Here is a 115,343-nt window from a genome sequence, read left to right on the forward strand (position 1 = left end):
TACAGGTGCTGCATCCGATCGAGCATAAACGTAGATCACTTCTTGAGGTTCTGCGGTAAATATTCCAAAAGCGTTACTCGGTGTTTCTGTCAAGAACCAGCCTGGTATTTCTTTTGGTTCGCTTTCATATGGCAGACCAACTTTCCCGCTTAAGATCGTCGGTTCCGATAATTGATTTCCTTCGGCATCTTCATATTTGACTGTTACAGGTGCTGCATCCGATCGAGCATAAACGTAGATCACTTCTTGAGGTTCTGCGGTAAATATTCCAAAAGCGTTACTCGGTGTTTCTGTCAAGAACCACCCTGGTATTTCCTTTGCTTCAGTTTCATAAGGAAGTCCTATCGTACCGTTTAAAATTGTCTCAGTCGACAGTGGATTCCCATCGACATCCTCATATCGAACTGTAACTGGTTGTGCTTCCTTTTTTTCCCACACATAAGTACCAGTCTTGCTTCCGTCATATTCATGAAAAAAGTTAGTTGGTGTCAGGGTTAAATGTTCGGTGGAAAGATTCCCCTCAAGGTCTTTTTCAAAGATCCAATTACCTGTATACAGTTCAGCAGGCATCACATTCTCTGGCAAAGTAGGACGGAGATTTTCTGCTAGATGTAAAAAGGTCGTCTTATCTCCTAAATGTAATCTTTTGAGTCCATTCATTCCTCTAAACATCCCACTAGCAACAGCAAATGCAGAACTAGAAGAACCAACATTTGTGGTGTCCCAATTTGATAAATCCAATTCTTCTATTTTCGGTGTTACTTCAAATAAGTTAAACATACTGGTAACGCTTGAGGTATCCCAATTTGACACATCTAAATGAAGTAAGTTTCTTGCTCCCCCAAACATACTCATCATGTTTTCTATATTTGAAGTATCCCAATTTGAAACATCAATCGTAGTCAATTTACTGACCCAATCACCGGTCAAATTATTATAGAACATATAGTCTGTTCGTTTTACTTTAGAGGTATCCCAATTCGAGACATCGATTTCTGTTAAACTAGCAGTATTTTGAAAGACCCCCTGCATTCCTTCGACTTTAGAGGTATCCCAGTTTGAGACATCCAACTTGGTCACTCTTCTAACACCATTAAACATATTATTTATATTCGTAACATTGCCTGTTTCCCAATTGGAGACATCCAGCTCGGTTAACTGATTCACATTTTGAAACATAAAGAACATACCAGTGACATTGGAGGTATCCCAATTTGAAACGTCCAATTCAGTTAAGCTGCTGTTTCCATTAAACATATAGTTCATGATTGTTCCATTAGAGGTATCCCAATTTGAAACGTTCACTGAACGTAATGCGCTAGCGCTATGAAACATGTAACCAAAGTTTGTTACATTCGAGACATCGATTTTCTCTGCATTCTCGATAGTCTCCAGACTTGTTAATCGTGTATCAAGGGTATGACCAGAAAACATATAGGCTGAATTGGCTGGAAAAATGACCGTACCATTTACAACAATTCGAGTAACATTTCTATAAGTTATTCGCCAAGGGGATGTGGCTGGCGTGCCAGCTGTTCCTTCTTCTAGCACAACTGTTCGAGTTTCCTCATCCCATGTCCAAGGAACGGTTCCCCATAGACCTTCAGCCACTTCTTCTGATTCCTCTTGATTGACTTCCGCCTTACTATCTAAACTAGCTTCACTGGATTCATCCTTAGAAGAGCTTTCAGATGTTTCTGCCTCTATATTGCTTTCTGTTTCGCTAGGGTCCACAGATTCAGTAGTATCTAAACTGTCTTCAGTAGATAGCGTCGATTGTTCCGCATCTGTCAATCGACTCTCTTCAAACTGCTCCGTAATTCCCTCCGTTTCTTCAGCTGTAAAAGCTTCACCAATAGAAAGATCCGTCATTTCCTGATTATTTTTAACCCTGTCATTTTGGGAAACATCTACAACTGTATTTGCTAATACAGTGATGGGATGTCCTAATGCCATTGTAATGACCAACATAATATACCCTAACTTGCGTATCACTTTCCTAACACTCCTATTCTTTTCGCTTCAATTTCTCAAATCATGATCATTTATTATTCAGGCAGTCACCTTCGAATCCGCATAGTCATAAAAGGAAACTAAGTTCTAAAGAAGAGTATATAAGGTTGCTTTTGAATACAAAAATCGTATTTTTCACCCTGGGGGGAAATACAGCATAAAAAAGCCTATTCAAAAGGCTTTCCCTGCTTTCGAATAGACTAAAAATATGTTTATTATTTAATTATTTTATAAGTTCGAACATTTGAGGTTCGACTGTTCTGAATAATAGTTCCCAGTCCTGTTTATCAGGTACTGTTTTTAATAGTAACCAGTTGGTACTTAGATTATACTCTGATAGATATTCACTATAATTCGTGACAACTAGATCAATATCTTCTTGATTCAAAAAATCTTCCGTCAAAGCAGGAATCGTAATGAAAAAGATTTGATGCCGATCACCAAAATATTGAAAAACTCGAGATTTTATCATTTGACAAACATATAGATCGCCCTCTAATAAAAAAACAATTTTCTTCCTTTTGTATAACCATTGTTCCCGCAGTCTTTCTGATAGCAATGTTAAGCTAGTCGCCATATCTTCCAAAAAGTCTTCTGTTAGATCTAATTTAAATAGAAAGGAGCGCAGAAAATGGCGATTTTTCATGTATGATTCTTTACATTCAAACTTGGTTTTTTCTATAATCTCAGACATTATTTTATTTTGGACCGGAGAAATCAAGTGATTGATATATCTCGAAAGGAAAAAAGCGTCGAAAACCCAAAATAGTTCGGTTGTGTGTAATTCTGGAAAGTAGTTTTTTAGATAATTTTCCGTTAGATCAGTTAAAGAATCATTTAATTGTAACAGTTCACAAAATAGTTTATCTTGATCGACTCGATCAAAAGGACGCTTGGCAATAGTAGCTAAATATAACCAACAAAGCTCGTTTACTCCTAATTCAACTTGATAGTTCTTTTGAATTCTTTGCTGGATCAAAAGTAGATTATTGGAGTCCTTGCTATTCATTACATTTTTATAAAGCTTTGATGGTACTTTGATTGTTTTTCCTTGTCGTACTCGCTCAATAGCAATATATAGACTGTAATAAAATTCAATCGGCGAAGTACCTGTTCCAACTGATGCTTCAGTTAACTTCGATAAAAAAGTCTGATAGATTAATCCATGAATCTCTTTAGGAGGAACCAACGTGTGAGGGGTCATTTCTCCTTCATAATAAAAGTCTTTGAAAAATTTTCGGATGTTTGCTTCATCACCTTTTAAATCAATTGGAGTAAGTGATAGTTTTAAGCCGTATTCTTTAAGAACCGGCTCAATTCGTCTCAAATAGCGTCGAAAAGACGTTTCAGAAAGGTGAAAACGGTCAATCAATTCCGCTACATCCTCTAGTTCACCATAGAAAATATTCCCTAACAATTCAAACAGAATTTCATTTTGCAATAGCTTTTCTTTTTGTTCAATAAATCGTAGGGAATTCTTTTTTTCGAAAAGATAGCCATTATTGGTTGAAACAATTTTAGCACTATCAGAAAAATATTCTTTTAACTTGTTTATATCAGTTAAAATCGTCCGTTCAGAAACTTCATTTAGTTTAGCTAATTGGCCTTTGGTCGCTATTTGAGTGCGTTCAAAAAGGTTTAGTATCCGAAACCAACGAACAGTTGTCGGGTCAGCAATAAACTTCAGTTGTAAGTTTTTCATCTACACACCTCCAATTCAAATCAAAATCACTATACCTATCTTAACATTGTATATTCATTTAATCATACCTTATTTGATCTATGATATTTGAAAAAATAAGCTAAAAATATCCATTTCCTATAAACTATTTCTATTTAATGATAATTTAAAAATAATTAAAGTGAAGCCAAACAGTATATTAAACAGCTACCACAATTTTAACAAGATATTATAATGAAATAGATCAGTTGAAGAAATTGTAAAAAATAAGAATGGAAAACTGAAACAACATCTCTCAGGATATTTTATATTTCACCTTAAAGCTAAATATGGTGAAAAATTATAAGTTGAAAATCAAATCACTTTTTTATTGAGAGGTAGCGTTCTTCTCAATAGTAGTTAGAACACAACTCTGACTATTTCTGATTGAATAGAAAATCCTCAATCATACGTACTATCATATAGACATTTTAAAAATCAATGTTCACATCTATTTTCCAGTTATTCCAAATAAAAAAACAGCCAAGCCTCAAGCTTGACTGTTTTTTCATTTCATATAGGAATACAATTCCTACTCTTAAATTGTCCCTCACACATTCAAAATCCACATAAACCCAAGAAAGACAAAGAACAAGCCGTACATGATCGGTGAGACTTCTTTGCCGCGTTTGGCTGCTAACATGGTGATTGGGTAAAAGATGAAGCCCAACGCGATCCCATCGGAGATGCTGTAGGTCAACGGCATGCCTAATAGAATCAAGAAGGCTGGGATTGCGATTTCCATTTCGTGCCATTTGATCTCTCGCAGCGATTGCGCCATCAATACACCTACGACGATCAGTGCTGGTGCCGTCACTTGAGAAGTGACAACGGATAGCAATGGTGAAAAGAACAAGCCGAACAAGAAGAAAATTCCAGTCGTCACAGCAGTCAAGCCAGAACGACCGCCCACGGCGATCCCAGCGGAAGATTCCACATACGCCCCTACTGGTGAGGTCCCTAATAAAGAACCGGCGAGCATGGCGGTGGAGTCAGAAGCAAGTGCTTTGCCGACCCGCGGCATTTTGTTGTCTTTCATGAAGCCTGCTTGGTTGGCAAGCCCCACCAAGGTGCCTGCGGTATCAAAGAAAGTGACGAGTAAGAAAGTCAGTACTACGACCCACATTTGCAGGGAGTTGATGTCTCCTACATGGTTTAGCGCCACTAAGAATGTGGAAGAAATACTTGGTGCAGCAGAAACGATACTGGATGGTGCTTGGATCAAGCCAGTCAAAAGACCTAAAACAGTTGTTGCGGCCATCCCGATAAAAATTCCACCAGGAACTCTGCGAACCATCAAGACGGCAGTGATCACTAGACCAAAAATCGTCAGCCACGTCGTACCGACACTCAATGAGCCTAGTGCCACAAGGGTCGAATCGTCGGAAACGATGATCCCGCCTTCGCTCAGTCCCAAAAAGGCGATGAACAGACCGATCCCGCCAGAGATGGCGTATTTTAAATCAGCAGGGATCGCATCAATGATCAGCTCCCTTAATTTGAAGATCGTGATCACGATGAAAATCAGTGATGCCACAAACACACCCGCTAATGCTGTTTGCCATGGAACCCCCATTCCAATACAAACTGAATAAGAAAAGAAGGCGTTGATCCCTAATGCGGGTGCCGTAGCGATCGGGTATTTTGCTAAAACCCCCATCAAGATACAGCCCAATGCACTGGCTAGCGCCGTTGCTGTAAAGACGGCACCTTCGTCCATCCCAGATGCCCCAAGGACCGTTGGATTGACGAATAGAATATAGGCCATTGAGATAAAGGTGGTAAAACCAGCTAAGATTTCTCGTTTAACCGTTGTTTGTAAGACATCCAGCCCAAAAAAGGAATTGATTTGATTCTTCATTTTTACTCCTCCAGCAATCAAGCAAAGGTGTCGCCATTGCTTGATTTTTTTATAATGAAAACGACGAAATCAATCATAAACCAACTTTATCTGCAAGTAAATATTATCCGGTTAAAAAAACCAATAAAACGCTTTTTCCAACATCTTACCCTTAGTTGTTTCTAATCAACGTGTAACGACTTCTCATTCACCAATTGCTCCAGCTGTTCCTTGGTGGTGCGCTTGATGGAAAGCTTTGGCAACTCGTTCAACGCAAAGTAATCGCTGTTGGAGGTTTCACTGTTTTTGATAAAGTCCCCTGCCAGAACCTCACATTCAAAGACCAACTTATAGTATTGAAACACTTGCGGAATGTCTTGTCTTAGATTCGTATCAAAAATTGCTCGCAGCTCCTTCACCTCTACTAGCAAACCGGTTTCTTCCAGCACTTCTTTTTTGATGTTTTCCCGAGGCGTCAAGCCAATCTCTGCATAGCCACCCGGCAGTGACCATTCTTTCGTCAGGCTGTCTTCCACTAGCAAGATTTTTTCGTCTTTTTGGATCAATGCTCGTACGTCGACTTTAGGTGTAGGATACCCCTCATTTTTTTCTGTTAAAAGGGTCAACGCAGCTGCGTCTTGATCCACGACGGTACTCATCAAATGCAATGCCAACTCTTTGATTTCTTGGTATCGTTCCTTATCGTACACATCTTTGCCATAGTACAAACCTGCTTCAGCGATCGATAACAGGCGTTTGTATTGCGCAAAATAATCTTTCATCCATTCCCCGCCTTTTCCATTTCTCTGTTATGCTTCTTATTCTAGAGGAAATCGGCGGTTTTGCAAAAGAAAGTCTTCTGAGACATAAGAAACAATCCGTCTTGCTGTGACAGCTAAACTTCCCCAAAAGCTGAGTCATGAGAAATAGCTCATAAAAAAAAGCAGTTGGCATGTACCTAGAACAGGTATAACGCCCACTGCTTTGCTTATTTACTTAGCTCAATTGCGATTCTCTCGATCAACGGACGATAATCCACTTGCTTGTAATCTTCCACATTGACTTCGATAAGCTCCCCTAACTGAAAGTCATCGTAACGGCGATCGGTGATGATTTGCCGAAACGCTTCTTTGGTTATATGGTTGGTTGCAGCTTGTCTATCTTCCAGCACATCCCCGTAATGGTATCGTTCCATGATAAAACTCAAATGACGGTCATCCGCTCGATCACGTATGAAACGTCTTTCCCATAAGGTTTCAAACGAGGCAGTCAAACGTATGGTCAAGCAGTCGTAGCCATAACTTTGAGCGAGAAAAGTCAGCAAGGGCTTCTGCTTTTCACTAAAGGGGTATTCCGAGACCACCAAGCGTTTTCCTAGAGACATATACAAGCCCAATGACTGATAGTAAAAAGGCCAAACATACTGCTTTTCGATCTGGGCTTTTTCTGCCAATGAATCAAAGCCAAGGGATTCGGCATAGCACTCTTTGATTTCATCTGGCGTAAGAGCGAAAAGATCGGGAAAACGTGCCTTCAGCAGATTCAGTAAATAACTTTTTCCAGTCCCAGGGCTGCCTGCCAATAAAACAAGCATCTTTTTGCGTACCATCTATTTGCCGATCGCAGTCGGCGCTTTCGTATTCATGAAAAGGCCGATCTTGTGCTTGACGATTTCTTTGATGGCTTCATTGGATGGGATCACGTTGTGGCGCAATGATTTGTTGACTTCCGTTGCCCCAAAATTTTCTTTCGCAATCTTCGTCCAATTGACCAACAATTCAGTACCTACATTAAACTTGCGAATGCCGTTATTGATCAATTCAGGATAATCTTCTTCTTTGACGCCAGTTCCTCCATGAATGACTAGCGGCACGTCGACGACTGCATGGATCTTCTTCAATAACGCAACATTCACTTCGGTTTTGGAGCGGAATTGGCCGTGATTGGTTCCGATAGCGATGGCTAGCGCATCGACGCCAGTAGCAGCGACAAATTCTACTGCATCTTCTGGGCGTGTGAAGACTTTATCGTCTTCTTCCACATGAATGCCTTCTTCTGTGCCGCCGATCGTTCCTAGTTCTCCTTCGACGGACACCCCATGGGCATGGGCGTATTCTACGACTGCGCGCGTTTTCAAAATATTCTCTTTGAAGGGCAAATGCGAACCATCATACATCACCGAGCTATAGCCGCTATCAATCGCCGCTTTGATCTCATCGAAATCTCTGGCATGGTCCAAATGCAAGACAGCGTCCACCAGCTCGTGATCGGCAATCGTTTTGACGACATTGACCAAGACATCATAGCCGATGTATTTCGCCGTATCGATACTTGTTTGAATGATGATAGGTGCCCCCATCTCTTTGGCTGCCCGCAGCATGCTTGGCAGCATTTCTAAATTATGGGTATTAAAAGCCCCCACTGTAAAATTCAATGCTTCTGCTGTTTTCGTTACTTCTTTTAATGTTGTATACATCCTTGATTCCACCTCGTCTAGTTTAATTGCCGCTGATCGTAAGTTGTTTGGCGATTTGCCGCATTTCTTCCATTTTATCCATGTAATAGTCGATCTTTGCATCGTCGCCATTTCGTGCGGCGGCGGCACGCTGAGCATTGTAAAGGGACATCAGTTTTTTGTAGCCGTCCCCGATCGATTTCTTCGCCTGCAAACTTTTTTCCAATGCGTCGATCGCTTCTTCTGTGCGAGAAAGTTTTGCCTGGGCTAAGCCTAACGCTTCATACAATTTTGCCTGTTCGTCGATGTCGGTTTCTGCTTGCAACTGACTTTCTAGTGTTGCAATAAGCGCTTCTGCCTCTTGGCTTTCTTCAGCGGTCAAAGGAACCGCTGGTGTTTCTGTGGGCTTTTTTTCTTTTTTGAAAAAAGAGAACATGCGTCTTCCTCCTAGCGATTAAAAGTTTTTCAACAATGGACTGATGATCCAAGCATATAGCAGGGCTGCCGTGACGGTATCCACATCAGTTGCCGTAGCGTTAACAAAGCCCATTTGATTGAAGATCGTCACAAGTAGTGCTGGTAGTAACGTAATGAAGAAACCGTGGAAGATCCCTCCGATGATCGCCCCTCGACGTCCACCGACCGCATTGCCGAAGATCCCAGCGGTACCGCCGGCAAAGAAGTTCGTCAGCATCCCCGGCAAGATCATCGCCAAGCCAAAGACTGGTAAAACGAACATGGCGATGACTGTCCCAATCGTTGTAGTAATAAAGCCTAAAATAACTGCGTTTGGGCTATATGGGAAGAACACCGGGCAATCGAGTGCGGGTTTTGCATCGGGCACCAATTTCATGGCGATCCCACGAAACGCTGGGACAATCTCGCCTAAGAGCAACCGCACACCGGCTAGCAAAACATAGACCCCAACCACGAATTGGATGGCTTGCAAGAAGGCATACATGATATAGTTTTGATCACCAGAGAGCGTAGAAGCAAAGGTTTCTCCAGCAAACAAGACCGTCACGATATACAGTGGAACCATCACGACCATGACAGAAAGATAGGTGTCTTGTAAAAATTCAAAAGAACGTGGCAGTTTGATGTCTTCGATCGATTTTTTCTTCTCGCCTCTTTCTCCAAACAGATAGGCAACGCCTGCTTCAAAGAGGTAGCCGATCGTACAAAAATGTCCGAGAGCAATGTCGTCTGAACCAGTGACTTTGCGGATGATGGGCTGAGCCATCGCTGGCATCGCTACGGCAAAGATCGCCCCAATCAACCCACCGACAAGAATCAAGACAACGCCCCGTAAACCAGCGAAATAGCCAAAGACCGTCGTCATGGTCGCCATCCATAAAATGGCTTGACCCGTCAAGAAAATATATTTCCATTTTGTAAAGCGTGCCAATAAAATATTAAAAACAAAGATGGCTAAAAATGTCAGCGCTATGTCCCGACCCAAGCCCAACTCATTCATCGCTTGCCCGTTGATGGCTTCGATGGAAGGGATTATGCCTTGCATGTCGAATCCTTCTGTGAAAATCTCGCCGAAATAGGTCAAACTACCGACGATGATGCTAGAACCAGCGCTTAAAACCTGGAAGCCCAATAGCGTCTTCAAACTTCCTGAAATGACTTGACCTGCTGACTTTTTCTGAAGCAACAGCCCTAACATCGCGATCAAAGCGATCGTGATCGATGCCTGCGTTAAAATATTATCAATGATAAAATTGATGATGCCCATTTTTTCAAACTCCCTTCGTCATGCCTCTTCCTTACAGTGCGCCTTTTTCCGTTAATACTGGGATGATTTTTTCTTCGATTTCTGGTTTTGAAACGATGTTGCGTAAATAAATGATTGCGGTTGTCGGGTCCAAAGCAAACTTTTCAAATTGCGTCCGAAAATTCTCTGCCGTAATGATGATGTCTGGTTTCATTGATACTGCTGATGAGATATCGACATGATCCAATTTCGCCTCCACTCCTAATTTCGTTAAGACATCTTCTGTTGACATCTGAGCCGCAAAGCTGCTGCCAAGACCTGCACCGCATACGAATAAGATCGATAATTTGTTCATGATTTTTTCCCCTTTTCTTGTTTTTTATGAAAATAGCAATGATTGAAAAGCTTCAATCGTGGAACAAGCCAGCAACTGCGTGACTTTTTCTTCATCATTGATCAGTTCGATCAATTCCTTCATGATGGCAAGATGAGAGTAGGAGTCCACCGCAGCCAAGCAAAAAATGATTTTGACAGGGTCCATTTCTGGGTTCCCAAATGCGACTGGCGGCGCCAAGGTGAGGACACTCACACCCAACTGCTGGGCGCCATCTTCTGGTCGGGCATGCGCAAGCGCCAAATGTTTGCCAATGACGATATAAGGACCGTATTCCTCCACCGCAGCAACCATTGCCTCGATATAGCGTTTTTCGATGATCTGTTCTTTTACTAGCGGCTGCGCCGAGCGTTCAATGGCTTCTTCCCAATTTTGAACAGGAACATTTAATTGAATATGACTAGCGGATAAAACATCTTTTAACATTGGCTGAATCTCCCTTGCATTAATGGCTAATTGATTTTGTTCAAACAAGTGTGTCAATTTGCGATAGGCGGCAGCATCGACCGTCCCACCGCTTTCTTCAATGACTGTAAGCAATTGATTGAAGAACAGCGTGGCATTTTTTTGGTCAAAGGCGATCCGCTTGAATTGTTCATTGTTTTTTAAGAAACGGCGGATCACTTGGTGATTTTCTTCATTGATGATCGGTGGGATCAGTAATACCGGCTTTTCTCGATAATCGATCTCATAGGTTGAAAAAACCAGATCCACATCGAATTTCGTGATCAAATTGACTTCTTGTGAATTCAAGACTGCCGCAACTTCTACTTCTGGAAACTTCTCCTTGAGGCTGGCTGCCAGCAGATTGCCGGTTGCCATTCCATGGTTACAGACGACGACCGCCTTATAGATCGTAATAATCTCGTGGTTCAATGAACTTAGGGCTGTAGAAAAATGAATCACGAGAAATGTCAGTTCATCTTCTGATAGTGGTTGACCGACGATCTCTTCGATCGTGGGGGCGAATCCCTTGACGGCTTGGTAGATTTGTCCATAATTTTTGCGAACGGTCTCTTTGATCGGATTGGGTACTTGAATGCCGCTCTTGGCTCGAACGATCAGCGCGGCCATATGTTTATACAATCCCTCTAACAACTCTTCTTCCTTTTTACTAAAAGGGATCTTGGTTTGGCATTCCACAAATTGGATCAGCTGCAGCGACAAGAGTTGCGCATGCGCCCATTCGATGGAATTGGACAAATCTTTAAAATTCAGTGATTCGATGATGAAAGAAAGATAGTTGACTTCGATTTCTGGTGGCTCGATCGAAAAGGTTTCAGCGATCGCCTGGATATAGGCTGACCCTTGGAGCGGATTGCTGGAAGTAGACCAGTTCATGCGAGTGATAAATTCCTTCATTCTGATGCGCATCAGCCAAATGGCGGTAAATAATAAGATTTGGCTGCTGTACAACTCATTTTGATTTGGCGGCAACACTGCTTGCATCACTTGTTGGATCTGCTTGATTTCTTTTTGCGGCAAATAGCGATAAAGCAATTTTGTAAAGACTAAATCTGGGGTCTGTTTATCAAGTGGCAGCCTACCGATCCGCTGATTGATGATGTCAAAAATCATCGTCCGAATCGCTCGTTCCGATCCATTCAACCGCAGTCCTTTTTTTCCTAGACTAATGATCTCAATGCCATATTTATTGATGTCCGCCCGCAAACGGCGCATGTCTTCATCCATGCTGCTTTTCGATATCTGGTACGCTTCTTCTTTTTTATTCAACACCAGGATCTCTTTTGAAAATGTCAGATGCAGTAGCAGATCAAAACTCCGCTCTTCACGGGTCATATATTCCGACTGTTGTGCCTGTAATGCCTGCCAAACGATGGCTTGCTGCTTTGAGGGCATTTTCAAAAGGATGCCCTTTCCTCGAAGGGTTTGGATCGGTCCGATGTGTAAGTCAGCAAGAAACGTGTTGATCTCATTCAAATCATTGCGGATCGTCCGCCCACTCGCTGCGGTCTCTTCTGCCAGTTGCTCGATGGATAGTGGATAATCAGTCACCAACAGGCGATGCAAAACATCTACGATTCGTTTTTTCACAACTTTCTCTCCTTCTCTGATTTGAGTATATGATTTCGCTTACAACAAAAAAAGTAGATGTTTCTGCCACTTTAGTTTGCAAAAATGTAAACGCTTCTATTTCAAAATAGGAATCTTTGCTCGATTATTTCATATTTCCCTTATTTTTCCTATCCGATGGAGATAACGTTTAGATAGAGGATCAAAGGCAAAAAAAGCAAGAGCTGCTGCTCTTGCTTATCGATGATGGTGCATTCTATTGTGTTTGATCCGTCGTGTCTTCTGGTTTGTTTTCCAGTGCTTGCTCCATTTGCTTTACTGCCCAATCCATTAGAAAGATCAACAGCATTGCCAGCACGCTACCGATCAATGCCCCTGAAAAACGCAATGGGATCAATTTCAGCGGCGTAAAACTAGTACCGATGGTCATTAACAGCAGGACTTGCGGATTGGTGAAAAAATTAGCAACGGTATAATTGACTGGCATAAAAAACTCCGTCAATATGTTTAGAATGATCAATACCACTGCGATCGCTTCAAGGGGCATATGCAAGGACATCAATAAGAAACCTAGCAGCAGCCCCACGATTCCTCCCAGTACCCTACCAATCGTGCGATTTTTGATTTTTTCCATATGTTCTCCTGCCAAGACGGCAGCAGCAGAAATCAAGATCCAATAGCCGTTGCTGTCTCGCAGCAGGTAGGCAATGTAGGTCGCAATAAACAATATCAAAGAAAAGTGCAGCGCCTTGATGACCATTTCTGGTTGCTGAGATAATGCTAGCGAATATTTCTCGTGCAAGCTCAGTTGTTGAAAGGCCGTTTTTTCTTCTTTCAACGGCAGCTGTTCAGCCAACGAAATCACCAGTCCAGCAAGCAGCGAGCCTGCGATACCATAAAGCAAATAGGAACTGTGGTGCAAGATCTCTCCAAGGTGCGCTGCGTGAAAATTAAAGCCGGTGGCATAAAGCATCAACACGAAGAAATAATCGGGCTTGGGGATCCGCATCACTTTTGACAACAAAAACGCAGAAAACGATAACGCACCGATGATAAAAGGCGCGCTCCAAGGAATCAGTGCTGTCCCAGCGCCTAAAATAAATGCCAGCAGCAGCGCAGCGCCGTGGGTCAAAATGGCGCGCAGATTATAAAAAAGGGACCGATGTTGAAAAGCCAAGTAGGAAAAAGCCCCCATCGCCCCCACAGAACTTATCAAAGGGTCCTGAACGAGGATCCCTATAAACAAAGGAACCGCCATCGCAAACCCTGATCCTAACGGACGCAAGACTTTTCGTTTGTCTTTCATGCAATTCCTCCTATCAAAAAATATGTACGATGATACAGCCGTTTTATAAGCAACGTCCTAAACTAGTATACGAAGCAAAAGATGAATATGCAAATTTTTTTCAGAAATTTTGTGAAATCCTCGCAATGATGTCCTTGATCAACTCAATCGCTCATAGAAAACCGTTTATTCATGAAAAAGCAGCAAAAAGAGAAGCATTCGCTTGGCAACTGATTGCAAGCGAATGCTTCTAGCGATTCCTTCTCTCCCTTTAGACAACCCTTATTTCACTGAAGCGCTGGTGACCGCATCTGCTGCAGGTGCGTCATGAGTACTGGCACTAGTGACCGCATCGGTCGGTTCTTGGTGCACAGAAGCACTGGAAATGGCGTCTTCATTGCCGACAAGTTTTTGACCGGTTTGTTGCAAATACCATTCGATGATTGGCTTGAAATCAAGGATGTATTCGTTGATCCCCGCATATTCGCCGTTTTCATCGTGCATCGCTTGATAATTGTGGACGATGTATTTTTCTGGCACCTGTTTCGGCACATGGACCCGAACCGCGTCGGTTGCCCCACTGCGCAGCTGTTGGATCACCCACTCAACATTTTTGAAGGATTTTTCAGGATGGCATTTTGCTAATGGATTGCCGACTTGTCCTGGCACACGTGCTGCTAGCATATTTTGGGCTTCTTCGCGCAGATTGTAATACAAGAATTGGTTGTTGCTATCGGCAAATGTCAATTCCATCGGCATCGAATCTAAGAAGTAATTGATCTGATCGACTGTCAGCAAGCCGCGATTTAGTTTGACGTAGGTATTGCCAGAAACAGCACCGACTGCTTCAGCGGCTTTTTCCAGCCATTGATCATCATACATATCCACCCCTTCCACGGTGGTTGCGATTTTCCCTGTGGCGTAGAGGTCTTCGGGCGGCAATTGTTTGGGACCCGCTAAGGCAGAAACGACTTTGATAAATTGCAAGAAGCTGTTGATCGTCGCATCTAAAAAAGCAACCGTTCGGGCATCGATCAAATCACCCGCTTCATCGAAAGCTTCTTTGGCTTTGCCCAACAAAAACTCATTCCCTGGCATCACTAAAGCATTGACTCCCGGTGCGTCCAAAATCTGGCGCAGATGCAGCTGGGCCCTTGAAGTTCCTTGATCGTAGTAAGAGGCACCCACGATCATCACTGGTTTGTTTTCCAGAGGATGGATCTTGAATGAAAGCCATTCTAGCAAGCTTTTCAGTCCTGCCGTCACGGTATGGTTGTGCTCTGGTGTAGCAATGATCACACCGTCTGCCATCAGCAATTGCCGATTCAAACGCTGGATGGCTGGGCTTTGGGTTTGATCTTCCTCTTGATTAAAGAGAGGAAAGTCTTTGATCTCTACAAGTTCTATCGTGAATTCCTTTTTGTATTGCTTTTTGATAAAGTTCAGCAGCTGACGATTGGTGGAGACTTCAGCGGCTGATCCGACGATTCCGATCAATTTCATTGTCTTTACGCTCCTATCTTTTGCGATTAGATGGTTTCCCATGAAAATTCAGCAGCTTCTTTTTGATTAGCGGCATGGGCGTGCTGCAACTGGCTGGTAATTTTTACAAATAATAGAAAATCGTTGAACAGTCCTTGCAGTTTTTCGGTCTGCTCTTCATCGATCAAGTTGCCTTGCTCGTCAAACGCTTGCAGCGAATGACCTAATAGAAATTCAGAGCTAGGCATGATCCGTGCTTTTAACTCTGGAGAGTCCAGAATCTGTCTTAGATGGGCTTGGGCACGAGAAGAACCTAACGTCCCATAAGAAGCACCAGTGATCATCACTGGCTTGTCAACAAAAGGGAAAATTCCATAGGACAACCAGTTCAGGGCATTGATCAACGCTGCGGGTACGGCATGATCGTATTCTGGTGTACTGATAATCACACCGTCTGCTGCTGCGATTTTTTCGGCAAGCTGGGTTACTTGTACGGGCAACTCCTTTGATTCTGGTTTGTTGAACATTGGAAGATCTTTGATCTCGACTAGTTCGATCTCTGCCTCATTGGCAAACATTTTTTTCATAAACTGCAACAACGTACGATTGGTGGAACGAGTGGTATTGGTTCCCACGAATCCGATAAATTTCATCCTGTCTCTTCCTTTCTGGTTGGGCTATCTTAAAAGTCTTGCCTGAATGCCTTTAGAGGCAATGACTTCATTTTCTTTGGTTACGATGATTCCTTCGATTTCTGGCTGCTGCTGAATCTCTTGCAAAACAACTGGAATGGGCTTGCCAAACAAGCGCGAAGTCCAGATTTCCCCCAGTAACGATGTCGCTGCAACGATCGTGATGCTCAAATACCCACATTCGATAGGAAAGCCACTCTGAGGATCAATCAAATGATGATACGTTCCTTCAGCGGTGGTCAAGACCCGCTCATAGATCCCCGAAGTGACGACGGTTTGGTCCTTGATCGGTAAAATGCCCAAGGTGTCGGCCCGACCGCCCTTGGGGTCTCGGATCCCGATCCGCCAATGTCCGTCCGAATGATTTGGTGCAGCGCCGAAACAGACAATATTTCCGCCTAAGTTGATCAATCCATACGCTACTCCACGGGCTTGGCAAAGGGTGCGTAACTTATCAGCGATGTAGCCTTTTGCTAATGCTCCGAGGTCGATCCTCATTCCAGCTTTTTTCAAAAAAACCTTGCCTGCTGCCAATTGGATCTGTTGCGGGTCTGTTAGCGCAAGCAATTTTTTGACCTGCGTCTCTGATACGATGCGGGCATCTTCAAACCCGATACGCCATGCTTGGACCAGTGGACCGATGGCAATATTCAACTGACTGTGGGGAGCACAGCTATGATGTTTGCCGATTTCGATCAGCTGGTACAATTCTGGATCAAGCGCAAGCCCCTTTTGTCCTGCCAACTGATTCAGCTGATTCAATTCCGATTGCGGATTATTGGCACTAAAGCGATGGTCGTATACTTTCAGCTGGGTCTCCAGCTCGTCCAGTAAACTTTCTGGTTTTGTATGAGCGACTTTTAACTCAATGAACGTGCCCATCCGCTGAATCGTGCGAGCGGCTTCTCTCACTGCTGCCTTCATAGAATCCCTTCTCCTAAAAACGATGCATCTCAAATTATGTTGGTTTTTTCACAATTAAAGAATACTCTCGATATATTTTTTTGTCAACAAGATTATATATTTTTTTATATAAGAAAAATCGAAAAAAGCAGTCCCTTCGTCGAAAGGACTGCTAGTTATCAAGCATTTGCGCAACAAAACTTTTTTGTCGAAAATATATTTTTATTCGATCGTTTCTTCGACCGCTTTTAAATGCGCCAGTAATTTTACATTTTTATTGATTTTGGCATATGCTCGTGCATCGTGTAACATTTCCAAAATTGTTTCTTTCGGCTGTTGTTCGCGAATGGCATTTTCGGTCAGTTGGGCTGCCGCGCGAGCCAAGTAGTAAGTCAAATGATTGTCGGAACAAATCGCCAACACATAATTCAACAAGGTATCACTAGTTTCCAAATCATCGACTTTGGCATAAAAGACGCCGCAATGAAAGACGATGTTCAACACCCGCCACGTGTCTTCGATCGTTTTGATCGGATAGGTATAAATTTTCTCAAAGACCTTCGTCACATAAAATTCAGCCTTTGCCCATTCTTCTTCTCTGGCATACACCAAACCGATCCCAGTATACGCTAAGAGATCAAACAATTCCTCCGCCGTTTCATTCATCAATAACTGATCGAATTGAAACAAGACATCGGTAATCGCAGCTTCATTAAAAATCATTTCAAAGCCTTTTAAATAATCATATTGCGCTTTTAATGCTGGTTCATCGATCAACTTCACTTCGATTTGACTTAACAATGCAGCCAACTGTTCATACTCGCTCGTGATCAAGTAGAATTCGGCTTTTGCCAATTCTTCTTTGATTTTGGTCGTTGCGACATTCATGGAAGAAAACAAGTCGACCAATGGCAAGCCGATCCGATTACACAATTTGATCAAAATTTTGAGGGACGGTGCCTGCCCGTTGTTTTCAAATTTACTCAAAGTGGCTTGCGTACAGATTCCTTCCGAAAGTTCTTGCTGCGAGAAGCCCGCCTGTTTCCTCGCCTCAATAAATCGTTCAACATTCATCGCCTTGCTCCCTCCCATTGTCGATAAGACACTTCTTTTTTTCGTAAGCCGTCCTCAACTGCTGGGTCAGCTTGTCACAGATGCTGCGTTTTTCTTAGAAAAATCACCTTTTGCGATGGCTTTGTCCGTACAATAGTGGCCTTTGCCATGGGTCTGACGGACTTCTGCCAATTTTTCTTGGATCATCTCGAGGATCACCATGAGGTTGTCTTCATTGGCAACAAAGTCCAATTGATCCCCATCAATTTGCATTTTCGGACAAACGTCAAAGTTTTCATACCATTCATCGTATCGCTGATTCAATTCTTTGTAATAGTCGTACAATGTCGGATCATTGGCAATTTGTTCATAGGAACGACCACGTTTATTGATCCGTTCGATCATCGTATTCAAGGAAACCTTGATATGAACCATTAAATCTGGATGTTTCAACGGCGCCGATTCTTCCAATTCCCGCAGCATCGTATTCAACAGGTTATCGTATTGTTCGACCTCCATCGGTGCGATTCGACCTAGATCCGCATTTAGATGAAACATCAAACTGTCCTCATAGATGGAGCGATCAATGACATTGTCATCATTCGACAAAGCTTCCCGCATCCCTAAAAAACTTTTGTTTAAGAAAAAAATCTGCAATAAAAAGGCGTATCGTTCTGGATTGGAATAAAACAATGGCAGAACATCGTTGTCCTCCACGTTTTCATAAAAAGGCTTCGACGCCATTTCCTTCGATAAAAAATCAGTCAAACTGCTTTTTCCTGCCCCGATCGTACCTGCGATTAATAACACATTCATCCATCCTTTATTAAATATAGTCACCGACAAATGCTCGGTGCGCCATCTTTTCAAAATCATACGCTGTTCGTGCCGTCAAATCAGTCAAATACGCTTGTACCGACTCCGTCAACATCAGATTGACCGCCGCGGCTTTTTCCTGAAAAGCGATCACTGGTTTATTTAGTACGTGTGCTGCGCCGATTTCAAAGGCTGTTCCCGGATCAGTGATTCCTTCATGGTAATCCAAAACGGCAACGACGACGTCGGCTCGTGTCAATTCCAGCACGTCTTTTTCAAAAATTTCTCTCGCCCATTCCGGTGTATTGGGTTCAGATGAACCTTCTTGATACAGGCGCGGCGAATAGACCGCCAAAGGCTGTGGGTTTTCAGCTAAACTGCGTTCTACCTGTTTGAGTCGTGCGACTTGTTCGTTTGAAAAAAACGGTCCAGCTAAATAGACATGCTTCATCCTGCCAAGCACTCCTTTCCTGACCCCTTCGCCGCCAATCGTTGGATCAACGACTCAACGTCAGATAGGAAAAAGAGCGTTTCCGGCAGTTCAGCCCAAGCAAAGCTGGAAGCTTCAAACATTTTTAGCAGTGGCTTCAGTCCATCCTTCAAGCCTTCGTTCATCAACACACCGATTGGCTTGACTGGCAATTTCCCAAGAGTCATAAAAGAGCATATTGATGACAACTCCTCTAGTGTACCAAATCCACCAGGTAATACAAGATAGGCATCGCTCATTTCCAGCAATTGTTGTGTTTGCTCCTCCCTCGTCTCCGTATAGAACTCAGTGTATGTGCTTGATCCAGTGACAATTGGCGGCAAATCTTCTGCAAAGGAACCTGATGGATAGATCCCCGTCACTGCGCCTTCTTTTTCAAAGACCCCATTAACGATCTCCCTCATCAAGCCAGCCAAAGGGGCGCAATAAATCAACTCGATGTGATTTTTTGCTAAGGCATTGCCGATGGCACGAGCGGTCTTTGCCAACTTTTCCTCATTTTCTAAACGGGTACCGCAAAATACAGTTACTCTCAAAAACAACAGCTCCTTCTTCACTACACCTGCTATTTTACACAATCTATTAAAAAAGTAAATACTACATATTGTGCTTTATTTAGATAAAAATCGATCTATTCACTATATATTGTATGAATCCGTTTACGTCTTTTCGCTTTCCCTTAAACGTTACAAACTTTGAAAATAGCAGATAAGAAAAAACAGAATCAGCTGCCATCGATTGCCTCAGTCCTCTTTCATCCCACATAAAAAAACACGATGCAGGTAGGCTCGTGTTTTTTTATCCATCACTTTTTTTCTCTTGTCCAAGCAAAATTTAGCAAAAATCTGTATAAAAAAATTATTTTTCGTCGGTGGCTGCTTTCAGCTTTTTCAAATCCTCTTGCTCGACAAAAAAGGTCACTTCTCCTGTTTCTAAATCGACGGATGCTTTGACTTCAACCCCTCGTGGGAAAAACTTGCTGGCATCAGTCTCGATTTTCAAACGCATCGTTCCGTCTTTCAATCCAGCACCATAGGTCATCGTACGAAAGTTCTTTTTCATTCCTGCTCGCTCCTTTTTTAATAGCTCATCGACACTGCACCCATAAAGGGTACTCAGTTTCAATAAATTCAAACTGTCTGGTACCGTCTTGCCGGTTTCCCAATTTGAGATCGATGTGCGGGTCACTAAAATTTTTTTTGCTACTTCTTCTTGGCTCATTTGCTGTGTGACTCGATGGTTCTTTAGTGCTTCCCCAATCGTCATCTTGTCCTCCTTCTTCTACCTTAACGCAGACCTGCTGTGGTTTCTGCTCAAATCCATTGATATTACGGCATTGTCAAACAGTTTTGACAGGATTTTCTTAAACGAACTCTCCGTGATAGCGGTTTTCTTTCTATCATAGATGAAAAAAGAACAAATGACTAGAAAATGATTTTTTTATTTCGACTATATTACGACAAAAAAAGTAGCACGAATAAATCGTACTACTTGAGAAAACATGACCTGTTGTTAACGGTGGATCGTCACTTCTTTTTTGACTTCCACGGTGATGCGGCCATTTTTGATGACCACTAAACGTTCAGGAATATCGATCAGCACATCGGCTTTTCTCTGGGTATCTAAAAGAATCAAATCTGCGCGGTTGCCAACAGCGATCCCATAGTCTTTGATATTTAATGCTTTGGCGGTATTGGTCGTAATCATTGGCAAGACTGTCGGCAGGTCATCGGCGCCGCCTAAATGCGCCACTGGCACAGCCAACATAGCGATTTGAATCAAATCACCGTTGCCATAGGGCGTAAAGGCGTTACGAATATTGTTGCTGCCTAAGCAAATATTCACACCGGCATCACGTAATTTGCGAATCGGCGTAACGGCACGACGAACGTTGTAGGCATCATTTCTAGCACCTAAGTGTAAGTCGGTCGCAGGCAACGGCATCACATTGATTTGGGCTTTGACCATCAAATCGATAACTTCTGCCAGCTGATCCGGTTCCATAGCGTGCAGCGCAGTCAAATGTCCTACAGATACCCGACCTTGGTAGCCTTCTGCGATGGTTTTTTCACACAGGTAGACGATCGATGTATCGTCTGCTTCGTCAGCAAAATCCTGATGCAAGTCAATGTCTTTGTCAAATCGTTTGGCGATCTCAAAGATCAAGTCGATGTGTTCATTGGCTGGCGCATCATTGTAAGGAATGCCGCCAACGACATCGGCGCCTTTCTCCATCGCTTCGATCATCATTTTATCCGTCCCTGGGGCTTTAAAAATTCCTTCTTGCGGAAAGGCAACGACCTGAATGTCGATCAGGTCTCGGTATTCTTCTTTTAAGCGCATGATGGTGTCAAACCCTGTGAAGCCTTGCGCCGGATCAAATTCGGCATGGGTGCGAACAGCAGTCGTACCATGTACGATCAGCATTTCTAATGCACGTTTCGCTCGATCATAAATATCTTCTTCGGTAAAAGTCGGTTTGAGCTTTGCCGTAACTTGGATCGCTTCTTGTAATGTACCTGAATTATTAGGTTCACGATCGGCAATCAAGGCTTTGTCTAAGTGGATATGGCTTTCGATCAATCCGGGGATCACCACTTTGCCTTTCGCCTCAATCGTTTTTGCTGCTGATTCTTCAATGTTGGGTGCAACTGCGGTGATTTTTCCTCCTGAAATGGCAATGTCTACTAATTCTGCATCGTCTTCAAGACGTGCTTGCTTGATCAATAAATCCATGTTTTCCTCCTATCCATCAGCCAAACACTAAGCCGATGACTAATAATAATACGGCTGCTAAACTCAACCACTTCACGTTTCCTTTGACCACATCTAGAATCGGAATTTGGAAACCAGAAGATAAAGCTTGCATCGTAATGTTGACGAAACTCATTTGACTGCCGAGTCCAACCCCCATCGTTACAAAACCAAGAGCTAACACTGGGAAGCCTAATGAAACGGCAACTGGTAACACTAATGTTAATACGGAGCCAACATAGGCACCTGCGGGAATCCCAATCAAGACACCCGTCAAGATCGCCACGGGAACGACGATCGCTGCGGGGGCATTTTGTGCCGCACCAGCAATAACAGCAAATGTCCCAGTTTCAGCGATCACGTTGATGAAGGCTAAAAAGATCCCCACTTGGAACAAGCGGGTCAAAATATACGTGGATCCGTCCACCATCGCTTCCACCGATTGATTCATCGAAAAGTCGGTACAAACAAAAATCAACGCCAACGTGACCACCATATAAACTAGCGGCGTAAAGAGGACAAAGCCGATCAGGTCATTGATCAACGGGCCAAAGATGACCGCAAAAAGCAAGAAGATCGCAGGCAATGTCGTTTTGAATAACTCGCCATTGCTTTTGTTTTCGTACTCTTGGTTGGCTGATTCTTTGAAGCCCAGATGACGACGCTTGGTCCCGAAGAATGCCAATAAAATCGCCAAACCAACGAATAACAACCAAAATGGGCGCATTTGATCGACATAAGAAGCGACACTAAAGCCGCCCAGTTCAGACACGATACTAGATTCCAAAGAGGCAGGAGAGGTCGTAAAGGAGACAGCTGCCGCTAACGACATCGCTGCGATCAATTCGGGTACCACCCCAACTGCCGCAAATGCTAATGGTGCGATCACCATTGCACTCCCGCCGCCGATCCCAGACATATAAGTCGCTGCTGCCAATAAGATGACAATAAAACCAGCCACATATTCCACTTTTCCTTTGGTCCCTCTTTTGGCTAAGGTTAAGGCTGCCGTATAACTACCGGCTTTGAAGACCGCCATCGCTACAGCGGAATTGATGATTGGCACCGTAATACTTAACATCGTCGGAATAGCTTCCAACAGTTGCGAATTGGCTTCAGCTAAACTGATCCCGCCAATAATCATCGCCAATATCCCAGCAATCAAGCCAGCAATGATCATATCTACTTTTTTAAAGAGTAAAACCAGTACTAACACTAACGGAATCAGTACTAAAAATGCTTTGACTCCAGTTGGTGCAACGATCTCATTGATCGCTTCTGCCGCAAACACTGTTCTTTCTGAAAAGATAAAAAGAATGAGAGCCATAAACAGTGAGACGAACGTTCCCTTTTTTTTCATCACATTTCTCCTAACTTATATGAATCTTCATATAATAAATGTTGTGTTGCTATGGGGTGTTGCTGATTGATTTTTCCGCTGATTTTTCTCTGGTGTTTCCCACCTTCTTTCCTCGAAGAAAGGAACCAAGCAAAAGGAACCTGCTTTTTCGACCTTTTTCGCCACTTTTTCTTTCTCTATTATAATTCTTGTTGTTAACGCTTTCTTTGGACATTATTCTAAAATAAATCTTCGTTTTTTATCCAATTGGCTAAACGCGCAGAAAAAAGCGCGGCCTGTGGAGAAAAGAGCCTTCATTTGATCCTCTGGCCTTTTCTCGGAGCCCCGCTTTTTTGATGTATCTTCTGCCTATGATCGTTTTTCCCCTCGGTTTGTCCAGCGTTTCAGTTTATAAAAAAGCATCAGTTGCTTGCGCGCTCGCTTGATCCGCTGGTAGCGCTTGGGCTGCTTCTTGTAAAATTCTTGATGGTAGTTTTCCGCTGGCCAAAAGGGTGCAGCCATGCGGATCTCGGTCACGATGGGTTGCTGATAATAACCAGATTGTGCTAGTTCCTTTTTGGCTCGTTGCGCAAGCACTTCTTGCTCAGCAGTCGTATAGAAAATGATTGGACGATAAAAATTGCCGCGATCTTGAAATTGTCCGAAAGCATCTGTCGGGTCTGTCACTTGCCAATACAACATTAACAAGTCCTGATAGGTGATGATTTTGGGATCAAAAATGATCTCTACTGCTTCGACATGCCCTGTTGTTCCACTTAGTACTTGATCATACGTCGGATTCGGGACTGTTCCCCCAGTATACCCCGACAAAACGGAAAGAATGCCCGGCTGGTCTTCAAAAGGCTCTACCATACACCAAAAGCAGCCGCCAGCAAAAATAGCCACTTCTTGTGCTTTTCCACCTGTTTCGGTCGGCTCCACGGAAACTTCTGCTGGTTGGGCTTTGCTTGTTTCTTCATTCATTGCCTTTTTCGGTGCTGGCTGGCTGATTGTTTGATAAAACTCGGCGACATTCGGGGTCAGATTGTTTCTCAGTGCCAAAGGACGCAACGACGCTTCTAGTTTTTCCAAAACCCGCCTGGTCTGTTGGTCTTCAAGACTATTTGACGATTCCTTTTCGTGTTTGCCTGCTTTTTGTTTGGTCGCCAGCTGGGTTTCCAAGGTATTTTTCGCTTGCACCAGTTGTTCTCGTTCCCACTGTCTCGTGCCAGGATGCAAGATCAAATTATAGATTTCTGACAGCCACGCCATCGTTGTTTGCTTCATCACCATTGCCCCTTTGCCTCATGAACGAGCCGCTTTTACTCCTTGTTTGGTTGCACTGTACCATAGTTTCGACGATTCGCCCAATTTGATGCCCAAGAAACGTTCAAGAGAATGTCTCGAACGTTTTTGGCTTTTGTATGGGTTAGTTCTTATTCATCCTCTGAGGGATCAGCTCAGTATCATTGGTGGGTACGCAATTGGGCATTCATTTTTTTTAGAAACATTGAAGCGGAATGAGATAGGATTGCCAATTTCAAAGAGTGATCAAGAACCACTCAATGCAAATGAACCTTTGCCTTTGTTGGTAAATACGCAATTTTTCTACAATCCGTTTAAATAGTCATCGGTTTTCATCACCGTAGAGAAGGTTTCCAACGCCGATAAAAACGCTCGTTGAACAGCTTCCGCAGGAATTTCGTGTGCTTCAAATGTTAATGCTTTCGTTGCCGTGGCATCAGAAATCAGTATGGGCTGATAACCGAGTTCTTTACTAGCTCTTGTGGTTGAATCGATGCACATATGCGTCATCATCCCAGTGATGATAACTTGTTGAACACCTAAAGAGTCTAACGTCTCTTTTAAATTTGTTTCAATGAAGGAGTTAGGAAAGTGCTTTTCGATAATAATAGAAGAATGCGTTGTTTTTAACTGTTCATGCAGCAGTACACCTTCGGTCCCTCGTTCAAAAAAATCAGCTGCTTCTTGATGGTTGATGTGTTGGATATAGATGATCGGGAGTTGCTTTTCGATAAAAGACGCTTCTAGTTTATTTATGTTTGCAAGCGCCTGTTCAGGGGAATGAAGGGCCATTCTTCCTTCTTTAAAATAATCATTTTGGACATCAATCATTACTAAAGCTTTTTTCATAGAATCACCATTTCTTTTCTTATTTGTTATAATCCAGTATAAATACATATGAACCTACAACAAAGTGTCTCTTGAAAAAGATAAAGTCAATTTACTTTCATTATGAAAGGAGGAACCCTTATGGACATCATCGATGAACAAATCCTAGCTATCCTGAAACACAACAGCAAATTATCGAACAAAGAAATCGGCGAAATGGTCCACCTGACGGGACAAGCCGTGGGCAATCGGATCTTGAAATTGCAAGATGAGGGAATCATTCAGCGATTTAGTATTGTAGTAAACTACCCAAGTACGCAATACATCCGGTTTTTTATGGATTCAAATCGCTATACAGCTTTTGAAGCCTTCGTGAATCAATACAAAGAAATTGAGGTCTTTCATAAAGTTTCGGGTCAAGCTTGTTATCTCTTGGTCAGTCATTTTACAGATGTAACCTTCCCTTTATTTATAGAGAGTCTCTCAAAATGGGGCAGGTATAGTGTAGAAACCTTTGTGGCTGACAAACTCAATCATGGGGATGTTTGATGTTAGCCGCTTGCTAAAGGGTTGTGGAATAAAGCTTTCACTGGAGCGGTGAGAGGGATAAGAAAAAGGGGCAAAACGATTTGAATTTTTTCCTTTTAAATGAATTGTTCGAAATTCATTGTCCTAATTATATTAATTAAACTTGAGAAAGCAAAAAGCGAATCAAGTGTGGATTCGCTTTTTGCTTTCATCTAGGATAGTAAAAAATATTGATAATTTTTGCGAGAACTTATTTAACACTTGTACCTTGAGTGTTAACATATCCAATCCATGTATTTGTATTATCATATAAGGAATAGAAGGTCTTTCCATTTCCTAATGTATATTTTACTTTAGCAGTGTAACTATTACCATACAACTGACCTGCTTCGAATTTTTTACTAGTCCAATAAAAATTGTTCCACATAGGATAGTTTTTGCTAGTAATCTGTACTTCTATGTTAATATTTTCAGTTCTTAAATCTTCAGTAGCATCAGAATTAATATAACCTATCCAAGTGTCGCCCTGATATATAGAATAAAATATCTTTCCATTTGACAGAGTATATTTATATTTTGCTTTATAGACCAAACCACTCGAATAATTTTCTGTACTTCCTAATTTACTCGTCCAATATAGGTTTCCCCAAATCGGATAATTCTTCGTCGCACTGACAAATTTATCAATATTTTCAGCCTTTAAATCAATAACCGCTTCAGCATTGATATAACCAAACCATTGATCACCACGATAGAGAGAATAAAACTTTTTACCATTTGTCAAAGTATAACTAACAGATGCATAGTACACCGGATTATCGGCGAAATCAGAAGTATCACCTAGTTTACTAGTCCAATAGAGATTTCCCCATCTTGGATAATTTTTAGTTGCCATAATATTTTTATTCTCGCTTGTAGCGGTTAATTCTTCAACTGCTACAGTATTAATAAATCCTACAAAGGAATCTCCACGATATAGTTCATAAAATGTTCTACCATCACTAAAAGAGATTTGATTTTTCGCATAATAAACTAAACCATCTTGAAAATTAGAAGTATTTCCATTTTGAGAAGTAAATTCCAAGTTGTTCCATAGTGGATAATTACTGACCGCCATAACCGTTTTTCCATAAGACACTGTTTGGTATTCTGATAGATCCATCCTGATGGCAAATGATGGATAGAAACTGTCCCAGATTGGAGATAATTCAACCGTTCTTCCAAAAGTTGGAGCATGAATATACTGATTATTTCCAATATAAATGGCAGTATGACTCGTTTTCCCTCTACTTCCCCAAAAAAGTAAGTCACCTGGTTTAGCCTCAGAGATAGGAATTTGCTTTCCAGCATACTCTTGCTCCCACGTCAATTTTCCGACATCTTTTCCTGTAACTTGATTAAAAACATAATAAACTAAGCCAGAACAATCAAATTTGTCAGGTCCCAATCTATCAGGATTTGTTTGAGTATATGGTTTCCCTATATGTTTTTTTGCTTCTGCTACAATTTGCTCTCTTTGACTCAGATTACCGCCTGATAATGAACGAGATACGACCTCTCTTGTTAGTTGATTATTTTGAGAATTAATTTTATTGATGAATTCTACATATTCTTCATATGTCATAACTGAACTACGATTATCCTTTGAATAGTCTTCAAAAGTCACCTGCCCATCGTCAAACTCGTCTGCTTGTACAGATTGAAATGTGAAATTATGAACAAAGAAACAACCAATTCCCAATAATAAAATACCCCATACACGTTTTTTCACTTTATCTCCCCCTTGTATTTTTATCTTAAAAGTATATCACGGTTTTTTCAGTAAATAAAGGATGTAAAGATATAAATATAGATGAATAATAACTTCTAAATTTAACGATTCTGATTTTTCCGAGAATTTTTTTGGTTCTCTCAAAACTATGACAATATTTTAAAAAGAAAATAACAAAAAAATGATTCGATACCGGCTCTTCTTATTTCCAGCTTTTATATCTTTGAATGTTTACTCCAAAAAGCTTCTACTGGAAGTAGTTTGATTGTTTCATAATCATTTCCTAAAAAGACCTACTTTTCTTCCTATTTGACTGTGCTGTACCCTAGCTTCGCAACTTCGACAAGTAAATGCAAAAAATCGTTCGTGTAGAAACACTCGAACGATTTTCGTATTTTCTTCTATTCTATCGGCCTTGTGTTGGAGTTTCTTCCTTTTGCAACGTCATGATGACTGGACCTTCTTTGGTGATGGCGATCGAATGTTCATATTGGGCACAATAGCTCCCGTCAATCGTGCGTGCTGTCCAGCCGTTTGGGTCCATCTTCATGCGCCAAGTGCCGATCGTGATCATCGGTTCGATGGTGATCGTCATGCCCTCTTTCAAACGAATTCCTTTGCCAGGTAACCCGAAATGAGGAAAGAATGGTTCTTCATGAATGGTTGGGCCAATGCCGTGAGCAATAAAGTCCCGCACGACACCATACCCTTTTTCTTCAGCGAAGCTTTGGATCGCATAACCAATATCGCCGACTCGGTTGCCAACCTGTGCTTGCTCGATGCCTCTCATCAAGGCTTCTTTCGTTACTTCCATCAGTGCTTGATGTTCTGGCGAAATCTCTCCTACAGCATATGTCCAACAGCTGTCAGAGATTGCTCCTTTGTAATCGACACAAAAATCGACTTTGACGACATCGCCTGATTTTAAAACATATTCTGAAGGGAAACCATGACAAATCTCTTCATTGACACTGATACACGTCGCAAATTCATACCCTTCAAACCCGATTTGCGCGGCTGTTGCCCCTGCAGCTTCTATCTGTTGATGGACAAAGGCGTTGATTTGGTTCGTGGTGATACCGGGAACGATTTTTTCCCGTAGCTGCTCGTGAATACTTGCCAAGATACGACCAGAAGTTTTCATTTGTTCGATCTCTCGCGGGGATTTTAATGTGATCAATAGATGATCTCCTTTCCTTAAATAGCCATTACCATGTTTCTTTTAATAATACACCTCATCTAGAAATAAGCCATGAGAAGGCACTGTTTCACCAGCTGCTTGTCGTACTTTATCGGCTAACACTTGATCGATCACTTCTGGCGGTAGCGTGCCATCGCCAATGGCAATCAGTGTGCCTGTCAAGATTCGGACCATTTTATGCAAAAAGCCGTTGCCTTTGAAGGTAAACCGCAATAGGTCGCCTTCTGGTGTGATAGTGATTTCATCGATTGTGCGCACCGTTGATTTTTTTGATTTTTTCAACGCAGAAAAGCCAATAAAATCATGGGTGCCGATCAACTTCTCAGCCGCTTGCTGCATTTTTTCCAAATCAAGGGGCTGCGGGCAATGAAAACTGGTATTGCGAGCAAAGACCGATGGGATCGCGTTGTTCCAAACATAATAGCTGTATTGCTTGCCTTTAGCGTGATAGCGTGCATGGAATCGTTCAGGCACTTCTTCAATCTTGTTGACAACGATGTCTTGCGGCAAATAGCGGTTAAAGAACTGCTGCATCTCTGGCAAACTCATTTGATGGGTCGTCTTGAAATTTGCCACTTGTCCTCGAGCATGTGTGCCCGCATCGGTTCTACCAGAACCCACGATCTCAATTTCTTCTCCCGTCAATAATTTGATGACCCCTTCAACTTTTTCTTGGATCGTTTTTTCAGAATCTCCTAGTCGTTGCCACCCTAAGTAGCGCTTGCCGTCGTATTCAATCGTTAGTTTGATATTTCGCATGGTTGTTGCTCCTTTTTACCGGTAGTACCGGTGGATAATTTTTTCTATTATATTGCTTGAGATATTTACTTATGATAAGGCGCCCCCGTATTGATTCGATACGCGCGATAAATCTGCTCCAATAAGATCAGTTTCATGAGTTGGTGGGGGTAGGTCATTTTGCCAAAGGAGATTTTGGCATCACTGCGAGTCATGACTTCTTGGCTTAAGCCTAGGGATCCGCCGATGACGAAGGTCAGTTGGCTTTTTCCTTGGATGCCGAGTTGATCGATTTGTTTGGCGAAGGCTTCGCTGGTGGGATTGGTGCCTTCGATTGCTAAGGCAAAGACATATTCGGTGTCTTTGATTTTGGCTAAAATGCGCTGGCCTTCTTTTTCTTTGATTTGCAGCATTTGGGCTTCACTCAAGGTTTCTGGTGCTTTTTCATCTGGTACTTCGATAAACTCAAGCTTTGCGTATGCCCCCAATCGTTTGGCGTACTCGTTGATTCCTTGAACGAGGTACTTTTCTTTTAGTTTTCCTACTGTGACGATTTTGATTTTCATAGGTCCCTCCTCGTTATCCCCTTATTTTATGAAAATGTGGACAATGCTATCCACAACCTTTTACACACTTTGACTTTCTTTGAAATCCTTCTATCTTATCTATAAAACTGCGACACTTCAACGATTTCTTCATCCACCCAACCAACCCCATCAAGTTTGTCCACACACTGTGGATAAAAAGACCTTTACTTCTCCCCAGATTTCTCTGCTATTTTTATTCAAAAATGAACGGGTCTTACGAAGAAAATTTCATCGTTTGAAACAGATTCTTACGCAACTTCTTCATATTTTTTTCAAAATCTCTTAGTAGACTAATCTCAGATAGAAGGAATATACTGATTATAACGAATTATTCATTAAGGGGGAAATAGTAATGGCAAGAAAATATGTCACACCAGGTAAGAAAACTTCTCCTGGTTTATTAAAACGATTAGGTATTGGGATTTTAGGCGGTATGGTCGGCGGATTATTGACCTTCGGCGGTCTGTATCTGGCAATGGGTTCATCCTTGACTTCAACACCAGAAACCACGACCAACAGCGGGGTCCAAGATTCTAACGGACAAACCCAAGTATCCAATGTAAAACTTGATGTGACTAGCGATGTCACTGAGGCAGTTGAAAAAGTACAAGATTCGGTGGTTTCCATCATTAATCTACAACAAAGTCAAAGCAACGACTGGAACAGCCTCTTTGGTCAGCAAGGTGGACAAAGTGAAGGCGATAGCCAAAGCGAAGACGACAGCGCCTTAGAAGCTTCTTCTGAAGGGAGTGGTGTCATCTACAAAATCGATGGCGACGATGCCTATGTCGTAACCAACAACCACGTAGTTGAAGGTCAAGATGGTTTGGAAGTTGTCTTAGCAGATGGTACAAAAGTCAAAGCTGAATTGGTAGGTACCGATTCTTACACAGACTTAGCCGTCTTAAAAATCTCTTCTGAAAAAGTTACAACTGCCGCAACATTTGGCGATTCAAGTGCCTTGAAAGTCGGCGAACCAGCAATCGCGATCGGTTCTCCTCTAGGCTCTGACTATGCAAACTCTGTGACACAAGGGATCGTGTCTTCCTTGAATCGTCAAGTAACAAGCCAAAACGAATCTGGTGGTACGATCAGTATCAATGCGATCCAAACGGATGCTGCGATCAACCCAGGGAACTCAGGTGGTCCACTGATCAACGTTGATGGTCAAGTGATTGGGATCAACTCAAGTAAAATCGCCAGCACCTCTGGCTCTGCTTCAGGTGTTAGTGTCGAAGGGATGGGCTTTGCGATCCCAAGTAACGATGTCGTTGAAATCATCAATCAACTAGAAGCAGACGGCAAAGTGGTTCGCCCTGCACTAGGGATCCAAACGATTGATTTAGGTTCAATCACATCACAACAACAAGAACAAATCTTGAAAGTTCCTTCATCTGTAACTTCAGGCGTTGTGATCTACTCAGTCAACAATGCAACACCAGCAGAACAAGCAGGATTGCAACAATATGACGTTATCACGAAAATCGATGACACAGAAGTCAGCACCACAACGGATCTGCAATCTGCGTTGTACAAACACAAAGTCGGTGACACGATCACTGTAACCTTCTATCGTGGTGATGAAGAAAAAACAGCAGAAGTAAAACTTTCCGTTGATACATCGATCAACGAACAATCAACAGACAGCAGCAACTAATTACCAAAACCAATCGAAACAATCAAAAAATGAACTGCCGCAAAAACAGGAAGCGGCAGTTCATTTTTTAGGCTTTACCGACTGGAAAAGCTTCACCTACAACGGCATCTTGAGGCAGCTCAAGGATGCCTTTTTTCATTGGGGCACCTTCTAAATGTAGTTCTTTAGCAGAACAGATCATTCCGAAGCTTTCTACGCCACGAAGTGTCCCCGGCCAAATCATCAAGCCATCCGGCATCATTGCGCCAGGTTTTGCGACAACGACTTTCAATCCTTTACGAATATTGGCAGCGCCACAGACGATTTGCAAGACTTTCCCATCTCCAACTTCTGTTTCCGTGATAGAAAGATGGTCGCTGTCTGGATGTTCCACACAAGATCTCACATAGCCAACGACGATTTTTGGTTCCGTATCTGCAGGCAGTTCTTCGCTGAATCCTGCTTCTTTGATCATGGTGTTCAATTGTTGGATTTGTTCTTTCGTCAACGTCACTTGACCACGGCCTTCGATCGTCATCACTTCTGAGATCGCAAAAAAGTTCCAGCCAACGATCGTGCCTTCTTCATTTTTGATTTGGGCAACATTGCCTTTGCGTTCGACGGTTTGTTCTAATCCTTTATCATCTGCTGTGATGGCAAGCAGTGTATCACTGACATATTCTTTGTTATAAGCAAAAATCACGTTTTTTCCTCCTTAGGTACTTACACATTCCGCCCATAATCTTATCAAATTTTTCGGCATCCGTCATGGAATTTCTTTGTTTTCCTTGAAATTCTAGTTATTTTCAAAGACAAAAAAGCCTGAAAACCAGCTACTGCTCATTTGCTAAAGACAATGCTTCACTAGCGAGCAAAACCGCTGGTTCTCAGGAACTTCCTTTTGTCACTTGTTACTACCATGCAAACTATGGAAAAGAACACGGCAACGACAAGCTTATTTTTTCCAAAATGACCTTACGCTTTGGTTTCTTCAGGTGATACGATCAGCACGTCGCACCGGGCTTCACGGATAACGAAGCTGGCGACACTCCCCATCATGAAGCGTTCCACGGCGTTCAGCCCGGATTGCCCCACCATGATCAAATCGATGTCGTATTGATCCGGTAATTGGGTGGCAAGGGCGTCTTTGATGGAGCCGTAAGCGACGATGCCTTCTACTAGATCAAAATCCACTGATTTTGCGTAGGCTTTGCAGTCGTCGATCAGATTTTTCGCCGTGTCTTTTTCTTGTTCTAAGATGGAACTATCCAAAGGTGCATAACCCATCATGGTCGGCACTTGCTGATCGATGATCGTTGCGGCATAGACCTTCCCTTGGTTTCGACGAGCGACTTCCACTGCTTTTTTGAAGGCTGACATCGCTTGATCTGAACCGTCGATCCCTACTAAAATGTTTTGATATCTTTGTGCTTCCATCTTTTTCCCCTCCTATGCTGATTGTACGCTGGTTAAAAAGGCTTCGATCTCTTCTTTGGTTTTGCGATCCTTGTTAACTAACCGTCCCAGCTCCTTGCCGTCTTCGATAACGACGAGGCTAGGAATACCAAAAATGTTCCATTCAACCGCTACATCCATGTATTCATCACGGTCGACTTCGATAAACTGAAGCGCTGGAAAATCCGCTTCGATCTCAGGCAATTGCGGTTTGATATATCGACAATCGCCACACCAATCGGCGGTGAAAAAGAAGACATTTTTGCCTTTCTCCACATATGTTGCTAACTCTGCTAAATCTTTTGGAATAATCAAATACTCACCACTTTCTTTTCTTTAAGTATACACCTTTCTTTCAGGGACTACCAACTGACATGCTGGTCTCAGAACCCCTGCAGAAAAAAAGAGACAACGGATTGCTGTCTCTTTGCTTTCGTTCGTTCTAGCTTATTGTCCAGCCAAGATCGTATCAACAGTGGAACGATCCAAACCTTTCAAGACTTGAATCACCATTTCCCGTGCCGCTTCAAAATCAGCGATACTGAATAGGGTTTGGTGAGTATGGATGTAACGTCCAGGAACACCGATGACAGAACTTGGGATCCCTTCATTTGCCATGTGTGCTGCACCAGCATCGGTACCACCTTTTGAAACAAAGTATTGGTAAGGAATGTTGTTGCTTTCTGCTGTATCCAACAAGAATTCTTTCATCCGTGGCAACATGATCATGCCTGGATCATAGATTCGCATCAAAGTCCCGGCTCCTAGATGACCAAAGGTGCCATTTTTCGTGACTGTGTCATCCGCTGGCGAGCAATCTACTGCAAAGAACAAGTCTGGTTTGAATTTTGTCACAGACGGACGAGAACCCCGTAAGCCGACTTCTTCCTGAACGTTGGCACCAGCAATCAACGTATGGCCTAATGTTTCCTCTTTCAAGGCTTCAAGTGCTTCTAATACGACCGCACAGCCGTAACGGTTGTCCCAAGCTTTCGAGATGATGTTTTTCCCATTTGCTGTTTTGATGGTTTCCACTTGTGGGACGATCGTATCGCCAGGACGTACGCCAAAGCTTTCTGCTTCTTCTTTTGATTCAAAACCAGCATCAAACAAAATATCTGTCACTTCGACATTTTTTTGACCGCTGCTTCCTCGCAACAAATGTGGCGGTACTGAAGAAGAAACGCATGGGTAATCGCCCTTCGCTGTTTTCAATGTAAACCGTTGGGCAGAAACTACATAAGGGTTCCATCCGCCTAAAGGAGTGACTTTGAATAAGCCGCGATCGGTGATCGTCGTCAATAAGAAACCAACTTCGTCCATGTGAGCAGCTAACATCACTCGTGGTGCATCTGCTTCTTGGTGGTGACGCAAACCGAAGATGCCGCCTAAGCCATCTTGTTGGATTTCATCTACCAATGGAGTCATCGCTTCACGCATATACGCTCGCACGTCGTGTTCAAACCCGCTGGTTCCTTGTAACTCCGTTAGTTCTTTGATACGTTGAAATGTTTTTTCTTCCATGATCATTCGAGAAACACGTATCAGTTGTTTGCTGCCCCAAAGAAACAAAGCTGCTTTTTTTGAAAAAGCAACGCTTGCTGTTGCTGTGTTTTCCAGCAATTTTCGGGTGAAACAACGGATGTGCTCTCTTCCTCCTTATTCCTACTGATATTCTTTATTATAGCGCAAATTTCTATTGTTGGTTATTTTTCTTATAGAATATTTCTAAACTATGGTAAACTATTGTTAAGAGAACCTGTGCTTTCACCGAGATCAAAACATTCGGGAAAACTTACTTTAGGAGGGACATTAGATGGAGAATGAGCATCCATTGCATTATTTTAAAAATGGACTGACCATCGGTTTAGGTCTTGGCTTTGCAGGAGGGATTTTTTCAACGATCTGGTTGAAGAAAAGGCAAGCCATGAATGCCGATGATGTCTTAGACAATATAAAAGCGGCGTTTATCAAAGAAGGACCGATCGAAGGTTCTTGGATCAATTTCGAAAAACAACCTTTGCGCAAATTTGCGATCACTTCCCAAGGATATACTGGCGGCATCACCCGCACCGAAGACGGACAGCTTGTCACCTATGAATTTTTGGCAGATGCTCATACCGGCACCGTCTTAGATATCCAACGAGCAATCGTGGAATAATTACTGCACTTACGACCAGCTTCTTAAGAGGCTGGTCTTTTTTCTTTTTAAGCAGTTATCTTACTGAAGTAAGGTCGCAAGGTCCAATACCACGACTTCATCGATGCTGCCGCCTTTTTGCCGATACGCCCATGCCCCACTTTCAAACAAGCAGTACAGCTGCCCTTTTTCTACCACGATCTGTTCAAGGTAATGGGGAAACTTGATGCGCCGCAACGCATGTTTGCGGGTCAGCACCGTTGCATCCTTTGAAAAGACCCATAACTCAGCCGACCCTGGTCCAAAGGAACGTGCCAGCAACAAGTATTCAGTGGTAAAGGCGACACTTTGGACTTTCGTGGTGGTGACCCTTCTCTTACGCGGCTTGATGCAAGGAGATGCTTTGCGACCGCTGTCTGAAAGAACAGGCAGCGGATAATTCGCCACCACGCCACCGTTTTTCAAGGCAAAGGTCCCTGAGACAAGTTCACCGCTATCGGCTGCCAAATAGGAGCTATGAGTGATGCCTGCCAATTCGATGACTTGCTGATAAGCGATCGGCTGACTGGTTGCCAAGGAATCATCTTCCAGCAGTGTCTGCAAAGAAACACACGCCACTCGTCCCATTCCTTTCCCAGTGATGGTTAGCCACAGCACTTGCGTTGCTCGATCAAAGACTAATCCGCCGACATGGGGGCGTTTTGGCAGAACCACCGTTTTCAGATGCCGTCCGCTCGTTCTTTCTATTATATAAAGCTGTGAGTGATGTTCCTGCTGCGAACAGTACGCAGAGAGGAACAAATAGTCCTCCGAAACGGCCAACCCTTGTGGAGTCATTGCCTGACACTGATCCGCATGCTTGTACAGCCTCGTTTCTGCTTTCGCCGTTGCCGTCGTTGCAACTGCGGCAGTAGCTTTTTTTAAACCGGGAACCAAAAGGACTGCTTCCCTTTTTACCCCGGCTGCCAGCCACGCTTTCCGCACGCTGGGATAACGCTTCAGCTGAGCTGCCAGTGCTTGATTGTGGCGCGCATGTCGGTGCTTTTTCAGCCAGTACACCACAAAAAGGCCAACCACAAACACGCCCAAAAGCAGCAAGATCTCTGTTTGTCTCATTGATTGGCCTCCTTGATGAATTCCCTCTTGTCGGCTGATTCATCAGCCGCTGATTGTTTGTCTAGCTGCAATAATGCTTAGACTACTTGTACTTCGACATCAATGTTGCCACGAGTTGCCCGAGAATACGGACAAAAATCATGGGCTTCTTCTGCGATTTTCTCTGCCTCGGCTTTTTCAACGCCTGGTAACGACACTTCTAAAATCACGCCGATTTGGTAACTGCCGTCCTCATGCTGATACAAAGACACTCTTGCTTTAACTTCGGATTCGGATTCGATGTTATGCTCTTTCAGCATATGCTGTACGGCACCGTTGAAACAAGAAGCATAGCCAGCGGCAAATAATTGTTCTGGGTTTGTGCCCTCACTGTGAAGACCCGGTTTGTCGATTTTCAGGTGAAAACTGCCATTTGGTGCTTCGACCTCTCCGACACGTCCACCTCGATTGATCATCGCTGTTTCATATTGCTTTTTCATTGAACCTCTTCCTTTCTTTTTTTGACCTACTTCAAGTGTAACGACAATTTCCCGATATGACAAAAGGATTGCTTATGCTTCCTTAAAAACAAAAAAGGCAAACCCAGAAAATCTGGATTTGCCTGTCTATTCGAGGTAATTACTACCCGAAATAAATGAATGGAAACAATTGCTGAATGGACTAGCCGTTTGAACGTCCTAAGAAGAATGAAACAACAGCAACTACAATAACCGCACCAATAATTGATGGGACGATTGCCATTCCAGCAAGTGATGGACCCCAAGAACCTAAGATTGCTTGTCCAATAGCTGAACCTACTAAACCTGCAACGATGTTGGCGATCCAACCCATTGATCCACCTTTATTTGTGATAGCTCCGGCGATCAAACCGATAATAGCTCCTACGATTAATACCCATAACCAATGCATATTTTTCTCCTTCTTTCTTTTAAGTAGTTATTACACATATTATGTTACGCTTAATCCCCGTTTTAGACAAAAGATTTGCACTCAATTTGCAAAAAAAAATTTCAAACCTTGTTATATTAACGTTTATCAGTACTTCTTAATTATCGTTGTAAGAGCTTTAATTCGTTTTTTTTAGTATTGGTGCATTTTTTGAAATCGTTTTATTTTTTATTTTGCATCTTCTTCGCTAAACTGAGGGAGAGCCACTCTCATTTTGTCAGATAATTGGCACTTTTTACTCCTCAGTGCGTTTTAGGACAGCTATCTTTTCAGCACTTCAGCTATTTTTCATTAGGGGACGTTTCGATCGTTGCCGATTGGAAATATCTTCGCAGATTCCCATGTTTGCTTCCAGAGCTCCTAGCGAAGGCGGTACTTATTTGAAAATGACGGGAAAATACACAGAAAAAAACGGTGTGACTGTAGAAGTTCCTGATTTGCCTTACGCGGATTTATTGAGGATTCTAGTCAGTGCCGACTGCAGCTATGCGCTTACAAAATACGATGCCATTTTTTTCTTCATCTATCATCGCCATCACCATGCTGCCGATTGCCCGACCAATCATTATGACACTGGGGATCTTCTCCTTCCAGTGGCGGTGGAAGGATTATATCTAGCCCTTGATCGTCTTGAATGATCCGAAAAAATACACCTTGCAAGTGGCGAACCGCAGCTTGGTGGGCACTGAAAATATCAATTGGACGATTTTGATTGCTGCCTTGGTAATTTACATCTTGCCTTTGCTGATGGTCTTTCTCGCCTTTCAGCGCTGGATTCTCGACAGCAATTTGGACAGCGGGTTAAAATAAAAAAATGCCAACTGCTTCGTCGCACCATTCTCCTTTTATGGATGAACGGTGCCACAGAGCAGCGGCGCTTTTTATTTTGAAAAGTCTTTCCGTGACAAGTAAATGGCGGTTAATATCCCAACTAAAATAGCCAAACCAAAGACAATGATCGTACCGATGGCATTGTCTTTTCCTGGCAGTCCCCCGGTGTTGATCCCCCATAGCCCCGCGATCAAGGACGGCACAGCCACCACCAATGCCGCAGAATCTAAGTATTTCATCAGATGGTTTAGATTGTTGTCCATCATATCGGAGAACAAGCCACCAATGGTTTCTAACAAGTCGCGATAGATAGTGACCATTTTCATGGCAAACTTCTGTCGTAGCTTAATGTCATAAACGAGTGCTTCATTATCCAAACGATCCAAAAATTCTTTGCGATCCATCAAACGATCGACGGTATGGTTCTGATCCCGTAAGGTGTGATCCAGATAGACCATGTCTCGTTCGGTATCGGCTAAATTAAACAATTCGTTGTTTTCCGTCGTTTTACGAGCTGCTTCATCTAGTGCATCGATCTGTTTCTTCATTTCCTGCAGACCTTTGATGTAATGGGTGTAGATCATCAGCGTCGAGTAGGCAACAATATCTTCATACCGTTGAATATCTTGCTCATGCTTTTCAATCAGGCGTTTAATCAGTGTAGATTGATGAGAGACATAAGTGATTAAAAGATCTTTGGTATAAATAAACGTCACCGGTTCTAAACGATCTTCGATGCGGTCTTGTGTCACTTCTGACAAATCGATCAAGGTATAAAGAATCGGATGATTTAACTTAGTGTTACGTAAGTATTCCAAACGTGAGACTTCTTCCGGTTCGTTGGCGCCAATAAAAATATCTTCGGGCAGTTGATACTTATCTAACAAGTGGCGTTGTTCCTCTGGATCTGTCCCAGAAACCACCAGCCAATTGTAATCTTCCCCCGAGGATTCCCTTATTTTTCGGTCGTCCATTTTGTAATACTGAAACATGGTGACTCGCTCCTTTTCTAATTCTCTCTTAATTTAACTATCTAACGCTTCTCGCTTTTTGTCAAAGTAAATGGCTTTTCTTTTTGGAGCTTTTTTCATTTTGAACTAAGTGCATTTTATTAGACGAACCTTTCGATTCATGAGAAACTTTTTATGGGCCCAATAAAAAATTTTAGGAGGAATAGTATGTTTCGTCATCAAAAAGAACTACAGTTTGAAGCTAAACCAGAAAAACCAAATCCGTTAGTTGCGAAATACCTTCAAGAATTAATCGGTGGACAATATGGAGAGATGAGTGTTGCCATGCAATACTTATTCCAAGGATGGAGCTGCCGTGGGGAAGAAAAATACAAAGACATGTTGATGGATATCGCTACTGAAGAGCTTGGACACGTTGAAATGTTGGCAACGATGGTTGCACGTCTGCTGGAAGGTGCACCTGTGGAAGATCAGGAAGCTGCCATGAAAAAAGACCCAACGATCGGTGCGATCATTTCTGGAATGAATCCGCAACATGCCATCGTTGCCGGCTTAGGACCACGTCCTGCTGATAGCGTCGGCAATCCATGGTCAGGTGCATATATCATTGCTAGTGGCAACTTACTTGCTGATTTCCGTGCCAACTTAAATGCGGAATCACAAGGTCGTCTGCAAGTAGCACGCATCTATGAAATGATCGATGACCGTGGGGTCAAAGACTTACTTTCGGTCTTATTGGCGCGTGACAGCTACCACCAAAATCTCTGGGCAGCTGCCGTGAAAGAATTGGAAGAAAACGAAGGCTCAATTTTAGTGCCGACTACCTTTAACCGCAAAAACGAACGCTTAGATATCGCTTATGATTTCTATAACTTCTCAGAAGGCGACCAAAGTAAAGAAGGCTCTTGGGCGAAAGGCAAAGCACTTGATGGTGAAGGCGAATACCAATGGCTAGACGAACCAAAGATCGAAGGAAAAGCGCCAAAACTCGATCAAGTCACACCAAAAATGTATGGCACACCGCCTGAAAAATAATTTAATCAAAAAGAGCAATTGTTTCTGAAACAGAAACCGTTGCTCTTTTTTCTTTGTTTGAGCAAGTTGGTTACGTTCCTGGCAAAAAAGCGTTAGAGTAGAATGTAAAGAAAAGGAGGAATCATTTTATGAAAGCACCTTTACTGACATTAAACGACGGCAATTTACGCCCCGCCGTGGGCATCGGTACCTATCAGATCCGCGGTGGCGAAGGGTTGAGCCAGCTGCAAGCAGCAATCGCTGACGGGTATCGATTAATCGATTCTTCAACCAATTATGACAATGAAGGCATTGTCGGCAAAGCGATCCGTCGCTCTGGTATCCCACGTTCAGAATTTTATATCACCTCAAAATTACCGGGAAAATACCATGGCTATGATGATGCCTTAACCAGCATTCAAGAATCCCTTGCTCGCATGGGACTCGACTACTTCGATGCCTTTTTGATCCACTGGCCATTACCAAAACGCGGCAAATATGTCGAAGCTTGGCAAGCCTTAGTGACCGCCCAGAAATTAGGTTTGATCCGTTCCATCGGCGTTTCCAATTTCGAGCCAGAACATTTGGATGCCATCATTGAAGCAACTGGTGTGACCCCTGCGCTAAATCAAATTGAGATCCATCCTTACTGGGTCCAAGAACGAATGGTTACAGAGAACAAAAAACGCGGCATCGTAACGGAAGCTTGGAGCCCATTAGGCCGCGGCAGCGATGCCCTGAAAGAACCACTGATCACTGAATTAGCTGAGAAATACCAAAAATCAGCTGGTCAAATCATCTTGCGCTGGCATGTGGAACGTGGCATTTTGCCCCTACCTAAATCAAGAAACCTCGCCCATCAACGAGAAAATCTTGCGATCTTCGACTTTGAACTGACTGAAGATGAAATCAATCAAATCAATCAGTTAAACAAAGCAGACGGCCGCATCGATGGTCAAGACCCAAATGAGTATGAAGAATTTGAATAAACACAACCAGCAGATTCTCCGCTATAAATGGAGAATCTGCTGGTTTTAGTTTATCTCAACTCAAAATGAAATGTTTTTATTTCGAAGGGTGACAAGGTAAATGAGACTTCATCTTTCCACTGCTCATTATTTAAAGGTATCTCCATTAAATCTGTTTCTTGCCAAAAACTGCTTGGCAACTGCAATGTAACCTTTCTAGTTCCTCCCGTGTGATCATGTAAGCGTAAAATCCACCCTTTGCCGGTTTCTGCTTGCTTGATGGCGTCGATGGTAACTGAGGTTTCACAGTCTATTTGCAACGGAAGCAACCAAGAATGTTCTCCGTTAATAACCGTTAATGGCGAGTTGAGGGACCATGCTTCTTCCATTGTTCCCCCATCGATGGCATCGTGCTCGTGGGCATAAAAACTGTAAGTAAATTTGTGATCGCCATCGTCAGCCAGTGGATCAGGATAGATAGCGCCTTTAAGCAAGGTCAAGCTTAATTGATTTTCCTTAACAGCATAACCATATTTACAGTCATTCAATAAACTTACCCCACAATATTTTTCTGAAAGATCTGCCCATTGGTGGCCTACTGTTTCAAACTGAGCCAATTGCCAACTGGTATTAGCATGGGTAGCTCGTTTTACATTTCCGTACTGAATATCAAATACTGCTTCAGTTGATCGAATTGCTGCATCAAAGTTTACCTTCAACAGTTGTTGGCGTTCATGCCATGACACGTTTGTTAAAAAATCGATTCGTTGTGTATGAGCATAGACCCGCATTTCCTGATGTATCTGCGAATTACCAAACGTATACTCAAATACTACGGAAGCGTAAAGCGCATTATTTGAGCGTAATCGTATTTGATCGGCTTGAAGCACTGTTGCTTTTTCTTGATAAAAACTATCGATATCCCATGCATCGTAATTTAAAGGTTTGTCTTCAAATAGCTGAAAAACATTCCCTTTTCCTTCCAACATTTCTCTACCTAGTTTCTTATCAAAAATGCTGATCAAATTTCCCGATGTTTCCCATAAAATTCGCAAACGATCGGTCTCAAGCGCTCCCTCTGTGAACTCAGCGAGCGGTTTGATGTCTTTATTTTCTGCTATCGGTTGAAACTTTATCATCACCTGACTCATTGGCGGAACATTTGTCACAAGAACAGACTGTTTTTCTCCATCAAAATAAGCCGGAAGTTCTTTTCCTTGTGAATCAATAAAGCGACCTTCTTGTAAAAGTGGAAGTTCAATCAGTTCATTCCTTGACCAGCTAGCTGTATTGATGACTGTATACTTTTGATTAGCAGGTCCATCTAATTGTTCAAATAACTGTTGAATGGTCTGAGTCACGACGGCAAACTCTGCTCTATGGTCTTGATAAACTTCTTTGATCGAAGAACCAGGAATAATATCGTGGAATTGATTACGAAGAACCGTCTCCCATGTTTCAAAAAGCGGATCCTTAGGATACTCGTCTTCTTTGCTGGCTGCTAAACATGTATAGAGAATCTCAAGTTCCCGTAGAGCAATTTCAGCTTTTCGATTCATTTTTTTGACAAACGCTTGCGAGGTATAGGTTCCTCGATGATATTCCAAGTACAATTCGCCATCCCAACGAGAGACCAGCGGCTTATTTTGTTCTACTGTCTGATGCAGTCGTTCAAAAAAGGCTTTCGCTTTTCCTGTTTTGACTTGCGGCAATCCTGGAATCTGGTCAAGGCGTCGTCGATTTTCCAGCATCTCTCTAGTGACACCGCCTCCGCCGTCCCCATGACCGTAAGACAGCAGAAATTCTTGATTCAAACGCTTGTCTTGATATCCGTCGTAAATTCCTTGAACGGTCTCCGGAGAAAGCGTTCCATTGTAGGTATAAAACCATTCTTCTGCCCATTCATCCGTTTTACCATCAACTGGCGTGGTGATAAAATGCGTCAAAATATCTGTCCCGTCGATTCCCCGCCAATAAAAGGTATCATGAGGCATCCGGTTATATTGATTCCAGCTGATTTTGGTCGTCATAAACGTCTCAATGCCGGATTTTTTCAAGATTTGGGGCAGTGCCCAAGAATAACCGAACACATCCGGAAGCCACAAGAAATGCATTTCTTTGTCAAATTCTTCCTTCACAAATTTCTTCCCATGGAGTATCTGACGGACCAATGATTCGCCTGACGGTATATTGCAATCGGCTTCCAGCCACATGGCTCCGTCCACTTCCCAACGGCCTTCTTTGATCCTCTTTTTGATTTTCTCATAAAGTGCTGGATAGCTTTCTTTGACATATTTGTATAGCTGAGGTTGGGTTTGTAAGAAAATATATTCTGGGTATTGTTCCATGAAACGTAAAACCGTTGAAAAACTGCGGACAGCTTTTTCCCCTGTATGCTTCAGCCGCCACAACCAAGCAACATCGATATGTGTATGGCCGATAGCCGTCACAGTGATCTCCGAAAGTTTAGGTATTTTTTGCAGTTCTTGATTTAAATAATGATCCGCTTCCTCAACGCTATGGTAAAAAGAGATAGATCCGGGTACCTGCCACTGAATCAAACGAAAGGCATCATCTAAAAGATTCAACAGCTTGTATCGTATCGGTTCATTTTCCGGTAACCCATCGATAGTTTTCGCCATCATATCAGCGAGAAAGAAACAGTCATCAGCAGCTAAGTGTCTTTTTGCCAAACAAGCTTGCCGAAACTCATGCCGTTGAATGACTTCAGCCCCACCGCCTTCCAAGCCCGACCATAGTTTTAAATCAAGTCGGATGGTTTTCCCTCGGTAATGATCCGCCAGAAAAATCTCTGTATGATTCGAATCGACACCCTGATAAGGTTCACCATCGATCAACAGCAAGGACTCAAAGCCTGAATTATAGCCACCACCTGTACGACCAAAATCGATCAGTAACCATAAGTCTTCCTCCTCTGGAACTGTCAATTCATGATGAGCCCAAATATAACGGTCTCTCCCTTGCCAGAAATCGCTAACTGAAAGTGTAAAGTCCCACTCTTCTGGTGGGTGTTTTTCCGTTTTTGACTTATCTTCTTTTGCCGACCACCTTGTAAGGTCTTGTACTTTTTGAAAACGATACGCTTTTAGTTCAGCGATTCGTTTCGTTAATTTTTTTGTCGTATGAAATGGATCTTTCATCCTTTCGTCGCTCCTCCCATGCTAAATCCTTTAGACATATACGTTTGTGACAAAGCATATAAAATGACGACTGGTAAGGTATATAGCACCGAAAAAGCGGCTAAACGGCCATAATTGACCATACCAAAGTTGCCGAAAAACTGAAAGATCGAGACTGATGCCGGCATTTTTTCGGGTGACTGAATCAAAATATAAGGAACAAAGAAGTTGCCCCAGCTTCCAGTAAAAGTAAAAATACCAACCGTACAAATACCTGGAACCATCAGCGGCGCTACGACTTTTCGCACCCCTTGCCATGTTGAAGCCCCATCGACCCAAGCGGACTCTTCTAAGTCGATTGGTACCGAATCCATAAAGTTCTTCATCATCCAAATCCCATAAGGCAGTGAGGACGCCGTCAAGAAGAACGTCACCGCCAGTAACGAATCTTGAAACTTCAAAAAGATAAACAGTTGATAGACCGGCACGATGACAGCAGTCATCGGTAATGAGGTCATGAACAGCACCGCCATCAAAAAACTTTTTTTATATCTTAGCTGATACCTCGACAAGGGATATGCTGCCAAAACACATAAGACAACAACTAAAATCGATTGACAGCCGGACAAAAGCAAGCCGATTCCGAATGACCGAATGATAGTTTGATCAGAAAGGATCGAAGCAAAATTTTCAAATGATACTGCTTCAGGTAATTTCAAAGTTTGAATAGCGCCCGGATCAATAGAGGCGATCAGCATCCACAACAATGGGAGCAAAAACAATAAAGCTAATACTGCCAAAAGCAGATAATGAATCATGGTCTCCAATTTTTCACTGCGTTTTACCATTTTTTTCACCTACACTTTCACTTTCAGCATTTTCATATAAATCAAGCTTGCGGCAGCACCAATCAGTAGCAAGACCAGCGAAATCGCTGTTCCGTATCCTAGCTGATAGCTCACAAAAGCTTGTTTGTACATGAAGACCGGCAGGGTTGCAGTCTGATTGCCGGGACCACCACCAGTCATAGTATAAATCAACGTAAAGACACCCAATGTCTGCAAAGTGACGAGCATCAAATTCGTTGCAATGGTACCTTTGACCATCGGTATCGTAATTTTTCGAATCACTTGCCAGCGGCTGGCGCCATCCATAACTGCAGCTTCCTCTACTTCCTTAGGGATCTCATCTAAAGCGGATTGAAACACCATCATTGAAAAAGCGGTTCCTCGCCAAATATTGGCAACCACAACGCTTATCATAGGAAAAGCAAACAGCCAAGCAACCGGCTCAAATCCCATCAGTCCCATCAACCAATTAGCTGTTCCGCTATCTCCTAAAAAAGCGACCCAGCAAAAGGAAACAACGACTTCCGGCGTAACCCATGCAGCAATGATGATCAGACCAACGACTCGCCGAAAGGCTCGATTTTTCTCCCGCATCATAAATGCAATCAAAAAACCTAAGAAACATTGACCGATCACTGCAGAAAAAATGACAAAAATCAAGGTTCGTACGACACTAGTTTGAAAAGCCGGATCATTGAACATGCGCACAAAATTTTCAAAGCCGATGAACCGCAATTGACTTGCTTCAGCACCGGTCAGAGCCAAGTTCGTGAAGGAAAAGATAAAAGTTAAGATAACTGGACCAACAAAAAATATCAGCAGCAAGAGCCAACTGGGAAATAAAAAAATCAACGCTTTTTTACTATTGGACATTTGCTGCTCTCGTTTTAGCGAATTTTCCATTCTTTTCTCCTTTCTTTTTTTAAAGAGAAGAAACGTTAGCCTCCATTCGGATTGTTTGCTGCAATTCCTTCTCTTTATTAATGATTTAGTTAACGGCATCGTCTCCAACGATCCTTGTTACATTGGCGGCATAATCACTAGCTGCTTCTTCCGGTGTCTTGCTGCCAGTGGCAACTGCTTCAACCATTGTTTGGATTTCTACTGAAACATTAGGATATTTGTCATCTGCCGGACGGAAATGAGCATATTGTAAGAAAGAGGTTGCTTGCTCAATAAAAGGTTGCTCCTTATATTCAGCTATTTCTGCTGAATCGTCTCGGACGGTTAAATTCCCTTCAGCGATTGCTCGTGCAGCTTGCTGTTCTTTTCCACCGAGTGCTTGAACTACTCGCCAAGACGCTTCTTTGTTTTGTGCTTTTTCAGGAATGGCCCATGTCCAACCTCCGGACATGGTCGTAAATGGCGGTTCACCACCATTTTGTGTAGGCATGGCTGCAAAACCAAAGCGTTCTGTCATATTCTCAACAGGAGTTGCCCCATTTTCGGCCCAGTTACCGGCACTCCAAAAGCCATCTAGAAGCATACCAACTTCGTCATTAGGAAATTTATCTTGGAACATCACAGATCCGTAATTGCTGTTGATCGCAACGGATAATGATGGTCCTAATTGTTTTTGGTTATACACTTCATCAATGAAAGCCAATGAATCAATGATTCCTTGTGTATTTACTTGCCATTTACGCGTTTCACTATCAAATAATGTATCTTGAGTACCATATAAGAGCATCTGGAAAGTCTGCATGGAAACCGACTCACCATTGGCTTTAGCCACACCTAATCCTAAGGGGATCACATTCTCATCGGAAGCTTTGATTGCTTCAGCTGCCTCAATGATCTCCCTCCAAGTTGTTGGCTGCCATTCTTCAGGCAGACCGGCTTTCTTAAAGACATTTTTGTTGTACCAAATCCCGCGAGAATCAGAAGTTCCTGGAATGGCATACGTACTACCATCTTCAGCAATAACACCAGCTTTTAAGTTTTCTGTATATTTATCCCATTGATCCCAGTCAGCAACATATTCATCAAGATTGGTTAAGTAACCAGCGTTTGCATCAGAATTCAACATAAAGGAATCTTCTGCCACTACATCGGGTGCTGTGCTTTCCGATTGCATAGAAAGAGCAACTTTTGAAAAATAATCCCCCTCACTTGCGGTAATCGGAGAAAGTACGATTTTTATGTCCTCATTTTCTTTCTCAAATTGTGGAATAAATGTTTCTTCCAAATATTGGGTCATTTTATCGTTTTCCCCAGTATTGCGCCAAGTGATCTTTATCTCGGTTTTCCCCTCTGCCCCGTCCCCATTTGACGAGCCGTCGCTGTTCCCACAAGCAGCTAAAACCATTGGAAGTGTCAGTAGAGACAGTAATGTTACAGCTTTTCTTTTCATCGACATAATCGTTCCTCCTGAATTTTTTCATTTTCTCTCGCTTAAAGTAAGCGCTTTAAATATAGCGTGTTTAGACATTGTTGAATATCATTATTATTCGTTGAAATATACATTTTTTACTCTTAATATCAAGTTTTGTAGATAACTACAAATAATGATGATTTGACTCAAGCTGATTTATCTCTATAATCAATGTAAACGTTACCAAAAAAAAGAAAGGAGCACTTATGAAATCAAAAACCTATCGAAAAATATTCTTAACCTTTTTAACGGTAATCATTGCATATACTATTTTTATTATGGTGATCGTCATCAATAATGAAGTCAATCAGCGGAAAACTGAACAAACTACCCAAAGTATCATGACGCTAGAAAACAGTGCTTTTCGCATTGATCAGCAACTTCGATTTGCCCTCAATTCAATGAAATCTTTAGCAACAAAAGAAAGTATTATACTGTTTTCCCAAAGTACTGAATCTGATTATGCGCTGTTTTCAGCGATGTATGATGAAATTCGTGAAAACTATTTATTAATGAATCAGTTTGAATACTCTATCGGAATCTTGAATCCAGAAAATCATATCATCGTAAGTTCTGACGGCTATTTTGTTTACAATGATTTCTTTTCCTTCTTGAATATAGAAACAAAATCCGGGCTTCTTTCCGAAATGCTGGCAGATGCCAGCTTCAGTTCCTCCATCTTCGAAACCCTTGATCAACGGCTGATCATGCTTCATAAAGAGCAAGTAGAGAATCAGACCCTCTACTTCTTTGCCTACTGGAAAAAAAATGAACTACTGTCTCCAATGAATCAAGGACTACAAGTTATCGATCAACAATATCCTTCTAGTAAGACTAGTTCACCGATACTTACTGATTTTACACAAAATACCATTCAGCAAGAGACCCAATCAGATACTATCGTTTTTATAAAAAATTCAGAGGTGCTCCCTTTTGCCAATTATGAATTGACAACCGCGATTCAAAGCAGTTTTCCACTCTCTACAATTTCGTCCTTTCTCCTTCCATTAATGGTTTTGATCGTACTGGGTGCTTTGATCGTCATTTTCTTGAGTAAGCGGATGTACAAACCTTATCTAGAAATATTAGATGAAATCAAAAAGAGTAATGTTGATATTTTAACAGTTGATGATATCAACTTAGCTTTGCACCAGATAATCGAGTCGTCTAGTTCGATCAACCAGCTCCAATCCCCTGTCTCAGAAGAAGTAAAGGAACTATTCTTGAAGAATCTGCTTTACGGAAAATATACGTACAATATGAGCAAGAGTTTACTGCCCACTTTCCATCTTGAAGGCATAGAAAAACGTGGGAGTTTTGCTTTTCTGACCTTCTCAGGCGAGATGGCGGAAGAAGCCACTTTTAATGAAACAGAGATCATTCATGTGCGAAAACAGTTGATCAAGAAAAATCTTCATATCAAGTGTTATGATATCATCAGTTTTTCCGAAAAACACCTTGCCATTCTTTTTTATGATCAGGAATTTTCACAAATCATGAAAGAGATCGATCAATTGAAACTAACAATCGAAGACAGTTTGAACTTAAGAATGACTTACTTGCTATCAAAACCTTTTCATTCTCTTGAACATTTTATCGAAGTCTTTCATGAAACCTGTCAGTGGTCAGATGAATGCAATGGCGAAGATCAGTTCCATCAAATACCGGTTCCAACATCCAATGCTCTTCATAAAATCAATTATACCGTTGATGAGGAACAGTTATTGATCCAATATTTCAAAGTAGATGATTTTGTCCATGCCAGAGAATTATTGCAACAAATCGTGGAGATCAATATTTCCAGCAACCATTCCCTAGGCTTCCTTCAGGAATTTTCAACCGCTCTGATCTTAACAATAAAACGAATTGCTGTGATCAAAGAGATTTCCTATCCTGAATTCTACAATCAAAATAAGAAACAATTTCTTTATTTAAGAAAAGGTTTTTCAGATCCCGATGTGAAAAAAACGATTTTTTCCCTTTTTGACACGCTGATCACTCAGATCGAAACCATGGAAAAAAATAATGGATCCAAAATAGATGAAATCATTCAATATATTAATAGCAACTATTGCAGCGACCTCAGTTTAACAGATATTGCCCAGCAGTTTCATCTAAGTGAAGCCTATTTAAGCCGGTTGATTAAAGAACGACTGTCCATGTCCTTCAAACCATACGTCAATCAACTACGTGTCGAAAAAGCCAAACGTCTGATGGGCGAACAAGAAAGTTCAATCAATGAAATTGCTAGTAAAGTCGGCTTTAAAAATACCAATTCCTTTATTCGGGTATTCAAACAATTTGAAGGGTCGACACCTGGTACTTATCGTACCAATAAAATTCATTAAGCTCTAAAATTCTAATACAAAAAAAACGATCTGAACGAGATTTGACCACTACATTTACGAATTGATTCCCCCAAGAAAATTCGTTCTATTAGTAGTTTTCAAATTTTTCGTTCTGATCGTTCTAATAAAAAGATAAGTTACTTATACAGTCACAGCTGATAATGGATCGCTTCTTGGTACTTTTCAAACAGGGACTGGTTCAATTCATCCCCGCCGTCTAGGTTCGCTGAGTAAAAAATCGGCGGATAGTCGACACCGGCTTCTTTTAGTTTTTGGCAAACTTCAACGATAATCGCATTTAAGATCGTTGCGCCGACTACGGTGGATGTAGGTCCGACTTTTTGTTCTACGTCTGGAATCGTACACGCAGCATCGCCAATCTCCCCATGATTGTCGATGACGATATCCGCCGTTTCAAACAAACGCAAGCCTGATGTATGACGGCTGCTGACTGTTTTCGAATAGGTAAGGTTCGTTAATGCGATGATCTTGACCCCTTTTTCTTTGGCATGAAGCGCCATATCGATGATAACTGGATTTCGCCCAGACACCGAATGCAAGATCAGCACATCGCCTGCTGTAAAGGGCTGGGTCGCCGCCAAGGCACTACCGTAGCCTTCTAAGCGCTCCATTTTACTAGTGAAGGTGATTGGGCTGCGATCAAGCATCAGTTCTCTTCCAAAGATCGCGTTGATCGTCATCATGCCGCCTGCTCGATAATACATCTCTTCGGCTAAGATCCCAGCGTGACTAGCGCCAAAAATGTAGATGGCTTTTTTGGTCAAGTTGGCTTGCGTCAGCAATTCAATGGCTTGCTCAATCGCTGGTGCTTCTTTTTCTTCTACAATAGACAATAGTTCTTTTGCTTTTTCAAAGTATTGAAACATTTAAAACCCTCCAAACAGCTTGCCGATCAATTCACCAAGGATGCCCCATAGAGATAAATCGTTCCCACCGAAAATCAAGATCCAGTTTTGAATCGTCGTTGAGAATAACGCTGCAGAGATCCCAACGAGTGCTACCATAACGACAGAAGCTGTGATCGTACCAATAATGGCCCCTCGCAAGCCCCCTTGTCCTTCACCGATCACCGCAGCACCGCCACATTCAAAGAAGCTGGTGATGACTAAAGGAACGATCAAAATGCCAAAGACGTTGGTGGTATTGGCAATCACCACTAAAATCGTTGAGGTGATCATCGCCACGATAAAGCCGATGATTACAGCATTTGGACGGTAGTTGAACAAGATTGGCACATCAAAAGCTGGTTTTGCTCCAGGAACGACTTTTTCTGCGATCCCTTGAAAGGCGGGAATGATTTGGTTGATCAATAGACGTACCCCATACAACATGATCAATAATCCTGCACCGAAGTTCAAGCCAGCATCAACCGCAAACATCACCAAGTTGCCCCCTTCAGGAACTAATACGGGCGCAATCAGACCGATAACGATATTCATCAAAAACATCACTAACGCGCCAGTAATCGATATTTCACGGAAAAACGATAGATTTTCTGGCACTTTCAAATCTTCCGTTGATTTTTCTTTGTTTCCGACCCGTTTTGCAACAAAGCCTGAAACCAATGACAAGATCCCCGTTGGATGACCGATCAAGAATGAATCATCGCCTGTGGCATCCCACACATATTTACGCATGATCCATGGCATGAAGGACCAGTAACAAGCAGATAGAACCGCCCCTAAGATCAACAGTGGGATTCCGGTAAGTCCGCCTTCAACGCCCCCAGCGACGATGACGAATGGGAACCACCACAACATGTGACCGGTGAGGAAAATCGTCTTCACAGGTGTAAAGCGAGCAATCAATAAATGAATGATCAGGCCGAAAAACATCGCTAAACCAACTGTTCCGCCGTATTCTGCCGTAAAGGTGATGTCAGAGAGTCCATCTGACACAGCAACGCCTAATTGGGTTTGAACCGCAGCATTGATCGGTGCGATCGTTCCCACCAACATGTTTACCCCAGCCGTCAATGCCACCATCCCGAAGGAAGCTGTTAAGGTTCCTTTAACAACTTCTGCAAAAGGTTTTCTTTGTACCAATAACCCAATCATGGCAATAATCCCCAATAGGACTGGCGGATTTTTTAAAATATAATCCGTGACAAAATTCATGATTATCCCTCTCTTTCAGCTAAAAATTTTTCCATTTGCTGTTTGACTTCTTCTTTATCCATATACTTTTTGATTGGATAAACGGGTGCTTTCACGGATGCTTTTAACTCATTCAATAATTCATTACTCGTAAAATAGACATCTGCTGGTGTCGCTTTTGCCGTTGATAAATCAGTATTCTCGGCAGTTGCCGTCAACCCTAACTCTTTGATCACCTTATCGATCGTCATCTTCAATACCATTGAGCTTCCTACACCAAATCCACATACTGCTAAAATTTTCATATTCTTTTCCTCCTAATGGAATAATTGACAAATTTGTTCCCGATCGCCGTTTAATATCACGTTGTATTTTTCTTCATCCATAAAGATCGCCATGATCTCTTTCAAGCTTTCTAGATGGCTTTCACTATCTGCGGCGGCTAAGACAAGAAATATCCGCACCGGTTTGCCCTCAAGATCGATGGGCTGTTTCGTTACTAAAAGGCTCATACTTTGCTCCAAAACCCCTTCTCCAGGACGGGCATGCATCAGCGCAAAGTAATCCGCCAACACCATGTAAGGACCATTTTCTTCCACGCTTTGAATCATCGCTTCGATGTATTCTGACGTGATCAGCGCTTCATCGAGCAAGGGCTGACTGGCTAATTTTACGGCTGAGCGCCAATCTGCCACTGTCTCATCCGTCTGTATATGCTTCTCAGGCAAATAATCCTTCACTTTCATTCTGATTTAACCTCCAACATTTTTGATAGGAACCATTCTTTGTTTTCGATTCCTTGCATGATCAATTTCATCATTGGTTCCACCTTTTGCGTCTCATCCTCTCGGATCATCAATAAAATAATGATGTCCGCTTTTTGGTTGCCCCATTCTACTGGCTGATCCAAAAGCAGGATCGAGATCGCTGTTTTTTCGACATAATTCGGATTGCCATGAGGGATGGCAAAGCCATTATCTAAATAGGTTGATTGTAGCTGCTCTCTTTCAATGACGGATTGCTGAAACTGCGCTTTTCGTTTTTCATCACTAAAAGGGGTTTGTTCGATCAAAAAATTGATGGCTTCTGTTTTACTGGCAAATCGCTCGAAAAAGACGGTTGGCTGGATCATCGATTGGGCTTGAAGAAGTAAACCATTTTGATCGACCACCGCCTCATTATCGATGACTAAATCGATGTAGTGATTCATGATCCGCTTCATGTCGCGATTGGTCACCATAGGCGAGATCCGCACCACAGGTTTTTGAATCCCTACGAGATCGATGGTTGAAATAATAAAATCGATCGCCGAAATGTCCATCTGCTTTAATTTTTCTACTGAAACGGTTTCGATACTGTCGATCTCAGGTAGAATGCGACGGATTTTCGCAGAGACAAATGAGCTAGTGCCGACGCCATTGGGACAGACAAAAATGATTTTGTTCATGCGGCGCATTCGTTCGATTGCTGCTTGAAAATGGATTGTGACAAATCCGATCTCATCATCAGAGATCCCCACTTGATACGCTTTCAAGAAATCATGAAGCGAGAACCAGACCACGCCATACAAGGCAGGATAGTTTTGTTTGATTTCTTCTAACAAAGGGTTGATGACTGTGGTTTGCGCTTCGATCCGCAGCAGTAGTTGATACAGATGGATCGTCACATCTTCTTCCAAACGATTGTCTTGGGTCAAGTCGGTGCCTAAGCCTTCGCTGATCTTTTGAATCAAGTTACGCACTTTTCCCCGAAAGACGAAAGGAACTTTTTCACTTTTCATAAAAAATTTCAAGCCGCTACCGACAATCAGGTAGGTTAGATATTGCACTTCTTTTGGTGAAAATTGATAAATGTGTTGTTCTTCGATTTCTTTCAGTAGCTCATAGACTAACGGATATTTGTCGAACTCCAAAAACAGCTTCCCCACTTGGCGGTTTTCTTCAATCACTAAGTTTTCCGCATGACTCGCCCGCTCGATCAGCAGCACGATGGAAAGGACGATACTTTGAATATAGCTGTCGGGCATTTCTACTTGTTTTTCCACTAACGCTCGACGAAAGGCCTGATTTACTTCCTGGTATTTCTCAGGTTCCACCAACAAGGAAAACGCCGCTGGTTGATCCAGCATCATTAAGCAAAAGCGTTTGAGCACTCGATGGATCTGGGATTCACTTCCTTCAAAAAATGTACCTGAATTATCAAATCTCAGACGTAAGCTTTCTTTTTGAAACAGCTCTTTTAAATAAGAAATATCTTTGGCAATACTGCTGCGGGAAACGAAATAATCCTCTGCTAACTGCTGATAGCTGAGGTGCTCGCCAGCAATCAACCGTTTAAAAATCAAAATCCTTCGTTCCGATGTCCCCGAATAATTCATTTTCATACGCTCACCCTCTACATCTATTTTATTGCTACTGTACCAAATTAGAAGGCTAATTGTTAGATTAAAGAATGATTAAAAGGAGTGTACACTTTGATTTTTAAGGCTCCTGAAGGCATTTTATAACAATTTCAAGGCGCTTTTTTTCACAATCTGCCGCCTTTCTCTTATAATTAAGCTAGGATTTATATAGGAGGAGATAACATGAAATGGCGTGGGGGTAGACAAAGCAGCAATGTCGATGATCGAACGGGGCGATCATCTGGCTCAGGTGGGATGTTGGCTGCTGGTGGCGGGATCGGTACGGTGATCATCGCTGTTTTATTTTTCCTGTTTAGCGGTGGTGATTTAAATTCGCTGCCGGATGTCTTGGGTGGCAGCGGACAAGCAGCCAATTACCAGACAAAAAATGTGGGCACCAGTGAGTACACGGAAGAAAAAGAGTTTTCCGCAGTCGTGTTCGGCTATTTAGAAGATTACTGGCAAGACGTTTTTCAAGAGCGGCAAGAAACCTATCAAGACCCAACACTCGTATTATTTACGGGAAGTGTCCAGTCGGCATGCGGCTATGCCACGTCACAGGTTGGTCCGTTTTATTGCCCAGCAGATGAGAATGTGTACCTTGATCTGAGTTTTGCCAATGAGCTTTCTGATAAATATGGCGCAAGCGGCGACTTTGCAATGGCCTATGTCATCGCCCATGAAGTCGGTCATCATGTGCAAAATGAGCTGGGGATCACCCAACAATTGGACAAAATCCGCCAGCAAGTTTCAGAGAAGGAGTACAACCAGTACAGCGTTCGCTTGGAGTTGCAAGCTGACTACTTAGCTGGTACCTTTGCGAAATATTTGCAAGGCGAAACCTATCAAGGACAGCCGATTTTAGAAGCTGGCGATATTCAAGAAGCGATCACGGCTGCCAATGCCATCGGGGATGATACGCTGCAAAAAGAATACCAAGGCTATGTTGTTCCAGATAGTTTTACGCACGGCACATCGCAGCAGCGCGTGGACTGGTTTAACCGTGGCTATCATTATGGTGACTTAGCACATGGCGACACCTTCAATGTCGATAGCCTTAATTTGAGCAAGTAGCTTTAACTAAAAAATCACTCCGAAACAGCATGAACCGCCTGCTGCTTCGGAGTGATTTTAGGTTCTTGTTGTCCCTTCAAGCCTTTTGGTGAAGGGATGCTTTACGCTTTCTTAACTTCCGCAATGATTTTTTCGCAAAAACGTGCCTGCTTCGTCATACTTTTTTCACATTTCGAGACTATTATATAAGCATACCAACAAACAACCCTAACACTTTTTCATTTTTACTCCTTTGCCTGTCAGTCCCCGCTGACAGGCTCTTTTTTGTCTTTTGATTGTTGTGCTCAGACCTGCAAGTCTTTGCGCTCGTAACGGTAAAAGGTGCCAAAGAAACACAATACACCGATCAGCAGTACCCATAGGACTGATGTGGCGCCGTTATCCATGAGTTGGACGGGTAATGCCATCCGCACAGGCGAAAGTCCTGCCAGCCATTCCAATTTATCGTAGAGTTCCCCCACGATGCCGAGCAAATACAGCCCGAACACGCAGCCTAAGCCGACACTTGCGGTTTGTTTGCTGGAACGCAAGATCGTGGATAAAAAGAAACCTAGACAGAGGAAGAAGACTAAGACACCATACTCGGCAACGAAGATTTTGCTGATTTCTTCTATAAAAGAGGACAGGTCGTCTCCTGGTAGTTTGAATAGAGCAAACGAGGCCAGACTACTGCCATAGGCAATCAGCCAAAAGCCAGTCAGCAGCAACAATCGGGCGAGGAACTTCCACCCAACGATTTCTCTGCGGCTAATAGGCTGAGCATATAAATACTCGATCGTTCCTTCTGATTCTTCAGTGATCAGACTGTTCAAGCCTAAAAGCATCCCATAAATACACGCGGCGATAAATAAGTATTGAAAGTAGTACCCGAAAAAGCCTGTCGGTGAAACCAAGCTTGAGGGTCCTGTCAGTTGGATGTTAAAGATGCTTAGTAATTCTGGGCTGAAAGAGCCCAACATCTGGTCTAAGGACGTTTTCATTTCTGGCGTGATCATTTGAGGATAGATAGCCGTAAATGCAAAAATGATTGCTGCAAAAAGGATCGTCCAGACCAGCCAGCCTTTGAAGGTATTTTTAAGGTCGATTTTCATTAAAGTCATTTTTGAGAACCTCCTTCATAGAGCAGCATAAATTGCTGTTCAAGGGTTGGGTGTTCGATCGTGAACTCTTTAATGGCAGGATTGGTTAAAAAATGTGCCAGCTGATTCATGTCCCCTTGATAGAAAAAACGCAAGGTGTGTGATTCCTGAGCAAGAACTTGCACGTTTTCCAAGCCGGCTAATGAGAGGCTCCCCTCATTCGTGAGCGTTACAACTTTGCCGAAATTTTCTTCCTCACTCAGTTCTTTCACGGTGATGATCTGTCCTTCACGAATAAAGGCGGTCCGATGGGCATAGGTCTGAATTTCATGCAAATCATGGCTAGATAGAAAAATCGTCATCCCCTGTTTGTTTCTTCTAAGGAGCTCTTCAAACAGCCGTTTTTGAATCAAGGGATCTAAGCCATTGGTCGGTTCATCTAAAATCAACATTCTCGGTTGTGCAATCAAGGCGCTCGCAAGCCCGACTTTTTTCTTGTTGCCCAAAGAAAGTTCTGCGATCGATTTGTTTGGATCAATTTGAAAAAGCTCCATCAAATTCTGAATCTCTTTTTTTGGCTGCTTGACTTGATGAAAATCTGCCGTAAATGCCAGCAATTCTGCTGTCGTCATTTTTGAATAAAACCGTACATCACTGGAAACATATCCAGTAAACGTTTTGATTTCTTTGGCTGCTTGTTGGCAATCTCGTCCAAAAATCGCCGCATGCCCTGCATCCGGTTTAATAAAATTCAACAATACTTTGATGGTCGTTGATTTTCCCGCACCATTTGGTCCGATAAAGCCAAAAATCTCTCCTTCTGCCACTTGCAATGATACATTCTCGATGGCGTACTTCTTGTTGTATTGTTTGCTTAATCCGTTGATCGTAATGGCATCCATCCTGTCCCCTCCTTGTACTGCTTTGATGCCATCAGTGTAGCCTTATTTCGTGTTTCCGTCAATCAAAGATCTAAAAGGGTTCCGCTGGAATGTTTTACGAAAATCATCAAAAGATTGACACACTTCTATTACTTTCTCTTCCGATATTTTTCACATTTTCCCGCTATTATCAATACATACCAACAAACAACCCTAACACTTTTTCATTTTTACTCCTATCCCGCCAGTCCCCGCTGGCGGGCTCCTTTTTTTTATCGGCAAAAAAACGCAGACCTAGCAGCAACTGGCTTTAGCAAATGTAGCACTCGCTAAAGTCAATTGACTGACTGTCCTGCGTTTTTTGTCTCGATCATTTATGGGACCGGATGAATCAGAGTTGATTCATCCGTCCCACTTTCATTATTGACAATGAGTCCGTTTTTTTAAGTTTTCATGTGTTGATTTGTTAACGAAACGGATTGTAAAAGCGTCCGCCATTAAGGACCATCAAGAACAATCCAAGCGCCACGATCAAGCAAACGACAGCAATCGCCAAGAGATCTTTGCCTTGGATCGGCTTAGCTTTCAGCCAGGTACGCTGCTTATGCTTGCCAAACCTTCTTAGCTCCATGGCAGCAGAAATATGGTCGATCCGTTCCAAGCTGGAAAAAATCAAAGGAATCGCGATCGCGACATTGCCTGCCACTCGTTTGCGCAAAGGTGCTTTTTTAGAAAGCTCCACGCCCCGTGCTTGCTGCGCTTTGGCAATGGTTCGAAAATCCTCTTGAATATCAGGGATGTAACGCAAAGCCAGTGCGACTGCATAGGCGATCTTGTAGGAGATCCCGATGCGGTTGATACTGGACGCCAACTCGCTTGGATTAGTGGTAAACAGGAAAATCAACCCTGGCGGAATCGTGACAAAATATTTGATCAACAGATTCAACTCATAAAACACTTGCTCTTGGGTCAATGTATACCGACCGATCCCTTCGAAAATCACGTGGCGCGTCCCGTAGATCTCCACCCCGTATTCTGGAGCGAAAAGATAGACCGCCACCAAATTCAAAATCGAAAAGAAGATGATAAATTTTAATACAAAAGCGATATCTCGGTAGCGAATTCCAGCACTGGCAAATAGAAAGACCGAAAACAATGCCAGTCCAATAAGAAAACGCGTATCATAAGAGATCATCCCGATAACGGATAGCAGCAAAAAACAAATCAGTTTTGCGGCACCGCTTAATTGGTGGATCCACGTTTTGCGGTCAAGATAGCCGATTAGATTACTCTCCATCGTGTCCCTCCTTCTCGCTGGCAATGAAGGCGGCTGTAAAAGCGGCGGGATCTGTCAACTGGTTAAGGGTCGCCAGTGTATACAAGCTGGTTTCTTTAAGGTTCGCGGCACTCACCACTTGTTTGTCTGCTAAAACAACTTCTGGCGGTGCGTCCAGCAAAATCGTTCCTTGCGTCAAAACGATCGTCCGCTGTGTATACTCCAACATCAGGTGCATATCGTGGGTGATCATAACAATCGTTAATCCCCGCTGGTTCAACTCCTGTAAAAATTGCATCATTTCGGTGTAATGGCGATAGTCTTGTCCCGCTGTCGGCTCATCCAATAAAATGAGTTCAGGATCTAAGACGAGGATCGCTGCAATGGCGGCTCGGCGTTTTTGCCCATGACTTAGTGCCGACAATGGCCATGAGCGAAACGGATAAAGACCACAAATTTTCAAGGTCTGATGAACTTTTTCTGTGATTTCAGCCTCTGGGACATTTCGGTTGCGCAAGCCTAAGGCAACTTCGTCAAACAGGAAGTTTTTTGACAGCATTTGATTGCTGTTTTGCAAAACATACCCGATTTTTTGCGCTCGTTCTTTGATGGAATCATTGCCCATGTCTGTTCCTTGCCAAAGCAACTTGCCAGAAGTCGGTGTCAAAAAGCCGGTAATCAAATGGGACAAGGTCGATTTTCCTGCGCCATTATGCCCAACCAAACTAATCATTTCTCCTTGATGGATGGTAAAATCCAGTGCCTGCAAGATTGGTTTGCCCACTTGGTAAGAAAACGATAAATTCTTCGCTTCCAACAACGGCGGCTGTTGGCTAGGAAGTGCCGATTTCGGATATTCCTTTTGAAACCTAGTCAGTTTTTCGGCAATCTCATGTGATGCAAATGCTTCTACCGCGACCAAATCAGCAGCATCGGTCACAGGAACCCCCGCTTTTTTTAAGGCGGCTAAATACAGTGGTTCACGAATGCCGACTTGCTGCAGCATGTCCGTTTTTAATAGTTCATTCGGTGTACTGTCGGCAATGATGCGGCCTTCTTCCATCACGATGATGCGATCGACAGCGGCGGCTAACACTTCTTCTAAGCGATGTTCGATGATGATGGTGGTAAAACGCTTCTCTTGATACAGCTGGTCGATCATTTTGATGGCTTCCACACCTGTTTGCGGATCTAAGTTGGCTAGGGGCTCATCAAATAGTAGAATCGGTGTTTCGTCGATCAAAACACCTGCCATTGAAACACGCTGCTTTTGGCCACCCGATAATTCCTGCGGTTTTTTTGCCAAATGATCCATTAAGTCGGTCTTTTCTGCCCAAACGCGCAGCGCCTCCTGCATTACAGCTTGACTACGCTGATCGTTTTCCAAGGAAAACACGATATCTTCTGATACGGTCAAACCTACAAATTGGCTATCGGTGTCTTGCAGCACCGTGCCAACGGTCAAAGACAGCTCATAGATGGAAGCTTGCCCAAAGGCATTGGTACCGATCGTCAATGCTCCGGTACTACTACCTTCGTCATTTTGCGGGATCAAACCGTTCAAACATTTTCCTAATGTACTTTTGCCAGAACCGCTAGCACCGACGATCAGGACTTTTTCTCCTTCAAAGATCGTTAGATCGATGTTTTTCAAGGTCGGTTCCGCTTGTGCATCATATTGGAAAGAAAAATTCGTAAATTGAATGATTTTTTGTTTCATTTTTTAGCCTTCACACATTTCTTTGTTTAGGATTCCTTGCTCAAGCTGCCTTTTTTGGTTTTGGTTTGGGCATAGGCTTTTAGCAGGATCACTCCGATTATCCCAGTTACGACTGCGTTGGTCAATCCCGCAATGACTCCTTGCGCAAAGACTTTGTTCGCTGGTTCGCCATAGATCAAAATATCACCGATTGGGGCAATGATCACCCAGACGACCAAATTTGCGATCGATTCACCAATCAAGAAGGTCCGAATTTCTTTAGCGCCAAAGGTTCCTTGCTGGATTGGAATCCAACGAGTCAAAAGTCCGAAGAACACCCCTAAGATCCCAGAGGCGGCGATCCAAGACCACCACGGACCATAAGTCGTCAAATCTCCTAGGGCATGGCCGATAAAGCCCGCTAAACCAGCAACGATTGGACCGTAGACAACGCCTAATAATGCCAAGAAAGGATAGGCTGTGGCGATATCTGTATTTGGAAAACCAGTCGGAATCGTGACAAAACGTTTTAAGACGAAAAAGACGGCAGCACCGATTCCGATAGCAACAATGTGTTTTACTGTAAATTTTGATTGATTCATTTTTCATTTCTCCTTTTTTTGAGGGTAATTTTCCAATTCGTGCCAGTCCCGATTTTATAGGTTTCAGCAAATGAAGCCAAGTTGAGCCCTAAACCAATATTCAATAGGGAATTGACATATAAGATAGGTTCATTTTCCGACACTTGCGCAAAAGAGCGTCCGAAACGCACTTCTTCTTGATAACGCAGCGTATCTTGGTAATAAATACTGACGAGCAGCGGCTCATTGTACTGTACCTGCCATTGCTTAAAGAACGTATGTGGAATATTCGTCCACAACGAACCAAAACGAATATCAAGAATATCGATCGTGCCAGTGATCGTTTCTGCTGTTTGGCTTGGCTTTTCAATGGCAAAGACTTGGATCGCTTTTTTAGGTTCGGGTGTTCCTAGCTCATCAAAGCTGATGGCGCCACTGGCGAGACGCGCGGCGTTATACATATAAACATCCCGACCATGAAATGTATGGCTTTCGGCTGATCCTGCCAACCGCTCAGTTGCCTCATTGATCACCCGTAGTTCAGTGATTCCGATATAAGTCGCTAAATAAGTCAGTGTGCCATTATCTGGTGTCAAAACCAACTGTCCGGTCGCCAACTTGGCAACCACACTTCGTCGATCAGACCCTACGCCAGGATCGACCACTGAAACAAAGACCGTTCCTGCCGGCCAATAGGTGACGCTTTGCAGCAGACGATAGCTGGCATCATGAATGTTGTATGGCTCGATCTCATGAGTCAAATCAGCAATGACCAGCTCCGGTGCCACTTGATAAGCTACCCCGTACATCGCATTAACCGCTCCATCTTGCAAACCAAAATCGGTTTGAACCACTAATTTGTGCATTTTTCTCTCCTCCCAACAACCTTTCTCCTTTTTAACAAAACCTGCGCTTGAAACAGCTGACCGTTCAGACACAAAAAAAGCCCTTAGCCAAAGCTAAGGGCATCACCTGCGGTACCACCTTAATCTGCAAAACCTTCACAGGCTTCACCTCATTCAGTACCCGAAAACACTCGGAGACTGTCGCTTGTTAACGGGGCAACCGTATTTTCCTAATTAGTCAGAAAATCCGCTCCAAAGTCATTTTCAAATCATTCGTTGTCGTTCCTTCCCACCTACCGGAACTCTCTGCTAGACAACTTCCTTGATTCTACTTTCTTTTTCATCGCGTTTGCATTTTGTTTCATTTAAATTATCAAAGCTTGTGCCTTTTGTCAATTCTCTTTTAAGAAAAATTTCAAACAGAAGGCATAATTTGTCAAAAGATTCACGCAATTCCTAAATTTCGCTCGAAAATTCTTCATATTTTCTCGGTATGATACTTGTATACCAACAAACAACCCTAACACTTTTTCATTTTTACTCCTTCCCGCCAGTCCCCGCTAGCGGGCTCCTTTTTGTCTTCTGACTGTTTTACATGGATTCACTTTTTCTTGGCGATTTCTTCTCAGAATTCTGTTTGATTCGTCAACTTTTTTTCACATTTTCACGCTATTATAAATGCATACCAACAAACAACCCTAACACTTTTTCATTTTTACTCCTATCCCGTCAGTCCCCGCTGGCGGGCTCCTTTTTGTCTTCTGATTGTTTTATCTAGTTTCACTTTTTCTTGGCGATTTCTTCTCAGAATTCTGTTTGATTCGTCAATTTTTTTTCACATTTACACGCTATTATAAATGCATACCAACAAACAACCCTAACACTTTTTCATTTTTACTCCTATCCCGCCAGTCCCCGCTGGCGGGCTCCTTTTTGTGAGATTGGACTTGCATTTCTTCCTAGAAAGGATTATCTTTATCTTATGCGGAAGTGGCGGAATGGCAGACGCGCACGCTTCAGGCGCGTGTGAGTTTATCTCGTGTGGGTTCAACTCCCATCTTCCGCATTTAGCAGTTCAGCTTTCTGAACTGCTTTTTTTGTTGCAAAAAGCGCATGTTCATCGAATAAACATGCGCTCTTCATTCAGCTATTTTTCTCCTTATTCACTGACATAGGCGGTGCGGAAAAAGAAATGCGCGCCATAGGCTGGGAATTGGATGTCTTTTACATTTGATTTGATCAGATAATTTGAAGCACTTTGGTATAGAGGGACTTGCGCAGCATCTTGTTCCAACAAAATTTCTTCTGCCGCTTTGTAATCTTCAAAATATTGATCGGGGTCATTGGCATGAACGGTGCGAGCATCTTCCGTCAATGCCGTATATTCTTCGTTGACATAGCCGCCGTAGTTAAAGGAAGCGCCATTTTTGTATAAGATAAAGAACATATCCATGTCACTACTTCCAGCGATCCAGCCAGAAACGGAAAGCTCGTAATCACTATTTGCTCTTGATTGATTCAAGCTGGCACGTGGCTGTTTGTTGATGGAGATCGACAAGCCTGGCAAGTTTTCTTGCAGTTGGCTTTGCAAGTACTCCCCGATTTTTTGACCATTGTCATCATCTGTCACTAATAAACGCAACGTCGTACTTTCGCCAATTTCCGCTTGGGCTTTTTCCCACTCTTCCTTGGCCGCCTCTAAATCATACAAGTTGTAATCACCGCTATATGCTCGAAAATCTTCACCGGTATTTGGATTCGCAGCTAAGCCGGTGGGGATCAGCCCGTTTAAAACTTTCGCTCCATCGTTCAACACATTAGCCACGAGACTTTCTTTGTCGATCGCCAACGCGATCGCTTTACGCACATGAACATTTGCCAAGGCATCGTTGGCCGTTTTGTTAAAGTCTAAGAAAAAGTTCGCAACATCATTTTGCGTAACTAGCTCTTCATTGTCTCCATATTGTTGAACGTAGATCCCACTGATTTTTTGCAAATCCAGGTCGCCGCTTTCAAACAATTGGATCCCAGTATTTTCTTCTTTGATGGTGGAGCCTTTGATCTCTTCCAATTGAACGACATCAGCATCATAGTATTGGTCATTTTTCACCAATGTCCACTCATCCCCAGTCTGTTGCCAATCGGTCAAGGTAAAGGGACCAGAATACAGCAAATCTTCACTTGTACGAGCATAGGTATCACCTTTTTCTTCAACAAAGGCTTGGTTTTGCGGTGCCAACCAGCCGATGGAAATCAAGGATAAAAAGGATGGCTGTGGCTGCTCCAACTGCACGATAAAGGTCGCGTCATCTGGGGTCTCCAGACCAATCGTTTCTATATCAGCATTGCCTTCACGAATGTCTTTACTATTAACTACATTATCTAACAAATAGGCGTTAGGTCCCATCGTTGCTGGATCGACTAACTTTTTCCACGCATAAGCAAAGTCAGCTGAAGTGATCGCTTCGCCATTGCTCCACTTCGCATCCTCTCGCAAGGTAAAGGTATAGGTTTTGCCATCTTCACTGATTTCGACTCCTTCTGCCAAGCCCGGAACTGGTTCACTGTTTTCATCGAAACGGTAAAGCCCTTCGAATAAATGTTGAACGATGGTAAATGTTGCTTTATCCGTCGTTTGAGTCGTATCGAGAGTCGTCAGCTCAGCCGGTAGACTCACCGCAATCGCTTGATTCGGCGCTCCGTTAGTTTCAGCCTCTGATCCCTCGGTATTTCCTGTTGTCGTGCAGCCGGAAAGGGTCAACCCAATCACTCCTGCTGCAACCAATAAACGCTTCTTCCAGATCATTTCCATTCTTCCTCCTATGTGATTGCGCAACCAACGCAAGTGTTTTTCATGACGGCAAAAAACGCATTCATCGATAAAAAGAAAAAACCTCATCCCTTTGCTTATCAATTTTGACAAACAAAGGGACGAGATTTTCGTGTTACCACCCTTTTTCGCACCATCCTCACAAATGGCACCTCAACAGTACGCTAAGATACTTGGCACGATAACGGCTGCTTTCCGTCTGATTTGCGTGAACAAATCAGATCACTCAGAGCTCATCTTCACTTTTTTTCTGCTGCCCTTTCTCACCATCCGGGTTCTCTTCTAACAGATTCCAAAGCTACTCTTCTCTTCATCGTCTTTCTTTTTATCTAAAAAACAGGTAAATGACGTTTTTTGGTCTATTTCATGATTGTTATAAAGTATACTATTGGTGTTTTTGGAAGTCAACAAGAATTGCGAATATTCAGTTTTTTATGATTTTTCTGGCAGACCTTTTTTTGCATCTTGCTTGCCTTTCATCACGTTCTTCTCTAGGATAAGAACTAGATAAGCTGTTCTCATTTGTAAAAAGGAGTGTGCCAAAATGAAATTAGCAGAAGCGTTACTTTTAAGACGGGATTTGAACAATCGTCTGTTTCAATTACGTAACGAGATCTCTAGCAGTGTGTTAGTCCAAGAAGGCGATACCTTGGATCGTAGTATCACAGAATTGTTCAAGGAATACGATGAGATCAATCAACAATATTCAGAATTAGTCGTTGCCATCAATCGGAAAAATGCGACTGCCTCTTTAGCAGATAGTGCGTTATTGCTGATGGAAGCACTAGAACAGCGAGAACAGCTGCGCCGCAAGCATGCACTGCTAACGCAAGCACTGGATGAAACCAAAGCAGCTCCCCGAATAGGTCGCAACGAAATTCGACTGGTGCGTACGATCGATACAAAAACGCTAACGGAGCAATTGAATGCGACCGCCAAGCAGCTGCGAGAATTAGATGGAAAGATCCAACAAACCAACTGGCTAGTCGATCTTTAATCAATATGGGTGGGTGTCAAAGGCGAGCACAAAGCAGGTACAGGCTGATATGTACACTATGGAACGTCTGGCAGAGACGTAAACGTAACAACCACTGCTTACGAATCACAATCGTAACAATCACATTGTATTTTTTAGCGACCACGTGCTGATTTGACTGGATGGGAAAAACCCTCTTCTTTTTTGAGAAGAGGGTTGTTTTTATCGTATCCAGTCGTACATGGAGGCGGCTCTTTTACTGCGAAGCCTGCTGCTTGTTACTCACAGCGGAAGGACGCGCCAGAAACGCTTGCCCTTTCTCACTGCTCCAAAACTCCTTCATCAATGCCGTCAATCCCTCTTTGGTTTGATTGGCACCAAAGAAAGGACTGCCGGGTTCCAACATGATGCCATTAGCTAAAGCACCGATAGGAAAGGGATCAAAGCCGAAAGCGTCAACGATTTCGTCTGTCTGATCGAGGGCGGTTTGGTCATCACCAGCAATGGCGATGGCTTTTTTGGCAGTTCCTTGAGCAGCCGTTCTCGTCAGCAAGGATTCCTCTTGGATGTCGTGGTACCCCATATGATTGAATCCTTTGACTACTTTACTTTGGGAAAAATAGCGTTGCACACGTTCCGAAGAAGTCTGCTCGATGGATGAGTATTCTGTTTCTTTGCCATCGACTTCCCACCAATAATTCATGGCATCGATCACTAGCTTACCAGCCAAAGCTTCTGCCGGCAGCTGTTGGTACTTACTCAACGGAATGGCCAAAATGATCGTTTGAGCTTCCGCTATCACTTCAGCGGCATTTTTTGCGATTGCTCCCGGAGCCAACACAGAAACGGACAAGGCGATTTTTTCTGCTGGCTTCGTACTAGCAATCAAGACCCGATAGCCCGCCTGGGCACCAAGATTTGCGAGCGCTAAGCCTAACTTGCCTGCGCCTAAAATACCGATGGTTTTAGGCATTGCCATCACCTGCTGCCAACAATTCTTTCACTCGTGGAATCACTTTGGTTCCATACAATTCAATCGTTTTGAAACGGTCTTTTTGCAGCTGGCCGCCAGTACCGTAAACCAGATCAAAGCGTTCTACACCGACTTGCGGCATCATACGGGCGATTTTTTGCGCCACGGTTTCTGGACTGCCAACATAATAAGACCCATGTTCGACTTCAAAGTCAAAGCGCTCTTTGCTCATAGCTGGCCAGCCGCGATCAAGACCGATTTTGTCCATGCTCTTTTTGATGTAATTCCAGCCGATTTCATAGGCTTCTTCGTCGGTATCGGCGATCACACCATGAGAGTGCATGCCGATTGGTAAAATCGGTTGCCCCAGTTGCTGCGCTGCCTTTTTATATAGGTCAACATAGGGCGCAAAACGAGCAGGTTCACCACCGATGATCGCTAACATAACGGGAAACCCATAACGGACGGCACGAATGATCGATTCAGGGGTTCCACCGACACCCACATAGGTATCTAATTGATGCCCCTCGATTTTTGGAAAAACGTCGGCATTTTTTAAGGATTGCGTGAACTTGCCTTCCCAAGTTAATGGTTTGCCTTTTCTCAATTCACTGAACATTGCTGTTTTTTCTTCAAATAGTTCTTCATAATCTTGCAAGTCATAGCCGAATAGAGGGAATGATTCAGTAAAAGAGCCTCGTCCCAGCATGATTTGTGCGCGACCGTTCGACAACGCATCAACAGTCGCGAACCGTTCGTAGACCCGCACGGGATCATCCGAACTCAAGACAGTTACACCGGTACCTAATTTGATGGTTTTGGTAACCATTGCTAAAGCCGCTAGTACCGTATCAGGACTTGAGATCGAATATTCTTCCCGATGGTGCTCCCCTAAGGCAATGACATCGATGCCGACTTCATCGGCTAATTTTCCTTCCGCTACGATATTGCGCAACGATTCGCTGTAACTGATCCGTTCTTTCGTTGTATCATCAAAGGCTAGATCGCCAAAAGTATCTAACCCAAATTCAAGATTTCTGTGATTGATGGTCATTTTCTTTTCCTCATTTCTCATTACTGATTCTCTGTTCTCACTATAACAAGGAACAAAAAAAGTTGCGAACAATATGCTTACTTTTTGTAAGTTAACGATTTTAAAGCGAAAAAAACACTTTCCCGAACAAAAATTCAGGAAAGTGTTTGGTCTTTAAAGATAGATCCCCTTACGATGGAGATTCACTAAGCATTCTTCCAAGTATGCTTCATCATGTTCTGGATAGATCGTCGTAGTCAAAGGGACTGCTTGAACGAATGGTTCCAGCGGCAGATTTTTGCCACGATACGCTGGATCGTACCATTCAGGTGCTGGCCGATAGCCTCGACGGGTCATTTCATCCAGCACTAACTGATGGTATTGAACCAATTTATAGGGTGGATGAGTAAAAACGTAATCGACCGTTGCGTGCTTCTTGCCCCAGCCTAACCCTCGTAAGGCTGCTGCTTCACGATGCTGGCCTAACAGCTGCTGCCGGGGCAAAGCAGGTATCAGTGCTTCATGCCATAAGCGCATCGGTTCAGCCTCCTTTATTCTGCGTCTTGGCTGATGAAATTGTCTTGATTTTCAATAACGATCTTACCTACTGCATGGTGTGTCTCACTCAATGCGTGGGCATCGTAAATTCCTTGTGCTGTCAATGGGAAGGTTGCACCGATGATACTGGTGACTTTTTCTGCTTCGATCAGCTCTGTCAATTCTGCCAATTGTTTGCCGTTGGTTCGTAACCAAACTGCTTTGGCGAAGATGTCTTTTTCTTTTGCCAAGTCTTCGTCTTCAATACTCAAAATCGAGATCAGACGGCCCTTAGGTTTTAAGACAGTGAAACTTTTCTTCTGGGTGTCGCCCCCCATCGTATCAAAGACCAAATCGATGTCTTGCAAGACTTCTTCAAAATCTGTCGTGTGGTAATCGATGATCTCATCGGCACCAAGTTTTTGTAATAACTCATGGTTACGAGGACTAGCCGTCGTGATGACGTAAGCGCCAGCTGCTTTTGCTAGTTGGATCGCATAGGTACCAACTCCGCCTGCTCCGGCATGGATCAAGACTTTTTCCCCTGCTTTTAAACGACCGTGTTCAAACAACGCTTGGTAAGCAGTCAAACCAGCTAATGGCACTGCAACTGCTTCTGCGTAGTTTTGGTTTTCTGGTTTGATCGCTGCTAACTCAGCATCGACGATGGCGTAATCAGCATACGTCCCAAAACGAGTCGTTTCAGGGCGGGCATAGATCGCATCGCCAACTTTGAATTCTGTCACGTCAGCGCCTATTTCTACGATATCCCCTGCGACATCCCAGCCTAAAATAATTGGGAAGTCCCATGGAAACATTTGTTTCAAATAGCCTTCTCTTAATTTCCAATCGATTGGGTTGATGGATGTTGCGGCAACTTTAACTAATAATTGATTTGCTTTTAATTCAGGTAATTGGACCGTTGCTTCTTTTAATTGGTCTTTTCCACCATAGGCTTCAATAACGACAGCACGTGTTTCCATTGATGCTTCACTCCTTACATTCATTCTTCATCAAAGAGAGGTTCCTGTTTTTCCATCCCTTGATTTCTCACTTCCCTAGCTTAGGCAAAAGGAAGAAATTTGACAAATGATATGTTTGGAAACTGCCCCAGCCACCTGGCCGTTCCTCCTGCTAAGCCTTGAAAGAAACGGGTTTATTTTTTCTTCATTTTTTTATTGCCTTTTCTTTAAAAATCAATTACGCTACTCAAGAAATACGAAATTGTAGAGAAAGAAGGAATTGATGAGTTGAAAAGGTTGTGGGTATTTTTTGGCGGTGTGATCGGCATCACCGCATTGCTGTTTTTCGGTGCTTCGGTGTTAACGAAAGAATCGGGGGCAGCAACGTCGTCCGACAAAAATACAGTGATTATTTACAATTGGGGCGAATATATTGACCCCGAATTGATCAAAACATTCGAGACTGAGACTGGTTACTCAGTGATTTATAATACATTTGACTCCAACGAAGCGATGGAAACAAAAATCAAACAAGGCGGCTCACGCTATGATTTGGTTTTCCCTAGCGAATCGATCATTCCGAAAATGATCGAAGAAGGACTGTTAGTGCCTTTAGATCATCAGAAATTGACGGGAACGGAAGATCTGTCGCCTTTTTTGATGGATCAAGCCTTTGATCCAAACAATACCTATTCGATCCCCTATTTTTGGGGCACGATCGGGATCATGGCAAATACTGAAGAAGTCGATGTTTCTTCGATCCATGGCTGGGGGGATTTATGGAACCCTGCATTTAAAAATGATGTATTGATGGTGGATGGTGCTCGCGAAACCTTAGGAATCGCGTTACAGACGCTCGGTCTTTCCCAAAATGAAAAAGACCCGACCAAAGTCGCCAAAGCCTTGAAGAAGCTGGAAAGTATCCGTCCCAATGTCAAAGCAGTTTTGACCGACGAGATCAAAACCTTGATGATCAACAACGATGCCCCTTTAGGAATCGGGTATTCGGGCGATGCCGCTTATGTGATGGCGGAAAATCCTGCCGTCACCTATATCGTTCCCAATGACGGCGGTGCGATTTGGACAGACAATTTTGCGATCCCGAAAACCGTTGGTAATCTTGAAGGAGCCTACGCCTTCATCAATTTTATGCTCCGCCCAGAAAATGCCGCACAAAATGCCGAATACGTAGGCTATGCCACGCCGAGTGAAACGGCCAAAGCCATGCTGCCGGCTGAACTGACTGCTGACAAAGCTTTCTACCCTGAGCCAAGTGCGATGGAACAAATGGAACATTATGAATACTTAGGAAAAGAAGCGGTTGAGCTTTACAACGACCTTTTCCTTGAATGGAAGTTGGGATTATAATTGTCACTATTACTAAAATCTGAACACATCTTTGATACCAAAACGAAAACGACTTTTGCGGGCTTTCTCCTGATAGAAGACCAGAAAATCACGGCTGTGGGTCCTCTTTCAGCGCTGCCAACACTTGCTGAAGACACCCAGGTCATTGATCTCAAAGAACAAATGATCATCCCGGGCTTTATTGATGCTCATGTTCATTTTTATCTTTCCGCATTACTCCATCAAGGGGCACTGACCCATCTTACGGGAGTGACAGAAGAAGCCGTTGCCCAGCAAGTGCCCGCGCTGCCCATCACCCATGGATGGAAAATCGGCATCGGCTGGTTCAGCAGTGATTTCGGTCAGCAAGTCTACCCAACGAAAGATTCGATCGACAACTATTGTGCCGACACGCCTGTCATGCTGATTTCCGGTGATGCCCACAGCATTTGGTTGAATAGCCAAGGGATCGCTGCTTTAGGGATCACACCTGAGAACTTGCCAACGGGGATCAGCGGGGAGGCATTGCTTGACGAAAACAGCGGACAATTAAGCGGCTGCTTTTTAGAAGCGATCGCCATTCATTATTTAGCAAAGGTCTTACAGTCATTCCAAGCGCAAAGCCCTGCTGCGTTTTTGACCTATATGAAACAGCTCAATCAATACGGCATCACGACGATCGGCGATGTTGCCTTGACAGGAGAAAGCTGGGACGATTTGGTCTACCCCAATCTTTATCGACAAACGGAAGCAGAAGCGACCTTGCGCGCTGTCTTTTATCCAGCCATGCGAGAAGACATCACACAACTAAAAGAAACTTACCGTACGTATCGCTCCGAAAAAGTACAAATGGGCGGCGTCAAACAATTTTTTGACGGCGTGACGAGTACTCACACCGCTTTTTTAAAAGCGGAATATGAAACACCGTATTTTGCTGGTGATGTCGGGATGCCGTTGATCGATGTTCAACGGATGCGCCGCTTTATATTACAAGCTAACCAGCAAGACTGGCCGATGCGCATCCATACCATCGGTGATGAAGCGATTCGACAAGCACTCCTCTTTTATCAAGAAAGTGCTGCTGCTCACCCGCTTTCTAAAGGAAAAGCCAATACCTTGGAACACTTGGAAGTGATGGATGCCGCCGATTTGCCACTAGTTCGCCAAGAACAACTGGTACTCTCCGTACAGCCTAGCCATTTATTAGTCGGTTATGAGACCCTCGATGAAGAAGTAGGACCTCAGCGTGCCAGTCAAATGTTTCCTTTTCAATCCTTTCTAGAGCAAGGTGCCACCTTGGCTTTTGGGACTGATACGCCGGTCGTGATCGACGTGCCCCCTTTAGACTCGCTGTATTATGCGGTTGCTCGGCAAGAAAAAAATGGCCAGCCAGCAGGCGGATTGATGCCACAGGAAAAAATCACCATCGCCGATGCCCTCTATGCCCACACCGCAGGCGCCGCCAAAGCCTTGAGTCGGCAAGATATCGGTCAATTAGAAGTTGGCTGTTTAGCCGATCTTTGTATTTTGTCACAAAACATCTTGCCTTTAACTGCCGAAGAATTGCTTCAAACGACCGTTGAAGCCACCGTATTTGATGGACGATTTGTTTATCGGGGCAACTAACATGAACCCCTGATATGGACCACGCGTGTTTTACGCGTGGTTCTTGTTTTGTACGCGCTGAAATTGATACGCAAAAAAACTCCAGCACTTGTACACCGCAAGTACTGGAGTATTTAATCATAAGCCGTTTCGTTCAATCACTTTTTGATACCAATAGAAACTGTCTTTTTTCTTTCTATCTAAAGTCCCTGTCCCGTCGTCATATTTATCCACAAAAATGATGCCATACCTTTTTTTCATTTCTCCTGTAGAAGCACTGACAATATCAACGGCACTCCAAATCGTGTAACCAATCAACTCGACACCATCATCGATGGCTTTCTCCATTTCAGCAATATGCTTTTCTAAATAATCGATGCGATAATCATCATGAATCTGTCCATCTTCAGCAACAGTTTCTGAAACCCCGATCCCATTTTCCACGATCATCAATGGCAGTTGGTAGCGATCATAAATATCATTCAACGCAATTCTCAATCCTACTGGATCAATCATCGCATTCCATTCCGTCTGCTCTAGATAAGGATTATTTACGCCTGAACCGCCAATCATACTGTGCCCATTTTTGGTAACTTTCTCATCTGCAGAGACACAAAGTGTTAGATAGTAACTAAACGTGTAGTAATCCACTGTTCCCTTAGCTAGGATCGCTTGATCTTCTGGTGCAAACTCGATTGCAAAGCCATGATCAGCAAAATATTTCTTTGCATAATAAGGATATTTCCCTGTGACCTGCACATCGCCACAAAATTTCGAGTGCATATTTTCTTCTTGTTTGGCTAGTAATACATCATTTGGATGGCTAGTATAAGGATAGCGTGGCATATAAGAAATCATACAGCCGATTTTCAGGTCTGGATAATGCTCATGTCCGTAAGCGACAACCTTTGCACTGGCAACAAATTGATGATGCAGGGCTTGGTAGCGTTGCTGTAGATTATCCGGCTGATTGATAAATTCAGATTCACCAACTTGCAGTCCCAGTGATAAAAAGTTTCCGATACTTAAGGTGGCCGTGTTGATTTCATTAAAAGTGATCCAATAGTTTACTTTTTCGTGATAGCGTTCAAACAACACCGCCGCATATCTCGCATAAAAGTCGATCACGTCACGACTCGCCCAACCATTGTATTCTTGGCTCAAATATGCGGGAACATCAAAATGAGCAATGGTTACAATTGGTTCAATCCCGTACTTCCGACACTCGTCAAACACGCGATCATAAAAGGCCAGGCCTTCTTCATTCGGTTCAGCGTCGTTGCCCTTGGGAAAAATCCGGGTCCAGTTGATAGACATGCGGAAAGCTTTAAATCCAGCTTCTGCAAACAATGCAATATCTTCTTGATAATGATGATAAAAATCAGTTGCTTCGTGGCTTGGATACAACAACTCTTCTTCAATTTTTGCTGTGATTTTCCGAGAAGTCGTATGGCTGCCACCGCTGATCAAGTCAGCACAAGCGAGCCCTTTTCCGCCCTCATTATAGCCGCCTTCATATTGGTTTGCCGCCGAAGCGCCGCCCCATAAAAAATGTTTTGGGAAACTCATTGCTGTCATCCTTTCTTCTTTCTAATGGTTAAAAAATGGCTAATAACTGATCGCCAGCTTTAATTTCTTGATGTTGGGCAAGTGCCACAACATCTAAGAAGTCTGCCGTATTGGTAACAGTGATCATAACGGTATCTTCATACCCTGCCTGAGCGATTTTTTCTGCATCAAAGTGCAATAATGTTTCTCCCATAGTGATTTGATCACCTTCATTGACTAGTCGTTCAAAGGCACTTCCTTGCATATTCACCGTATCAATACCGATGTGGATCAGAAGTTCAATCCCCTCGGTACTGGTAAGTCCAATCGCATGATTTCCTGGAAAAACGGCAGAAACCTGTCCCGTAAATGGGGCAATCACCTGTTGATCTTGTGGCTTAACAGCAATTCCTTTGCCTAATGCCAATGAAGCAAACGCCTGATCATTGGTTTCTGTCAATGGAACGGCAGTTCCTTTTAAAGGTGATAATACAATTTTTTCAATCGCTGATTGTTCTTTCTTCGTTTCAGAAGAAACATCAGTTGCTTTGGCTGTCACATCTTGCGCTCCAGATTTGACTGCTTGCGGCTGATTATTATTAGGAAAATCTGCATCTTTGACCATGACCCAGGTGTAAGCAAAGGCAATCGCAAAAGTAATCAACGAGCCGATCAGCGCATGAAACACACTGCTGTATGATGGAAGCGCCACAAATGAAGCAATGACTACTGGCGTATTGATTTTCATCAAACCAAAATAAAGTCCCCCAGCAGCACCCCCAAGGATCATTCCGACAATCGGTTTTTTCAGACGTAAGGTTACTCCGTACAAAGCAGGTTCAGACACACCCATCAAGGCAGTAATTGCCGATGAAAAACTCACTTGTTTAAATTCCGTATCCTTAGCTTTGATTCCAGCCGCTAAACAAATCGCTGCTTCGGCAGCCAATCCAAGCAGCATACCAGGGACGATCAAATCATCATACCCGTACGTTGCCAAAGAAGTTAATAAAATAGGGGTCAGCGTCGTGTGCATGCCCGTCATTACTAGCAATTGAGCAAAGGCACCCATAAACAAGACGGCTAACGGACCAAAATTGTTTGTTAAGTAGTTCAAAAACTGTGACACATAGTTGCCGATCGTCACACCTAATGGTCCGATTAGCAATAGAGCCAGCGGTGTGATCACGATGATGGCGATCAATGGACGTAGAATAAATTTGACACTGTTCGGTAAAATCCGATCGGCGAACCGATAGACATAAGACATAACCCAGACACTTAATAAAACTGGCAAAACGGAGGCATTGTAGCTCACATTCGGTACGAGCAATCCAAATAATGTGATTCCTCCTTCTTGGCTAAGAAGGGCCGTCAATCCTGGCATCACAAAAATCGCTCCGACGTAGCTTCCTAAGAAAGGATCAATTTTCAATCGTTTGGCCACAGAATTTCCTAAATAAACGGGAATGAAAAAGAAGGCTGCTTGCGATACTTGATACAATACGAGATACGTATCGTCAGTTGCAGCTAAAATTCCTGATAACTCCAATAGTGAAAGGACCACTTGCAGCATTCCTCCAGCTGCTATGATTGCAATCATCGGTGTAAAACAGCCTGCGATAAAGTCAAGGAGTCGTGAGATGATCGATTGATCGCTACTGCTTTGATCAGCCGTCGTTTCTGTCGTCGGTAGTTGAGCGTATACACTCGATACATCTGGCCCAATAATCACTTGGTATTGACCATTTCCCTGAACGAGTCCAGTCACTCCTTTTAACTGTTTGATTGCTTCACTGTCAGCTTTTTTGTCGTCGGCCAGCGTGAAACGCAGTCTTGTTGCACAATGGGTCACGTGCTGGATATTTTTACCACCGCCGACATTCTCATAAATTTCATTGGCTAGTTGTTTATAGTCCATTGTTTTTCTCCCTTTCTCCTTGTTCCGTCAATTTCTGGATATGGAGTGATAGATAAATTTCTTCATTTTCTGAGATGTTGATATCATACGTATTTTTGATATAAACCTTGATTTTTTCCACACAGTGAAACGCTTGCGGATACATCTTCTCAATTTGTGCATAGAGCGTCGACGCTTCATAGCTGGGAAGTGTATGATTGATCACATTTTGTGCAAAATAGTGCAGATGCGTGACAAAGCGAGAATAATGGAAACTATTCTCATCAAAATTTTGTTTGTACTCATACTTTACGATCGTCAGTACGTCTTCTATAAATTTCGCGATTTGATTGGTAACCGCCATATCCTTCTTTTGTGATTGGACATTTACAAAATGCAATGCGATGGAGATCGCTTCTTCTGTTGGTACATCGATCGTTAGTTCTTGCTCCATAAGTTGGACAGCATACACCCCAATGGCATATTCATCGGGATAAAATCGCCGAATATCCCATTGCAAAGGACTATGAAAAGTCATTTGCTGCTTGATACGATGAACAGTGAAATCAATATGATCCAGCAAAGTCAAATAAATATAGTCGCTGACTGCTAAGCGATAATTCTGTTTGGCATAAGCCACGATTTTAGCAACGATCGCTACGTATTTCGGATCGCACTTTCCTAATTGATAGCTAAAATGTTCCAACATTGCGTGAGTATCCAATACAAAAATCTTTTCAAAATCTTGTTCTTCTACATCATCTCCTACCTTCTTATTGAAGCTGATGCCTGTAGAAAATCCGATAATTTCATTGCTGCCTTTCTTTAGTAAGACAACATTATTATTTAAAAACTTCTTTATTTTCATGATTTCCTCCACCTTAAAAACACTAAAAAACCTCATACTCCACCCTTGGTGGAATATGAGGTTTGCCTTCTTACAGTAACACGCCTCTTGGTCACAGCACTTCTGTAACCGTTATCTAATTACATCGGTATCATAGCACTTCAAAAAAAACTTGTCAATCGCTTCCTTAAATTTTTTCGCACGATCGTTAAGCCCCCGTTGAGCTTCTCACAAAAGCTATTTTTGTCAGACTGGTGTTTTAAGAACAACTTTTGCTTTTTTTATCCCCAAACCAACAACTTGCCGGCACAATAAACAACAATCTTCGTGCTTATGCAGCGCTTGAATCATCGTTTCTTTCTACAAACCATTTTTTGAGGGGAAAATGTCTCAATAACACGCAAAAACGAAAATAGATTCTCTTCTCTACTTTTGACACCTATCTTAGCTATTCCTCGATTGGTCTATTTGTTTAAATTTCAAAACAAAATCGCTCTCATTTTTTGTCCTTCTATGCTGGAAAGCAAGTAGCAGTAACTTTATACATCTAGGTTCCTTCGTCTTTCCTTTCAAATGCGCATTGGTCTATTCCACACCTCCCTTTATCCCTCAATCTTTTCTTAAGCGTTTGAACAATTTCTTAATAAAATAACTAACAAAAAATAAAGTTTTACTATATCTCTTGAATGTAAGCGGTAAATTTGTTATTATTACGAAGGATAAGGAGGTGTTTATCGATTGTATGCGATTAAAATCTTTCATGGTTATCTAACCGCCGAAGGAAAAAGAACACGGGACAAAACAATTGCATTGACCTATACTTGCAGAGAAGATGCTGAACGTTTCGCAAATAAAATCGGCGGGAGAGTTAAAAAAATTGGCTAACCAACTAGAATAAAAAAGGCTGTCAACCTCAGTAGGTGACTGCCTTTTTTTGTTATCTGATTTCTTTTAACTCTTTTCGCGGTACTAACTTTTTACATAACCGCCCCTATCCTTTCGTTGTCGAATCACGCTGTGAAGCAAGTTAGTTGGTTTTGACGCCTTGAGTCTTTATACTGAAACAAAGGCACCAGCCAATCCAAAAAAAGGAGTGACCTGTCCATGTGCGGCCGATACTTATTTGATCCATCAACTGGCGAATTGTCAGAATATTATCAAGAAGCCGCGGCGAAAGCCCGCAAGCGCCAACAGACTGTCGCTATCAATGATGTTTTCCCCTCCAATCACGTCGTAACCATCGGTGCAAATCAACAACAACAAGTTGTAGCTGGTGTGACAAGATGGGGCTTTACCGGCTTTAAAAAAGGGCATTTGATGATCAATGCGCGTTCTGAGACCGTTGAAGAGAAACCGACTTTTCGCCAGCCTTTCCAAGAGCATCGCTGTGTCTTTCCGATGTCTGGTTTCTATGAATGGAATCATGAAAAGGAAAAGTTCCTCTTTTCGCAAGATCACGTGATTTATGCTGCTGGTTTTTATCGCATCCTTCAAAAAGAGGATCAGATCGAAACCGAATCAATCATTCTAACGACTGCCGCGAACGATTCTGTTGAACCAGTCCATGATCGAATGCCTCTGTTCTTAGAAAAAGAAGCGATTGCTTCTTGGATCAATGACTTGGCTTTTGCTCGCCAACAACTCAAAGCAGAAATGCCCAAGCTGAAAACCCAATTGCTCTCTTCTTAACTGCTTGCTACTTCTTTTTCAGCAGAACAAAAACCGCCAAGTCAGCTTTGATTTGGCGGTTTTTTTCTACTTCTGCTTTTTCTTAATAAACGGTGAAGGTCTTGCCAGTCATGATTCCAAAGACTGCTTTTTGATACGCTGCAAAAACGGGTGCGTCACCAACGGGAATAAAGCCTTTGAAAGAATCGGCGAAGGTTTCCCAAGAGCCCACAAGCGCATTGGGACTGACTGCATTGATTCGTATCCCCTGACCGATCTCAAAAGCTGCCGATGCCACGAAGGCTTCTAAACCGCCGTTGACCAGTGCTGAAGGCGTGCCCATTGGGATAAATTCGTCTTTGATAATTCCAGAAGTCAGCGTGATACTGCCACCTTCATTGAGAAAATGCTGGCCAATCAACGCAAGGTTGACTTGTCCTTGCAGCTTCGAAGCCACCGACTGTTGAATATCTGCTGGCGTCAATTCCTCAAAGGGTTTAAACACTGTGCTTCCCGCAGCGGAAACAATGGCATCCACTTTCCCAGTAGCTGCAAATAGCTGGCTGACACTGTCTGCATCCGCAATTTCGACTTGATGATCGCCGCTGCTACGGCTAGCCGTGATCAGCTCCACTTCTGGTAGCTGCTGAAAGCCTTCAACTAAAAGCTGCCCAAGTGTGCCGGTATGACCAATCAAAAGTAATTTCATTTGCTCGCCTCTTTTTTTTGTTTGTGTTTCGATTCTAACCCAACCAAGCGATTTCGACCATTCATCTGCTTTTCCTGCCTTTTAGGTCTATTCTTGCCCTTGTCCATTTGTTCCCCTACTACCTGCGTAGTGATTGGAATCACCTATCACGAAAGCAATTGACAACTTTCTCATCTTGTTCTAAGATACTACTAATTTCATACACATGCAGTGAGAAGAAGAGTACGATCCCCCCTTTCTTTCAAGAGAGCTCGGAACTGGTGAAAACGAGTAAGGAAGACGATCCGAAGATGACCTTTGAGCATTCGTGGACGAACAATCCCCGACGGAGAAAGCCCGATAGCGCAATGCAGTTTATTTGATGAACTGACTGAGGTTTTTTGTTTCAGTAAAAAACAAACGAAGGTGGTACCGCGAAATGATCGTCCTTCCCAAAGACTATTCTTTGGGAAGGCTTTTTTTATAAAAAAGGAGGAAAAGTTATGAAACGAAAGATTCGATTGGGTGTGGGCATTGGTTTATTGTCCTTAGTTTTATTTGCCGGTTGTGGCAATCAAGAAGAAGTAACGGGAAATGCCGAGGAACAGCAGACAGAAATCAGATTGGGGACGACACCAGGGCCTTACAGCGAACTGTTTCTCAAAGGAATCAAACCGATTTTAGAAGAAGCTGGCTATACTGTGACGGATATTGGCTTTACTGGGGTCTTGGAAGCGGACATTGCATTGAACGATGGCGAGATCGACTTAAACGTCGATCAGCACACCGCCTATTTAGAAAACTTCAATGAAAACACGGATGCCGATTTAGTGGGTATCACACCGATTCCTACCGTTCCAGCCGGCTTGTATCCTGGCAGAAAGGACAGTTTAACAGCGATTGAAGCAAACGATACCATCGGGATCCCCAATGATCCGTCAAATAGTGCCCGGGCCCTGTTGCTGCTGCAAAAAGCCGGCTGGATCGAACTTGACCCGGAAGTGGCGCCCATTGACGCGACGTTAAGAACCATTACTGACAATCCTTATGACTTGGATATCGTTGAGATGGATTCTGCGCAAATCCCCCGCAGCTTAGCAGATTTAGACTATGCTGTGATTCCCGGCAGCATCGTTTACAGTGCTGGAATCGCTGCAGAGGAAAGCTTATTAAGTGAAGACATTTTGCAAGAGTATGAACTGGTGGCAACGGTAAAAAAAGCCAACAAAGATAGTGACTGGGCACACGCAGTGGTGGCAGCTTATCATTCTGAAGCCTTTAAAGAACTGCTGGCAGAAGAAAATCAAACGGGTTATTGGTTTATTCCTGAAGAATTGCAATGACCGCTTCACAAGTAGCAATAGGCAGCAACTGTCGTCGTATTTTTTAAAGAAGCTTCTATTACTATAGAAGGAAAAGACATGACTACTATTGATTAGTGGACCATTCCCCGTCTGAATCTTTGTAAAGGAGGTCAAAAATTGAATATTCAACAAATGCGCATCGTGCAAGCGATCGCTGACCATGGAAGTTTTCGTGAAGCAGCCAAACGGCTGTATCTTTCGCAGCCAAGTCTTTCCCAAGCCGTGAAAGAGTTGGAAACAGAATTGGAGGTCCAGCTTTTCGAGCGTACGAATCAAGGCGCCCGCTTGACTGCCGAAGGCTCGGAATTTCTAGACCATGCCCAGCCGATCTTGAGTCAAGTGGCGCAGCTGCAAACGCGTTTTTCCAGCAAGCAAGCAGCGAGTCAAACCTTCGCTATCGCAAGCCAGCACTATGATTTCACGGCTGGAATTTTCAGTGAGCTGCTGCAGGAATTTCCCGACTGCCGCCAGTTTCGCTTATTAGAAACCACGACCTTAAAGGTGATCACGGACGTGCAACAATATCGAAGTGAATTTGGGATCCTTTATTTGAATGAGCAAAACCAAGCAGGATTGGAACGACTGCTGCAAGGCGCCCAATTGTCCTTCGAGGCGTTGGGACGGTTTCGCCCCCATGTCTTTTTGCGAGCAGCTCATCCCTTGACAGAAAAAAGGCAGCTTTCCTTAAGAGATCTCGCCCCTTATCCACAAGTACGCTTTTTGCAAGAAGATGAACGCTATTCGTTCTTCTCAGAAGATTTGATCGACTTCGCTCAAAGCCCTCAAGTGGTGCATGTCAGCGATCGAGGCACGATGGTCCAGCTATTACAACAGACGGATCTTTATGGAACCGGCTCGGGGATCGTTGCCCAACCAGAACGCCAAGGCTTGGCTTTTCTTCCTTTGATCGACGCGTCCGAGGGTGAGATCATCCTCATTAAAAAGAACGATCGCCCGTTATCAGTGATCGGCGAGCGTTTCTTAGCAAAATTACGGCATCATCTTACAGCTTTTCCTAGTGATATATAAGCGAAGGCCTCCTCTTCCAACTCCCCATAGATGATTGGCTGCTCCTTCGCATTATATAAAAAATCCTTGAGCCACTTCCCATGCAGGAGGCTCAAGGATTTTCTTTTACGGTTAACATTGTCGGCAATCACCGCTGATTACAGCTGCTCTGCCTGCATTTGATACATTTGCTGATAGATTCCTTGCCCTTGGACAAGACTCGAATGGGTTCCCCGTTCCACGATCTTCCCTTGATCCAAGACCAAGATTTGATCTGCTTGTTTGATCGTTGACAAACGGTGAGCGATCATAAAGGTCGTCCGTCCTTTTTGCAAGATGGTCATCGCCTTTTGAATGATGGATTCTGTTTCAGTGTCCACATGGCTCGTCGCTTCATCCAGAATCAAGATTTTCGGATCAAACACTAATGCACGGGCAAAACTGATCAGCTGGCGTTCTCCACTAGAAAACTCATTGCCTTTTTCAACGACTGGATGATGGATGCCTTTTTCGTAGCGGCTCAAAAGGTAGTCAGCGCCGACTTGTTTCAAGGCATCGATAATCATCGCTTCGGTGATCGTTGGATCGTTCATTCCGATGTTGCTGGCGATCGTTCCAGTAAATAGATAGGGATCTTGCATGACGATCGCCATTGAATCTCTTAAACTATGACGATCAAAATCAGCGATCACTTGTCCATCCACAACGATTTTTCCGTGCTGCGGATCATAAAAACGGAACAACAGGTTCAAAATACTCGATTTTCCAGAACCAGTATGACCGACTAGAGCAATGGTCTCTCCTGCGGCAACGTCAAAGTTGATATCGTGCAAGATCGCTTGCTCAGGATCGTAGCCAAAGGTCACCTGTTGGAAAGAAACATCGCCATTCGTGACAGTCAGCTGCTCACTTTGTTGTTTTTCAACCGGCTGATCAGCAAACTCAAAGACCCGCTGTCCGGCAGCCAATGATTGCTGCACATTGGTGATGGTTTGGACAAGCCCTTCGATGGGATCATACAGGCGGTTGATGTAATCAATAAAGGCATACAGCAAGCCTGCTGAGATCGCCAAGCGGCCATCAAGGAAAAAGGCGGCCAAGGTCGTGATCAAAATCAAGATCGTTGAGTTTCGCAACAAATTGCCTAATCCCCAAGCGATACTTGAATCGAGTAAGAGGTATTTGCGTCCGGTTTTGAACCATTTCTCTACTGTTTCATTAAATTCTTTCTGCAACTGCTTTTCTCGTTGGAAGGCTTGGATTATCGCCATTCCTTGGACAAATTCATTTAACTGCCCACTGATTTGTGAGATGTATTCCCGCATTGCTAAATTGTAACGAGAGGCATATTTGGTGTAAAAATGCTGCCAGATTCCTAAAATCGGGATCAGGATCAGCATCGCTGCTCCTAAGGTGCGGTTCAAAAGAAATAATGCAATAAACGCACCAATGATTTGGATGATGTTGCTTAACAAATTACTGATCACGATCACGTAGAAATTAGACCGCAAAACTTCGGTGTCATTCGTAATCCGTGCGACGACTTTACCAGCTGGGATCTGGTCAAAGTAAGAAACCGGTAATTTGTGCATATGGTCAAAAAGCTGATCCCGCATTTTTTTGACAATACTGTTGGACATTTTTCGCAATTGCAGCAAGCTGATATAACGAAAGAGGGAACCAATCAAATTGACCAGCAAATACCCAGCGAGTAATTGGATCAAAAGCATCGTGTTTAGGTTTCTGCTGTCAACCGCCGGTGTCATCACTCGGTCGATCAGCTGTTTGGCAATCAGTGGTGAAGTCAGCTCGAGCGCTGCTGCTAGCAACAGCAAGATCGCGCCCACGGTAAATTGTTTTTTATAATAGCTCAAATACGTGAGCAAACGCTTAATCGTTGAGAACACTTGTATCGTCCTCCTTTAACTGTTGATGGTAATACTGTTCTTGGTACCAGCCTGGCGTTTCGATCAACTCCTGATGGGTACCACGCTGTGTGATCCGTCCGTCTTCTAAGACGATGATTTGATCCGCTTCGGTGATGGCGGACAATCGATGGGTCACGATGATGGAGGTCGGTGCCTGCTTCATCGTTTTCAAATTCGTGATGATGGCTTGTTCCGTTTTGGCATCAACTGCCGAAAGGGCATCATCCAGTAAGAGGACTTCACTGTTTCGTAAAAACGCCCGTGCTAAGGACAAGCGTTGTTTTTGTCCACCAGACAGGGAAACGCCTTTCTCACCGACGACCGTTTCGAGCCCTTCTGGCATCCGCTTGATGTCTTCACTAAAGCAAGCGGCTTCCAGTGCTTCCCACAACACTTCTTCTGAAGCATCTGGCTGTCCGAATAGCAAGTTCTCGCGAATTGTTCGTGAAAACAAGGTATGTTCTTGCGGCACTTCTGCAAAGTGGTTGCGTACTGCTGTTGTTTGATAGGTCGTCAACGGCTGCTCGTTAATCAAGGGTACTTGATCAGAGTATGGATAGCGGTGACCGAATTGTCTTAGCAGCGTCGTTTTTCCGCTACCGGTCTTCCCAACGATCCCTAAGACTTCTCCACGAGTGATCGTCAAATCCAGTCCTTCTAACACATAACGAGCTGCTTGTGGGTATTGGAAATGGTATGCTTCAAAACGGATCGTATTGATGGCTTGCAGGTCGGCTTCACCAGGAGTTTCTAATTCATCACCCGTCTGCAGCACTTCATTGATCCGACGCCAGGATGCGGCACCTTGTTGCATCACATTCACAAGATCTCCTGCTGAGATCATCGGCCAAACGACCATTGTCAAGTACACTTGGAAAGAGACCATCGCACCGATGGTGATCGTTTGGTTGGCAACAAGAAACGCCCCGACACCAAAGCTCATCACAAAACTGATCGCTAAGATGATGGTAATCAGCGGCCCGAAACGGGAATCGATCTCAGAAACGATATTGTTTTTTGCTCTTGTTTCCAGTGTTTTCTTTTGAAACTGTTCCGTGGTGGCTCCTTCTAGTCCATAAGCTCGGACGACCCGAATGCCATCAATGATCTCCAACACTTCACTGTTCATCTCAGAAACAGAATTCTGCGCTTCCGTAAACGCCTTATCGACTTGCGAGCCCCATTTGAAAATGTAATAGGCTAAAAGCGGCATTGGAATCAAGGCAATCAAGGTCAATAGCCAAGAAACCGTCCCAGCCATCATCGCCACGATAAAACTTAGATACAAACTAGTATTTAAGAAAACCATCAGTCCATACCCCACGGTCATCCCCATCACTTGGACATCGTCACTGGAACGAGTCATTAAATCGCCTGTTCGGAAACGATGGTAAAACGGCGCCCCCATTTTAAGAAAGTGGCTCATCAATTGTTCCCGCAATTGTTTTTGCAAATCGTAGGAACCAATAAATAAATTAAACGTCCAAACAAATTCGGCCAGATATCCTAACAAGATAGCTCCGGCAAAGAGGGTCACGTATTGGACCAGTACCGAATAATCAAAATTATCTTGGATCAGCGCATCAATGAATAAGCGCAAGATATAGATTGGTGCGACATACATCGCACTAGCAATAACCATAAAGACGAATACGAAGGTATAGCGCACCTTATGTTCTTTAAAATACGTTGTTAATTGTTTTAATACATACTTCATGTTTTATCCCTCACATTCTAAAAAAGTACACAAAAAAGCTCTGTCCCTTCGGAAAAAGGACAGAGCATAAACGTCGTTATTATAGACATTATCTGTACACTAATGGTTACCGAATGAGGGATTCACTTTATTCAATTTGGTTGTTTTTTTATCAAATACTTTTTGCATCGTAATCCCTCCTTCTCTTTTTATTTTGCTGACTACACCTAACACTTTACAGATAAGTTTCTGAGAATGCAACAACTTTTATTAATTTTCTTTAAAAAAGATTGACTTTTCTAAAAACACAGATGTGAAAACAGCCCTTTTTAACAACCTTTTTTTGAAAACGAATTCCTGTTTTACCCCAAGAGTTGCAACGATTTTGGCTAAAATAAAAAAACAGATGCCCTTCTCTTCAACAAACGCTGTTTGATCAGCACACTTGGTTGAAAAAAAGTTCCTCTGTTTTCTTACTACCTGTTTATTCTGTGACAGATGCTAGGCGATAGGATACTGTTCGTCCAAAAGGAAACACTTGCACCCCTTGCAAACGATCTGTTTTCAAATACGCCACCGCCCCTTGATATAACGGCAAAACGGCTGTATCTTCAACGATCAATTGTTTTTCCAGTTCTTTCAATAAGTCCCAACGTGCAGCTGGGTCGTTTGCTAAAGTCGTCCGTGCTTCTGCTAACCCTTGATCGTAACTTTCACTAGCATACCCAGACGTATTCAAGCCACCTGTTGAATCATAAAATTCTAAGAAGTTGATCGGGTCCGCGTAATCTGGTGTCCAAGTCCCAAAGACGAGATCAAATTCACCTTGGGATTGCAAGTCCAAACGGTTTTGTAAAGGAATCGACTTGGCATCGATGGTTAATCCCGGCAAATTGGTTTCTAACTGCCCTTGGACAAACTCGATGGTTTTCTTGGCTGCTGCTGTATCTGCTGACAACAGTTCCAAAGTGATTTCGTCTTGTCCCAACTCTTCTTTGGCTTGTGCCCAAAGCTCTTGTGCGGCTGTTAAATCGTACGGCAGTAAATCGCCATTTTCTTCACGAAAATCTTGGTCTGTTTCAGGATCTTTGGCAAAGTTGCTTGGCACAAAGCCGTTCAATGCAGTGGACCCATCACCTAAGATATTTTCGGCAAATGCCTCTTTGTCCATGGCTTGTAAAATTGCTTGACGTACTTTGACATTGCCTGTGACTTCTCGTTTTTGGTTGGCACTTAAATACCCCACTAGCGCCTTTGGCACATAGTTGGCTTGAGCTGAGTTTTGGTATTGCTGCGCGTAAGTATCCGTTAAGGTGGTGTAGTCCAGTTCTCCTGTTTCAAAAAGGCTGACACCAGTCGCCGTTTCCTTCACTACTTGCACGTCGATCTTGGTCAATTGGACATTCTCAGCATCCCAATAATCAGGATTTTTCGTTAACGTCCATGATTCGTTGGTCCCGTTCCACCCTTCGATCAAGAATGGGCCATTGCCGACAAAATTTTCCGCTGATAACCCATAATCGGCACCTTTTTCTTCAGCAAACGCTTGGTTTTTTGGCATAAAAGGTGTCCCGACCAAAATTTGATCCAGATACGAGATTGGACTTGCCAATGTCAGCTCTAACGTCTGCTGGTCCAATGCTTTGGCTCCTAACTCACTCACCTCAACGTCCCCTTGACGCACTTGACTGCCATTTTTCAACACATCCATTTGATTACTGCTACTAGAACCATTCTCTGGATTAGCAACATATTGAAAGGCGTAGACAAAATCATCCGCAGTAACAGGATCGCCATTGCTCCATTTTGCATCACGAATGGTGAAGGTATAAACCAGTCCATCTTCTGATACCGTAGGCTCTTCAGCGGCCATCGCAAGCTCAGGATCCCCCTCTTGATCCAGACGGTATAACCCTTCTGCCACTTGTCCGATCATATCGGAGCTATTGACATCCGTGTATTGTCCGCTATCAAGGGTTGATAAGGCGCCAGCGGTTGACACTTGAATTTCTTGCGCAACGGCTCCTTGCTCCTCTTGCTGTCCAGAATCCGTCGTGGGGCTCGTGGTACTGCAGGCACTTAAAACCAATACTGTGAAAGCAGTGATACCCATCATTCTCTTTTTCATTTTTCTCCTCCTTGCGTGATCCTCTTTCTTACAATACGTCAACGACATACTTGAAAACCGCTTGTTCTTGTATAAGCGCATCATAGGCAAAATCAGGATGCCATTGAACCGCCAACAAGCGCTGACCCACGTGTTCAATGCCTTCAATGATGCCATCAGGACTCCAAGCTGTCTTTTGCAATGGACGAGCCAATCGATCCACCGCTTGATGATGAAAGGAATTAACCTTTGTTTTTTGACCGTAAACACGAGCCAACATGCTTTTTTCAGCCGTCACGATGGCATGGGTCGGCACTTCTTTCGGAATCGGCGCCTGCATATGAATGATCTCACTGAAGGTACTGATGTCTTGCTGCAGCGTGCCACCGAATGCCACGTTGACCAGCTGCATTCCCCGACAAACCGCAAAAATTGGTTTCTTTTGCAGCAGCGCTTCATCGATCAGCGCTAGTTCAAACTCATCCCGTGCCAACAAGCCGCTTCCAGTTGCCTGATGGGCCTCCTGCCCATAAAACTTGGGTGAAACATCTTGTCCACCAGCTAATACCAGTTTATCGATCTGTGAAACATAGTCCTTGGCTGCAGCTGGCTCACTGATTGGTACGAGCAATGGCAGTCCGCCCGCTTGCTGGATCGCTCGCACATACCCTAATGGTGTGTAGGCGATCGGCAAATGATGCAGCACATCGCCAGCATCTTGCACTTCATTCGCAGCGATCCCTATAATTGGTTTGCCCATCGACATCCCTCCCTGATTAACGATTTTTTCAGAAAAAAGCGGTATCTAGCAGTTGAACAAGGCAAGCGCCGCACTTTTTCTCAAGATATGTTTCAACTATTCTAAACCAATCCGCACTTTTTGTGAAACACTATTTTCACTTTCGCGATCATTTATTACAATCACCATTCTATTTAACCCCCTCTTTGATAAGCAATAAAGAACACCGCTAGTCAGATATAGTTGAATTTTGCCAATGCTTTCTCTACGTAAAAAAACATGCGAGAAGCCGTTGCTTTCCGCATGTTTCGTCATTAAAATAATCGATTGTCTTTTAAAAACTCCAGCATCTGTGTTTTTAGGGGATCTTTTTCATTACGGATCGACTTTGTTTGCGTCGTTTCATCAAGTGTCGATGGCCGCTTTTTAGGAAAAGGCGCCGCTGGTTCTTCTGCCAACTCTATGATTTGGAAGCTATCCACCACCACTTCTGCCGCACAAAGTCTCTGACCTTCTGGTGTTTCATAAGGACAGCCTTGCAAGTGTCCATTGATTTTGATACTTGCCCCTTTTTGAGTATACCGTAAAAAGGTCTCTGCCTGTTTTCCATGAATGACGCAAGCAAACCATTCATGGTGCACTTCTTCACTGTTTTGCCATTGAGACACAATGACAAGATCAAAACGTACGCCCTGATCGTCCGCCGCATCAAACGCTTCTTTACTAGGCATCTCTGCGATTTTCCCAGTAAGAACCACTTTATTCATTGCCACGTTGCATCCTCGCTTTTCTCTCATTTCTTGAGTGATCTTAACTTATGCGACCTATTCTACCACATTCCAAAAAACAAGCAATCAAAGGTCGAATGGCTTAAGAAATGCTTTGAACAAAATGAACCAACTCAAAGAATTCATCTGATCCTGCCAATAATGTGCGATTTTCTGACTGAAAACTTCTCTTTGCTCCAGACAGCAAAAAAACAGTTGGTTCAATCCCCCTCTGAACCAACTGCCTTTTGCGGATTTTTATTTAGCAAAGGAATCTTGACTACCATAGCGATCAAAATGGAGGGTTTCGCTTTCGAGATAATCGATGATCGCTTTGGGGATTATGACCCCTTCTTGCTGGGCTTTTTCAAAGTGTATTTGGCTGATCTCTCCAGGATAGTAGACTTGTGATTGCCCTTCTACTGGCGGGATTGCATGCAGCTCAGTCACCATCTGATCGATGCTTTGCTTGAAGGTTTCGGTGTTGGTAAAACGAGATGGATCAATCACAAGAAGGAATTGTCCTAAGCGGCGTTTTTCCGTCAAGTCCGCATACATGGAGGTGACCTGTTTACCAAAAGCCAAGCCTAGCATCGAGCCAGCTAAAATATCCACCATCATCATCAAGCCATATCCTTTAGCACCAGCGATTGGCAATAATCCTTGGACAGCATAGGGATCGGTGGTAGGCAAGCCATGCTCGTCTACTGCCCAAGTATCGGGGATCTGCTGCTTCTTCGAGCGAGCGTCCAAAATTTTGCCCCACGCTTGAACCGTCGTCGCCATATCAAAAACCACCGGTGGATGATTGGCTCGTGGTGCAGCAAACGCGATTGGATTGGTGCCAAAATAGTTTTCGGTCCCACCAAAAGGCACCGCCATCGGATCCGATTGACACATGGCGATCGCTACTAAGTCGGCTTCAGCAGCCTGTTTGACGTAATACGCCATCGTCCCGCTATGGCTGGTCTGCTCGATTCCTACTGCAGCGATCCCGGCTTCTTTTGCCAGATGAATGGCGATCGCCATCGCTTCATTGCACACATAATGCCCCATGCCGTTATCTCCGTGGAAAATTCCGGTAGCGGCGCCTGTTTTTTCAAAAGACATGTTTGGTTCCAGCGTGATGCCACCTTTTACTAAACGCTCGGCATAGTAGTCCATCCGCACGGCACCATGAGAATGGATCCCGCAAGCATCCGCAAAGGTCAAATGCGCCGCTGTTTCACTGGCAGCGGCTTCTGGCAAACCAGCAGCCAATAGTTTCTTTTTCATCAATGCTTCTAATTCCAGCAGAGAACGTCTGCTCATTTCTTCCATCTTTTCTCCTCCTTAGAAAAAGAGAAGCACGCTTGGCAACGGCTTCTCTTATTGATTAAACACGCGATAATCCAGTTCATCGGCTGACTTAGCGATCAGCAGCGCTGAATAGACGTCTGAGTTCACGTTCAAAATTGTCCTCAGCATGCCAACAAACCATTCGACACCAGCAAATAGCGCAATGCTTTCGATTGGTAAACCAAGCTGGGGAATGATGATTGCCAAGGAAACTAACCCCGCTCCGGGAACAACTGCATTGGCTAAAGAAACGAAAGTCGCAGTTACAGCTACCGTCACCATTTGGATCCCGTCAAAGTTGATTTGATACATTTGGGCGATTGTCATGACGGTAATCGCCATATGCATCGCTGACCCATTGCTGTTCAAAGACATGCCCAATGGCAATACCAAATTGGTGATGCGGCTACTGAGTCCTAATTTGTTCTGGGATTCTTCCATAGCGATCGGCAGCGTGATGGCAGAGGAGGTTGTCGCCAATGCCATGACCGACATATTCTTCATGTTTTTGATCAATCGTAACGGATTGATCCGACAATACACGGTCAATAAGACTAGCCACAGCCCAAGGAACGTGACGGTGGCTAGACCGTAGACGAGCAAATAGCTGCCTAATGGCAAAATGATCTGCAAGCCCAGGGAGCTGATTGTTGAAGCGATCAAAGCAAAAATACCGATTGGTGCCACGATCATCACGTAACGAATGATAGCAATGACAACCTCATTTAGATCCACGATCAGCCCATAAAGAGATGACTCAGGTTTCTTTTGCATAAAGCGATTGAGAGCAACACCAAAGAACAACCCAAAAACGATGATTTGAATAATTGACCCTTTACTCAACGCATCGAAAATATTCGTGGGAATAAAGTTGATCACAGTCTCTGATATAGAAATTTCTTGTGCTTGCAGAGGTTCGCCGGCAGCTTGTGAAAAGTCGATCCCTTTGCCTGGAGCAAAGAAGAGCGCCATCAGCACGCCCCATGCAGCAGCGAATAAGGAGGAAATCCCAAAGACAGCGATCGTTTTTCCACCCAAACGAGTGAGTTCTTTCGGGGCAATCCCCCCAACTGCTTGAATGATTTGTCCAACGATCAATAACGGGATCGCCATTTGCATCAGACGCAAGAAAAGATCGCCCAAGATTTTTAGGAATGAAGCGGCTTGCCCAAAGAACAAACCGCAAAGAATCCCTAGAAGAACGGCAATAACGATCTGCGTCACCATCGGTAGTTTTTTTGCTTTCACTTTGATCCCCTCTTTATTTTCGAAGTATGGTTCCTGTATGCTGATCTAGTTCAGCTAACTTTTCGATTGAGGTAATAATCGCGGTTCTGGCTGCATCTTCTTCAACAAAATCAATCGCAGCTTCTATTTTTGGCAACATACTTCCCGCTGCAAAATGGCCTTCCTCGATGTAGCCCTTGGCTTGTGCCACACTGATTTCCCCTAAGGCTTGCTGATTCGGCTGATTGTAATTGATGTAGATATTGTCGACACCGGTCAAAATGATCAGGCGATCGGCCTGCACGTCTTTTGCTAAGACACTGGCGGTAAAGTCTTTGTCGTTGACGGCTTCCACGCCAGTAAACCCATTATCGTTGCGAACGACAGGTACGCCACCGCCACCGGCACAAATCGTGATCACACCTGCATCGACCAATGTTTTGATGGCTTCTTTTTCAACAATTTCTTGCGGTTTCGGCGATGGAACCACTTTGCGGTAACCACGCCCAGCATCTTCTTGATATACCCCGCCATTGGCTGCCATCGCAGCATTGGCTTCCTCTTCACTATAAAAAGGTCCGACTGGTTTGGAAGGTCTCTCAAACGATGGATCTGCTGGATCGACACGAACTTGGGTGACTAATGAGATTACCGATGGATGTGCTTGACGTGTGGCAAACTCATTGATCAAGGCATTTTGCAGCCAATAACCGATACTTCCTTGGGTCATCGCTACGCAGCTGTCTAATTTCAATTGGGGATTTTTTTCACTTTCCCCGGCTTTTTGCTGCAACAGCAAGTTGCCGACTTGTGGTCCATTGCCGTGACAAACAATGACTTTTTCCCCTTTTTCGACAAAATCGGCAATATAACGTGCTGCTTGCGCAACGACTGCTTTTTGTCCTTCATCACTGGGGTCTTTATCTAAAATAGCATTGCCGCCTAAAGCGATCACATTCAAACTCATTTTATGCTCTCCTTCTGATTTTCCTTTGCTAATACGGCAAAAACACCTAATCCGATCAGCAGTAATAGACAAGACAGGTAAAACCCGACCTGCATCGATCCTAAAGAATCGGCTAAAAAGCCAGTAACATAAGGCGCTAAGATCGACCCCGACATCCCGATAAAGTTATAGGCACTCAAGGTTGTTCCTAAGGCGCCTTTTGGTGCGTTTTTCGTCACAAAGGTCACGACGATTGGATCAAGCGCCAGCTTGCCAGTCAATCCATACAAAATCAAAACAGTGATCAATAAGGTACGATCCGTTACAAAGGCAATGGCAAATACGGAAAGGGTCGCCAATGGGACCAATAAATAGACTAATTTTTTCGTCGCGCCAGTTTTATCATTCAATCGAGCAAAAATCAACGCACCTGGAATCGATGCCCATGGGACTAAGGAAGCAATAAAGCCGACACTCGCCCCTTCAAAGCCACGCTCGGCAATCAAGAATTGCGGCAGCCAAGTTATAATCACAAAGTTTGCATAAATGCTGGTAAAGCATAGAACAAAGGCTGCCACGAGATTGCGGTTTGAAAAAATCTGCTTCAAGGAAATCTTTTCTTTTGGCCCCTCTTCTTTTATTTCTTGTCCTTCATCTTCTGGACGAATCACTTTTTCTTTCAAAACAAAATAGAACAAGACACCGACGATCAAGGTCGGAAACGCCATTAGGAAGAAGGGTTGGCTCCAATGGCCCCCGTTATCCAAGACCAATTTACTAGAAAGCAAGTACCCGCCAGACGTTCCAAACGCCATCCCACTGTTGATAATGGCATTTCCGACGGTCCGTTTGTTGTCGGGAATCGCTTCGGTAGACAATGCGTATTGCGGACCGTAATAGGCACCTTGACCAATCCCTGCAATGGCACGAATCACTAAGAACAAAACGAAGCTTGTGGCTAGTCCACTGAAGTAAGTAGTCACCGCCAATAAAACAAAACCTAGGGCGATCACCAATTTGCGACCGATTTTGTCGCCGATGATGCCAAAAGGAATTTGCGCAACGGCATATGTCAAAAAGAAAATACTATTGGCAAGTCCTAGTTGTGTGTTGCTTAAATTGAATTCTTCTCCGATCACACCCATGATTGGATTGAAGATCGTCCGTGTGGCGTACATTAAAATCCAGCCGACAAAGAAAATAGCAACGACTTTTTTCCAGTAAGAATTGCTTACTTTGACCGCATCTTTCTGGTTACTGATTTCCATGATTTCTCCCCATTTCTATTCTTTTTCCTCAAGTGACAATGACTCCAACGCTAACAAGAACCCAAAACTAAGATCTTTGCCTGACGAATGACCAACGGACATCAACTGCTGCACATCTTTTTCAATCACTTGTGGGTTTTGCTTTTTTAAGTCTTTGAATAATTGCAGCATCAGAGAATTGACATACCCTTGACTGGCACTTTGAATATAAGCAAGGCTGACATCCGTCGTAGACAGCGGTTTTGCCAATGCTTGCGCTAACGCGTTAGCTTCCGGCTGCTGCAAGGCATAGAGCATCGCTTGATAGGCAACTAAAAGATCATCGCCGCTAGGTGTCAATCCTTTGCCGCGGCCAATCAGGTGAGCAATGATTGGTTCCCAATCTGAGACAGGCTGCCGCAATGCCGCAAACACTGCTTGGGTTTTCTCATCTTCGGGCAACCCAATCTTGGTTTCTAGTTTTTGTTGAAGCAGGATTTCTTTCAAAAGCTGCAATTCCGCAGAGGTGAAGGATAGCTCCTTCACCTGCAGCGAAACCAATTCTTTTTCCTCTAATGAAAGAGAAAATGTTCCTTTTGTGCTGTAAAAGGTCAGACCATGCTCTCGGACTTGCACGCGATTGCCGACCTCGATCAAAGGCAGGACTTGCTCAAACAATGCATCTGGTAAAAAGACTCCGAAGCCAGTCAAATAGTTGCGATAGTTGTTGATATTGACCAGCTGCTGCCCGATCATCACATTGAATGAACGATCAAACACGCTATGCACCCGACCGGTACGACCGAATCGTTGCAATGGGTCTAGATAATCACTGATTTTGATTTTCTCAGTCAACATCGATCCCCAGATCCTTCGCATAAGCCGTCAAGGCATTTTCAAAACAGCCTAACGGTGCACGCACCGTCCCTGCACCGACTTGACCGACACCTGCTTCTTTATGGGCGATCCCAGTATTGATGATTGGGGTGATGCCTGTTTCAACGACTTTCCGGATGTCGATCCCCAAACAAGTCCCCTGGAAGTCCCATGTTGGGATCGAGAAGGTCGGATTATGACCGAAACAGATTTTTGCCATTTCATTGGAAGTTTCTAGCGCATCTTCAAAGCCACCAGCGCCGACAAAGCGTGTTACACCTGGTGCGGCTACCATCGCCATTGCTCCGACACCGACGGTTTCAGTAATGGCACTGTCCCCAATATCAGGATTGCCATCTGCTTCGGTAAACCCAGTAAAGTACAAACCTTTCGGCGTATTGACTGGTGCAGTATGCCATTGGTCTTCTGTTTGGGCGACACGAACCCCAAAATTGACGCCGTTTCTCGTCATGGTGGTCACGATCGTTCCTTTGGCATCGACACGGGCACCGTCAACGATGGCTTTGCCGGTTGCCATCATGATATTCAAGAAGAACTGATCGGTATCTGCTAAGAACTTGATCACTTCATATTTTTGCTTTTCATCGATTTCTGTTTGGATGATCAACGGCGCGATCTCTTTCAAGAAGTTCAATGATGCTGCAATATTTCGTTGATGGAATTCATCCCCCATTGTGATCGACCGGGCAATCAATACATTCAAATTGATGCCTTCTTCAGTTAGTTTTAATGCCTTGGCAATGGTTGGTCCTAAGACGTCTTTGATCCAATCCAAACGATCGATGACTTCTTGTGAATAGGCACCAAATCGTAAGACTTTACCGATCCCTTCGTTCAAAATACAGTAGGCTTTGTTGCCGACAAGGCGGTTTTCAACCACAAAGACAGGCATATTCCCAGAAGTGATTCCCCCCATTGGTCCAACTGCCTGGACATGGTGACATGGCATAAAGCGGACTTCCCCACTTTCGAGTAAGCGGCGGGCTTCGTCTTCATCTTTCGCCCAGCGTTCAAACAAGGCAGCGCCGATACAAGACCCTTGCATCGGTCCCGTCATTTCCGACCATTGGATCGGCGGTCCTGCATGCAGCAAGGTTTTCTGACTTTCGTTTAATTCAGCGATCACTGATTTAGCCGGAACGACATCGATCAAGAATGGTTGGGCATTTTTGATTTTATCCGTCACTGCTTGGTTTTCATCTGTGATTTTTTCGTCAAATTCTTCTAACGCGTCTAAAATACGGATCATTTTCTTGTTGCCGTTGGCACGAGGACGCCAGTTGAATTGTTCTGTTTTCCCGCCATATTGCAGGATCGATTCATTGAAGCTTTGCAAGCCAACATTGATGATCCGTGGTTTGGTGGTCAACAGCTCCATTACTTTCTCGCTGACTGTCGGCACCTCAACCTTGCTACCAGTATAGTCATTGACTGTTTTGTCTGCTTCAGAAAGAGTCGCCCCTTTTAAAGCTAGGGCTAATTGCACTGCTTGAGCATTGCTCGGTGCCACATAGACGCCAGCTGCTTTCAAACGGTTGACTGCTTCTTGGTAGTTTTGCGGATCTTTTTCAGTTCCGCAGACGGTAGCAACAAAGTACAACGCGCGATCAGCTGCTTGGGCTGTTTGCTGTGCAGCTTCGATAGCTGGTAACAAAGCTCCTACCATATCTGTATGCGCGCCGTAACCTAGCACCACATCAAATAAAATGACCCCGGTTTGCTCATCTTGCGCATAGTCTTCGATTTTTTTGATGCGCACTTCAGGATCGATCATTGGATGCGGTTTGCCTTGGGTATAGATATCATCACCAAGGTCGATCACATCATAGCCGTGGGAATGCAAGATATAGCCTTCTTGTTTTACAAGGCCTTCTAGATTCAAGGCTTCGGAGATCAGCATTCCTGCTTCGGCAGCTAATGTACCGCCAGAATAAAGACCTTTGACCACTTTGTCTTCAGCGAGTTTGGGCACATCTGGGGATTTCACGCGTTCAAAATAGTTCGCTTTGACGGGTTCTTCATTGGCAAGATCAACAGCGATACGCGCTGTTTCTTCCAGCGTATGTGCCAAATAGACTTTTCCTTCATGGGCTTCTGGTTTTTCTCCTAAGAAAATCGCTACCACAGGTTTGCTGATACTTTGCAGCAATTGAACGACTTCATCCCGCACTTCTTTTGCAGGTGGTTTCGAGATCACGCAAATCACATCTGTCGGTTCATGATTTTCTAAAGCAACGATGGCATCTTTGACAGTGATCGCCCCAACTTTGTCGCTTAAGTCACGTCCGCCGGTCCCGATGGCATGAACGACACCACCGCCTAATCGGTCAATGATCGTCGTCACTTCTTGAATCCCCGTACCAGAGGCACCAACGACGCCGATGTTTCCTGGTGCCACGACATTCGTGAAGGCAATCGGAATGCTAGAAATAATACCAGTCCCACAGTCAGGCCCCATCATCAATAAGCCTTTTTCATGAGCCAGCTTTTTCAAACGCACTTCATCTTCGATAGCGACATTGTCCGTAAACGAGAAAACATGCAAGTCATTTTTTAGCGCTTTTTCCATCTCGGCTGCGCCATATTCCCCAGGAATACTAAATAATGCAACATTGGCATCTGGCATTGCGCTCAAGGCTTCTTGCCATGAAGCCGCCGCTGGCGTTTCTTTGCCTTGATCTTTTGCTGAAAGATCAGCTAAAAATGAATCGATCGCTGGCATTACTTGATCCATGATCTGTTCGTTTTGGCTATCGACCACGATCATCATATCGTTGGGTGAAGCACCTTCTGCCTCTTTAGAAAGCAATCCAGTGTTATTTAATATGTCTTTGTTTGCATCCGTCCCCATCATGATTTGACTCATTTCGACATCGCCTAGATCATTGATCGTATTCGTCAGCAGCATTAAGTTAATGGAATCTTGGTAGTTATTCTTTAAGATTACTGTGTGCAGCATTTGTTCTCCTCCTTTTCTTATACTCTCATTCTAACGAGCCTTGTTTGCGTTTTCATTGGATAAAGTTCTAAAAAAATGCTATACTTTTTATCCAAAAGAGAAAAAAGGAGCATTTTATGAAATTAAAAGAATTGGTTGAACTGCCGCTTTTTGAAAAAAGTAAAGTCCTGACTGGCTCCATTGGTTTAACAAATTCCGTTGGTTCCGTTATGGTGTTGGAAGCGATGGATATCGAAAAATGGAGCAAAGCCCATCAATTGATTTTGACTTCTTTTTATGCCTTCAAAGACCAATCGCCTGAGGAACTGCGTGTTTTTTTTGAAAAAATGCAGCAAATCGGTGTCAGCGGTTTAGTGATCAAAGTGGATCGCTTGATCCCTATGATTCCAGATTGGGTGATTGAGCTTAGCTTTGCTTATCAGATCCCTTTGATCAAAGTACAGCAAGAAGTCAGCTATGAAGCCATCATGCTAGCGGTTTACGAACCATTGCTGAATCACCAAACCCAGCTGCTGCGTACCTATTACGAAGTTCGTCAGCGCTTCATGAAAGTCGAGCGCAACCACTCTTCTTTCGATCAGATCATACAAGAGTTCTATCAATTGATCGAAAAGCCTTGTTCTTTGCGCATCCCCCATTTAGATGTGCATGTGTCCGTCGGTCAATCCTTTAAGAATTTCGTGGTGACCAAACAAGAACCCATGAAAACCGTCGAGTTTACCAAGAACCACTACGAATATTTAGAATTATTTTCTCATGAGAACAATCAATATGTGACTGCCATCAAAGTAGAGATCATCAATCCTTACAATGATTTATGTACCTTGATCGTTTATCAGAAAGATTCGCAGATCCCTGAGGCAAAAGTCATGATTATTGAAAATGTGATCGACGTCATCTATGAACGCCTCCAAATGGCGTATTTGTTGAAGAAAGAGCGCTACAATCGCATGAACAATCTTGCCGATGCGATCTTGCAAAACACTCCTAGCAATTTGGCTGAGCTGGATCTTTTGTTAGAAGAAGCGCAACTGGATCGCTACGATTTCTACCAAGGCATCGCCTTTGCTTCCAACAGCTTTAAAGATAAGGAGCGTAAGTCCGTCGTTTTGCACAAGCTACGGGCGTTGAAAACACCCCACGTCTTTTTTGAACACCACAATTATTTGGTGATCCTCTATAATTTCCAATCGATCGCCCATCAGGTGACGAAACAGATGCTGCAGACATATTTTGATGATGCCCTGCTAGCCGATGAACATGGCTGCTTGGTGGTCAGCGAAGTCTTGCGCAAGGAACAGATCAAAGAGATCCTGCCAGAGTGTTTGGATGCGATTCGCTTCAATCGGCAGTTTTATTTGGCGCCGATCATTGCCTATAGCGACTTAGGTATCTTTAGTTCCTTTATCAAGGAGAACCAACTGGAAAAGCTGCAGCAAAGCATTCCCCCGAAGCTGTATCAACTCTCGGAAGAAAATGAAGAGCTGTTCAAAACGCTATATACCTTTTTTATCACGAATCGCAATTACAAAAATACGGCTGAAACCTTGTTTCTTCATGCCAAAACGATTCGTTATCGGCTAAGCAAAATCGAACAGCTACTAGAGATCGATCTGACAAGTCCGATCCAATTAGTCAATTACGAGATCGGCACCTATTTATTAGAGCTTCAGAAAAGGAGTCAAGCAAAATGAAAAAAGAATGGCAATTGACCACCGGTGCTTCCGTGACCCTCTATCCTGCTTCGGAGAAATACCTGATTTATTTTCACGGCGGCGGTTTTGTTTATGGAACCCGCCAAGACATTCCCGCATCACTGATCACACTATTTCAAGCGCAGCAATACAGCGTCCTCACAGTCGATTATTTACTGGCGCCCAATTCCTCGTTAGCGGAGATTTTGGCGCTGAACTGGCAAAATTTTCAAGAATTGCAAGCAACTGTGCTTAAAGATAACCCGTTTTGTTTCTGCGGACGCTCAGCTGGCGGTTATTTGATGCTGGCGCTTACCCAGCAATTACTGAAGGAACAACAGAGATTGCCTGAAAAACTGGTCAATTTTTATGGGTATACCGATCTTTCTTTTATTGAAAACAAACGAGTCTTGCAGCAGCCGCTCTTAAGCAAAGAGCAAGTCCCTTCTTTGGATCAAACCGAGATCGTTTGGGATGATCCGCAGTTTCAGCGCTATTTGCCTTATGTTTATTGGGTTCAACAGCAAGAACTCACAACGATCTATGGTCTAACAGCTGAAGCTCTTTCTGACTATGCCATTGATCCTGAGCTGCTTGCTCAATTTCCTCCAATTTTCAGCAGTGCCAGCAGTACCGATGAGGAAGTTCCTTTTCGTTACAGCAAAGGCTTGAAGAAAGTGCCTAAAAGCAAATTTGTCCCTGTCTATGATTTGCCCCACGACTTTTTGAAAAACGTCGAGGAGCCGCAAGTCCAAATGGTTTTTCAACGGCTTGCCCGTTGGCTCGAACAATAATTTGTTACAAGTAAAGTGAAAATAATGTTTTTTTATTTCGACGAGTGCACAGAAAAACTCTGATTGCCTTCGCTTCCTCCTTATCTCAAAAAACGTGTGGTTTAATGAAACTCTTTTAATAAAAAAAGGCTTGATACAGGCTCAATTCAAGAGAGAATGCTATACTAAAGGGGAGTATGTTATAGGAAAGAAGGATGAGGTTTTATGCATTTTGTCGGGATTTTGTGTTTGATCCTAATCACAACGACCCTCTTCTCGCATCTGGCGAGACGGATGGGCGTTCCTGCTGTTATCGGGCAGTTGTTAGCGGGGGTTTTACTAGGAGGCGCAGGACTCAATTGGGTCCATCCAGATATTCTGGTTCATGATTTTTCAGAGATTGGTGTTATTTTGCTGATGTTTTTAGCGGGATTGGAAAGTGATATTTCTTTATTGAAACGCTATTTTCGTCCAGGGATGCTCGTTGCCCTTTTGGGGATCGTGTTCCCTATGCTCTTCGGGTATGCCACGGGGGTCGGTTTTCAAAGCAGTCCCACAGAAGCGTTCTTTTTCGGGATCGTATTAGCTGCCACCTCAGTCAGTATTTCTGTCGAAGTATTGAAAGAGTTGAATGTGGTGAATACGAAAGAAGGGTCGACGATTCTTGGTGCTTCCGTCGTGGATGATATTTTGGTCGTGTTGGTTTTGAGTCTTAGCCTTTCCTTTTTAGGCGGCGAAAGCAGCCAAGCAACACCACTGCCGGTCACCTTATTGGTAGAATTGATTTATTTTGTGTTGATTTTTCTATTAGTGAAATGGATTGCTCCGTTCTTATTGGCACTTGCAGAAAAGCTATTTGCAAATTCCGCGGTGATCATCATGTCACTGATCATCTGCTTAGGAATGGCGTATCTTGCTGACCTCGTTGGGTTAAGCTCGGTCATTGGTGCCTTCTTCGCAGGGATCGCTGTCAGTCAAACGAAGGTTCGTGAGGAAGTGGAACACAGTGTCGAAGCATTAGGTTACGCCGTCTTCATTCCGGTGTTCTTTGTCAGCGTTGGCTTAGAAGTTGATTTTTCCCGCTTAAATGAGCAATTATTCTTTATTCTTGCCTTTACCGTGGTCGCGATCATGACCAAATTGGTCGGCGGCTATGTCGGGGCGAAAATCGCGAAATTCTCAAACAACAGTGCTTGGATGGTGGGAGCTGGAATGATTTCCCGAGGTGAAATGGCATTGATCATTTTACAGATTGGTCAACAAAACCAATTGATTTCGTCCGCATTGTATTCCCCTTTGGTGATCGTTGTCTTGTTGAGTACCTTGATCTCTCCCCTGATCTTAAAATACTTTACGAAAAAGATTTATTAAGCGATGTAGCAACAGCGAGGCGATACCGATGATTGCGAAAAAAACAGCGCGGGTTTTGTAGTGACCGCTCAACGGCCGATTGTTGATCGAACGTTGGGCGGTCGCTTCCTTTCCCGCGCTGTTTTTCTCTATACAGGTATAAAAGCGACTATGCTGCTAGTTACTAGAAACCAATGTTAATTTCCCATGATCGATTAGATACACGTCATCCGCGACGGCATCGATAAACGCTTGATCGTGAGATGTGAACAAAACGATGCCTCGATAGCTGCGAATCAATTGTTCCAAGACGGTGATTGTCGGTAGATCAATAAAGTTCGTCGGTTCATCAAGTATCAAGACATTGGCAGATTGAGTAAAGATGCGTGCGAGCTCGACCCGTGTCGCTTCCCCGCCGCTTAGCACATTGACTGGCTTCATCACGTCAATCTGGCTAAATCCCAGATTGTGTAAAATACTGCGGACCAGTGGTTCCTGATAGTCTGTTTGAGCCATCAATTCCGTCAAAAGCGGTGTGGTGCTGTTTTTTCGATAGCCCATTTGCTCGTAGACCGCAAAGACGATTTTCGGTGATACATAGATTCCCTCTCCACCTGCGATGATTTCTTTTAGTAAAGTCGACTTCCCCGAACCGTTCGGACCCACGATAGCGATTTTCTTCCCGGCAGCAAACTGGAAACTGCTGCTGTCTAGCAAACGTTTCGCCCCTCTTTGAATGGTTACTTGCTCCCCACGAATCGGTCGTTTATTATGCAGCTCCACTGCAGGGACTACTGGAAAACGAATCACCTGCTGCCGGGCAACACCCTTCACTTCTTCCAACTGATCCAAGCGGCTTTCCATGGCTTTGACTGTTTTTTGCAATGACTTTTGCACCGTGTCTTTTTGTTTTGATGACGACAAACGGTCTGGTCGGATGTTCTGCTGCCGCTTTTTTTCAGAAATGCGACTGCTCTTGATCGCTTGTTCTTTTTTCTTTTGGATCGCTTGGGTCAACTGCTGTTTTTGTTGCTGATACTGCGCAGCCTCCCAGGCAACACGCTGTGCCGCTTGCTCTTTTTGCTGTCGATAACTGTCATAATTACCAGAATACTCGGTGACTTTTCCTTGATCGACTTCCCAGATTTTCGTTGCCAGCTGATTCAATAGATACCGATCATGACTGACCACGATCAGGGTGCCATAATAATACTGCAGTTCATCAATCAAGACTTGAATTCCTTGCTGGTCCAAGTGGGTCGTTGGCTCATCGAGCAAAAGTCCTAACTGATAGGAAGATAACGTTTGTGCCAACCGGTATTTGGTCTCCTCCCCCCGCTTAGTGTCGCCAATTCATTTGTTGGGATCGAAAAACGACCGAACAGCGCCCAGTCAAGGGCCTCTGTCTTTTCAGTCACCTCAGCGATTTGCGGGAAATAGTGAAACGAATTTTCTTTTTGGATCGTTCCTGAATCAGGATCGACCACTCCCGCAATCAACTTCAGCAAGGTAGACTTGCCTTGCCCGTTTGCGCCCACGATCCCGATACGATCCGTTTGATAGGCACTCAGTTCTTCAATGTTCAGTACTTCTTTGGCCCCATAATTTTTGATTAGATTGTTTATTTTTACACTTAATTGTTCCATCAGTCTGTCCTTCCCGTCTAGGAAAACGCAAGCACAAAAAAAGGGCATAGCCTACCGCTATACCCTGATTTTAATAAGAAATTGGAAAAAAGAGGACACTCATCCCTTGAAATCACGATTGCCTAGACTTTTGAAATAGATTTAAATTAGCTATTCAAAAGGTCAATCCACAATTTCATCGATGCTGTCATGTTTTTTCCTCCTCTTTTTGTCGTATTTGTCTGTTGAATGACAAGCGGAAAATCAGCCGCTACTGTTTACCGTTTACGGTATTTCAGGAAGCTTCTTTAGTCTATCAACGAATCAATCGTAGCACGTTTCCAAAAAAGAGTAAAGTTTCATCACAAGAATGATTGGTCTTATACGCCATCGGTGATTTTTTCTGCTAATTTGACCTGGGCTTTTTCACCATTGAAGATTGCACGATCCAGTTCTCCTTCATCATGAGCAACGATCAACGCCACCGTGACGTCAGGGTCAACATTCAAGAGGGTCCGAAACATCCCAGAAAACCAATCGATCCCTGCCAGTAAGGCGATGCTTTCATTAGGCAGTCCTAACATAGGTAAAACCGTAGCCAGTGTGACTAATCCGCCGCCTGGAACGACGATCGTTCCCAAGCATGCCAACGAGGACAACAAGACCACTTGCAAAAGATCCCCCCAGCTCAATTGGATCTGGTACGCCTGAGCAACGGTTACGATTGCCAGGGCTAAAAATAAGGAGAGCCCATTGCTATTTAAGGTCATGCCTAGAGGCATCACGAGCTTATTGATTCGATCACTGATCCCAAATCGTTCTTTGCCATCTTCGATTTGAAACGGCAATGAAACAGCAGAAGAGGTGGTCGTAAAGGAAATCACCGATAGACGCCACATATTCTTTATCAAACGAAACAAGGAAACTTTGCAATAGAGCGACGTCAAGAGAAACCAAAGAAACAAAAAGAGCAAAGATGCCGCTGCTAACGTCAATAAAAAACTGGCTAACATTCCCAACACACGAATGCCGGTATCTTCTACCAAGGAAGCAACAAGGCCGAAAATCCCGATCGGCGCCAACTTCATGATCATGCTGACCATTTTTAACAAAATATGATTAAAACTACTGATCATATCTAGAAACAGCTGATTCTTTTTTTCATGCTTGATTAAGCTCAAGGCAAGGCCAAAGAAGAGCGAAAAAATAATCACTTGGATCATATTCTGCTCCACCATGGCTTGAATAATGTTCAGTGGAACAAAGTTCAAGATGACTTCTTCTATACTGCTGGTACTTAATGCAGTTTCTGTACTTTGCAGCAGCGACTGGTCAAGGCCTGCGCCGGGCTTGAGGATCAAGGCGAACAAGAGACCGAAAATAGCGGCGACGAGGGTCGAACCGGTAAACCAGAGGAAGACTTTCCCGCCGATCCCACCTAATTCTTTTGGATCAAGTCCCCCCACCGCTTCAATCACCGAGCCCATGACCAACACGACCACAGACATTTGAATCAGTCGCAAGAAGAAGTCCCCGACTAGCTGCATTTGATCACCTAAACCGGGAAAGGAAACGCCCCAAAAAATCCCCAATACCGTTGCAATCATGATTTGGTTGGTCAAACTGATTTTTAAGGATCGTTTTTTCATCTGTTGTTCCTCACTTTTCTACTTTGCTGTTTTCTTAGAGTTTACAGTCAAGAATAAGAATGTACCACCGATCAACAAAATAATTGCGATATAAAAGCCCATTACTTTTGACCCTGTTGCATCCGAGATCGATCCGGTCAATGTTGGTGCGATAACGGAAGACATCATGCCGAAAAAGTTGAAGACCCCTAATGTCGTACCGACCCCAACTTTTGGTGCATTTTCCCCTAGCCAAGAAATGATGATTGGTTCAACCGCTAGTTTTCCAAGGAACCCGTACAAGATCAACGCGATCATTAAGAAGGTCGAATTTGTTGCTTGCACCGTTACTAATAACATCAACGCCGCTAATATTTCTAAAATAACGATAAAGGTAACTTTTTTATGCATGTATTTGTCTGCCAAGCGGCTAAAGAACAAGGCCCCAGGAATCGAAGCAAATGCCACCAATGAAGAAGAGAATCCGATTGCGACTCCTTGGAAGCCTCGTTCTGTTCCTAAGAAGTTTGGTAGCCAAGTAACCGTCATATAGTAGGCATAACACGTCGCAAAATATAACACATACGTAAAGAGCATCCGCAGGGAGAACAAGGTCGAAAGGGAAACTTTTTCTTTCGGCTGATCCGTTGTTTCTTCTTCAGCTGCTGCTTGACTCTCCAAGAAAGCTACGTCTTCTTTGTTGCTGCGGATCACCAATGCGAAAGCGATCGTCATACATACGATCAAGAAAGCGGATAAATACATCATTGTTTGCCAAGGCATATTCATCTGAATAACGATAAAGCTTGATAAGATCATCCCAAACCCTGAACCAACGGCAGAACCACTATTGACGATCGCTGTTGAGAAGCTCTTCTTTTCTTTCGGAATGTTCTGTGAGGTCAAAGAATACGCGGAACCATAAAATGATCCACAGCCGATCCCTGCTAAAAAGCTACCGGTATAGATCATGGAGATTGAAGAGGCTTGTGAAATCAGTAAAGCTGCCAGTGCAAATACCACAAATCCCGGAAGCAGAACTGTTTTCTTCCCAATCTTATCCACTAAAAAGCCGGCAGGGATCTGCATGATCACATAGCCGAAAAAGTAAAAGCTGGCGATCGATCCTAATGCTGTATCAGAAATATTGCCACCAAGTGACTCATTGATTTGCGGATAGACCGGTGATAACGCAGCGCGATAAATCCAGATAGTGACCCAGCCTGAACACATTAAGATAATAATTTGTTTCCAGTAGGCAAGCCCACCACGTTCTTTATTGATTTCCATTTTTTTCCCTCCATCAGTTACACAAGTAAAGTTTGTGAAGCACGCCAACGAAAGCGCTTTAAGATAGTCTTAGTGTACGTTTTTTTGCCGACTATTGCATTTGTCATTTTTCACAAAGCGCTTTCAGTCGTTGTGCATTTGTGCTAAAATTTCAAGTCGTTTTTTGGTAGTAATTTAACGCAGCGATGAGCGCTTTGCCGGCAGAAATTGGTGCTTGCTGGTACAATAGTGCCCCTTCTAACGCGGCTAGGACATGTAAAATATTTTCTTTGCGGCTGCTGTAGCCCATATTTCCAATCCGCCAGATTTTTCCTTTTAGATCACCAAATGAACTAGCGATCTCTACACCAAAGGAGTGAAGCATCTCTTCTCGGACAGCTTCGCCATCAACACCTTCTGGAATAAAGATGGGGGTAACTGTCGGCATTTTGGTTGCTTTTTCGCCATAAATCGAAAGCCCCATTGCCTCCAGTCCAGCGACCAACGCCCCTTCATTCGTCAAATGACGTTGATAGGCTGCATCGAGGCCTTCGTTTAGCAACATCCGTAATCCTTCATGAAGCGCATAGATCATACTCGTCGCTTCTGTGTGATGGTTGATTCGCTCTTTGTTCCAGTAGCGTTGCAATTGACTCAAATCCAAGTAATTACTCATAATGTGCCGCTTGTTTCGATCCGTTTTGCTCAAGCCTAATTCTTTTTGGTAACGGGCACTAAGGACGGCTTCGACTCGATCGTTGTAGGTCACTAATGAAAGACCAGACGGCACACTTAAACACTTCTGTGTACCGGCAATTGCCAAATCGACACACCAATCATCGACTGACAGGGCCACGCCACCATAAGTCGCCACCATGTCAACGACAAAGAAAATATCTTTTGCGCGACAATACTGCCCGATTTCTGCTAACGGCTGCATTTGCCCATTGGCAGTTTCCCCGTGGACCATCGCCACGATCTTGGGTTGAAATGCGTCGATTTCTTTGATGACCTCTGCGGGTGCAAAAGGAGCCGTCCATTCTTTTTCTACATATTTGACTTGCGCTTGGGCACGTTCACAGATTTCTCCAAGTAAGAAAGCAAAGCGCCCATAGGCGGGGATCAAGACTTTGTCCCCTGGTTCGATCAAAGCGATCAGCGCCGCTTCTAAACCAGCTCGGGAAGTCCCATCAATGGCAAATGCCTCTTTGTTTTTGGTTCCAAACGGTTGTTTGATCATTTCTTTGACCTCATCCATGATCGCCAAAAAATTCGGATCAAACTGTCCCAAAATACGATTGGTCATTGCTTGAAGAACAGCTGGATGTGCTTCTACAGGCCCAGGTGTCATGATCGTACGTTGTGCGATCGTTAACTCTTTATACATCTTTTCCCCTCATTTCTCTTTTTGATTTCACTGCCCAACGCCTTGTCAACGTTTCCAAGTTTGTTGTACAATAAAGCTAAAAAAGGACATGTTTTTGTTTGTTTTGTTCAATTCTAAAAGGAGTTTCTCTATGAAGTTAGTTGCTGAATTGCTTGCTACACCACGCTTTTCCAATTTGCGTTTGTTGACAGATCCCATTACCGCGGAAATTCCCGTCGACAGTATCGAAATCACTGAGACCCCCGATATCGCACACTATATTCCTGAGCATACCTTTATCTTAAGCACGGCGATGGTTTATAAAGATAATCAAGGAGCACTGCTTGAACTGATCGATTCCCTCGTAGCCAAAAATGCCGCTGGATTAGGCATCAAGATCGGTCGTTTTTTGGATGTCATCGATCCTGAAGTCATCGCCTACGCCGATAGTTTAGGTTTCCCCATCGTAGAAGTACCTGCCACGATGCCGCTGGGCCGTTTGATGCACCAGCTTTTGAATTTACTATGGAACACCAAAACCGAGCAGCTGAGTTATGCCTTAGATATCCAAAAACGGTTCTCTGCTTCCTTGATGAAGGATGTCAGCATCGCTCGCTTTATCGCTGATTTTGGCCAAATGGTCAATACACCGATCATTTTGTTGAATCCTTTCAAACAAGTGATTGCCCATTCCAAGCATTTCACCCGCATGTCAAAACCCGCGGAGTACTACATCCATCAATTAGGACAAACGAAAGGGGTTTTTACTGGTGAAAAAAGCGGGGCGATCCCTATCAAAGATCTCCATGAAAAAACGTCACAAATTTCTTATTATGCCATTGAAACCTCCACTTATTTCCCCCATTATTTAGTCATTTTGAATCCTGAGGCGATTCCTTATCCTGTCTCGGATTTTGCGCTGGAACAAGCAGCATTGGTCTTGTCGTTTATGCTCTACAAAAACCAAAAAGTGCAAGAATCTTTTGAAGATTTAAAAAGTGACTTTTTAACACGGATGATCGAATACCAGCAATCTTCCAAACAGGAACAAAAAGATTGGTTAGATCTCGGAAAGACTTACGGGTTGGTCAAAGCCCGCCATTATCGTGTCATCTATGGTGCCTGTGAACCAACCAAAGAAACCAAAGACAAAGACAAATACCTAAAAGAAGAAAGTGACTTGGTCTATCAGTGGTTTAGTGAACAACTGCCTTATCGCATCAAAGATGTTTGTCTCTTTCGCTTAAAGGGCAGCAATCACTTTGCGATTTTCGTGCAGCATAAGTGTGATGCCTTAGAAGACCATTTGATTGAGACCGCCAATGCTTTGACCAATCGGTTGCCTTTTCGAATGGCCTTTGGTGTAGGGAGTGTCTGTGAAAGCATCAATGATTTAGCCAGCTCCTACATTGAAGCAAAGACTGCTTATGAAGAACGAAGAGGCCAACATGATTCTCCCATCGTCTCTTTCTACCATCAACGGGGAATGCGGAGTCTATTTGAAAAAATGAGCCCTGAAGATATCCATTATTTCTGCCGCACGATCCTCAAAGAATTGGCGTTTCCGCAAGAAGATGCCACCATCGAATTGCGCAAAACCTTACGGGCTTACTTGGATTATCAATGTGAGATCACCCGCACCGCCAAAGCCTTGTTCGTTCATCGCAATACGATCAAATACCGCATCGAACAGTGCCAAAAGCTACTAGGAAAAAACGTGCATGATCCTAGCATTAGCCTGGATCTGCGCTTAGCCCTTGAGCTGTCCGAAGAAGGCGACTAATAGGCGAATCAAGCAGTTGGATCGCTGGTGTTACCCAGCGATCCTTGTGCCTGCTTCACCTAACAATGCTAAGTCTGCTTCTTCCAATGAGCAGATGATTGCCGTCTTTCCTTGCTTGGCAAACGCAATCGCTGCTTCCATTTTCGGCCCCATACTGCCTTCTGCAAAATGCCCCGCATCAAAATATGCTTGCGCTTCACTTACGGATAATCCCGTTAATTTTTCTTGCTCCGGTGTTCCGTAATTGATATAAACGTTGCTGACGTCGGTCAGCATCATAAATACATCGGCATCCACTTGTTCTGCCAATTTTTTCCCAGTTCGGTCTTTATCGATGACTGCTTCGATCCCTTTCAAGCCTTCCGCTTGTTTTACGACTGGAATCCCACCGCCGCCACCAGCGATCACGATGGTATTTTGATTCAATAAATGAACCATTGATTCCACGCCGTGGATCGTCACAGGTTGTGGGGATGGCACGACGCGACGGTACCCACGTCCAGCATCTTCTTCCATCACCCAATGTTTTTCCTCAGCCATTGTTTTTGCTTCTTCTTCTGAGTAGAACAAGCCGATCGGCTTCGTTGGCTTTTCAAACGCGGGATCATCCGCTGCCACTTCCACTTGAGTCAATAAGGTCACGACATTGCTGGTCAGTTCTTCTTGATCGATTTTATTTTTGATGCTTTGCTCCATCAAATAACCGATAAAGCCTTGTGACTCTGCATTGCAGACATCCAGTGGAAAAGGCGGCACGACTTCTTTGGCTTCTTCATTTTGTCGTAAAATATTGCCGACTTGCGGCCCATTGCCATGCGTCACAACGATTTGATGGTCAAGTTTCTCGATTTTAGCGATCTGTTCTGCACTTAACTGGATATTTGCAAGCTGTGTCTCTACGGTCGCTGGTTGATTCGGTTTTAAAATTGCATTGCCCCCTAGAGCGATGACCACTCGTTTTGCCATATGAATTCCTCATTTCTATTGTTTTGAAATTGATTGATACTGCGAGCAAACCCTGCCAAAAAGTCAGCCCCCGAGGTATGACCGATCGCTAGTATCTCTTTGATTACTTGGTAAAAAGCCGCTGAATCGGTACACCTGGTCAAGGATAACGCCGATTGATTGAATGCGCCTGTCAACGCATGCAGAAGATAATGTTTACTGACGTCAGTCGTCAAATCATTGACTGTCAACAGCCTTCTTTGTAGATAAGCCACCAAGCGGGTATCTTCTTGCCCCATCACTCGGCGAGCCAGTAAATGGCCAACTAGCATATCATCGCCTGTGGGGGTCAATCCGACACCCCGTCCGACTAAATAAGCGACTGCTTGCCGTTGTTCTTTAAATGAAGGCGTGCATAGCTGATCGATTGCGTCATAAAACGGATGATTGCTGCTGATGGTTTGTGAAACAGCTTCTTGAATCCCCGTCTTTTCCGTGACATGTTGGAGGGTTGACCAAAACAGTTCTCGATCAAATGGGACTGTGCCAGCTGGGAAGGTGGTTGTAAACATGGCTGCCTTTTGAAAAGACAGACGATGATGCGGAAAATGGATCACTCGTTGCTGAACCAAAAGAGTGGTACCAGCAAGCAAGTCGGTCGCCAACGCTGCATAATCGTCGGCAGCTAAAATCATTCCTTTGGGCACGCGAGCCGCTTGTTTGGAGACACAGATCAGCTGATCCTGACGAGGATCTTGCAGATTGAAACTATGCTGAAACACACTGTGAACGAGCCAGGTGCCATTGATAAATGCGGGTTCAAATAAAGCTTGGTCGATCCATTTTGCCTGTATCATCGCTAGGTTGCTCCTTTTCACGTTTTCAGACCCTGAGTTATTCTTCAAATCCTAATTTTTTTGCATAAGCCAAGACAGCTTTTTCAAAGCAATCCATTGGTGGTGTCACTGTCCCGGCCCCAATTTGTCCCCGTCCAGCTTGTTTGTTGGCGATCCCTGTATTGATCACCGGTAAGATCCCTGTTTCCACGACTTTCCGAGCATCGATCCCTAAACAGATCCCTTTGAAGTCCCATGTAGGAACGGGAAAATTCGGATTGGTATCAATGGAGATCTCTAACATCTCATTGCTGGTTTTCAACGCATCGTGAAATCCGCCGGAACCAACGAAGCGTGTCACAGCTGGGGCAGCAATCATCGCCATTCCCCCAACACCAAAGGTTTCCGTAATGGCACTGTCGCCCATATCTGGAGAGGCATCTTCTTCACTGAATCCTGAGAAATACAACCCTTTTGGTGTATTGACAGGACCGGTAAACCACTCGTCCCCCATACCAGAAATACGGATACCGAATTCATGCCCGTTGCGACACATTGCTGTCACAACCGTTCCTTCTTCAATCGTCCGGGCGCCATCAAGCACCGCTTTTGAAGAAGCCATCATGATATTCAAGAAAAACTGATCCGTGTCTGCTAGAAACTGAATGACTTCTGGTTTTTCTTTTTCAAATCCTTCAAGGGTAACGATCGCTGGTGCTACTTCTTTTAAGAACGCCAACGAAGCAGCGATATTCCGTTGATGGAACTCATCCCCCATGGCGATTGCTTTTGCGACTAAGACATTGATGTTCAAGCCATCGGGTTTTGTTTGTAGTGCAGCACTTAAAACTGGTGCTAACGTATTTTTCATCCAATGCAAGCGATCAATGACTTCTTGAGAATAGGCGCCAAAACGTAAAACTGCCCCAATCCCTTCGTTCATCGTACAGTACGCTCGGTTGCCGTCTGTTTTGTTTTCCACCACGAGAACCGGCATATTGGCAGAGGTGATGCCCCCCATTGGGCCAACCGCTTGCACGTGGTGACAAGGAATCAGTTGAACTTCCCCAGATGCTAATAAATGACGTACCTCTTCTTCCGTTTCGCCCCAGCCTTCAAAAAGTCCCGCTCCAACACAAGCGCCTTGAATCGGATCGATCATCTGGTCGTAGCGGATCGGTGGTCCTGCGTGCAATAGGACTTTTCCTTCACCTAATTCTGGAATGACACTGACTGCTGGAACGACATCCAACAAAAAAGGCGAACCGGCAACGATCTTGGCAATAACGGCTTGGTTTGCTTCTTCAATAGTTTCGTACACGATAACTTCCTCCTACTCTGATAGTGACACTTGTGCTAAGAAACGTAAGGCTTTTTGTAACGTTACGTTCCCACCAGCAATTGGCTGCCAGTCATATTGAACGACTTGACCGTGATGCGTCTGGATCGCTTCTGCAAAGCTACGCAATCCTACATTGATGAACGCGTCATTCGACAACAATTCGCGGCTCTTTTCAGATGGCTCTGGCAACCCATCGGCAGTTGTCACTGCTTTTGGCAACAGCTTACGACTAATTGGGGAAAAGGGATGGCCGAGCATTGCTAAAGCTTTTTTGACTGCTTGGGCATTGCTTTGACACAAAATCACGCCAGCTGCGGTTAAAATCTCTGCTTGCTCGTTGCTATCTTGGGGGTCTAAATCAGTTCCAACGATCGTAGCGATCACCGCTAACTCCCGACCAGCTGCTTGTGCTTCTTCCTTCAATGATTTGATGGTCGGTGCCAATTCACTCGCCATATCTTGATGAGAGCCGTACCCTAAAACGATATCTAACAAAATCACTGCCGTTTCAGGATCTTCCCCCGCTTGTTTCAACAGTTCGATCCGCTTTGTTGGGTCGATCATCGGATGGGGCTTGCCTTGAGTATAAATGTCATCACCTAAATCGATGATCTCATGGCCAGCTGCTTTTAAGATGTACCCTTCCTGATGGGTATCTTCTTGTTCCAGATTTAATCCTGCTTTAACAAGCATCGCTGCTTCGTACGCCAATGTTCCGCCAGAATAGTAAGCTTTGATTTTTTGTTGTTCAGGTCCAAAAGTGGCAGCTGCTGTTTCCTCTTTCACTGGCTCTAGTCCAATCTGTTCTTGGCGTAGCAGCTGCACGGCTAATTGAGCCGCTTCTTCCAGCGTGTAGGCTCGGTAAAGATTTTCTTCGTGGTCCGTTGGCTCTTCCCCAAGAAAAATCGTGACTGCAGGTTTTGTTCCTCTTCTTAAAAGTGCCAACACTTCATCTCGGACACGTGGTGCAGGTGGTTTGGAGATCACCACGATCACCTCCGTATCAGGATCGTGTTCCAAGGCAAGAATGCTATCTTTCATGGTGATCCCACCGACGGCTTCTTTGAGATCTCGTCCACCGGTTCCGATGGCTTGTGTTACACCGGCACCCAATTTATGAATAATAGTGGTGACTTCTTGGATACCAGTACCCGAAGCGCCGACAACACCGATTTTCCCTTTACGGACGGCATTGGTGAAGGCTACTGGTATCCCATTGAGAATCCCTGTGCCACAATCTGGTCCCATTAAAAGAAGTCCTTTTTCATGCGCCAGTTTCTTTAGCCGAACTTCCTCTTCCAATGAAACGTTATCACTGAAACAAAATACATGTTTGCCCGCTGCTAATGCGGTTTCAATTTCTGGTGCTGCCATAGTACCGGGAATCGATAAGACAGCGACCTTCGCATCTTTTCCAAGATCTAAGGCTTTTTCCCAAGTTTTGACGCTTTGGGTTTCCTCTCCTGCGCTATTGCTTTGGTCCGATAAGAAGGCATCGATTTCTGACAGGACTGTTTCGATGATTTCTTCCTCTTCGATGTCTAAAACGAGCACCATATCGTTGGATGTCGCATTGCTCATCTCCTCGGTATAAAGACCACCCGTCTTGAAAATGTCCTTATTGGCAGGTGTGCCCATCATGACCGAAGCGTTGTTGATCCCTTCGATCGTCAGTAGACGATTGGTCAAAAGCATTAAAACAATGGAATCTTGGTAATTGTTTTTTTGAATAATAGTGTGTAACATGGGTCTCCTCACTCTCCTGTTCCTGTCTGTGCAAAGGCATCTGACCCAGAATACTGGTCAAAATGAACCGTGTCGCTAATGAGATAGCGATAAATGTTCTTCTCGATGGGAATGCCTTCTGCCATATATTTTTCATAGGTTAGTTGATTGATCTCGCCTGGATAATAGACTTGCTGGAACTGTTCAGCAGCCGGTATGTCATGCAGTTCGGCAACCATCGTCTCCACCGACTCTTTAAATGTGTCTAAATCTGTAAAGCGTTGCGGATCGATCAGCAAAATAAATTGCCCTAAGTCGCGACCTTTCGTCAGATCGTTGTACATAGAGGAAACATGCTTGCCAAAAGGCAGCCCAAGGAGCATTCCTGATAAGATATCCACCATCATCATCAACCCAAAGCCTTTTGGCCCTGAGATCGGCAGTAAGCCGTGGACATGATGTGGATTCGTCGTTGGCTTGCCATGAGCATCCACGGCCCATGTCGCAGGAATCTCTTTATTTTTGGAGCGAGCGTCTAATATTTTGCCCCACGCTTGGACCGTCGTTGCCATGTCAAAGACCACCGGTGCCCCCTGTTTTCTTGGTGCGGCAAATGCGATTGGATTGGTACCAAAATAATTTTCTTTGCCGCCAAAAGGAACCACCATTGAATCTGATTGGCACATAGATAATGCAATCAAGTCAGCTTCTGCAGCTTTTTTGACATAATAGGATAGCGCCCCACTATGACTCGTTTTCCGTACACCAACCGCCGCGATCCCAGAACGTTTGGCCATCTCAATGGCATGCTTTGTCGCTTCTAATACAACGACCTGCCCTGCGCCATTTTGACCGTGAACGATCCCGCTGCTAGGCCCAGTCTCTTCAAACGTGATCTGTGGAGTGCGATTCATTCCACCTTTAGCGATCCGCTCTGCGTAATAGTCTACCCGTACAGCCCCATGAGAGTGGATCCCGCTGGCATCGGCAAAGACCAAATGCTCTGCAACGATGGCTGCGTGCGCTTCAGACAAACCAGCAGCCGCTAATTTTTTTTGGATCAATTGCTGTAACTCTTGTGACTGTACAATAACCGTCTCTTCCATTTTCTAAACTCCTTTAAATTTCCGGATCGCGGTTGCAATCTTTGGAATAAATATAGGTCAATGGTTCATCACGACCGACACCATAGGCCGCTTGCTGTACATAGGCACTCATGAAAATATAGTCGCCTTTTTCCACTGGGAACCACTCATTGTCTAAGTTATACATCCCTTTACCTGACAGTAAGTACGCCCCGTGTTCTTGGTAGTGGGTCTCAATGTAGCCATGACTTGCCCCTGGTTCAAAGGAAAGGATATGGATATTCATGTCAAAACCCAACTCTTTCGGTAAGAAATCCCAAAGCAGGACGTCTTCCATCCCTTCGTATTGGATCGGTATCAACTCTGAAAGATTCCCCACTACTTTGTAGGCTTGGTGATTTTCTAACGGTTGGTAACGCTTCTTATATAAGAACACTTCTGTCGCTTCTTCTTGGAGATTTTTCATATACAGTTTTTCTCCAGCAGGCAGATAGATATAGCCTCCGTCCGTCAATGTATGGGTTTCTTTACCATCACTCACTTCCAGTTTGCCCGAGATGACATACAAGAAACTCTCGATCTCTGGTCCGCCGAAGCCCAATTGGTTGGCGCCATCTTTTTTGAATGAAATGATGTAATCGACAAAAGACGCCCCTAATTTTGGTGTGCCGAGTATCGAACATTCACAGTTTTCGAATCCTGGAATGACATTATTCACTAACCCGTCATGCGGCAAGATCGCAAAATTATTTTTTCTAATGACTGCACGTGATTGCAGCAATCCATCTAAATAGCCCGTATTATTATTTTTGTATCCCATGTGTGTCCCTGCTTTCTATTCTTTGTATGCTAGCTCGTAAAGGGAAGCTGCTAAAACTTCTACCCCAGCTGTTAAATCTTCGATAGTTGTTGCTTCGGCTGGGTTGTGGCTAATCCCATCAATACTTGGTACAAACAGCATCGCCGTTGGAAAATGTGGTGCAATGATTTGGGAATCATGACCCGCCCCACTATGCATCACTTTGTAGCGTTTGCCGGTTTGCTTCACCGCTTGTTCCACCGTGGCAACGATCGTATCGTCCATCGGCACTG

100 protein-coding genes, 1 tRNA gene, 1 pseudogene and 3 other annotated features (1 of these 105 only partly in view) are annotated in these 115,343 nt (G+C 43.7%); of the genes and pseudogenes, 21 read left to right on the forward strand and 81 right to left on the reverse strand.

Going from position 1 to position 115,343, the window contains the following annotated elements; translation table 11 throughout:
- The 23 genes from ACIPK1_RS00750 to ACIPK1_RS00860 form a co-directional block, all read right to left on the reverse strand.
- On the reverse strand, window positions 1-1,995 hold a 1,995-nt coding region (locus ACIPK1_RS00750; RefSeq protein ID WP_400449711.1), incomplete at its 3' end, for a BspA family leucine-rich repeat surface protein.
- 241 nt (window positions 1,996-2,236) lie between these two features.
- Entirely contained in the window at window positions 2,237-3,715 is a 1,479-nt protein-coding gene (locus tag ACIPK1_RS00755) for a helix-turn-helix domain-containing protein (protein ID WP_061054420.1), read from the reverse strand.
- A gap of 568 nt (window positions 3,716-4,283) precedes the next feature.
- Window positions 4,284-5,594: an NCS2 family permease gene (locus tag ACIPK1_RS00760; protein ID WP_016621395.1), complete on the reverse strand. Its 1,311-nt coding sequence runs from the start codon at window positions 5,592-5,594 to the stop codon at window positions 4,284-4,286.
- Window positions 5,595-5,755: 161 nt separating this feature from the next.
- Window positions 5,756-6,355 (reverse strand): NUDIX hydrolase, encoded by a 600-nt coding sequence (locus ACIPK1_RS00765; RefSeq protein WP_008379067.1) that lies wholly within the window; start codon window positions 6,353-6,355, stop codon window positions 5,756-5,758.
- Between the two features lie 206 nt (window positions 6,356-6,561).
- Window positions 6,562-7,182: a zeta toxin family protein gene (locus tag ACIPK1_RS00770; RefSeq protein WP_194188416.1), complete on the reverse strand. Its 621-nt coding sequence runs from the start codon at window positions 7,180-7,182 to the stop codon at window positions 6,562-6,564.
- Window positions 7,183-8,049 (reverse strand): class II fructose-bisphosphate aldolase, encoded by an 867-nt coding sequence (locus ACIPK1_RS00775; RefSeq protein WP_252708484.1) that lies wholly within the window; start codon window positions 8,047-8,049, stop codon window positions 7,183-7,185. It lies immediately after the preceding gene.
- Window positions 8,050-8,071: 22 nt separating this feature from the next.
- Window positions 8,072-8,464: a hypothetical protein gene (locus tag ACIPK1_RS00780; RefSeq protein WP_016610048.1), complete on the reverse strand. Its 393-nt coding sequence runs from the start codon at window positions 8,462-8,464 to the stop codon at window positions 8,072-8,074.
- An 18-nt stretch (window positions 8,465-8,482) separates the two neighbouring features.
- Window positions 8,483-9,772 (reverse strand): PTS sugar transporter subunit IIC, encoded by a 1,290-nt coding sequence (locus ACIPK1_RS00785; protein ID WP_008379073.1) that lies wholly within the window; start codon window positions 9,770-9,772, stop codon window positions 8,483-8,485.
- A gap of 31 nt (window positions 9,773-9,803) precedes the next feature.
- The gene (locus ACIPK1_RS00790) at window positions 9,804-10,106 is read right to left on the reverse strand and encodes a PTS sugar transporter subunit IIB (protein WP_015509266.1); all 303 of its coding nucleotides are present in this window, start codon (window positions 10,104-10,106) and stop codon (window positions 9,804-9,806) included.
- A gap of 24 nt (window positions 10,107-10,130) precedes the next feature.
- A complete protein-coding gene (locus tag ACIPK1_RS00795; RefSeq protein WP_252708485.1) occupies window positions 10,131-12,200 on the reverse strand; it encodes a PTS sugar transporter subunit IIA in 2,070 nt (689 codons plus the stop codon).
- 235 nt (window positions 12,201-12,435) lie between these two features.
- On the reverse strand, window positions 12,436-13,485 hold the full coding sequence (locus ACIPK1_RS00800; RefSeq protein WP_016621399.1) for an FUSC family protein: 1,050 nt from the start codon (window positions 13,483-13,485) through the stop codon (window positions 12,436-12,438).
- A 261-nt stretch (window positions 13,486-13,746) separates the two neighbouring features.
- Window positions 13,747-14,967, reverse strand: a complete 1,221-nt coding sequence (locus ACIPK1_RS00805) for an NAD(P)H-dependent oxidoreductase (RefSeq protein ID WP_252708486.1) — start codon at window positions 14,965-14,967, stop codon at window positions 13,747-13,749.
- Window positions 14,968-14,993: 26 nt separating this feature from the next.
- The gene (locus ACIPK1_RS00810) at window positions 14,994-15,599 is read right to left on the reverse strand and encodes an NADPH-dependent FMN reductase (protein ID WP_016621402.1); all 606 of its coding nucleotides are present in this window, start codon (window positions 15,597-15,599) and stop codon (window positions 14,994-14,996) included.
- A 24-nt stretch (window positions 15,600-15,623) separates the two neighbouring features.
- A complete protein-coding gene (locus ACIPK1_RS00815) occupies window positions 15,624-16,562 on the reverse strand; it encodes an FAD:protein FMN transferase (RefSeq protein WP_252708488.1) in 939 nt (312 codons plus the stop codon).
- A gap of 201 nt (window positions 16,563-16,763) precedes the next feature.
- Window positions 16,764-17,615: a helix-turn-helix domain-containing protein gene (locus ACIPK1_RS00820; RefSeq protein WP_015509261.1), complete on the reverse strand. Its 852-nt coding sequence runs from the start codon at window positions 17,613-17,615 to the stop codon at window positions 16,764-16,766.
- Window positions 17,616-17,681: 66 nt separating this feature from the next.
- Window positions 17,682-18,404, reverse strand: a complete 723-nt coding sequence (locus ACIPK1_RS00825) for a deoxynucleoside kinase (RefSeq protein ID WP_139960047.1) — start codon at window positions 18,402-18,404, stop codon at window positions 17,682-17,684.
- Between the two features lie 16 nt (window positions 18,405-18,420).
- The gene (locus ACIPK1_RS00830) at window positions 18,421-18,861 is read right to left on the reverse strand and encodes a nucleoside 2-deoxyribosyltransferase (RefSeq protein WP_301389592.1); all 441 of its coding nucleotides are present in this window, start codon (window positions 18,859-18,861) and stop codon (window positions 18,421-18,423) included.
- Window positions 18,858-19,436 (reverse strand): LOG family protein, encoded by a 579-nt coding sequence (locus ACIPK1_RS00835; protein ID WP_086373188.1) that lies wholly within the window; start codon window positions 19,434-19,436, stop codon window positions 18,858-18,860. Before ACIPK1_RS00835 ends, ACIPK1_RS00830 begins: the two co-directional genes overlap by 4 nt.
- A gap of 322 nt (window positions 19,437-19,758) precedes the next feature.
- Window positions 19,759-20,166: a helix-turn-helix domain-containing protein gene (locus ACIPK1_RS00840; protein WP_061054425.1), complete on the reverse strand. Its 408-nt coding sequence runs from the start codon at window positions 20,164-20,166 to the stop codon at window positions 19,759-19,761.
- A 246-nt stretch (window positions 20,167-20,412) separates the two neighbouring features.
- Window positions 20,413-21,636, reverse strand: coding sequence for an amidohydrolase family protein (locus ACIPK1_RS00845; RefSeq protein ID WP_016613635.1), 1,224 nt, complete (start codon window positions 21,634-21,636; stop codon window positions 20,413-20,415).
- Window positions 21,637-21,652: 16 nt separating this feature from the next.
- Entirely contained in the window at window positions 21,653-23,014 is a 1,362-nt protein-coding gene (locus ACIPK1_RS00850) for a hypothetical protein (RefSeq protein ID WP_005225442.1), read from the reverse strand.
- 348 nt (window positions 23,015-23,362) lie between these two features.
- A complete protein-coding gene (msrA, locus tag ACIPK1_RS00855) occupies window positions 23,363-24,286 on the reverse strand; it encodes a peptide-methionine (S)-S-oxide reductase MsrA (protein ID WP_400449717.1) in 924 nt (307 codons plus the stop codon).
- Between the two features lie 315 nt (window positions 24,287-24,601).
- Window positions 24,602-25,147, reverse strand: coding sequence for a cysteine hydrolase family protein (locus ACIPK1_RS00860; protein WP_034872341.1), 546 nt, complete (start codon window positions 25,145-25,147; stop codon window positions 24,602-24,604).
- A gap of 120 nt (window positions 25,148-25,267) precedes the next feature.
- On the opposite strand from ACIPK1_RS00860, the gene ACIPK1_RS00865 reads away from it, so the two are divergent.
- The gene (locus ACIPK1_RS00865; protein ID WP_008379099.1) at window positions 25,268-25,675 is read left to right on the forward strand and encodes an Lrp/AsnC family transcriptional regulator; all 408 of its coding nucleotides are present in this window, start codon (window positions 25,268-25,270) and stop codon (window positions 25,673-25,675) included.
- A gap of 229 nt (window positions 25,676-25,904) precedes the next feature.
- On the opposite strand, the gene ACIPK1_RS00870 is transcribed toward ACIPK1_RS00865, so the two are convergent.
- The 4 genes from ACIPK1_RS00870 to rlmH all read right to left on the reverse strand — a co-directional run bounded on the left by ACIPK1_RS00870 (window position 25,905) and on the right by rlmH (window position 29,930).
- Complete coding sequence (locus ACIPK1_RS00870) at window positions 25,905-27,425, reverse strand: C40 family peptidase (protein WP_016613641.1); 1,521 nt, start codon at window positions 27,423-27,425, stop codon at window positions 25,905-25,907.
- 406 nt (window positions 27,426-27,831) lie between these two features.
- Window positions 27,832-28,605 (reverse strand): type I methionyl aminopeptidase, encoded by a 774-nt coding sequence (map, locus tag ACIPK1_RS00875; protein ID WP_301388635.1) that lies wholly within the window; start codon window positions 28,603-28,605, stop codon window positions 27,832-27,834.
- Window positions 28,606-28,647: 42 nt separating this feature from the next.
- The gene (gene truA, locus ACIPK1_RS00880) at window positions 28,648-29,385 is read right to left on the reverse strand and encodes a tRNA pseudouridine(38-40) synthase TruA (protein WP_005225435.1); all 738 of its coding nucleotides are present in this window, start codon (window positions 29,383-29,385) and stop codon (window positions 28,648-28,650) included.
- Window positions 29,386-29,450: 65 nt separating this feature from the next.
- Window positions 29,451-29,930, reverse strand: coding sequence for a 23S rRNA (pseudouridine(1915)-N(3))-methyltransferase RlmH (rlmH, locus tag ACIPK1_RS00885; protein ID WP_005234604.1), 480 nt, complete (start codon window positions 29,928-29,930; stop codon window positions 29,451-29,453).
- A 373-nt stretch (window positions 29,931-30,303) separates the two neighbouring features.
- On the opposite strand from rlmH, the gene ACIPK1_RS00890 reads away from it, so the two are divergent.
- Window positions 30,304-31,608 (forward strand): S1C family serine protease, encoded by a 1,305-nt coding sequence (locus ACIPK1_RS00890; protein WP_008379110.1) that lies wholly within the window; start codon window positions 30,304-30,306, stop codon window positions 31,606-31,608.
- A 67-nt stretch (window positions 31,609-31,675) separates the two neighbouring features.
- On the opposite strand, the gene ytpR is transcribed toward ACIPK1_RS00890, so the two are convergent.
- The 4 genes from ytpR to pepA all read right to left on the reverse strand — a co-directional run bounded on the left by ytpR (window position 31,676) and on the right by pepA (window position 34,566).
- Window positions 31,676-32,290 carry a YtpR family tRNA-binding protein gene (ytpR, locus tag ACIPK1_RS00895; RefSeq protein ID WP_301388631.1) on the reverse strand — a complete coding sequence of 205 codons (615 nt, stop codon included), beginning with the start codon at window positions 32,288-32,290 and terminating at the stop codon, window positions 31,676-31,678.
- A gap of 272 nt (window positions 32,291-32,562) precedes the next feature.
- On the reverse strand, window positions 32,563-33,024 hold the full coding sequence (locus ACIPK1_RS00900; protein ID WP_005225429.1) for a universal stress protein: 462 nt from the start codon (window positions 33,022-33,024) through the stop codon (window positions 32,563-32,565).
- A gap of 12 nt (window positions 33,025-33,036) precedes the next feature.
- On the reverse strand, window positions 33,037-33,357 hold the full coding sequence (locus ACIPK1_RS00905) for a thioredoxin family protein (protein ID WP_008379116.1): 321 nt from the start codon (window positions 33,355-33,357) through the stop codon (window positions 33,037-33,039).
- A 132-nt stretch (window positions 33,358-33,489) separates the two neighbouring features.
- Window positions 33,490-34,566: a glutamyl aminopeptidase gene (pepA, locus tag ACIPK1_RS00910; RefSeq protein WP_034872382.1), complete on the reverse strand. Its 1,077-nt coding sequence runs from the start codon at window positions 34,564-34,566 to the stop codon at window positions 33,490-33,492.
- Between the two features lie 292 nt (window positions 34,567-34,858).
- Here pepA and ACIPK1_RS00915 point away from each other — a divergent pair, with 292 nt between their 5' ends.
- On the forward strand, window positions 34,859-35,203 hold the full coding sequence (locus ACIPK1_RS00915; protein ID WP_005234590.1) for a peptidase: 345 nt from the start codon (window positions 34,859-34,861) through the stop codon (window positions 35,201-35,203).
- Between the two features lie 60 nt (window positions 35,204-35,263).
- Here ACIPK1_RS00915 and ACIPK1_RS00920 read toward each other — a convergent pair whose 3' ends face one another.
- From ACIPK1_RS00920 to ACIPK1_RS00930, 3 genes are all read right to left on the reverse strand, one after another.
- A complete protein-coding gene (locus ACIPK1_RS00920; RefSeq protein ID WP_086316422.1) occupies window positions 35,264-36,298 on the reverse strand; it encodes a hypothetical protein in 1,035 nt (344 codons plus the stop codon).
- A 77-nt stretch (window positions 36,299-36,375) separates the two neighbouring features.
- A complete protein-coding gene (locus ACIPK1_RS00925; protein WP_005225423.1) occupies window positions 36,376-36,777 on the reverse strand; it encodes an Ohr family peroxiredoxin in 402 nt (133 codons plus the stop codon).
- Between the two features lie 181 nt (window positions 36,778-36,958).
- Window positions 36,959-37,207: a GlsB/YeaQ/YmgE family stress response membrane protein gene (locus tag ACIPK1_RS00930; RefSeq protein WP_005225422.1), complete on the reverse strand. Its 249-nt coding sequence runs from the start codon at window positions 37,205-37,207 to the stop codon at window positions 36,959-36,961.
- A gap of 380 nt (window positions 37,208-37,587) precedes the next feature.
- Between ACIPK1_RS00930 and ACIPK1_RS00935 the strand changes: the two genes are divergently transcribed.
- Window positions 37,588-37,884, forward strand: coding sequence for a hypothetical protein (locus tag ACIPK1_RS00935; RefSeq protein WP_400449722.1), 297 nt, complete (start codon window positions 37,588-37,590; stop codon window positions 37,882-37,884).
- Complete coding sequence (locus tag ACIPK1_RS00940; protein ID WP_301388627.1) at window positions 37,868-38,056, forward strand: hypothetical protein; 189 nt, start codon at window positions 37,868-37,870, stop codon at window positions 38,054-38,056. Before ACIPK1_RS00935 ends, ACIPK1_RS00940 begins: the two co-directional genes overlap by 17 nt.
- Window positions 38,057-38,127: 71 nt before the next feature.
- On the opposite strand, the gene ACIPK1_RS00945 is transcribed toward ACIPK1_RS00940, so the two are convergent.
- The gene (locus tag ACIPK1_RS00945) at window positions 38,128-39,069 is read right to left on the reverse strand and encodes a magnesium transporter CorA family protein (protein WP_005234580.1); all 942 of its coding nucleotides are present in this window, start codon (window positions 39,067-39,069) and stop codon (window positions 38,128-38,130) included.
- A gap of 186 nt (window positions 39,070-39,255) precedes the next feature.
- Here ACIPK1_RS00945 and ACIPK1_RS00950 point away from each other — a divergent pair, with 186 nt between their 5' ends.
- Window positions 39,256-40,083 carry a manganese catalase family protein gene (locus ACIPK1_RS00950; protein ID WP_008379129.1) on the forward strand — a complete coding sequence of 276 codons (828 nt, stop codon included), beginning with the start codon at window positions 39,256-39,258 and terminating at the stop codon, window positions 40,081-40,083.
- A gap of 128 nt (window positions 40,084-40,211) precedes the next feature.
- Window positions 40,212-41,051 carry an aldo/keto reductase gene (locus ACIPK1_RS00955; protein ID WP_016621425.1) on the forward strand — a complete coding sequence of 280 codons (840 nt, stop codon included), beginning with the start codon at window positions 40,212-40,214 and terminating at the stop codon, window positions 41,049-41,051.
- Between the two features lie 50 nt (window positions 41,052-41,101).
- Here the strand turns inward: ACIPK1_RS00955 and ACIPK1_RS00960 are convergent, their stop codons facing one another.
- From ACIPK1_RS00960 to ACIPK1_RS00975, 4 genes are all read right to left on the reverse strand, one after another.
- Window positions 41,102-44,191, reverse strand: a complete 3,090-nt coding sequence (locus tag ACIPK1_RS00960) for an alpha-mannosidase (RefSeq protein ID WP_301388624.1) — start codon at window positions 44,189-44,191, stop codon at window positions 41,102-41,104.
- Entirely contained in the window at window positions 44,188-45,018 is an 831-nt protein-coding gene (locus ACIPK1_RS00965) for a carbohydrate ABC transporter permease (protein ID WP_008379135.1), read from the reverse strand. Before ACIPK1_RS00965 ends, ACIPK1_RS00960 begins: the two co-directional genes overlap by 4 nt.
- Before the next feature lie 9 nt (window positions 45,019-45,027).
- Complete coding sequence (locus ACIPK1_RS00970) at window positions 45,028-45,921, reverse strand: carbohydrate ABC transporter permease (RefSeq protein WP_008379138.1); 894 nt, start codon at window positions 45,919-45,921, stop codon at window positions 45,028-45,030.
- Between the two features lie 85 nt (window positions 45,922-46,006).
- On the reverse strand, window positions 46,007-47,377 hold the full coding sequence (locus ACIPK1_RS00975) for an extracellular solute-binding protein (RefSeq protein WP_228085292.1): 1,371 nt from the start codon (window positions 47,375-47,377) through the stop codon (window positions 46,007-46,009).
- A 221-nt stretch (window positions 47,378-47,598) separates the two neighbouring features.
- On the opposite strand from ACIPK1_RS00975, the gene ACIPK1_RS00980 reads away from it, so the two are divergent.
- Window positions 47,599-49,740 carry a helix-turn-helix transcriptional regulator gene (locus tag ACIPK1_RS00980; protein WP_400449726.1) on the forward strand — a complete coding sequence of 714 codons (2,142 nt, stop codon included), beginning with the start codon at window positions 47,599-47,601 and terminating at the stop codon, window positions 49,738-49,740.
- A gap of 149 nt (window positions 49,741-49,889) precedes the next feature.
- Here the strand turns inward: ACIPK1_RS00980 and ACIPK1_RS00985 are convergent, their stop codons facing one another.
- From ACIPK1_RS00985 to ACIPK1_RS01005, 5 genes are read right to left on the reverse strand one after another with little or no spacing between them, the layout of a single operon-like run.
- Entirely contained in the window at window positions 49,890-50,627 is a 738-nt protein-coding gene (locus tag ACIPK1_RS00985) for an SIS domain-containing protein (protein ID WP_005234557.1), read from the reverse strand.
- Window positions 50,628-51,878 (reverse strand): PTS ascorbate transporter subunit IIC, encoded by a 1,251-nt coding sequence (locus ACIPK1_RS00990; protein WP_005234555.1) that lies wholly within the window; start codon window positions 51,876-51,878, stop codon window positions 50,628-50,630.
- 2 nt (window positions 51,879-51,880) lie between these two features.
- Entirely contained in the window at window positions 51,881-52,162 is a 282-nt protein-coding gene (locus tag ACIPK1_RS00995) for a PTS sugar transporter subunit IIB (RefSeq protein ID WP_005225413.1), read from the reverse strand.
- Window positions 52,163-52,174: 12 nt separating this feature from the next.
- Complete coding sequence (locus tag ACIPK1_RS01000) at window positions 52,175-52,603, reverse strand: PTS sugar transporter subunit IIA (RefSeq protein ID WP_005234553.1); 429 nt, start codon at window positions 52,601-52,603, stop codon at window positions 52,175-52,177.
- Window positions 52,600-54,240 carry a PRD domain-containing protein gene (locus ACIPK1_RS01005; RefSeq protein WP_008379149.1) on the reverse strand — a complete coding sequence of 547 codons (1,641 nt, stop codon included), beginning with the start codon at window positions 54,238-54,240 and terminating at the stop codon, window positions 52,600-52,602. Before ACIPK1_RS01005 ends, ACIPK1_RS01000 begins: the two co-directional genes overlap by 4 nt.
- Before the next feature lie 201 nt (window positions 54,241-54,441).
- On the opposite strand from ACIPK1_RS01005, the gene ACIPK1_RS01010 reads away from it, so the two are divergent.
- On the forward strand, window positions 54,442-55,332 hold the full coding sequence (locus tag ACIPK1_RS01010) for a neutral zinc metallopeptidase (RefSeq protein ID WP_301388612.1): 891 nt from the start codon (window positions 54,442-54,444) through the stop codon (window positions 55,330-55,332).
- A gap of 284 nt (window positions 55,333-55,616) precedes the next feature.
- Here ACIPK1_RS01010 and ACIPK1_RS01015 read toward each other — a convergent pair whose 3' ends face one another.
- The 6 genes from ACIPK1_RS01015 to ACIPK1_RS01040 all read right to left on the reverse strand — a co-directional run bounded on the left by ACIPK1_RS01015 (window position 55,617) and on the right by ACIPK1_RS01040 (window position 61,714).
- Complete coding sequence (locus ACIPK1_RS01015; protein ID WP_008379151.1) at window positions 55,617-56,432, reverse strand: ABC transporter permease subunit; 816 nt, start codon at window positions 56,430-56,432, stop codon at window positions 55,617-55,619.
- Window positions 56,429-57,313, reverse strand: a complete 885-nt coding sequence (locus tag ACIPK1_RS01020; protein ID WP_016621435.1) for an ABC transporter ATP-binding protein — start codon at window positions 57,311-57,313, stop codon at window positions 56,429-56,431. Before ACIPK1_RS01020 ends, ACIPK1_RS01015 begins: the two co-directional genes overlap by 4 nt.
- Before the next feature lie 445 nt (window positions 57,314-57,758).
- Window positions 57,759-58,589 (reverse strand): energy-coupling factor transporter transmembrane protein EcfT, encoded by an 831-nt coding sequence (locus ACIPK1_RS01025; protein WP_005234547.1) that lies wholly within the window; start codon window positions 58,587-58,589, stop codon window positions 57,759-57,761.
- Window positions 58,579-60,288, reverse strand: coding sequence for an ABC transporter ATP-binding protein (locus ACIPK1_RS01030; RefSeq protein ID WP_086332599.1), 1,710 nt, complete (start codon window positions 60,286-60,288; stop codon window positions 58,579-58,581). The genes ACIPK1_RS01025 and ACIPK1_RS01030 overlap by 11 nt, the downstream gene beginning before the upstream one ends.
- Window positions 60,289-60,314: 26 nt before the next feature.
- Complete coding sequence (locus ACIPK1_RS01035) at window positions 60,315-60,869, reverse strand: ECF-type riboflavin transporter substrate-binding protein (protein WP_005234545.1); 555 nt, start codon at window positions 60,867-60,869, stop codon at window positions 60,315-60,317.
- A complete protein-coding gene (locus ACIPK1_RS01040) occupies window positions 60,866-61,714 on the reverse strand; it encodes an S-adenosyl-l-methionine hydroxide adenosyltransferase family protein (RefSeq protein ID WP_086332600.1) in 849 nt (282 codons plus the stop codon). Before ACIPK1_RS01040 ends, ACIPK1_RS01035 begins: the two co-directional genes overlap by 4 nt.
- 92 nt (window positions 61,715-61,806) lie before the next feature.
- Window positions 61,807-62,046, reverse strand: a binding site (T-box leader).
- Window positions 62,047-62,677: 631 nt separating this feature from the next.
- Here ACIPK1_RS01040 and ACIPK1_RS01045 point away from each other — a divergent pair.
- A tRNA-Leu gene (locus ACIPK1_RS01045) sits at window positions 62,678-62,759 on the forward strand.
- A 93-nt stretch (window positions 62,760-62,852) separates the two neighbouring features.
- Here ACIPK1_RS01045 and ACIPK1_RS01050 read toward each other — a convergent pair.
- Complete coding sequence (locus ACIPK1_RS01050) at window positions 62,853-64,505, reverse strand: peptide ABC transporter substrate-binding protein (RefSeq protein ID WP_086332601.1); 1,653 nt, start codon at window positions 64,503-64,505, stop codon at window positions 62,853-62,855.
- A gap of 112 nt (window positions 64,506-64,617) precedes the next feature.
- Window positions 64,618-64,846 (reverse strand) — a binding site (T-box leader).
- A 221-nt stretch (window positions 64,847-65,067) separates the two neighbouring features.
- Between ACIPK1_RS01050 and ACIPK1_RS01055 the strand changes: the two genes are divergently transcribed.
- Entirely contained in the window at window positions 65,068-65,520 is a 453-nt protein-coding gene (locus tag ACIPK1_RS01055) for a DIP1984 family protein (RefSeq protein ID WP_005234539.1), read from the forward strand.
- 235 nt (window positions 65,521-65,755) lie between these two features.
- On the opposite strand, the gene ACIPK1_RS01060 is transcribed toward ACIPK1_RS01055, so the two are convergent.
- The 4 genes from ACIPK1_RS01060 to ACIPK1_RS01075 form a co-directional block, all read right to left on the reverse strand.
- Window positions 65,756-66,472 carry an NADPH-dependent F420 reductase gene (locus ACIPK1_RS01060; RefSeq protein ID WP_400449986.1) on the reverse strand — a complete coding sequence of 239 codons (717 nt, stop codon included), beginning with the start codon at window positions 66,470-66,472 and terminating at the stop codon, window positions 65,756-65,758.
- Entirely contained in the window at window positions 66,465-67,526 is a 1,062-nt protein-coding gene (locus ACIPK1_RS01065; RefSeq protein WP_015509212.1) for an LLM class flavin-dependent oxidoreductase, read from the reverse strand. Before ACIPK1_RS01065 ends, ACIPK1_RS01060 begins: the two co-directional genes overlap by 8 nt.
- A gap of 153 nt (window positions 67,527-67,679) precedes the next feature.
- The gene (locus ACIPK1_RS01070; protein WP_301388600.1) at window positions 67,680-68,042 is read right to left on the reverse strand and encodes a TIGR02328 family protein; all 363 of its coding nucleotides are present in this window, start codon (window positions 68,040-68,042) and stop codon (window positions 67,680-67,682) included.
- A gap of 14 nt (window positions 68,043-68,056) precedes the next feature.
- Entirely contained in the window at window positions 68,057-69,025 is a 969-nt protein-coding gene (locus ACIPK1_RS01075; protein ID WP_301388598.1) for an NADP-dependent oxidoreductase, read from the reverse strand.
- A gap of 267 nt (window positions 69,026-69,292) precedes the next feature.
- Between ACIPK1_RS01075 and ACIPK1_RS01080 the strand changes: the two genes are divergently transcribed.
- Together ACIPK1_RS01080 and ACIPK1_RS01085 are read left to right on the forward strand one after the other, a co-directional pair.
- Window positions 69,293-70,372 carry a PotD/PotF family extracellular solute-binding protein gene (locus ACIPK1_RS01080; protein ID WP_061054440.1) on the forward strand — a complete coding sequence of 360 codons (1,080 nt, stop codon included), beginning with the start codon at window positions 69,293-69,295 and terminating at the stop codon, window positions 70,370-70,372.
- Window positions 70,373-71,977, forward strand: a complete 1,605-nt coding sequence (locus tag ACIPK1_RS01085; protein WP_301388594.1) for an amidohydrolase — start codon at window positions 70,373-70,375, stop codon at window positions 71,975-71,977. It begins immediately after the preceding gene.
- A 117-nt stretch (window positions 71,978-72,094) separates the two neighbouring features.
- Here ACIPK1_RS01085 and ACIPK1_RS01090 read toward each other — a convergent pair whose 3' ends face one another.
- The 3 genes from ACIPK1_RS01090 to ACIPK1_RS01100 are packed head-to-tail and all read right to left on the reverse strand — an operon-like array spanning window position 72,095 to window position 76,272.
- Window positions 72,095-73,525, reverse strand: coding sequence for a glycoside hydrolase family 1 protein (locus ACIPK1_RS01090; RefSeq protein WP_400449730.1), 1,431 nt, complete (start codon window positions 73,523-73,525; stop codon window positions 72,095-72,097).
- 28 nt (window positions 73,526-73,553) lie between these two features.
- Window positions 73,554-75,425 (reverse strand): beta-glucoside-specific PTS transporter subunit IIABC, encoded by a 1,872-nt coding sequence (locus ACIPK1_RS01095; protein ID WP_061054443.1) that lies wholly within the window; start codon window positions 75,423-75,425, stop codon window positions 73,554-73,556.
- Window positions 75,415-76,272 carry a PRD domain-containing protein gene (locus ACIPK1_RS01100; RefSeq protein WP_034872360.1) on the reverse strand — a complete coding sequence of 286 codons (858 nt, stop codon included), beginning with the start codon at window positions 76,270-76,272 and terminating at the stop codon, window positions 75,415-75,417. Before ACIPK1_RS01100 ends, ACIPK1_RS01095 begins: the two co-directional genes overlap by 11 nt.
- A gap of 717 nt (window positions 76,273-76,989) precedes the next feature.
- Between ACIPK1_RS01100 and ACIPK1_RS01105 the strand changes: the two genes are divergently transcribed.
- Window positions 76,990-77,136 carry a hypothetical protein gene (locus ACIPK1_RS01105; protein WP_005234527.1) on the forward strand — a complete coding sequence of 49 codons (147 nt, stop codon included), beginning with the start codon at window positions 76,990-76,992 and terminating at the stop codon, window positions 77,134-77,136.
- Window positions 77,137-77,355: 219 nt separating this feature from the next.
- On the forward strand, window positions 77,356-77,940 hold the full coding sequence (locus ACIPK1_RS01110) for an SOS response-associated peptidase (RefSeq protein ID WP_005234526.1): 585 nt from the start codon (window positions 77,356-77,358) through the stop codon (window positions 77,938-77,940).
- An 82-nt stretch (window positions 77,941-78,022) separates the two neighbouring features.
- On the opposite strand, the gene ACIPK1_RS01115 is transcribed toward ACIPK1_RS01110, so the two are convergent.
- Window positions 78,023-78,628 carry a short chain dehydrogenase gene (locus ACIPK1_RS01115; protein ID WP_016613677.1) on the reverse strand — a complete coding sequence of 202 codons (606 nt, stop codon included), beginning with the start codon at window positions 78,626-78,628 and terminating at the stop codon, window positions 78,023-78,025.
- A 201-nt stretch (window positions 78,629-78,829) separates the two neighbouring features.
- Window positions 78,830-79,061: a binding site (T-box leader), on the forward strand.
- 49 nt (window positions 79,062-79,110) lie between these two features.
- Between ACIPK1_RS01115 and ACIPK1_RS01120 the strand changes: the two genes are divergently transcribed.
- Both ACIPK1_RS01120 and ACIPK1_RS01125 read left to right on the forward strand, forming a co-directional pair.
- On the forward strand, window positions 79,111-79,950 hold the full coding sequence (locus tag ACIPK1_RS01120) for a MetQ/NlpA family ABC transporter substrate-binding protein (RefSeq protein ID WP_400449733.1): 840 nt from the start codon (window positions 79,111-79,113) through the stop codon (window positions 79,948-79,950).
- A 138-nt stretch (window positions 79,951-80,088) separates the two neighbouring features.
- Complete coding sequence (locus tag ACIPK1_RS01125) at window positions 80,089-81,000, forward strand: LysR family transcriptional regulator (protein WP_005234515.1); 912 nt, start codon at window positions 80,089-80,091, stop codon at window positions 80,998-81,000.
- A 137-nt stretch (window positions 81,001-81,137) separates the two neighbouring features.
- Here ACIPK1_RS01125 and ACIPK1_RS01130 read toward each other — a convergent pair whose 3' ends face one another.
- The 11 genes from ACIPK1_RS01130 to fdrA (ACIPK1_RS01180) all read right to left on the reverse strand — a co-directional run bounded on the left by ACIPK1_RS01130 (window position 81,138) and on the right by fdrA (ACIPK1_RS01180) (window position 96,830).
- Window positions 81,138-82,886 carry an ABC transporter ATP-binding protein gene (locus ACIPK1_RS01130; RefSeq protein WP_086332607.1) on the reverse strand — a complete coding sequence of 583 codons (1,749 nt, stop codon included), beginning with the start codon at window positions 82,884-82,886 and terminating at the stop codon, window positions 81,138-81,140.
- Window positions 82,870-84,624: an ABC transporter ATP-binding protein gene (locus tag ACIPK1_RS01135; RefSeq protein ID WP_005234510.1), complete on the reverse strand. Its 1,755-nt coding sequence runs from the start codon at window positions 84,622-84,624 to the stop codon at window positions 82,870-82,872. The genes ACIPK1_RS01130 and ACIPK1_RS01135 overlap by 17 nt, the downstream gene beginning before the upstream one ends.
- 463 nt (window positions 84,625-85,087) lie before the next feature.
- Window positions 85,088-86,731, reverse strand: coding sequence for a peptide ABC transporter substrate-binding protein (locus tag ACIPK1_RS01140; RefSeq protein ID WP_086332608.1), 1,644 nt, complete (start codon window positions 86,729-86,731; stop codon window positions 85,088-85,090).
- A gap of 28 nt (window positions 86,732-86,759) precedes the next feature.
- Window positions 86,760-87,470, reverse strand: coding sequence for a gamma-glutamyl-gamma-aminobutyrate hydrolase family protein (locus tag ACIPK1_RS01145; protein WP_005234504.1), 711 nt, complete (start codon window positions 87,468-87,470; stop codon window positions 86,760-86,762).
- A gap of 293 nt (window positions 87,471-87,763) precedes the next feature.
- Window positions 87,764-88,246, reverse strand: coding sequence for a single-stranded DNA-binding protein (ssb, locus tag ACIPK1_RS01150; RefSeq protein WP_086332609.1), 483 nt, complete (start codon window positions 88,244-88,246; stop codon window positions 87,764-87,766).
- A 228-nt stretch (window positions 88,247-88,474) separates the two neighbouring features.
- Window positions 88,475-89,536, reverse strand: a complete 1,062-nt coding sequence (gene allD, locus ACIPK1_RS01155) for an ureidoglycolate dehydrogenase (protein WP_074534918.1) — start codon at window positions 89,534-89,536, stop codon at window positions 88,475-88,477.
- Window positions 89,537-89,584: 48 nt separating this feature from the next.
- Window positions 89,585-90,802 carry a dicarboxylate/amino acid:cation symporter gene (locus tag ACIPK1_RS01160; protein ID WP_086332610.1) on the reverse strand — a complete coding sequence of 406 codons (1,218 nt, stop codon included), beginning with the start codon at window positions 90,800-90,802 and terminating at the stop codon, window positions 89,585-89,587.
- A gap of 13 nt (window positions 90,803-90,815) precedes the next feature.
- On the reverse strand, window positions 90,816-91,748 hold the full coding sequence (gene arcC / locus ACIPK1_RS01165) for a carbamate kinase (protein WP_005234499.1): 933 nt from the start codon (window positions 91,746-91,748) through the stop codon (window positions 90,816-90,818).
- A complete protein-coding gene (locus ACIPK1_RS01170) occupies window positions 91,745-92,995 on the reverse strand; it encodes an MFS transporter (RefSeq protein ID WP_008379204.1) in 1,251 nt (416 codons plus the stop codon). Before ACIPK1_RS01170 ends, arcC (ACIPK1_RS01165) begins: the two co-directional genes overlap by 4 nt.
- A 15-nt stretch (window positions 92,996-93,010) precedes the next feature.
- Window positions 93,011-93,832 carry a DUF2877 domain-containing protein gene (locus tag ACIPK1_RS01175; RefSeq protein ID WP_400449738.1) on the reverse strand — a complete coding sequence of 274 codons (822 nt, stop codon included), beginning with the start codon at window positions 93,830-93,832 and terminating at the stop codon, window positions 93,011-93,013.
- On the reverse strand, window positions 93,822-96,830 hold the full coding sequence (fdrA, locus tag ACIPK1_RS01180; RefSeq protein WP_016621459.1) for a DUF1116 domain-containing protein: 3,009 nt from the start codon (window positions 96,828-96,830) through the stop codon (window positions 93,822-93,824). Before fdrA (ACIPK1_RS01180) ends, ACIPK1_RS01175 begins: the two co-directional genes overlap by 11 nt.
- A 116-nt stretch (window positions 96,831-96,946) precedes the next feature.
- Between fdrA (ACIPK1_RS01180) and ACIPK1_RS01185 the strand changes: the two genes are divergently transcribed.
- The 3 genes from ACIPK1_RS01185 (at window position 96,947) to ACIPK1_RS01195 (ending at window position 100,668) form a co-directional block, all read left to right on the forward strand.
- Complete coding sequence (locus ACIPK1_RS01185) at window positions 96,947-98,524, forward strand: PucR family transcriptional regulator (RefSeq protein ID WP_301388579.1); 1,578 nt, start codon at window positions 96,947-96,949, stop codon at window positions 98,522-98,524.
- The gene (locus tag ACIPK1_RS01190) at window positions 98,521-99,318 is read left to right on the forward strand and encodes an alpha/beta hydrolase (RefSeq protein WP_016613692.1); all 798 of its coding nucleotides are present in this window, start codon (window positions 98,521-98,523) and stop codon (window positions 99,316-99,318) included. The genes ACIPK1_RS01185 and ACIPK1_RS01190 overlap by 4 nt, the downstream gene beginning before the upstream one ends.
- A 204-nt stretch (window positions 99,319-99,522) precedes the next feature.
- Window positions 99,523-100,668: a cation:proton antiporter gene (locus ACIPK1_RS01195; RefSeq protein WP_005234488.1), complete on the forward strand. Its 1,146-nt coding sequence runs from the start codon at window positions 99,523-99,525 to the stop codon at window positions 100,666-100,668.
- A gap of 156 nt (window positions 100,669-100,824) precedes the next feature.
- Here ACIPK1_RS01195 and abc-f read toward each other — a convergent pair.
- From abc-f to ACIPK1_RS01215, 4 genes and pseudogenes are all read right to left on the reverse strand, one after another.
- Window positions 100,825-102,293 (reverse strand): annotated as a pseudogene (gene abc-f / locus ACIPK1_RS01200) (ribosomal protection-like ABC-F family protein).
- Window positions 102,294-102,652: 359 nt separating this feature from the next.
- Window positions 102,653-103,921 (reverse strand): dicarboxylate/amino acid:cation symporter, encoded by a 1,269-nt coding sequence (locus ACIPK1_RS01205; RefSeq protein ID WP_008379218.1) that lies wholly within the window; start codon window positions 103,919-103,921, stop codon window positions 102,653-102,655.
- 18 nt (window positions 103,922-103,939) lie between these two features.
- A complete protein-coding gene (locus ACIPK1_RS01210) occupies window positions 103,940-105,190 on the reverse strand; it encodes an MFS transporter (RefSeq protein ID WP_016613697.1) in 1,251 nt (416 codons plus the stop codon).
- Window positions 105,191-105,341: 151 nt separating this feature from the next.
- A complete protein-coding gene (locus ACIPK1_RS01215) occupies window positions 105,342-106,556 on the reverse strand; it encodes an alanine--glyoxylate aminotransferase family protein (RefSeq protein WP_016613698.1) in 1,215 nt (404 codons plus the stop codon).
- A 130-nt stretch (window positions 106,557-106,686) separates the two neighbouring features.
- Between ACIPK1_RS01215 and ACIPK1_RS01220 the strand changes: the two genes are divergently transcribed.
- Entirely contained in the window at window positions 106,687-108,318 is a 1,632-nt protein-coding gene (locus tag ACIPK1_RS01220) for a PucR family transcriptional regulator (RefSeq protein WP_016613699.1), read from the forward strand.
- Window positions 108,319-108,348: 30 nt separating this feature from the next.
- Here the strand turns inward: ACIPK1_RS01220 and arcC (ACIPK1_RS01225) are convergent, their stop codons facing one another.
- The 7 genes in view from arcC (ACIPK1_RS01225) to allC are tightly spaced (at most 37 nt apart) and all read right to left on the reverse strand, a layout consistent with a single transcriptional unit that may run on beyond the window.
- Window positions 108,349-109,284: a carbamate kinase gene (arcC, locus tag ACIPK1_RS01225; RefSeq protein ID WP_008379225.1), complete on the reverse strand. Its 936-nt coding sequence runs from the start codon at window positions 109,282-109,284 to the stop codon at window positions 108,349-108,351.
- Window positions 109,257-110,120, reverse strand: a complete 864-nt coding sequence (locus ACIPK1_RS01230; RefSeq protein ID WP_086332612.1) for a DUF2877 domain-containing protein — start codon at window positions 110,118-110,120, stop codon at window positions 109,257-109,259. The genes arcC (ACIPK1_RS01225) and ACIPK1_RS01230 overlap by 28 nt, the downstream gene beginning before the upstream one ends.
- 37 nt (window positions 110,121-110,157) lie before the next feature.
- The gene (locus ACIPK1_RS01235; RefSeq protein WP_005234461.1) at window positions 110,158-111,420 is read right to left on the reverse strand and encodes a DUF1116 domain-containing protein; all 1,263 of its coding nucleotides are present in this window, start codon (window positions 111,418-111,420) and stop codon (window positions 110,158-110,160) included.
- A 12-nt stretch (window positions 111,421-111,432) separates the two neighbouring features.
- Complete coding sequence (fdrA, locus tag ACIPK1_RS01240) at window positions 111,433-113,187, reverse strand: acyl-CoA synthetase FdrA (protein WP_008379230.1); 1,755 nt, start codon at window positions 113,185-113,187, stop codon at window positions 111,433-111,435.
- 8 nt (window positions 113,188-113,195) lie between these two features.
- The gene (gene allD, locus ACIPK1_RS01245; RefSeq protein ID WP_005234452.1) at window positions 113,196-114,272 is read right to left on the reverse strand and encodes an ureidoglycolate dehydrogenase; all 1,077 of its coding nucleotides are present in this window, start codon (window positions 114,270-114,272) and stop codon (window positions 113,196-113,198) included.
- 13 nt (window positions 114,273-114,285) lie between these two features.
- Window positions 114,286-115,071, reverse strand: a complete 786-nt coding sequence (gene allE, locus ACIPK1_RS01250) for a (S)-ureidoglycine aminohydrolase (RefSeq protein WP_086297689.1) — start codon at window positions 115,069-115,071, stop codon at window positions 114,286-114,288.
- Window positions 115,072-115,086: 15 nt separating this feature from the next.
- Window positions 115,087-115,343 carry the end of an allantoate deiminase gene (gene allC, locus ACIPK1_RS01255; protein ID WP_086316448.1) on the reverse strand. It continues 973 nt past the right edge of the window, so 257 of the gene's 1,230 nt are visible here — the last part of the coding sequence; the start codon falls outside the window, past its right edge — the gene reads right to left on this strand; its stop codon occupies window positions 115,087-115,089.

The sequence above is a fragment of the Enterococcus sp. NPDC086594 genome (genome assembly GCF_044746145.1).
In the GTDB taxonomy this organism is placed as follows: domain Bacteria; phylum Bacillota; class Bacilli; order Lactobacillales; family Enterococcaceae; genus Enterococcus_D; species Enterococcus_D entomosocium.

Excerpts from the sequence above, each read along its gene's own strand:
- ACIPK1_RS00755 (WP_061054420.1), bottom strand. The coding sequence starts at position 3,715 with ATGAAAAACTTACAACTGAAGTTTATTGCTGACCCGACAACTGTTCGT.
- ACIPK1_RS00760 (WP_016621395.1), bottom strand. The coding sequence starts at position 5,594 with ATGAAGAATCAAATCAATTCCTTTTTTGGGCTGGATGTCTTACAAACA.
- ACIPK1_RS00765 (WP_008379067.1), bottom strand. The coding sequence starts at position 6,355 with ATGAAAGATTATTTTGCGCAATACAAACGCCTGTTATCGATCGCTGAA.
- ACIPK1_RS00770 (WP_194188416.1), bottom strand. The coding sequence starts at position 7,182 with ATGGTACGCAAAAAGATGCTTGTTTTATTGGCAGGCAGCCCTGGGACT.
- ACIPK1_RS00775 (WP_252708484.1), bottom strand. The coding sequence starts at position 8,049 with ATGTATACAACATTAAAAGAAGTAACGAAAACAGCAGAAGCATTGAAT.
- ACIPK1_RS00780 (WP_016610048.1), bottom strand. The coding sequence starts at position 8,464 with ATGTTCTCTTTTTTCAAAAAAGAAAAAAAGCCCACAGAAACACCAGCG.
- ACIPK1_RS00785 (WP_008379073.1), bottom strand. The coding sequence starts at position 9,772 with ATGGGCATCATCAATTTTATCATTGATAATATTTTAACGCAGGCATCG.
- ACIPK1_RS00790 (WP_015509266.1), bottom strand. The coding sequence starts at position 10,106 with ATGAACAAATTATCGATCTTATTCGTATGCGGTGCAGGTCTTGGCAGC.
- ACIPK1_RS00800 (WP_016621399.1), bottom strand. The coding sequence starts at position 13,485 with ATGAAAGACAAACGAAAAGTCTTGCGTCCGTTAGGATCAGGGTTTGCG.
- ACIPK1_RS00805 (WP_252708486.1), bottom strand. The coding sequence starts at position 14,967 with ATGAAATTGATCGGAATCGTCGGATCAGCCGCTGAAGTCTCCACCAAT.
- ACIPK1_RS00810 (WP_016621402.1), bottom strand. The coding sequence starts at position 15,599 with ATGAAATTTATCGGATTCGTGGGAACCAATACCACTCGTTCCACCAAT.
- ACIPK1_RS00815 (WP_252708488.1), bottom strand. The coding sequence starts at position 16,562 with ATGAAGGCAGCAGTGAGAGAAGCCGCTCGCACGATTCAGCGGATGGGC.
- ACIPK1_RS00820 (WP_015509261.1), bottom strand. The coding sequence starts at position 17,615 with ATGAATGTTGAACGATTTATTGAGGCGAGGAAACAGGCGGGCTTCTCG.
- ACIPK1_RS00830 (WP_301389592.1), bottom strand. The coding sequence starts at position 18,861 with ATGAAGCATGTCTATTTAGCTGGACCGTTTTTTTCAAACGAACAAGTC.
- ACIPK1_RS00840 (WP_061054425.1), bottom strand. The coding sequence starts at position 20,166 with ATGACGATTGGGGAAGCACTAAAGAACCATCGAGTCACACAGCAAATG.
- ACIPK1_RS00845 (WP_016613635.1), bottom strand. The coding sequence starts at position 21,636 with ATGGATTTATTGATCAAGCAAGCACGTCTTGAAGACGATGCAGAATTA.
- ACIPK1_RS00850 (WP_005225442.1), bottom strand. The coding sequence starts at position 23,014 with ATGAAAAAAAAGGGAACGTTCGTCTCACTGTTTATGGCTCTCATTCTT.
- msrA (WP_400449717.1), bottom strand. The coding sequence starts at position 24,286 with ATGGTGATGAAGCAAACAACGATGGCGTGGCTGTCAGAAATCTATAAT.
- ACIPK1_RS00860 (WP_034872341.1), bottom strand. The coding sequence starts at position 25,147 with ATGAAAAAAGCTTTAGTAATGATTGATGTCCAAAATGATTATTTTAAA.
- ACIPK1_RS00865 (WP_008379099.1), top strand. The coding sequence starts at position 25,268 with ATGGACATCATCGATGAACAAATCCTAGCTATCCTGAAACACAACAGC.
- truA (WP_005225435.1), bottom strand. The coding sequence starts at position 29,385 with ATGCGAAATATCAAACTAACGATTGAATACGACGGCAAGCGCTACTTA.
- rlmH (WP_005234604.1), bottom strand. The coding sequence starts at position 29,930 with ATGAAAATCAAAATCGTCACAGTAGGAAAACTAAAAGAAAAGTACCTC.
- ACIPK1_RS00890 (WP_008379110.1), top strand. The coding sequence starts at position 30,304 with ATGGCAAGAAAATATGTCACACCAGGTAAGAAAACTTCTCCTGGTTTA.
- ACIPK1_RS00900 (WP_005225429.1), bottom strand. The coding sequence starts at position 33,024 with ATGGAAGCACAAAGATATCAAAACATTTTAGTAGGGATCGACGGTTCA.
- pepA (WP_034872382.1), bottom strand. The coding sequence starts at position 34,566 with ATGGAAGAAAAAACATTTCAACGTATCAAAGAACTAACGGAGTTACAA.
- ACIPK1_RS00915 (WP_005234590.1), top strand. The coding sequence starts at position 34,859 with ATGGAGAATGAGCATCCATTGCATTATTTTAAAAATGGACTGACCATC.
- ACIPK1_RS00920 (WP_086316422.1), bottom strand. The coding sequence starts at position 36,298 with ATGAGACAAACAGAGATCTTGCTGCTTTTGGGCGTGTTTGTGGTTGGC.
- ACIPK1_RS00925 (WP_005225423.1), bottom strand. The coding sequence starts at position 36,777 with ATGAAAAAGCAATATGAAACAGCGATGATCAATCGAGGTGGACGTGTC.
- ACIPK1_RS00930 (WP_005225422.1), bottom strand. The coding sequence starts at position 37,207 with ATGCATTGGTTATGGGTATTAATCGTAGGAGCTATTATCGGTTTGATC.
- ACIPK1_RS00935 (WP_400449722.1), top strand. The coding sequence starts at position 37,588 with ATGTTTGCTTCCAGAGCTCCTAGCGAAGGCGGTACTTATTTGAAAATG.
- ACIPK1_RS00945 (WP_005234580.1), bottom strand. The coding sequence starts at position 39,069 with ATGTTTCAGTATTACAAAATGGACGACCGAAAAATAAGGGAATCCTCG.
- ACIPK1_RS00950 (WP_008379129.1), top strand. The coding sequence starts at position 39,256 with ATGTTTCGTCATCAAAAAGAACTACAGTTTGAAGCTAAACCAGAAAAA.
- ACIPK1_RS00955 (WP_016621425.1), top strand. The coding sequence starts at position 40,212 with ATGAAAGCACCTTTACTGACATTAAACGACGGCAATTTACGCCCCGCC.
- ACIPK1_RS00960 (WP_301388624.1), bottom strand. The coding sequence starts at position 44,191 with ATGAAAGATCCATTTCATACGACAAAAAAATTAACGAAACGAATCGCT.
- ACIPK1_RS00965 (WP_008379135.1), bottom strand. The coding sequence starts at position 45,018 with ATGGTAAAACGCAGTGAAAAATTGGAGACCATGATTCATTATCTGCTT.
- ACIPK1_RS00970 (WP_008379138.1), bottom strand. The coding sequence starts at position 45,921 with ATGGAAAATTCGCTAAAACGAGAGCAGCAAATGTCCAATAGTAAAAAA.
- ACIPK1_RS00975 (WP_228085292.1), bottom strand. The coding sequence starts at position 47,377 with ATGTCGATGAAAAGAAAAGCTGTAACATTACTGTCTCTACTGACACTT.
- ACIPK1_RS00980 (WP_400449726.1), top strand. The coding sequence starts at position 47,599 with ATGAAATCAAAAACCTATCGAAAAATATTCTTAACCTTTTTAACGGTA.
- ACIPK1_RS00985 (WP_005234557.1), bottom strand. The coding sequence starts at position 50,627 with ATGTTTCAATACTTTGAAAAAGCAAAAGAACTATTGTCTATTGTAGAA.
- ACIPK1_RS00990 (WP_005234555.1), bottom strand. The coding sequence starts at position 51,878 with ATGAATTTTGTCACGGATTATATTTTAAAAAATCCGCCAGTCCTATTG.
- ACIPK1_RS00995 (WP_005225413.1), bottom strand. The coding sequence starts at position 52,162 with ATGAAAATTTTAGCAGTATGTGGATTTGGTGTAGGAAGCTCAATGGTA.
- ACIPK1_RS01000 (WP_005234553.1), bottom strand. The coding sequence starts at position 52,603 with ATGAAAGTGAAGGATTATTTGCCTGAGAAGCATATACAGACGGATGAG.
- ACIPK1_RS01005 (WP_008379149.1), bottom strand. The coding sequence starts at position 54,240 with ATGAAAATGAATTATTCGGGGACATCGGAACGAAGGATTTTGATTTTT.
- ACIPK1_RS01010 (WP_301388612.1), top strand. The coding sequence starts at position 54,442 with ATGAAATGGCGTGGGGGTAGACAAAGCAGCAATGTCGATGATCGAACG.
- ACIPK1_RS01015 (WP_008379151.1), bottom strand. The coding sequence starts at position 56,432 with ATGACTTTAATGAAAATCGACCTTAAAAATACCTTCAAAGGCTGGCTG.
- ACIPK1_RS01020 (WP_016621435.1), bottom strand. The coding sequence starts at position 57,313 with ATGGATGCCATTACGATCAACGGATTAAGCAAACAATACAACAAGAAG.
- ACIPK1_RS01025 (WP_005234547.1), bottom strand. The coding sequence starts at position 58,589 with ATGGAGAGTAATCTAATCGGCTATCTTGACCGCAAAACGTGGATCCAC.
- ACIPK1_RS01030 (WP_086332599.1), bottom strand. The coding sequence starts at position 60,288 with ATGAAACAAAAAATCATTCAATTTACGAATTTTTCTTTCCAATATGAT.
- ACIPK1_RS01035 (WP_005234545.1), bottom strand. The coding sequence starts at position 60,869 with ATGAATCAATCAAAATTTACAGTAAAACACATTGTTGCTATCGGAATC.
- ACIPK1_RS01040 (WP_086332600.1), bottom strand. The coding sequence starts at position 61,714 with ATGCACAAATTAGTGGTTCAAACCGATTTTGGTTTGCAAGATGGAGCG.
- ACIPK1_RS01050 (WP_086332601.1), bottom strand. The coding sequence starts at position 64,505 with ATGGAAATGATCTGGAAGAAGCGTTTATTGGTTGCAGCAGGAGTGATT.
- ACIPK1_RS01055 (WP_005234539.1), top strand. The coding sequence starts at position 65,068 with ATGAAATTAGCAGAAGCGTTACTTTTAAGACGGGATTTGAACAATCGT.
- ACIPK1_RS01060 (WP_400449986.1), bottom strand. The coding sequence starts at position 66,472 with ATGCCTAAAACCATCGGTATTTTAGGCGCAGGCAAGTTAGGCTTAGCG.
- ACIPK1_RS01065 (WP_015509212.1), bottom strand. The coding sequence starts at position 67,526 with ATGACCATCAATCACAGAAATCTTGAATTTGGGTTAGATACTTTTGGC.
- ACIPK1_RS01070 (WP_301388600.1), bottom strand. The coding sequence starts at position 68,042 with ATGCGCTTATGGCATGAAGCACTGATACCTGCTTTGCCCCGGCAGCAG.
- ACIPK1_RS01075 (WP_301388598.1), bottom strand. The coding sequence starts at position 69,025 with ATGGAAACACGTGCTGTCGTTATTGAAGCCTATGGTGGAAAAGACCAA.
- ACIPK1_RS01090 (WP_400449730.1), bottom strand. The coding sequence starts at position 73,525 with ATGAGTTTCCCAAAACATTTTTTATGGGGCGGCGCTTCGGCGGCAAAC.
- ACIPK1_RS01095 (WP_061054443.1), bottom strand. The coding sequence starts at position 75,425 with ATGGACTATAAACAACTAGCCAATGAAATTTATGAGAATGTCGGCGGT.
- ACIPK1_RS01100 (WP_034872360.1), bottom strand. The coding sequence starts at position 76,272 with ATGAAAATAAAGAAGTTTTTAAATAATAATGTTGTCTTACTAAAGAAA.
- ACIPK1_RS01110 (WP_005234526.1), top strand. The coding sequence starts at position 77,356 with ATGTGCGGCCGATACTTATTTGATCCATCAACTGGCGAATTGTCAGAA.
- ACIPK1_RS01115 (WP_016613677.1), bottom strand. The coding sequence starts at position 78,628 with ATGAAATTACTTTTGATTGGTCATACCGGCACACTTGGGCAGCTTTTA.
- ACIPK1_RS01120 (WP_400449733.1), top strand. The coding sequence starts at position 79,111 with ATGAAACGAAAGATTCGATTGGGTGTGGGCATTGGTTTATTGTCCTTA.
- ACIPK1_RS01135 (WP_005234510.1), bottom strand. The coding sequence starts at position 84,624 with ATGAAGTATGTATTAAAACAATTAACAACGTATTTTAAAGAACATAAG.
- ACIPK1_RS01140 (WP_086332608.1), bottom strand. The coding sequence starts at position 86,731 with ATGAAAAAGAGAATGATGGGTATCACTGCTTTCACAGTATTGGTTTTA.
- ACIPK1_RS01145 (WP_005234504.1), bottom strand. The coding sequence starts at position 87,470 with ATGGGCAAACCAATTATAGGGATCGCTGCGAATGAAGTGCAAGATGCT.
- ssb (WP_086332609.1), bottom strand. The coding sequence starts at position 88,246 with ATGAGAGAAAAGCGAGGATGCAACGTGGCAATGAATAAAGTGGTTCTT.
- allD (WP_074534918.1), bottom strand. The coding sequence starts at position 89,536 with ATGGAAGAAATGAGCAGACGTTCTCTGCTGGAATTAGAAGCATTGATG.
- arcC (WP_005234499.1), bottom strand. The coding sequence starts at position 91,748 with ATGAGTTTGAATGTGATCGCTTTAGGCGGCAATGCTATTTTAGATAAA.
- ACIPK1_RS01170 (WP_008379204.1), bottom strand. The coding sequence starts at position 92,995 with ATGGAAATCAGTAACCAGAAAGATGCGGTCAAAGTAAGCAATTCTTAC.
- ACIPK1_RS01175 (WP_400449738.1), bottom strand. The coding sequence starts at position 93,832 with ATGTTGACTGAGAAAATCAAAATCAGTGATTATCTAGACCCATTGCAA.
- fdrA (WP_016621459.1), bottom strand. The coding sequence starts at position 96,830 with ATGCTGCACACAGTAATCTTAAAGAATAACTACCAAGATTCCATTAAC.
- ACIPK1_RS01185 (WP_301388579.1), top strand. The coding sequence starts at position 96,947 with ATGAAATTAAAAGAATTGGTTGAACTGCCGCTTTTTGAAAAAAGTAAA.
- ACIPK1_RS01190 (WP_016613692.1), top strand. The coding sequence starts at position 98,521 with ATGAAAAAAGAATGGCAATTGACCACCGGTGCTTCCGTGACCCTCTAT.
- ACIPK1_RS01195 (WP_005234488.1), top strand. The coding sequence starts at position 99,523 with ATGCATTTTGTCGGGATTTTGTGTTTGATCCTAATCACAACGACCCTC.
- ACIPK1_RS01205 (WP_008379218.1), bottom strand. The coding sequence starts at position 103,921 with ATGAAAAAACGATCCTTAAAAATCAGTTTGACCAACCAAATCATGATT.
- ACIPK1_RS01210 (WP_016613697.1), bottom strand. The coding sequence starts at position 105,190 with ATGGAAATCAATAAAGAACGTGGTGGGCTTGCCTACTGGAAACAAATT.
- ACIPK1_RS01215 (WP_016613698.1), bottom strand. The coding sequence starts at position 106,556 with ATGTATAAAGAGTTAACGATCGCACAACGTACGATCATGACACCTGGG.
- ACIPK1_RS01220 (WP_016613699.1), top strand. The coding sequence starts at position 106,687 with ATGAAGTTAGTTGCTGAATTGCTTGCTACACCACGCTTTTCCAATTTG.
- arcC (WP_008379225.1), bottom strand. The coding sequence starts at position 109,284 with ATGGCAAAACGAGTGGTCATCGCTCTAGGGGGCAATGCAATTTTAAAA.
- ACIPK1_RS01230 (WP_086332612.1), bottom strand. The coding sequence starts at position 110,120 with ATGATACAGGCAAAATGGATCGACCAAGCTTTATTTGAACCCGCATTT.
- fdrA (WP_008379230.1), bottom strand. The coding sequence starts at position 113,187 with ATGTTACACACTATTATTCAAAAAAACAATTACCAAGATTCCATTGTT.
- allD (WP_005234452.1), bottom strand. The coding sequence starts at position 114,272 with ATGGAAGAGACGGTTATTGTACAGTCACAAGAGTTACAGCAATTGATC.
- allE (WP_086297689.1), bottom strand. The coding sequence starts at position 115,071 with ATGGGATACAAAAATAATAATACGGGCTATTTAGATGGATTGCTGCAA.